Origin of the sequence: Sphingobacterium sp. UBA7038 (assembly GCF_002494055.1) — a bacterium.
In the GTDB taxonomy this organism is placed as follows: Bacteria; Bacteroidota; Bacteroidia; order Sphingobacteriales; family Sphingobacteriaceae; genus Sphingobacterium; species Sphingobacterium multivorum.
Map to the genome: position 1 here is coordinate 173014 of NZ_DLAV01000015.1, position 115343 is coordinate 288356.

Genomic DNA, 115343 nt, shown 5'->3' on the forward strand with positions numbered 1-115343 from the left:
GCTTTTACAGATTTTTATAAACGGCTGGATCTGCGGCGAAATATTGCTGCGGAAAAATTTCTGAATAGTAAATCCGCCTCCCAGGCCGATCAGTGGAGCCTTGATTTTATAGAAAATCTCAATAATCAGCATGAATTTTTAGTTGAATTTGATAGCAATGGTACTATTTTAAGAAGCCAGGGATTTCATCAAGAACTATGGGATAAAATCAATAAAAAGGGAAGCTCAAATTTCAAGTCGGGTAATCAATTCTATTCAACGAAATATTTTTCGCAAAATGGTCGAAAGTATATTGTAGGCGCTTCCGCTGAAAATTACTTTTATACACACCATTTGGCCTACCTTCGTAATCTGCTTATTATAAGTCTGATTTTGGGGATTCTCTTTATATTCGTTGTTTCGGTTTTTATGAAACGTTCGTTCTTAAAGCCAATATTAACCATGATGAAAGAGGTGCAAGAGATTGGTTCGGAAAATCTCTATAAGCGATTGGATGAGGATAAATATAAAGGTGAGCTTCATGGTCTGTCACTCACATTTAATCGGATGTTGACGCGCTTAGAAACTTCTTTCGAAACACAAAAGAACTTTATCAGCAATGCATCACATGAGTTAAATACGCCATTGACATCCATCATAGGACAGGCCGATCTTGCTTTATCCAAAGAACGAACAACAGCGGAGTACCAACGAACATTATTTAAGATCATTGAGTCGGCAGAGCATTTGGAAAAGAAAACAAAAGCACTTTTACTGTTGGCGCGTACAGGTTTTGTGAATAATGCGACCGCATTTAGCCCCGTTCGTATTGATCAGATCGTGATGGACGCCGAGTTGACTGTAAAGGCCATCAATGATAAATTTAAGATTATCACAGATTTCAGCCTTTTACCAGATGATAGTATGCGACTTAAGGTGAATGGAAATGCAATTTTGTTACAGCTTGCGCTATCTAATATTATCAGTAATGCCTGTAAGTATTCATCCGATAGAACCGCTTATATTGCTTTAGGAGCATTGGACAATAAAGTGTTTATTTTAATAAAAGACAAAGGTATCGGAATACCCTCCCGCGAATTGGATCATATCTACGATCCTTATTTTAGAGCGTCCAACACGAGCGGCATTGATGGTTATGGTATTGGACTTCCTTTGGCCAGAAATATTATTAAGTTGCATGGTGGCACATTGAAGGTCAATTCTGTTGTGAGTGAAGGCACTACGGTAGAAATTGAACTACCCACTTACCTTCGGTTTTAATGTGGTTTTAATTTCAACTACATTTCTAATCTCATTTTAATCCTGTTGCTCGCTTTCTAATGGAAAGCTAATTTTAGATTCATTCCGTTGCCATATGTGCGTTTTAACTTTGCTAAAAAAAAAGCATGGCTAAAACAACGCGTATATTAATACCTAGTGATTTTACAGTTGACTCACTCCGTTTTGTGCGTCAAAGTATTGAAGAGTCAGTGGCTGATTCTATCGATATTATCCTTGTGTATGGCAATAAAAGCAGCACTTCTGCGAGTGAATTACTCGGAATTGGATTGGAAGATCAATTGGAAACACTTCAATCTGAATCTTTTTTAAAAGCCTGTAGCGGAATCTATCAGCGCTATAAAAACCGTAAGCTCAGTATTTTTGCAGATATTTTGGGTACCGATAACAGTCATTATTTGCAGCATTACCTCAAAGGACAGTCTGTAAATGAGGTCATCATACCACGTGATTATACCTATAAAAAGAAAACACGCAATTTTTTTAATGTCGCTAGTGCACTCCGTAAAGTCGAGAGTCAAATTCCTTCTACAATTTCATTTAAGGAACAACCAGGTATCAGAAACAGAGAGATCGGACTAATTGAATGATCGATCGGAGTTTTTACCATTGTTTTTAGCTGAAATTCATCATTTATAACTTATCTTCTATCTATTTCTTATGGGGCATATACAAGGCGGACCATCACCTTTGCAACGGTTGGCTAGCTTATTACATACTGAACGGAAAACGATCAATTATATATTTATTTATGCCATCGTCATCGGTATTTTTAGTTTGACTATTCCAATAGGGATAACAGCTATCTTTAATTTTTTAAGCAATGGAGCGATGTATAGCTCTACCTATATCTTAATTGCTTTTGTGTTATTTGGCGTGATTGTGGGCGGGGTATTATTGATCGGACAATTGACCTTAGTCGAGTATTTAGAGCAGAAAATCTTTCTAAAATCGGCGGTTGAATTTTCTTATCGCCTGCCGAGAATTAAACCTAAAGAGTTACTTGGAAAAAATCTTGTGGAGTTGGTCAACCGATTTTTTGATGTTATCATTATCCAAAAGGGAATTATCAAACTTTTGATCGATATCATCGCTGCAGTGGTGACAATTTTCTTTAGTGTGGTCTTATTATCATTTTATCATCCTGCATTTCTGGCCTTTGGCCTTATTGTCATTTTTTCTGTTATTACGATACTTGTTTTATACTATAAAAGAGGGTTGAAAACAAGTATTGAAGAGTCTGAATACAAATATGAGACGGTAGCCTATTTGGAAGCTGTTGCCGGACAAATTGACCATTATCGTGCTGATGAGACGAAAATGAACGAAGTGACAAAAACAACAGATTATATTGTCAGTAAGTATTTAGGGGCGAGGAACGATCATTTTAAGGTTTTAAAGCGCTTTTTTATTGGTTCTGTCCTACTTCGCACCCTGTTGTTTGGAGCGATGCTCTTGCTTGGATCTTATTTTGTTGTTGAGCGGCAAATGACTTTTGGTCAATTTGTTGCTGCTGAAGTTGTCATCGTTCAAATTGGTTATGCCATTGAAAAACTGATGACAAATTTGAATACGATTTTTGATATGCTTACTGGAGTTGTCAAATTGGCGGCTGTAACGGATCTTGCGTTGGAGGAGGACGCTGCGGTTTATGTTGATTAATAAGGATCGTTCGAGTCAGAAAACGCTCTCATGGAGAGATCTTTCCGATGATGCAGTTGGCAAGTTATTGAAAGAGCGGGGATCCCTAGTCTTGGGGCGAATTCTTGTGTTTTCTGGGATTGTTTTTGTACTAGCACTTTTTCTCCCATGGAGGCAGACAATTCCTGGAGTAGGAACGGTTACTGCTTTACGTCCACAAGATAGACCACAGACTATCCAAAATCAGATTGGTGGCCGCATTGAATATTGGGCCGTTACCGAAGGGCAGGAAGTGAAGAAAGGTGATACGATTTTAGTGCTTTCGGAGACTTCTCAATCTTATTTTGATCCCATGTTACCATTGCGATTAGAAGAGCAATTGAATGCCAAACAAAGCGGAGAAGATGCTGCTAATCAAAAAATGAAAGCCACTGAAGCACAGATTGAAGCATTGAAAAATGGGCTTGATTTCCAGCTTGCGTCAGCTAAAAATAAGGTGATTCAAGCTCAAAATCTGGTAAAAATAGATAGCGCAGAATTGGTCGCTGTCATGAGCTTTTTTGAGACCAGCGAAAAGCGGCTCAAACGGTACGAAGAGGGCTATCGTGACGGTTTATTTTCCTTAACAGATATTGAAACAAGGCGCTTAAATCTGCAAAATGATCGAGCTAAAGTTGTAAGTGCAGATAACAAGTTGTCGAATTCAAGACAATCATTAACGAATGCCAGTATCGAATTAAACAATATCCGTGCAAAGTACAATGAATCATTGGCGAAAGCGCAGTCCGATTTAAGTTCCGCCTTTTCCTCCAAAGCCTCAGTACAAGGGGATATCGCCAAACTGAGAAATGAGATATCCAATATTGATGTACGACGTGGGTTATATGTCGTGAGGGCGCCACAAGATGGTTTTATTGTAAAAACCTTTAAGGCAGGAATTGGTGAAAATATGAAGGAGGGTGAGTCCGTTGCGACATTACAGCCTAAAAAACCACAGCTTGCCGTAGAACTTTATGTAAACGCAATGGATGTCCCACTGATTGAGCCGGAAAGTGATGTAAGGCTACAATTTGATGGCTGGCCATCGATCCAATTTTCCGGATGGCCGTCTGTCGCGGTCGGTACCTTTGCTGGAAAAGTTTCAGTCATCGATAAAGTGAGTAGTACGAATGGCCGATTTAGGATTTTGATACGTGCAACAGTTCCTGTTCCGGAAGGAGATGAACCCTGGCCTGTTCAGTTAAATCAGGGCTCAGGTGCTTATGGAAGGGTTATTTTAAATAAAGTCCCATTATGGTATGAGATATGGCGACAGTTGAATGGCTTTCCGCCGAGTTTGGAAAGAGAACCAAAAGAAAGTGAGAAAAAGTAATTGTTATATGAATAAATTGAATTTTATTTTTATCGTGTTGTGCTTTTTTTTCTCTCCTCATCTTTCGGCTCAGGAAAAGGAGTATGGAGCAAGGAATACTTTTACCGTGGATGACATGGAAGAGCTTTTAATGGCCAATCATCCAATCGTTAAACAAGTGAATCTGCTGAGTGAAACTGCAAAAGCCCAGGTAACACAGGCTTTAGGGAAGTTTGATCCGACGTTAAATTCCAGTTTTAAAAATAAGCATTTTGGCAATACGGATTATTATAATCAGTGGAATAGTGAGCTAAAAATTCCTCTTTGGTTAGCTGGCGCAGATCTGAAAATTGCTTATGATCGAAATGTTGGTGATTATACAAACCCGCAATCCCGAACAAATAATGCAGGGCTTTCCGCAATCGGTTTAAGTATTCCATTGGGGCAAGGTTTAATCGTCGATAGCAGAAGAAATACGCTGCAGCAGGCAAAGGCTATGATCAGCTACCTCGAAGGCGAAAAGATAAAACAAATAAATGCCATTTGGTTTCAGGCACTTTCAGATTATTGGAATTGGTATTTTGCCTATCAGCAGTATCAGCTTTTATTGGAGGGTGTAAAATTGGCTGATCAACGGTTTAAAGCAATCAGTGAGCAGACGACGCTGGGAGATAAACCTGTAATTGATTCCATCGAAGCTTCGGTCGTTGTAAAAGAACGGCGGATAGAACTTTCAAAGTATGAAGTTGAACTTAAAAACGCGAAAATTGTATTGTCCAATCATCTGTGGAATGATCAACAATTTCCAGTAGAACTTCCCGATCATGCCATACCGCATAAGCTCGAAGATCTTGTTATTTTGCCAGATAATAGTGTGATCGAGGCGCTACTTGATTCGGCAAAAATTGCTCATCCCGAAATGATAAAGTTGGCGAGTAAAAATCAACAACTTCTATTTGAGGAACGTTATCGAAAAGAAATGCTTAAACCTAAATTCAATGTGTCAGGCACGCTCATTTCTAGCCGTCACGGTTTTAATGACTTTGTACCGCCGCAGTATGATTTTAATTGGCAGAATTATAAAGTAGGTTTTGAATTTGCATTTCCACTTTTTATTCGCGCCGAACGTGGGAAGCTCAAAGAGGTCCGGATTAAGCAAGATCAGCTACGATTTGAACAAGCTGTGACCGAGAGAAATATTTACAATGAAGTCGTTAAAAAATATAATGATTTAAATGCTTACAGTAAACAGATTGAACTTCAATCGATCAATATAAGTAATCAGGAACTGCTTCTTAGGGGGGAATTAAATAAGTTTGAACTGGGTGAATCAACCTTGTTTGTTGTTAATAGTAGGGAAAACAAGCTGATCGAAATGCGGATCAAGCAAGAGAAGCTGGTTACGGACTACAGAAAGGCACTAGCGGAATTATATTACAAAGCCGGAACTAAATTTTAATCCCATTTTAATCTGCATCTTTTTTTTAATCTCATTTTAATATCGGTCTTAAAATTCTAATAGAAAGTTAATTCCAGATTCATTCGGTTGCCATGATGACCTATTAATTTTGTATAAAAATAATTGGATATGGCAAAGGCAATGCGTGTATTGATTCCAAGTGATTTTACGATTGATTCACTTTTTTTTGTGATTCATAGTATAGAGCAATCGAAAGCCGAAGAACTTGATATCATTCTTGTCTATGGTAATAAGAGCAGTACATCGATCAGCGAACTATTGGGAATCACATTGGATGACCAACTCAGTAATCTTCAATCGGAGGACTTTTTGAAGGCCTGCCAGATGATCTGTCATCGTTATGAAAATCGTAAGCTAAATATCTATACAGATATCATCGGCTCTGACAATCTCAATTATTTACAACATTATTTGCGCGGAGCTCGGATTGATGAAGTCAAAGTTCCCACAGATTATGAATTTGAAAGAAGAACACGGCATTTTTTCGACGTCGGACAGGCTTTGCTTCACTTGAGTAAAAGTAAACAGAAGAATGTCTCGATTGTCGCAAGACCTGGGACAAACAGAACAGGAGGAAATGTCTTGGCGGATTTATTTTTTAACAAGAAATGGGATGTTAACTATTAAGAGAAAAATATTAGCAAGGTTCAACTTCGTCTTGTTGTCTTTTTTGCTTTTAGGAGCTAGTTCAATGGTTATGTTTTATGAAAACCCCGAGCGGCTTTTAGAAGGAGAGTGGGAAGAGCAAGGTTGGTACTTTGAGAAAGTGGAGAAGTCTCCAACGTTCAAAAAACAGGCGGTTATCCATGAGGGAATAAAAGATGCTGCAATCGCTCACCTTCCACCCTTGCAGGATGGATTATGGCATTTTGAAAAAATGGGTGACAAAAATTTTATTGCCCATCATGAGGACAAACAATACAATTGGTTTTTGAAGGGACGAGGCCATATCCTTGAGCTTCGGAAAAATGATGAGCTTATAGAGAGCTTTGTCATACAAAAATTGAATAAAAACCAATTGATACTGCATCTTAACTTGGATATGCAGACGAAAGGAATCGCACGAATTGTGCTGAAAAAAGGAGGAAAGGAAAAATATGCTAAGAAAATATAGCAATCATAGAACGATTCAAGATAATATCAAATTAGGGGGAATAACTGCATTCTCTGCGGGAATGGTCAATGTCGCATCTGTCATTGTCTTTTTCTCGTTTACATCCAATGTAACAGGTTATTATGCGGTTTTTGCGCAAGAGATTGCGAAAGGAAATTGGTATCAAGGTGCAGTAGTGCTATTTTGGATTTTACTTTTTCTAGTCGGGAGTATGCTTTCGAATCTTATCATCATTCATGGTAAAGGACGTTTTAGCTCCTATCTGACACATTCCATTCCTTTGGCATTGGAAATACTGAGTATATTATTTGTCGGGATATATCTTGATGTATTTTATGAAGATTCTTTGAAAGAAACAGAGATACTTGTCGGTGCATTGCTGTTTGCAATGGGATTGCAAAATGGTTTAACAGCGAGCATATCGAATTCTGTTGTGAAAACGACACACTTGACAGGGCTAACGACAGATTTAGCAATATTGATTTCGATGTTCACTAAGGAGTCGAACCGAAGCAATAAGACATTGGTCGACAAATTCCATTTACTGCTGAGTATCGTGGGAGCCTATGTCATGGGAGGGCTTGTGAGCGGTATTTCATTCACCTATTTATCGAATAAGACATTTTACGTGGTTTGTTTTGTTCTTTTAATCATTGGTTTGTACGACCATTACAAATTGTATCTATTGAAAAAGCAATTTGTGAATCGTCATCGTCAGCCAGTGGCAGCTTAGTTGACCGAGAAAGTTCTTGGTTAACTAAGCTAAAGGGCAAATATTTTTTAATCGCATTTCAAAAAATGCGATTTTTTTTGTCTGAAAAATGCTTATCTTCAACCTCGGTTATCACGCTCTACCAATGCGCATGAAAGACTACTTAATCAATTTAAAACCACGTCATGATCAAATTCTTTTCCATCCGGCCTTTTTGGGCACTCTCTCTAATTTCTCTGTCAGTATCACCGCTCTGTGTAAAACAGGTTTGTGCGCAAGAATTGCACAGCCAAAGATCAGTACATGATCAACATAAAAACCAACAGAATCTTTTACGGGCGATCCAATTGATTGATCGGTCAATGGAAGTCTATTTTTCTGGTGAAGATTTCAAAATGCATCGTTTTTATAATCCATTTACGCAGGTTCGATCCGAAGAAAAAGCGAGTGTATGGATGTACTCTGCTTCCATAGAAGCTGTAAATGCTGTGTTGAGCGGCTTGAAAAAGCAACAAAAGGCAGGTAATACCGAGCTTTACGGAAAGTATTATTCCCGCTATGTGGATTTATTGGCTAAGCTTCATGCAAATGCAGCTTATTATTTAGGGACATTTACGCTAACATCTTTTACACAACATAAAGAATGGACGGTGTATGCTGTCGATCGCGTCCGAGAAAAAGGAAAAGCAAATGTAACGGGAGTACTGAATGTCTATGATGATCAGATGTGGCTAGTACGGGAATTATTGGAAGCTTATCATTTGACTGGGCAAGAACGCTATTTGCAAGAAGCTGAATACCTTACTGCTTATGTTCTTGATGGTTGGGACTGTACTTTGGATGAGAAAGGGAAAGAGCATGGTGGAATCCCATGGGGCCCAGGATATGTAACTAAGCATGCCTGTAGTAATGCACCGATTATTAGTCCGCTTGTTGCATTGTATGAAATCTATAAAAAGAAAGGAGATCAAATCGTTGCGCATTCCATTGATCCGAAAGATAAACTAACTCGTATTTCTAAAAAAGAGAAGAAGAGCGATTTTTATCTCCGTTATGCTAAAAGGATTTATGACTGGCAAAAGGCATATCTTCTTAATGAAAAAGGTGTTTATGCGGATATGATGGGTGATTGTTTTCCAGATTGTTCGATAGCTTATGAAACGGTCAACGGTGTACAATATCGAAAAAATACCGAGCTCAGAAAAGCGGTCGGCACGGCATTTTCCTATAACAGTGGAACGATGATTTCTGGAGCCGCCGACTTATATCGTGTTACGAAAGCAAAAAGATATTTAGAAGATGGCAAGAAACTGGCCGATGCGACTTTTACTTATTTTGGAAAGTTAGGGCAGCAGATTCCTGAGCACTATACCTATGCGACAGATGGTTTTAATAATTGGTTTAACGGCGTGTTGTTAAGAGGATATACCGCTATATTTCCCAATTATAGCAAGGCTGGACTGTATGCAAAATCTTTTCAGGATAACTTGGATTACGGCTATACCCACTTCTTGAAAGATGGATTTCTGCCGAATGACTTGCTCGGAGGCTGGGCAAATGATAAAAGTAAGAATGATTTGGAAGGAATGTTTATGTTCACTTATGCAGCACAGTATGCAACACTTGCCCAAGTTGAATCAACAAAATAGGTGCACGCTTGGACGGACACCTATTTTTATTCAGATATGATTATTTGCTGGGTTAAGATTTAGATAAAGCAGTTTGAGCGTCCTGAAATTCGGTAGGACTTTGGCCAAACTGCTTTTGGAAATTACGTGAGAAATGAGTAGCGGAACTGTAGCCCAATAAATTAGAAATTTCGTAAACTTTATATTGTTTTTGAATAAGCAGTTCTGCTGCTTTTCTGAGCCGAGTTAAATTAATCAGTTCATTGGGTGATAGGCTGGATGCCACATTGATTTTGCGATAGAGTGTAGGTCTGCTCATGCAGAGAATATCGGCCATTCTATCGACATTAAACTGGGGATCATCGAGATGTTGCATAATGATTTCTTCAATCTTCAGCAAGAACTCTTGTTCACTTTGATTTTGCCCGATCTGTTGGATTTGTGACATCGGATTTTTAATAAAAAACTCCTTGATTTTAACTCTATTCTTTAATAAACTGGCTATTTGTGCTCTTAAAAAAGCGGGCGAAAAAGGTTTTTCAATGTAAGCGTCGGCACCAAATTCTAAACCCTGAATTTTTGATTCAATACTATTTTTTGCTGTCAAAAGTATAACTGGAATATGTGCATAAGCGATATCTTCCTTAATTTTTTGACAGAGCTCAAAACCATCCATTTCTGGCATCATTACATCACTTACGATCAGATCGAAATATTCAGAGGCTAATAAATCTAGGGCTTCTCTTCCATTAGAACTCGTTGTTATCTGATAATCTTCATTGAGATCATCCGCAATAAATTCAAGCAGTTCGGTATGATCATCTACTAATAATAAATTGGATTTGGCATTCATAATTATGGGTTTGTATTGTGATTCAAAGGTAACGTCAAGCTAAATACGTTCAATTGGAGGTCGTTTGTACTATATAACAAGGTACCTTGGTGTTTTAAGGTTAGGGATCTTGTCAATGCCAAGCCTAGACCACTTCCGGGAACATTCTTATTTTGCTTTAAACGATTGAATGGTTCAAAAATTCTTTCCCTTTCTTCTGAAGGAATTAAAGCTCCGTCGTTTTTCACGGTCAATATAAAGATATTTTTCTGTTTATCCATATTCAAATTCACTTCAATATAGGATGAAGAATATTTAAGGGCATTATTCAATAAGTTGTAACAAATCTTGTCGAATGCGTCGATATCGACCTGACCTATAATATCCGGCATAATGTGTGACACAATCTGCTTTCCCTGTGCCTGGAGTGTGACCGTAAAATTGTTGATGATTTCCTGAACCGTTTGGCTTATGTTTTCTGACTCAAAGTGTAATTTGAATCCTTCCGTTTCAACCTGTCTAAAATCCAGTAATTGGTTACTAAGCGCAATCAACTTCTCCGTATTGTTCTGCATGGTCAATAATAGCTTGTCTGTTACAGGATTGTGATCTACCTTATCCATAAGCTTCTCTAAGGGGGCTTTGATCAATGTCAACGGTGTGCGTATTTCATGGGCAACATCGGTGTAAAAATTGATTTTTGAACGGTAGAGTTCTTGCTCACGTAGATTTTGTACGGTTAGAAGGTGTTGTCGATTGCGTTGCTTGATCTTTTCATTGAAATGATGAATCACAAATACAATGAGCCCCATAAGGATTAGTGCGTAGCAAACAAAAGCTGGTATACTTGCCCAAATAGGAGGAAGAATCGTGATTTTAAGACTAGCAAAGGTGGGTATTGTGTTACCATTTGGATCCTCCGCTTTTACGGTAAAAACGTAATTACCGGGAGCTAACTTGGTGAAATAAGCGCGTTGATTGCTTGTAATGTCTATCCAATTGTCGTCAAGACCATCCATTTTATAACTATAGTGAATAGAATGGGGGGCTTGGTAGTGTAATGCCGCAAAATCAAGACTGAAGGATGATTCGTCGTGTTTTAGTTTGATATTTTTTGTGAATAAGATTGATTTGGATAAAATACTTGCATCGGTATATTGATTGATCGCTCTATTGTTGATGTAAAAATTAGTGATATAAATCGGTATTTGATTCTTATAGTTAATTTGGTTTAGTTTTTCCGGATTGAAACGTATAAGGCCATTGATGGTACCGAAATAGAAGTTCCCATTGTCGTCATCAAAAGATGAATTGTAATTGAACTGAATCGTCGGTAGGCCTGACTCCAAGTTGAAGATCCGTTTTCTGCCATTGGGCAGATGATAGCGTACCAGGCCCTTGGAAGTACTCACCCAAAGGTTATTTTGTTTATCTTCTAAAAAGGCGAGTGTCACATTACTGGGCATTCCTTCTTCCAGGCCAATGTTTTCAAAGCCATCCTGATTTGATTTCTTTTTAGCCATCCCACCTTCGGTAGCTATCCAAATTTGATTTTTTGAGTCCTCAAATATACTGTTGACCCTATTGTTGGGCAAGGAATTGAGATCGTTCTGATGATGCGTATAGTGTTTAAAATAACGTGTGGTCGGATGATAACAGAATAGTCCATCACGCCACGTTCCGACCCAGATATTCCCCTTTTTATCTTCCAAAATGCTTGTATAAAACATGTATTCTGGGACATTATCAATAAGGTGGAAAGATTTTTTTTCTAGATCAAAGCGGTATAGGCCGCGTGTGGATGCAGCCATGATTTCTCCTTTTCGAGTTTTATAGAGATAAAAAAGAAAATTACTTTGGAGATCGGATGTTGATACATTGCTGTTACGATCGATGTGATAGATAACTTTTTGAAGCTTTGGCGAAAAAATGTCCAGACCATTGACGAAAGTACCAATCAGTAGTTTGTCGCCAATAGGGAGAATACCGTGAATATTGTTATTTGCCAGATTCCCCTGTTTATCGGAGAAGTTCTGGATATAACCCGATTTAGGATCCAATTTAGATAGACCTCCGTTTTCGGTGCCTATCCATATATTGTGGTTGATGTCTTTTTTGATAATCCGAACGACAGAGCCTTTTAAGCTCCCGGGGCGATCTTGTGGGAGGAATTTTTCGATTATACTATTATTCTTGTGATAATAGTTAATCCCACCAAAGTAGGTTCCCAGCCAAATACCCTCATCCTTATCTTGTAGGATATTATAAATGGCATTGTCAGATATCCCCCAAGGGTTTTCTTGTTCTTTCTGAATGTTGATGTAATTTCCGCTCGCTATTTGGTAAATGAAGAGGCCAGATTCGGTTGCAAACCAATATTCATGATCGTTTGGCTGTATAATATCTCTTACATAGAGAAATTGATGCAGCCTGTCCGGACCAAGAATTGACTTGAGGGACTTGTTTTTAAAATTGTAGCTATAAACCCCAGTTTTCGACGTGCCAATCAATAAGTCTCCATCGCGGTTTTCCATTATTTTCTCAATACTAAACCAGTCTTTAGGACCATATTTTGCTTGAAAGTCAAGCATGAGTGCGGGTTTTCCAGAAGAACCTATCTGGAAGATCTTACCTTCAGGAGTTCCAAAAAATACAGTTCCATTTTTTGTGCAGCTGATAGACGTAATATAGAGGTCCGATTTTGTAAATTGTTGAATTGCGTGACTAACCAAATCATGGCAATAGAGCATTCCATTGGATATAAACCAGATCCTTTTGCGTTGATCGGTAACAATGACGGGTACGTCCGCATTTTCAAATTGTTTGCTCAATAGTCTAAATTGCTCGTCGACGGGGTCGTAGCAATAGATTCCCTGATCTGTTCCAATCCAAATTCTTTTTCGAAAGTCCTCTTTCAAGGAGATGATATTATTACCACCCAAGCTGTTTTTCCCAGATTGGGTGGCATCAAAATGTTTGAAATTGTTACCGTCAAAGCGATTTAATCCATCCTTTGTGCCGAACCAAAGAAAACCCTGACTATCTTGCATGCTACAAATGACAGCATTGTTTGACAAACCTTCATTGATTTGATAATGATTGAAATAGTAGGGCTGCGCATATAGCAAGGAAGGGAGTAACAGGATAAATAGCAATCGTAAAGGCTTCAGGTTGATCATGATCATTTTTTGGTTATTGATACAAAATAGAGCTAAAATGAAACAATTTAATCTTAAAATTTCTAAAAAATTTAAGACTTTAGCTTATAGATTGTAATCGTTAAAATTATAAAAAATCTAGAAAAGGACGTAAGTTCTATCTAAACAAAGATTATAAACCCTTTAAAATATTACGAATGAGAGGAAAATTGACCTTGCTTGGTCTTTCTGCAATACTTGCTTTTAGTGTGTCTTGCCAGCAACCGACTGGTTCTAAAACTCCCAAAGCAGATTCTTTATCGGCCTTCATGGATACCGCGCAGTTCAGCGGAACTATTGATCAAAAACAGGCGTATCTATATGAACTGAGCAATAAAAATGGCGTACAAGCTTATTTTACCAATTTTGGTGCACGTTTAGTGGGATTATGGGTGCCTGACAATAAGGGTGAGTTATGCGATGTGGTTTTGGGTTTTTCTAAAGCGGCTGATTATAATAATCCCAAAGAACCATTTTTTGGTACTATTGTAGGGCCTTTTGGTAATCGGATCGCCAAAGGCAAATTTAAGTTGGATGATAAAACCTATACATTGGCAGTAAATAACGGTCCTAATACGCTGCATGGCGGTTTTAAAGGTGTGCATTTTGCCAATTGGACATTAAAATCGTCAGATAAATCATCCCTTACATTTGCTTACACCTTACCTGACGGACACGAGGGCTTTCCAGGAAACATCCAAATGGAGGTGACTTATACGCTGAACGATAATAATGAATTGATGATAGCTTATCGTGCTACTTCCGATAAAAAGACGGTGATCAATTTGACCAACCATGCTTACTTTAATTTAAACGGTGAAGGAAGTGGTACCATTCTGGATCATCAACTTCAATTGTTTGCCAATGAATACACACCAGTAGATAGTACACTAATACCCACAGGGCAATTAGGACCGGTAAAGGGAACAGCTTTTGATTTTACAACCTTGAAACCGATAGGAAAAGATATTAATGCCAATGACCAGCAGCTTAGTTTTGGAAAGGGCTATGACCACAATTTTGTCTTAAGTAAAGAGAAAGATGGCGACTGGTTTAAAGCGGCACATGTGATCGGTGATAAATCAGGGGTGGTCATGGATATTCTGACAACCGAACCTGGTATTCAATTTTATAGCGGCAACTTTATGAACGAACAAGTACAGTTGAAGAATGGTAAAAAAGATTCCTTTCGTACGGCTTTTTGCCTTGAACCGCAGCATTTTCCGGACGCTCCGAATCAGCCAGCTTTTCCAACAACAGTCCTAAACCCGGGGCAAGTATATCAAACGAAATCCCTGTATCGTTTTTCAGTAAAATAATACATATTTAATAATGATTGGTTTGAAAGTATACCACTGAAAAGAGGTGTACTTTCTCTGTTTAATAGACTTTAAAACGTTTTAGGTTGTATTAATTATTTGATACAAATAGGCAGTTTTTTGAGAAAAAACGAAAGCCTGTCCGATTGAATATACCTTAATTTTGGACAAATCAATTATACAAACTAATCAATCTAGGTATGTTTAAGGGTCTCAAATGTCTGCCAATTTCTGCTACTTTACTCTGCTGTGCGAGCAGTTTTATTCCTTTAGCAAAGGGAGCAGATTTATTTCCAGTTCCTGCAGAAAGCATTGCTTTGCAAAAATTAATTAAGGGTGTGGTTAAAGATAAAAGTGGCAATCCGATCGTAGGAGCGACAGTCGCTTTAAAATCCAAACCAAGCACTGCCGTTTCAACGGATGCAAAAGGTAATTTTAGTCTAATAGGTGTGAATGCTGGGGATCTACTGACTGTAAGTTCAGTTGGGTATCTCTCAAAAGAAGTGGCCGCGAGCGCGGATTTAGCTATTACATTGGACGATGAAAATTCACGTATCGGCGAAGTGGTTGTGGTCGGGTACGGTACACAAAAGAAGGAATCTGTTACTGGTGCAATCACGGCAATTTCTTCGCAGGATATTTCCAGATCTGTTGCGACTACAACCTCGGGAGCTTTGGTCGGGAAGATTGCAGGGGTCAATAGCCGGATGTCGGATGGACGCCCTGGAGCATGGACGGGGATCAGCATCCGGAATATGGGAACTCCCTTGTATGTGATCGACGGTGTTCAAAAAGATGAAGGCCAATTCAATAATTTGGACTTCAATGACATCGAATCTGTTTCGGTTTTGAAGGATGCGTCCGCAGCGATTTATGGTGTACGCGCAGCCAACGGAGTGGTGGTTGTAACGACAAAGAAAGGAAAGCGTGGCGATAACAATACCTTTAATATCAATTCCTATTACGGCTGGCAAAGTATGTTTCGTTTTCCTAAGCCTGCAGATGCAAGTACCTATGTAAAGAGCTACATTCAATCGGATGCCATTCTTGGTGTGAAGGATCCCAAGTATTCATTAAGCGATCTTGAAAAATGGCAGCAGGGGACGGAAAAAGGTTACCGCCCATTTGATTGGTACGATTATATCTTAAAAACTAGTCCGCAAACCTATGTTTCTGGAAATGTGAGCGGTGGGTCCGAAAAAATAAATTATTACTTAAGTGCTGGGCATCTCGACCAACAATCCATTATCCGTAATTATGGTGGTTTCAAACGTACTAATGTACAGATGAACATTGATGCGAGCGTATCTAAACGATTAAAAATCGGAGCCAATTTGAACGGACGGATCGAACAGCGCAAACAACCTGGGGTACCCGGTGCTGACGATACTTGGCAAGCCTTATTTGCCATTTACCGCAACTTACCTACTGCGCGGCCATTTGCCAACGACAATCCGCTCTATCCAACACAAACTGCCGCCAATACCGAGACGAATTTTGCGATGCTGAATTATGATCTATCGGGTACATATCAGGAAAAATGGCGGGTGATGCAATTAAATTTTAATGCCGAGTATAAGATTACAGATGATTTGGTTGCCAAAGGAACGGTAGGGTACTATTTGGCTAATAAGTGGATGGATAATCAGGAGTTCACTTACAAATTGTATGGCTATGATGAAAAAACGGATACCTATCCAGTTATATTTAGCATGGATAACCCTTGGCGGGAGCGGTCTATCGCTCAAATCGAAGAAATTTCAACACAATTCACTTTAAATTATAACAAACGTTTTGGAAAGCATGGTGTAAATGCTGTATTAGCCGCGGAGTCAATAAAACGAGATAACCCCGATATTTATGTCCACGACAGACCAGCATCGAATGCATTGAGTTTGATTTATTTTCAAACGATGGATACCTATAATGATACTGGAGTAAATACGCAAGCAAGAGCCGGCTTTGCAGGTCGGGTCAATTATGACTACGATCAAAAATATCTTTTAGAACTTTCATCGCGTTATGATGGATCCTGGAAGTTTGCTCCTGGAAGTCGATGGGGATTTTTTCCTTCAGCATCCGCGGGATGGCGGATCTCTTCTGAAAAGTTTTGGACAGATGGCATGCGGAAGGTACTTGATGATGTTAAGCTTCGGGGATCTTACGGGATATTGGGGGATGACAATTTGGATGATTGGAAATATTATGCTTTTGGTTACCTGAGCGGATATACCTATAATTCCAAAGGTTCGACGATTGACGGAAAATATGTTATTGGCACCCAACCCCGTGGACTTCCTGTTAAAACACTTTCCTGGATTGAGGCGCACATGTTGAATGTGGGGCTTGATTTTAGCACATTAAAGGGAAGATTGACGGGTAGCTTGGATTTCTTTCGAAGGAAAAGAAGTGGTCTACCGGCTTCCAGAAATGATGTATTGATACCAAATGAGGTTGGTTTTAGTCTGCCTTATGAAAACCTAAACTCCGATATGCATAAGGGTATCGATGGCTCAATTATGTGGCGGAGTAAGGCTGGCGATTTCAATTACTTTGTCGGTGGTAATTTTACATTTGCCCGTCAGATTGATGGTGAACAATATAAACCCCGGTTTGGGAATTCCTGGGATCAGTATCGGAACTCCATTTTTGACCGCTACGCCTATCTAAATTGGGGCTTACATGCTACTGGACAGTTTCAGTCCTGGGAAGAAATTGCCAATTACGATGTAGACAATGACCGTCAAGGTAATTCTACCTTGAGACCAGGAGATATAAAATATGAAGACATCAATGGGGATAAAGTGATCAATGAGCTGGATCAGCGGCCAATAGGATATCGGCAAGGCGGACTTCCTTATTTCAATTTTGGAATTAATCTGGGCGGACAGTTCAAGGGATTTGATCTGGCCATGGATTTGACAGGAGCAGCATTTGCATCCTATCGTCCCAATTACGAAGCGATGAACCCTTTCCACGATGGTGGAAATAATCCGCAATATTACATGGAGAATCAATGGATGCTCAGTGATATTACCAACCCGAATAGTACATTGATTCCCGGCAAGTATCCAACATTGATTCGCGGAAATCAAAACCATAGTAATTATTGGCATAGCGATTTTTGGCTCACCAATGTAAATTATATAAAACTAAGAAATCTTCAGATTGGATATACCTTGCCAGACAAGTGGATGAAAGCTCGTGGAATCCAAAAATTACGAATATATACGATGATGCAGAATCTCTTCAGTATAGATAATTTGGGTGATATGAAGATCGATCCGGAAATCACAAGTGATTCGGGTGTTCAATACCCAACAAACCGGGTTATAAATGTGGGTGTTAATTTAACTTTTTAATGAAAATGATAAAGAGGAAGGTTATTTTATGGGGTGTATGTTTAGTATGTGCATTCTCAAGCTGTAATAAGTTTTTGGACAGGGAATCACAGGCAATTTTTACCGATGATCAGATATTTTCAGATCAAAATATGGTGAAGTCAGTGTTGGCCAATTACTATGGAAGAGTCAGCTGGGGCCAGCAATTTGGCGACAACGGCTCCTTTGCGATGCTAGATGAAGCAGGATTTTCCAGTGGTTCTCCCAACAATATGCAGGAGTTTCCAAATGATTTTTGGCGGATGTATGATTATGAATTGATCCGAAATCTAAACCAATTTATTGTAGGTGTCCGACAATCAACATTAGATGACAACAATAAAAAGAGCATTGAAGGTGAGGCCCGCTTTATCCGTGCCTGGACTTATTTTAATATGATCAAGCGTTTGGGGGGAGTGCCAATGGTGGGTGATAAAGTATATGATTATACAAGTGGAATGGATCCAGCAGAATTACAGTTGTCGCGTGCAACCGAGGCTGAAAGTTATAATTATGTCATCAGTGAATGTACTGAAGCGGCTAAAATGCTCGGTACAGAGAAAACCATCAATTCGGCGAGAGCCAATAAATGGACAGCTTTGGCGTTAAAAGCCCGCGCAAGTTTATATGCTGCTTCCATAGCCAAGTATAACTATAAAACTCCAGACGTGAAGACTGCAGGAAATGAGGTGGGCATCCCTGCATCTGAAGCAATTAAATATTATCAGACAGCTTATGAAACTGCTTTGGATATTATAAATAATAGTCCTTATGCGCTGTATAATGCAAATCCGGATAAGGGCAAGAACTTTTATCTTGCCGTAACCTCAAAATCAAGCAATGAAGTAATTTGGGCAAAAGACTATGCTTATCCTGGTGAGACCCATTCTTTTACCAATAATAATATAGCCTCATCTGTCCGCGGTGATATTGATGCCAATTTCGTAACTCCAGTACTCAATTTGGTGGAAGCATTTGAATATACAAATGATCGAAAAGGGGATCTGAAAACGAAGACTGCTGCTGGTGACTATGTTTATTATACAAATCCCGAAGATCTTTTTGCCAATAAGGATGCACGCTTGTATGGTACGGTAATTTACTCCGGAGCAGATTTTGCTGGAACGAAAATAACTTATCAGGCGGGGGTTCGGTATAAAGAAAATGGTACATGGAAGACAGTAACAGGTTCGCCTGGTTCCTCAAATGATAAATTTGGCGGACTTGTTACGAGTGAGGATGGCCCTACGACTTCCAACGATATGTATGTCAATAAAACTGGATTTAATATCCGGAAGTTTATTGACGAAAATAAAGATGCCTCTACACGCGGGCGCGGTTCGGATATTTGGTTTGTCCGTTTTCGTTATGCTGAATTTCTGTTGATCGCTGCAGAGTCGGGGCTTGAACTTGGTAAACCGCAAGCTGAGTTGACTGGATATATCAATAAGATCAGGGAGCGCGCGGGAATACAAGCATTGACGACTATTTCTTTAAATGATATCATTCAGGAACGTCGCGTTGAATTTGCTTTCGAAGATCATCGTTATTGGGATTTGAAACGTTTGCGCATCGCCCATGAAATCTGGAACGGAAGTGCTGATAATTACAATGCGGTGCACTATGCCCTATTTCCGTATAAAATATATGCTCCTGGGGATCCTAACAATGGCAAGTGGGTTTTCGAGAAACAGAAATCTAGCCATACGCTCTATCCGCGAAATTTTAAATATCAGAACTATTATAATTTCATTGACCAAAATTGGATTAACAACAATCCGAAGCTAGTCCGAAATCCTTATCAATAGCATTATTCTTATGAAAACTTTTTTTTGTAAATTAATAGTCGGTTTGTGTTTACTCTTGGGTGTTTTTGCTTGTGGCAAAGATAATTATGATGCACCACAAAGCACATTAAGCGGACATGTAACCTATAATTCCAAACCTTTGGGGCTGAGAGGATCCAATCAATCGGTCTATCTTCAACTCTGGCAGGATGGTTATCAATTTCGGTCTCCTATTAATGTTTATTTAACTCAAGATGGTTCGTTTTCTACGAAACTTTTCGATGGAAAGTACAAATTGGTGACAACCAGTGGAAATGGACCATGGGTGAGCAGCGCCGATACGTTGCTAGTTGATGTGAAGGGCAATACCACAGTGGATTATCAGGTGAAACCCTACTACATGATGAGTAACATAACCTATAACACACAAGGAAATATCCTTAAAGCATCTTTTGATATCGAAACGATAGATGCTTCAAGAACGATTGATTTAGTCACCTTATTGGTCAATGATACAAAATTTGTGGATTTGGGCCAATATACATATAAGATGGAAAAAACTGGATTAAATGCCGGCCATGTCGAATTGGAACTGGATATCAAAGATATTTTGACCAAGAGCGCAGCGGTGTATGCGCGCGTAGGGTTACGGGTAAATGGGATTACCGAGGCGCTGTACGATAGTGAACCAAAGAAACTAAAATAAAAATGATTAAAAGAATTGGCTTTTTAAGCTTATTGTTGGGGTTTGGCTTAGCTACGTCGGCTCAATCAAGAATAGCAACTTCCGTAAACCAATTGCCGTTGACAGGTAAGAATACACAATACGTGAACAATAGGGCTCCACTGAGACAAAATGCCTTGCTGAAATTGCCGGTAGGCAGTATAGTGCCTGAAGGCTGGTTAGGGAAGTACCTAGCGTTGCAAAAAGATGGTCTCACAGGTCATTTGGGCGAAATTAGCGCTTGGCTATCCCCAAAAAATAATGCTTGGTTAAGTACGGATGGGAAAGGAGATTATGGCTGGGAAGAAGTCCCTTATTGGCTAAAAGGTTATGCTAATCTGGGCTACATCTTAAAAGATCCTACAATCCTAGCGGAGTCAAAGATATGGTTGGAAGCCGCACTAAAAAGCCAGCGTCCTGATGGATACTTTGGGCCATTGATGCTGCGTAACAACAAACCAGATCTTTGGGGGAATATGTTGATGTTGTGGTGCCTGCAATCTTATTATGAATATAGCGGTGACCAACGTGTCTTAACCTTGATGACCAATTATTTTAAATGGCAGGCCAATTTGCCGGATAGTTTTTTTCTTAAAGACTATTGGGAAAATAGTCGGGGTGGTGACAATCTGCTCTCGGTTTATTGGCTCTATAATAGAACACAGGGGAATGAATGGCTGATGGATTTAGCAGATAAAATCCATCGGAATACCGCCAATTGGCGCCAGAAAGATGATTTGCCGAATTGGCATAATGTTAATGTAGCGCAGTGTTTCAGAGAGCCGGCAACCTATTATCTGAAAAGCCAATCGAGTGAAGACCTGAATGCGACCTACGCTAATTTTCATTTTGTCAGGCAGGTATTTGGTCAGGTTCCAGGCGGTATGTTCGGTGCCGATGAAAATGCACGTCCAGGATATACCGATCCCCGTCAAGGGGTGGAAACCTGTGGTATGGTCGAACAGATGGCGTCCAATGAAATCCTTCTTGGGATAACAGGCGACCCATTTTGGGCAGATCATGCGGAGGAAGTCGCTTTCAATACCTATCCAGCAGCCGTAACAGCAGATTTCAAGGCCTTAAGGTATATTACAAGTCCAAATATGACCATCAGCGACAGCCATAATCATGCTCCTGGAATTGATAATAACGGGCCATTTTTAATGATGAATCCCTTCAGTTCACGCTGTTGTCAGCATAATCACAGTCAGGGCTGGCCATATTATGCTGAGCATTTGTATATGGCAACGAATGATAATGGTGTTGCGGCAGTACTATATGCCGCATCAAAGGCTGAAATCAACGTCGGAAACAAGCAGGCTATTCAGATCCGGCAAGAGTCCAATTATCCTTTTGAAGAATCGCTACGATTTGAAATAGGAACACAGGGTAAAACGGTTGATTTTCCCTTTTATCTCCGTATTCCAGCCTGGGCGAAACAAGCGAAAGTAACGGTTAATGGTAAAAGCCAAGCTGTGGAAGCTGGTGCAAAATATATTCGGATTCAACGGCAGTGGAAAGACGGCGACAAGGTCGAACTTTCCTTACCAATGACCATAGATCTGAAAACATGGACAGCCAATAAAAATTCAGTGAGTATCCAGCGTGGACCATTGACCTATGCCCTTAAAATCAAAGAGAATTATGTAAAAAAAGATAGTAAGGCTTCGGCAATAGGAGATTCCAAATGGCAGGAGACTGCAGATCCATCCAAGTGGCCATCCTATGAAATCCTTCCTGCAAGTGATTGGAATTATGGACTTGTACAAAATCAATTGCAAGCTGTTGACCACCTAAAAGTGGTCAAACGACCATGGCCTAAAGATGCATTTCCTTTCGACGCAGAAGCAGTACCTATTTCGATTCTTGTGAAAGCGAAACGTATCGATGGGTGGAAAATTGATGAAAACGGGTTAACGGGGGTATTGCCTCTGAGCCCCGTGGAAAGCAAAAGCGAGGTACAGGAAGTTGAACTAATTCCAATGGGAGCAGCACGTTTGCGAATTGCTGCTTTTCCCACGGTGAAATAATATAAATACGATATAAATAAATGACTTAACGATTTTTTATGATGAAGAAAACCTTATTTTTTGCCAGTTTGATGATGGCAGCACAATTGAACTTTGCTCAGGATTGGAAACCCGCCGGATCACATATATTAACCCCCTGGGGCGAGAAAGTAACGGCCCAAAAGCCACATCCTGAATACCCTAGGCCACAATTAATCAGAACCAATAACTGGCAGAATTTAAATGGACTATGGAAATATGCTGTCACTCCGGTAGGTACTAAAGAGATTCCTCGGAAATGGGACGGCAACATCCTTGTTCCTTTTGCTATTGAATCGGCATTGTCCGGTGTTGGTAAAGAGGTTGGAAAAGATAAAGCCTTATGGTATAACAATACCATAACATTGGACAAGTCTGTCCATAAAAATAAGGTCCTGTTGCATTTCGGTGCCGTAGATTGGCAGTGTGATGTGTATGTAAATAATCAATTGGTCGGAAGACATGAAGGTGGTTTTGATCCATTTTCGATGGATGTGACAAGCTTCCTAAAGAAAGGAGCGAAACAGGAAATAGCCATTCGGGTATGGGATCCGACTGATGATGGTCCACAACCACGGGGTAAACAGGTGAACAAGCCGAATGGAATATGGTATACACCAGTGACGGGAATTTGGCAGACCGTTTGGTTAGAAAGTGTTCCACAAGCTTATATTGTAAGTACCAAACAGACGCCGCGATTGGACGATGCTGTCTTGGCCTTTCAAGCTTCCGTAGAGGGAAGCCAAGCCGGTGACGAAATAAAGGTGCGTGCATTGGATGGCGGAAAGCTTATTAAAGAACAAATAGGACAACCCAATACATCTTTTGATCTTTCGGTACCCAATCTGGAGCCCTGGTCGCCGAGTAACCCTAAACTCTATGATCTGGAAATTCAGCTGATTCGAAAAGGAAAAATCGTAGACCAGGCGAAAAGCTACTTCGCCATGCGGAAGATAGCCATGCAGAAAGATGAAAACGGCGTTCAACGTTTAATGTTAAACAATAAGTTTACTTTCCAATATGGTCCATTGGATCAAGGCTGGTGGCCGGATGGTCTACATACCGCGCCAACGGATGAAGCGCTGAAGTTTGATGTCGTCAAAACAAAGGAAATGGGATTCAATATGATCCGTAAGCATATCAAGGTAGAACCGGCACGTTGGTATCGGTACTGTGATAGTATAGGTATGCTTGTCTGGCAAGATATGCCTAGCGGCGATCTTGGTGGAAATCATTGGGATATGCAACCGGGAAAGATTTCAGGTGGCAATCGGGATAAAGTACGTTCACAGGAATCTGAGAATTACTACCGGAAAGAGTGGAAAGCCATTATGGAGGTGTTGCACAACTATCCAAGTATTGTCATCTGGGTGCCTTTCAATGAGGCTTGGGGGCAATTCAAAACGAAGGAAATTACGGAATGGACCGTGGCTAATGACCCGTCAAGACTCGTAAATAGCGCCAGTGGTGGTAACTTTATGGAAACTGGACATATCTTGGATATCCATAATTATCCGGATGCAGCCATGCCTGATCCAAATTTGTTTGGTGCTAAACAAGTGCTTGCATTGGGTGAATTCGGTGGTCTGGGATTACCGATAGACGGACATTCTTGGCAACAGAAAGACAACTGGGGATACCAAAGTTTCAAGAATAAAACGGAATTATTGGAGCGTTACAAACGTCTTATCCATGATTTGACACGTCTAATTCCGATGGGATTGTCGGCCGCTGTTTATACACAGACAACAGATGTGGAAGTAGAAACAAATGGTTTGATGACTTATGATCGTAAAGTTGTAAAAATGCCTGAAGCAGAATTGAAGGCTGCACATCAGGCGCTTTATAATGCACCTACCAAATAATTGATAGCGATATGGCCGCAACACGGGTTGCGGCCTAAATTTATCGCTGAAAATATACCGGTCAACCTAAACCTATTTTATACGAAATCAATGAAATTAAAATTACTAATTGCAACGGCTATTGTATGTCAATCGGTATCGTCGTTTGCACAAAAACAAGTCCTTAAGAATGATCTTCGCGCGCCTGCCTATCCTTTAGTAACAATTGACCCGAATACAAGTGCCTGGTCCTATAGCAACGAATTGAATGCAGATGTTGTACGCCATTGGACCGGAAAATCCTTTCCCTTATTGGGCGTCCTTAAAGTGGATGGAAAACCCTATCGCTTCCTGGGCAAAGAAGAGGCTGAACTCTTGCCTTTGGCCCGGATGGGCGAACATGCGGCTTGGACGGGAAGTTACGTTGTCAGCGAACCTGCCTCAGACTGGATGAAACCTTCATTTGATGCACGGCAATGGAAAATGGGGGCAGCGCCATTCGGTACCAAGGACAAAGAACCCAATGTGGAGACTGATTGGCAGGAACCTAAAATTTGGGTTAGAAGGGAAGTTGAACTGACTGAGGATCTTACGGGCAAATCCGTATATATCGAATTTACACATGACGATGACGCTATTTTGTACGTCAACGGTATTGAGGTTGCTAATACAGGCAATTCGACAGGTAAAAATAGTCGGGTCAAGCTGCCCGAACATGTCGTAAAAACATTGAAGAAAGGAAAAAATATACTCGCGGGTTATTGCTATAATAGGGTAGCGAATGGATATTTTGATTTTGGACTCTTTACAGAAAAAGAAGGTAGTATTCAATTCGACAATGAAGCGAATCAGATCACTTCCAATGTGCAGGCAACACAAACACATTATTCGTTTAACTGCGGGCCCGTGGACTTAAATATTACATTTACTGCGCCGATGTTTTTGGATAAATTGGACTTAATGGCTAGACCCGTAAATTATCTTTCCTATACAGTCCATGCGAAGGATGGCAAGAAACACCAGGTACAACTTTATTTGGAGGCGGCACCAAATTGGGCACTGAATTCTCCTCTTCAAGATGCGACAAGCAGTTCCTTTATTTCCGGAAATCTCCAATTTGTAAAGACAGGAAGCAAAAGCCAGCAGGTTCTAGGAAAGAAAGGTGACGACCTACGGATAGATTGGGGGTATTTCTATATGGCAGGTGCAAAATCAAAGACAAAGTCAGCGGTCGGAAGTAGCCATCAATTACGCTCTAATTTTCTGAAGAGTGAAAATAGCTCTTCTCCAAATGGAGGGCAACAATTGGCACTGATGCAAACTTTTGATGTCTCATCAAGCTACCAGGATAAGATCTTGTTGGGCTATGATGACCTGTACTCGATCCAATATTTTGGACAAAATTTACGACCTTATTGGAATACCAATGGAAATAGTTCCATTGAGAAACAATTTGAACTGGCCGACAAAGAGTATACTGTTCTCAAAAAGGCTGCTGATAAATTTGATGCCGAATTATGGGGTACAGCTTTGCGCAACGGCGGTGAGGACTATGCTGCATTATGTGCCTTGGCCTATAGACAGGCAATCGCCGCTCATAAACTTGTAAAAGCACCCAATGGCGATCTGCTTTTACTGTCCAAGGAAAATGATAGCAATGGGTCAATAGGAACTGTTGATGTAACCTATCCTTCGGCTCCGATTTTCCTTTACTATAATCCAGAACTGGCAAAAGCACTAATGAACGCCATTTTTTATTATAGTGAAAGCAATAAGTGGACAAAACCTTTTGCTGCGCATGATGTTGGGACCTATCCTTTAGCGAATGGCCAAACTTACGGTGGAGATATGCCTGTCGAAGAATCGGGAAATATGCTGCTATTAACTTATGCTTTAGCGAAGGTGGAAGGCAATGCCGCTTATGCCAAAAAACATTGGAAAGTGTTGTCTACCTGGGTAGATTATCTAGTCGATAAAGGTCTTGACCCCGAAAATCAGTTGTGTACAGATGATTTTGCAGGCCATTTTGCGCATAATGCCAATTTATCCATTAAAGCTATTTTGGGTATTGCATCTTACGGTTATCTGGCCCAAATGCTTGGTGAAGAGGCTACGGCGAAAAAGTATTTGACCGAAGCAAAAGCAATGGCGGTAAAATGGAAAAAGATGGCCGAAGATGGGGATCACTACAAGTTAACTTTTGATAAAACCGGAACCTGGAGCCAAAAGTATAATATGGTCTGGGATAAATTGCTTAAGATGGATATTTTTGACCCTTCTATCCGTGAAACTGAAATTAAATACTATCTCAGCAAACAAAATAAATACGGACTTCCCCTGGACAATCGTCAGCCTTACACCAAAACGGATTGGATTATTTGGACGGCGACCATGGCAGATGATAAGCCTACCTTTGAGGCATTTTTGAAGCCAGTCTACCGTTTTATGAACGAAACAACCGATCGCGTTCCCATGTCGGATTGGACCTATACAGACCGTCCTGAAAGAGCTGGATTTAAAGCAAGATCCGTTGTCGGGGGCTATTTTATCAAAATGTTGGAAGAGAAATTGGGAAAAGCAAAATAGCTTTCCCATGATATAGAAAATAATATAAATAGAATAATAAGATGTTGAATGCAATGTTGTTCAGATATTGGATTGGCGGAGTTGCCGTACTGAACCTGTTGAGCTCCTGTGGAAGCGCTACAGGTTCAGTGAAGCCGTCGGGACAAATAACAAATGCTACGGCTCAGCATAAAACCTATAGCAATCCGGTTTTTGAGCCCATACTTGCTGATCCTACAGTCGTTAGAGACCCACAGCGCAAAATGTTCTATGCGTACGGGACAGCCGACAATTGGGGCGACGGAAAGGGGCAACGTTTGGTGTCTATTCTACAATCGGCTGATCTTGCTCATTGGACTTGGATTGGTACGGCCTTCAGCTCAAAACCAGGTTGGAAAGTTGAAGGCGGAATCTGGGCACCCGATGTGGTGCAGTTAAATGGTAAGTATCTCTTATATTATGCCTATTCCACATGGGGTGATCCCAATCCCGGCATCGGTGTAGCCCTAGCAGCTAGACCGGAAGGCCCCTTTATCGATCAAGGTAAACTTTTTGATAGCAAGGAGATCGATGTGCCTAATTCAATAGATCCTTATTTTTTTACTGAAAATGGGCAGAACTATCTATTCTGGGGCAGTTTTAGCGATGCGAGCACGCAGGGTACATATGGTGTTGAACTGGATAAAAATGGGACAGTGGTACTCGATTTAAATAAAAAATTTAAAGTTGCCGCAGGAGATTTTGAAGCCGTTGTGATTCATAAACGGAAAGGGTACTATTACTTTGTCGGGTCCAAAGGCTCCTGTTGTGAAGGAGAAAAAAGCAGTTATCATGTTCTTGTGGGGCGCTCTCGCCATCTGAAAGGACCCTATGTGGATCAAGAAGGCCGCAACCTTACACAGCGGGGGAGTGGAACACTGTTGTTAAAAGGAAATGATCAATTTGTGGGGACGGGCCATACTTCGCGCATTATTACAGACGACAAGGGAAAAGATTGGATACTCTATCATGGTATCGATCCAAAACAGCCTCGTGTTGCTACGGGGGGAAATCGCCGGATGCTATTGTTGGATCAGATCGTCTGGGATAAGGACTGGCCAAAAATTGAAGGGACAACCAGCAGTGTTGCGCCACAACCAGCACCAACGTTTAATTTTAAATAGCATTTGCAATAGCTAGCAGCGGATCTTCGATCTTCGTCGGTCTTAATTTTCGCTGCCGATAAAAAATATGGTACATCAAACGAAGAAACATTTTGAACTTCTTGACGCCATGCGTGGGGTAGCCGCAATCGCAGTCGTCCTGTTTCACTTTATGGAAATTGCACAACCGGATTATCGCAATAGTTTTATTCCACATAGCTATTTAGCCGTTGATTTTTTCTTTTGTTTATCGGGTTTTGTCATTGCCTATGCCTACGATCAGAAGCTGGCCACAATCGGTCTAAAACGATTCTTTCTCTTGCGTTTGCTGCGATTGCACCCATTGGTTATCATCGGTACGTTGATTGGTTTATTCGCATTTATTTACGATCCATTCAGCAGTTTGGCTGGCTCATTTTCTGTTTTGCAAAAGATGGGGATGTTTATTAGTGGGATAACGTTGATTCCATACCCGGTTGTACCAGAACGCTATTTTAATCTTTTTCATTTAAACCCACCTACATGGTCGCTATTTTGGGAGTATATCGCCAATATAGCCTATGCTTTGGTACTGGTACGGATTCCAAAAAAGTTTCTTTGGGGGATAGTGCTCCTTGGTGCAGCAGCGCTATGTGCCGAATCATTTCGTTCGGGCTATTTAGCTGTCGGTTTTGGAGCAGACAACTTTTGGGCTGGTGGAATTCGTTTATGGTTTTCATTTTCAATGGGACTACTTATTTTTAGATCGAACTGGACCATTTCCAACAAGCTTCCTTTTTTCGGTGTTCTAGGTCTACTTGCCGCCGTATTTTTTATTCCATTTTCTGAAGCTTATGGTAAATACATTGATCCTATTGTCGTTATCTTCTATTTTCCTTTATTACTCTTACTGGGGATAGGAGGGCAGCCTGTGTTTGGAGGGGTCAAGAAGTTATGCAAGTTTTTAGGTGATATCTCCTATCCGCTCTATATCATTCATTATCCATTTATCTGGATTTTTATGAGCTATGTAGAACTTAATCACCCATCGAATAAGCAAATGGCTGTGATTATTGTTATTGGAATGCTGTTGTTGATTTTTTTATCTTTATTAGTCTTTAACTATTTAGATGAGCCTATTCGGAAATATTACAGTCGGAAATTAAAGTAAATGGCGATGAAGCCAGCTACTGATGAACTGGAATACCTCCATTTTGCAGTCTTCATTAAGAATTTCATGCCGCATGCCTGCATATAATTTAAGGGTTATATCGGTCTGTCCCTGTGCCCTTAACTGTGCCGCACTTTTTTCAACGCCTATTCCAAAATCTCCAATTGGATCATCCTGTCCGCTGATAAATACAATTGGTAGGTTTTTTGGGATATTCTTGGTAGCCTCGATAGCTGTCGCTTGCAAAGAAAGGTCTAATACGGTATGAAACCCATTGTTGGTAAACAATCCCCCACAAAGTGGATCTTCCAAAAATGAAATACGGTTTGTCTTGCTTACGCTTAACCAATTGCTGTTATTTTGGTTAGGCTCGTTCTTAAATCGAGCATTATTACGTCTGTCAAAAATGCGATTGATCAATTTACTTCTTCCTTTAGGGGCAATACTATTGAGAAGAGTGAGTAAAAGGCGAAAGGCCATGGATCCTTTTTGACGTTGGCCTGTCCCCACGATAATGGCCCCCTTAAATTGCCAGCCAATTTTTTGCAAAACACAGCGTGTGACAAAGGATCCCATGGAATGCCCTAAAATAAATTGAGGCAGTTGCGGATAGGTTTCACGTAAGAAGTTACTCATTGTAATGGCGTCATCAATAAGTTGTTCTTTAGCCCCATGCTTTTTAAAATAACCCAATTGATCGACCTGTAGCGCCGTTTTTCCATGGCCTAATTGATCGTAGCTTAAAACCGCAAAATTCTTTGTAGTCAGATAACTGGCCAATTCTTCGTACCGACCACTATGTTCCTGCATGCCATGAACCAAGAGTAATGTTGCCACTATTTGATTATCGTCGGGTACATACAGACGATAGAAAATTTTATGCTCAGGTTCAGTCGTTGCGCTGATTGTATAAAAATTGGAAACTACCTTGCTCATTATACCACTTTATTTTAAGTAAAGTAAGATAATTTTAGTGCATTTGCAAGTTTAACAATCTTCTTTCAGATGTTGTTCGGATGAAGCCGAAAGCCTTTCAGGGCAATTGATCAATAAAAATTAGCACGATTAATTTTTGTGGTTTGGGAATATTTTTTAGATTTGCATTAATTTAGAATTAATTTAAATAAAGTAGTTGATCTATTTTAAACATGGGCTTGGCTGTATGCAGAAATTGTTGCAAACATCGAATTCGGAAAGCATCCATGTTCTAAAAATATACGCGTTTACACATATTCTGATGAAACCAACACGATATATTCCGACCCGTGTTATCGAATAATTAAAGCTCAATTTGCAGAATAATTGAGTAGGGAATGAATAGGTTATGTTGCTCCATCACCTTCAAAAGACAAATAAAAGAATGAAAAAGACACTTTTGGCAGCTTTATTATTCGCTGCATCTTATGCACAGGCGCAGACAAACTCGTTGATGAACGGCGAGTTCTGGAAGGGCAAACCTACATTGACCGTTGTTAAAGCAGAAATCAGCAAAGGAAATAGCCCTTCTCAGCCGAATGCGGCATCCTTTGATCCGGTCACTATGGCTATATTAAATGGTGCTCCGACTGATGTCGTCAAATTCATGATCGAACAAGAAGGGAATAGTGTAACCAAGAAGACACATCACAGCCGTAGTTATTTACACTGGGCAGCGTCAAGTGGAAATGCTGAATTGGTCGATTTTTTAATAGCGAAGGGATCTGATGTCAATTACCAAGATAGCCATGGTTACCCAATTGTCGCTTATGCAGCTTCAACAGGAAATACAAATACTGCTGTGTATGATGCCTTGTTTAAAGCAGGTGTGAATCCCAAACAGAAATATGAAGGTGGTGCAACTTTGATGATGCTTGCAGCGTCTGCAGACAAGGACCTGGCATTGACGGATTATTTCATAAAAAAAGGATTATCTATTCAAGATAAAGATGAGTCGGGCCGTACGGTAACGGATTATGCTGCTAAACTTGGAAATACCGCGCTTATGGAGAAATTCATCGCCCGTGGTGTAAAGCCAACCAACAATGCGTTGTTTTTTGCGACTCAAGGTTCTAGACAAGCTTCTAACGGTTTGGCGGTTTATACCTATTTGGTTGAAAAGTTCAAATTGGATCCTAAGGCGGTAAATAAGGAAGGTGCTACGGTACTGCATGCTTTGGTTCGTAGGCCAGATATGGATGTGATCAATTATTTTTTGGATAAAGGTGTAGATGTCGCAAAAGCTGACAACGAAGGAAATACGGCACTTATGGTGGCTGCTAGTGGTAAAGATGCTAAATTGGTCGAGTTGCTGCTTACTAAAGCGAAAAATGTGAATGCTGTAAATGAAAAAGGAGAATCTGCATTGACTAAAGCAATAGCAAATGGAACTCCTGAAGTAGCTGCGGCATTGGTTAAAAATGGAGCCGATACCAAGGTATTGGATAAGGAGGGCAATAACTTAGCGTTCTATTGGTTTAATTCTTACAAGGAATTGCCACAGGGGGGAAGACCAGGTGGTCAGGGAAATGTGTCACAAGGGGATGAGTTTAAAGAAAAATTAGCGATCCTTAAGACGAACGGATTGGACGTTAATGCTCCGCAAAAAAATGGTAGTACATTGTATCATTTGGCAGTAGCCAAAGAGAATGTGAAGCTTATCCAGAAAGCTAGCGAACTTGGAGTAGACATTAACGCACAAGATAAAGAAGGAACGACGGCACTACATAAGGCAGCTCTCCTAGCTAAAGACGATTCCATATTAAAAACATTGGTTTCGCTTGGTGCAAAAAAGGAATTGAAAACAGAATTCGATGAAACAGCTTATGACCTGGCGAAAGAGAACGATTTCTTAGCTAAGTCCAATGTGCAGCTTGACTTTTTGAAATAAGACAACATCGTATTTCAGTGGTATTTCTAATCATATCGATGAAAGATCCCGATAAATAATAGAAATATTGGTAACGTTGAACGGACTACGGATACCTTAAAATTAGATACAATTGAAGATGAATAACATATTTAAAACAACGATAGCCACTCTTTTATTTTCAATGGCAGCCCTAAGCTCTTTCGCACAGGCAGCTAAATATAAGTGCATGATCCAAATGAATGCCTACGAAGGTGAGAAAGCCTACGTCGTGATTTCACTGATTAATCCTAGTGGAGCTTACGAAAAAACACTCGCCGTATTGGGATCTGATAAGCAATGGTATAATACGATCAAGGAATGGTACAAGTTTCAAAATAAGACCAAAGAGAAGCTAAATGCGGTGACGGGTGCGTCAGTTGGTGGCGGTGACCGTGCCATGCGTACATTGGATATTGACGAATCGAAGTTCAACAAAGGGTATAAACTCCGTTTTGAATCTGCTGTAGAGGAACAAAAATATCATACTGCCGATGTTGAAATCCCTTTAACAAAAGAAGCCATTACCGAAAAAGCGAACGGCAAGGGATACATCAAACTTGTCAAGTTAAATAAAATACAATAAAAGAGGGGTAAAAATGCTGGTATCTATTTCGAGGTATGCACATTTAGCCTTAGCTATTGTTTCTTCTGTCTTTTTACTTTTATTATCGATAACTGGCGTAATATTGGCCGTTGACGCTGTCAACGAAAAAATTCCACCTTATCGGGTTGAACATATTGAAACTTTAAACCTTGCGCAGTCCGTAACAGCCTTGCGCAAGGTTTATCCCGAAATCATAGCGATTTCGGTAGATCACAATCAATTTGTGAGTATTGATGCCATAGACGCTGATGGCAATACCGTGAAGGGTTATATTGATCCGAATACCGGGCGTCTGCTTGGTCCCCAATTGAATAAGTCCCAATTTATTCAATGGGTTACAGCTTTACACCGCTCGCTCTTTCTGAAAGTGACCGGCCGGGTGATTATTGGTGTGGTTTCATTTCTGTTGTTTCTTATTACTATTTCAGGAATTGTTCTGATTGTTAAGCGTCAACAGGGCGTTCGACACTTCTTTGCCAAAATCAATCGGGACTTTTTTGCCCAGTATTTCCACGTTGTTTCAGGACGTTTATTTTTGATACCAATTTTGATATTGGCCCTAACTGGTACCTATTTATTCCTGGTACGTATTGAAATCTTAAAGAAGCCGAATCAAACCATCGAATATTCCAATAAGATGAAGGAAGATATCGAATTGGAGGTGGCAAAATTTTCAATATTCCAAAATACAAAACTTGTTGATTTGAAGACCTTGGAGTTTCCGTTTATGGAAGGCGATCCTGACGAATATTTTGTATTGAAGCTTCGCGATCGGGAATTGACCATCAACCAGTTGAATGGAAGCTTGCATAAAGAAGTCAAGTACCCCTTTACTGCATTGGCCGAAGAGTTGTCTTTGGACCTTCATACGGGTAAGACCAATATTATATGGGCTATTGTACTGGGGCTCGCATCGTTGAATATTGTGTTCTTTATTTATACAGGGTTCGTCATTACATTCAAGCGCACGCGTACAAAAATCAAGAATAAATATAAACCTGAAGAAGCGGAGATTGTTATTCTTTTCGGAACGGAAAATGGAAGCACGCTGTTTTTCGCCAATCAGATCCATAAACAGCTCTTGGCGGATGGGCAAAAATCGTTGCTGCTCGGAATGAACCAATATCAGTGCTTTCCAAAGGCAAAACACTTGCTTGTGTTTACTTCGACATACGGGCTAGGAACAGCACCCTCCAATGCACTTCAATTTGAACAAAAGCTCAATAGCCATCCACAAAAACAAGATGTACAATTTTCGGTTCTCGGCTTTGGTTCAAAAGCCTATCCCGATTTTTGTGCTTATGCGCGCGAAATTGATTGTTTACTAGAAAAACAAGGTTGGGCTTCGCGTTTAACAGACTTACATACCGTTAATGATAAGGATGTTGATGAACTTATTTCATGGATACATGACTGGTCTTCGCAGGCCACTATTGCACTCGCTTCTGCACCAGCTATTTATAGTGCTAAAGTTGTCGGACTGACGAAATTTAAGGTGGTAGCGAAGTCTGCTGTTTCAGCGACTAACACGACCTTTACTTTAGTGCTGAAGCCTGCAAGTAAAATTAACATGCAATCGGGCGATTTATTGGCAATCTATCCCGCGCAAGATCAACGTGAACGTTTTTATTCGATCGGCTACAAAGATGGAATGGTGCAGCTCGTGGTGAAATTGTTTCCTGATGGATTTGGTTCTAGCTTCCTCTATCGATTGGAAACTAATCAAACCCTCCAGGCACGTGTCATGGTTAATCCAAGTTTTCATTTCCCGAAAGCAGCAAATGCAGTCGCTTTAATTGCCAATGGTACAGGGGTAGCACCCTTTCTTGGCATGATTTCAGAAAATGAAAGTAGGACGCCTTTGCGTCTGTATGCTGGTTTTCGCCATCGAAATGAAATGACTGCGCACTATGTGGATTTTGCTGATGAGCAGATAAAGCTGGGACATCTGCAGCAGCTTGAACTGGCTTTTTCGCGCGAGGAAAATCCACAATATGTCATGGACCTGATCCGTCGGGATGCGCTATATTTTGTCGAATTGCTTGAAAAAGGAGGTTGTGTATTGCTTTGTGGTGCATTGCGTATGCAGCATGATGTTGAACATACTTTAAATGAACTTCTCCTGGCGCATGTCGGCAAAACTATTGCCGACTACAAAGAAAGTGGACAAATCTTAACGGATTGTTATTAGTAAATTGATGGTACAATGGTAAATCCCGTCACGAAGACTACTTTTGGTATAGATCGACTTTATAATTCCTTTTTGGATCAATCTCATGAAGAACAATAAACAATGTGTCCTGCTTTTAATGCTCTGCTTTCTGTCCATTACTTCGGGGATTGCGCAGGTCTTGGTCAAGCGGCAGGTTACCCTTATGGGCTCTGTTTTTGAAATCAGCTTGGTAGATCGGGATAGCGCGATTACAAATCAGCATATCGATGAAGTCATCTCCGAAATAGATCGAATAGAAAACCTGATTTCAGAATGGCGTCCGCAAACCCAAATAGCAGCGGTGAACCGCAATGCAGGGATTAAGCCCGTTAAGGTGGATAGGGAAGTTTTTGAATTAACAAAGCGAGCGATCCAGTATGCTCAAAATTCAGGCGGAGCCTTTGATATTAGTATTGTTGCCTTGGATAAAGTTTGGGTATTTGATGGTAGTATGACCACGATGCCTACGGAAGATCTGGTTAAAAGGTCTGTCGCCAAGGTGGGCTATCAACACATCCGTCTCGACAGTGCATCTTCGACAATTTTTCTGGAATTGCCCGGTATGAAGATCGGTTTCGGCTCGATCGGGAAGGGCTATGCTGCTGATCGTGGCAGGGACATGATGAAGGCAAAAGGAATTGAAGCAGGTATAGTTAATGCTTCCGGAGATCTTTCGGCTTGGGGAAACCCACCCCGGGGGGACGCCTGGAAAGTGGGTGTAAACAATCCGTTCAAACCCCATCGAATGGTCAAAGTTCTTCATTTGAATGAAATGGCCGTAGCCACTTCAGGCAGCTATGAGAAATACGCGGAGATCAATGGGAAACGGTATTCACATATTATAAATCCAGTGACAGGTTATCCAGCTACGGGATTAACTTCAGTGACGATTTATGGACCTTCCGCCGAGATTGCAAATGCCCTCAGTACCTCAATCATGGTACTTGGTGAGAAAGAAGGAAAAAAATTAATTCAGCGTTTCCCAGCATACCGTTATATTTTTATTACCGATAAAGGTAAAGTCATTCAGCAGCGGTGGAAGTAATAGACCACACAGCATCATTTTTTTTCTGAAAGTGTCTGATCTTATTGGCCAGAAAGAACCTTCAGTTTGCTTTCATTGCTGTTGGTGTCTGCTAAGTCATGAAGGTTTTGTTTTATTCCCGATAAAGTAGGTTGAATGCATCAGCTATTAGCTGATTATCTCGTATCTTTATCCTAACAAAGCGTATACGAAAGAAGACGGTAGAGAACGTGTGCTTATTGGTCAGAAAGTTGAAGTCAGCAAGAAGAAAGATTCATGAAAATAATTTAAAGTAAAAGTTTGACTAGTTCGTCTATGCTGCTATGGACATTGCATACCAAAATCATATGGCAGAAAAAAATTCCAGATCATTTACGGATATCGTTAAGACTTATGGAAGTCAGCTGCTACGTTTTGTTAAGGGAAGGGTAAAGAAAACGGAGGATGCAGAAGATATCTTACAGGAAGTCTGGTATCAATTTAGCCGTTTGACCAATATGGACGAATTGGAGAATGCGGGAGTATGGCTCTATGCTGTCACACGAAATAAGATTACAGACAGCTACCGGAAAAAGAAAAGTGAATCGCTTGATGAGCTTATAGCGGGTGACGAGGATAGCGAAAGTACGTTTCCTATTCGTCAGCTCCTTTTAGCTGACGACTCCAATAATCCTGAGCTAAAATTATTTAAGGATATTTTTTGGGATGAGCTGATGAAAGCATTGGAGGAATTGCCGGAAAAACAACGTCGGGTTTTTGTGCTCAATGAACTGGAAGAGAAAACTCTTCAGGAAATTGCAGTCATGGAAAATGAGAACCTAAAGACGATTATCAGCCGAAAAGGGTATGCAGTGAAGCACCTGAGAATACGGTTGCGAAGTTTGTATGAAGAATTAAAATTTTAAAAGGATTAAGCTATGAATGGAAGAATGAAAAGACAGCGGAAGGGTAAATTCGCTTTTATGGTTGTCGCTATCATCGTTGGTGTTTTTTTGTTGGTAGCATTACTACAATATTTGTGGAATACATTAATGGTTGATATTTTCAATCTGAAAGCAATTACCTATTGGCAGGCGCTGGGACTCTTTGTCTTGTCGAAAATCTTGTTCGGCAGGGGCTTCGGTAAACCGGGAGGTGGCCGATTCCGACGGGATGTTCCGCCTCAGATGGAAAAAGGAGAAGATCTTTCCGATGAGGAAAGGGAACGTTTGCGGGAGGAATGGAAGCGTCGTTTTGGAGGGCGTTGCGGGTTCTGAAAAAAAGAATAAAAATTTTAAAGTAAAAACTGTTGTTGGGCGTCTTCTTCTATAAAGGCGCCTTTTTTTATGCCGATATCCTGATGGTAAACAAGTAACAGAACGCGAGGATCTGTCAGCAGGGATGTTGGATAAAACAAATAGTTAATTAAAACATACAAGTGATCTAGGAAAATTCTATGTGCAATGTGCTGAAAATAGATATAATCCGCAATCATTTTTAAAAAAATGTATTCAAATGAAAAATAAACTTCGATTTATATTGCCACGCCTTATTGTGCTTACGGCAATAGCAGGATTAGCAACATTGATTATTGGGACGATCTTTAAGCTCTTGTTGTTTGGGACAATTCTCTTTGGTATAGGAAGCTTTGCCGCGGCAAGAATGCGTAGAAGAGATAGACAAGCATTCAAAATGGATAGGGCTCCGGTATATCCGAACGTTCACCGTCATTATAACACTGTGGTTGCAATTGTTCCATTACAAGGGCAAAAACGTGCTAAGAAAGCAACAATAGTTCCAGTTTACTAAGGTTAAAAATTGCAAGACGAGGAAATTCATCCCACATCAGTTTACACGTATTATTCAATATTAAAAATTAAAGACATGTTTAAAAGAAATCATTATACCAACGGATATTCAAATCATAATAAATTTTGCGGACAACATTTCAAAGACCGCTTTGAAAAATTCCAACAACAGTTTTTTGATGGTGAAGCCGGGCACAATGCTGGCGTACAGCAAGCTGTTCCTGTAAATATTGCCGAAAATCAAGAATTCTATGAAGTGCAGCTTTTTGCCGCTGGACGTAAGAAAGAACAATTCCAAGTCAGCATAAATGACGGGATACTGAAGATTTCATGTACAGAAAACACCCAGGACAATGCCATAGATTATATCTATAAAGAGCAGGATGGATTGGCATTTGAACGTGAATTCCAATTAAATGAACAAGTACTTACAGATAATGTGCATGCAAGTTTCGAGGATGGGGTATTGACGGTTATCCTTCCAAAAGATCTTGAAAAAGTAAAACGGCCACAAGAGGTTGTTATTGATTAGTAAAAACCAGTTTTGATCTGGGCGCACATCAAGGCTGCTGATGTGCGTAGCCTTAAATCAGCGTAAGAGCTGATGTTGAAAAAGGACAGCATCGAATTTTGCTGTCCTTTTTCTGTCTCTTAATTTACCGCCAACCGGTGCCCAAAAGCAGTGAACAGTAAACGAATTTCGAATAGCTGTTTGGCGCTATGGTCCTTATATCCGTACTACTTTTCTAAGTATTCCCAGAATTTGTCTCGATTGTTGATCATTGCCATAATAACCTATTTGGTCTTAGATCAAGATAATCTCAAAACGGAAACAAACTAATACCAGATTGTAGGTAACAACAATTTTTAATCATTTTTTAAACAGTACTCAGTCATTGTTTATTCAGTCTACACTGAACGATCACTGAGCAATCACTGAGCAATCACTGAACGATCACTGAACAAACACTGTCGAAAGACATAACATGATACCTGCCAGCTATTCGCTTGATTGAAAGGTATAAAGGTTAGGGATTTGGAGTTTACGCAGCTATAGATCAGCTAGGGCTATAAGATGGTTACAATATCCCTAGTTGGTTTGTGCATGCTAAACTGGCTTCTATCTGTGCTGGTGAGGCTTGGCTTTATTGTAGCTTGTATGGCACTGTGTGAAGTTTATTTAGATGTTATGTTGTGAAAGCTACTCCGTTCTTTTAAGTTTTTTATTGAGTTGCTCTTTGCCAAATCGCCAAAAGAAATAGAATAAGCCTATAACAACTATAATTGCCATAAAGGGCACAAATATGGCGAGTATGGTCAAAATGGTTGAACCGATGGTTTCCATGGTCGAGATCATAAAATTGCCAAAACCTGCCGTCCCAACAGACGAGACTGCACGGGTACCAGCTAGCGCTGTGCTGATGGTCGCCGCGGTACCGCCACCAGCGATGATTGCCATAGCCCAGCGGAAAAAGGGTGAAATATCTGTAAACTGTATGGCAAAAAGTAAGGTGCCGGCTATCGTCGCGAGAGGAATTGAAAGGCTGTCCAATATATTGTCAATAAAAGGAATGTAATATCCTGCTATTTCCAGGATCATGGCTAGGCTTGTCGCTGCCAAAACAATAGGTGAGCCCGCCCAGGCCAATTCATTGCCAACCTGGAACAATTCAAGCCGACAGCCAAGGCTCAATAAGAATAGCGGCATGAAAACCCGGAAGCCGGTAGCTGCAGCCAGATTCAAGCCTATAAAAGCACTTACCAAAAATGTGGATAGCTCACTCATGGTCAATATTTTTGATACAACCTAATTATAGAATAGTAAAAGAATCGCTTTTGTTTTTCAGACTTCCAAAAATCGCCATATTCTAGCTGCTCATTAAAAGATGATTTTTAGCATTTTATATAATTATATATTGTGTATATAGATTTTGATTATAGTGTATCGAATCATTCGATGTACAAGTGGGATCTCATTTGTGTAATTTTATGAAAGTGGGAGTCAAACAATTTGATCACTTAAGATATTATATAAATAAACTTTCTTTTCATATGGACAACAACGAAAAAGACATTAGCAAATGCCCATTTCATAATGGTACGATGCGCAACGCCGTTGCGGGAGGGGGAACTCAAAATCAGGACTGGTGGCCAAATAGACTTCGTGTAGATCTGTTGAGACAACACGCGAGCAAGTCAAATCCGATGGACGAGGGCTTTGATTATGCGGAAGCATTTAAACAATTGGATTTAGAAGCCGTAAAAAGAGATTTGCATGCCTTGATGACCGATTCGCAGGACTGGTGGCCTGCTGACTTTGGACATTATGGACCATTATTCATCCGGATGGCTTGGCATAGTGCAGGAACCTATCGGGTAAGCGATGGTCGAGGCGGAGCTGGGTCTGGGCAACAACGTTTTGCACCACTGAATAGCTGGCCTGATAATGTGAGTTTGGATAAAGCACGTCGCCTGTTGTGGCCTATCAAACAAAAATATGGTAAAAATATCTCCTGGGCAGATTTATTGATTTTAACAGGTAATGTTGCTTTAGAGTCTATGGGCTTCAAGACTTTTGGTTATTCTGGTGGACGTGTGGATGCTTTTGAACCTGAATTGGATGTCTATTGGGGTTCTGAAAAAACATGGTTGGGCGGTGATGTACGCTATGCTCATGGTTCAGAAGGCGTAGTGGAATCACACGGTGTATTATCTGCCGATGATGATGCAGATGGTAAACAACATTCGCGCAATCTTGAAAAACCGTTGGCAGCGGTACAGATGGGATTAATTTATGTTAATCCGGAAGGACCAGATGGAAATCCAGATCCTATCGCGGCTGCAAAAGATATACGGGATACTTTTGGTCGGATGGCGATGGACGATGAGGAAACTGTCGCTTTGATTGCTGGAGGGCATACGTTTGGAAAAACACACGGAGCAGGTCCTGCCGACAATGTCGGAAAAGAACCTGAAGCAGCCGGCATAGAACAACAAGGGCTTGGTTGGAAAAGTACCTATGGCAGTGGAGTAGGAGCAGATGCGATCACGAGTGGCTTGGAGGTTATTTGGACACAGAAACCGACAGAATGGACCAATCTCTTTTTTAAAAATCTCTTCGAAAATGAATGGGAATTAACAAAGAGTCCTGCAGGAGCGCATCAATGGGTAGCCAAAGGAGCTGATTCGACTGTTCCAGATCCTTTTGATCCAACTAAAAAACGTAGGCCAACGATGCTGACGACAGATTTGTCCTTGCGTTTTGATCCAATTTATGAAAAGATCTCGCGTAAATTTTACGAAAATCAAGACGCATTTGCCGATGCATTCGCTCGCGCCTGGTTTAAATTGACGCACCGTGATTTGGGACCACGAGAGCGTTATTTAGGTGCCGAAGTTCCTGCTGAGGAATTATTGTGGCAAGATCCTATTCCTGCTGTCGATCATGCTTTGGTCGATGCTAATGATATTAACACATTGAAATCTACCCTATTGAGCGCGGGGCTCAGCACTGCAGAGCTCGTAACGACCGCTTGGGCTTCAGCTTCTACTTTTCGTGGGTCTGACAAGAGAGGTGGTGCAAACGGTGCGCGGATACGGTTGGCTCCGCAGCGTTATTGGCAAGTCAATAATCCAACACAATTGCAAAAAGTTCTTACTGCGCTTGAGCAAATTCAACAGGACTTTAATGGAAAGCAACAGGGCGGAAAGAAGATTTCCTTGGCAGACTTAATTGTCTTAGGTGGTGTTGCTGCGATAGAGCAGGCCGCTCGTGCAGTTGGACATGCTGTCAACGTACCGTTCCATCCGGGGCGTATGGATGCATCACAGGAACAGACGGATGTAGAATCCATGGGCTATCTTGAGCCAATTGCGGATGGATTTAGAAATTACCGTAAAGGTGCTTACACCGTGTCTACGGAATCATTATTGATCGACAAAGCACAATCACTTACGCTATCTGTTCCGGAATTAACGGTATTGATCGGCGGACTTCGTGTTCTTCAGGCAAATTTTGATGGTTCTGCATTAGGAGTGATGACAGATAGGCAAGGCCAATTGACGAATGATTTTTTTGTCAATCTATTGGATATGGGAACAGCTTGGAAAGCAATCTCTCCGGACCGGGAAGTTTTTGAAGGATCAGATCGTAAATCTGGTGTTAAAAAATGGGAAGCCGGACGTGCAGATCTTATTTTTGGTTCCAACGCTGAACTGAGAGCTGTTGCTGAAATATATGGCAGTGCCGATGCAAAAGATAAATTCGTACAAGATTTTGTGAAGGCATGGACTAAAGTGATGGAGTTAGACCGTTTTGATCTGCATCGCTAATTGTTAAGAATATCAGTTTTTCAAGAAGCCAGGTCCGACGCGAACCTGGCTTCTTGTTATTTTAGATTTATCCAGATAACCCTGAAATTAACCTTTTGCTCCGGCGCTAAGATTGGCTCAGATTTTTTATGATGTACCTGACCAATATTTATCGCTATGGTCTACGACATGGACCAATTTATTTAATGAGAATAGCAGCCAAAAAAGAACCAATTTTTGCCTCTAATATCATTTTAATCTCACTTTAACCAAATTTTAATTTAATATATGAAGAATTATGGAATTTTCTTTGGGTGTTTCCTATTTTGTGAAATAAAATTCAAGATTTGTGCTACTTTTTCTTCTTTGATCGGTAGTAACTTTGTAATGGTTTCAAAGGAATCTTTGATACATTGTTAGGTTAAAGCTATGTGGAAGCACTTTATTTTTCTGTTTGCAGCACTGTTGTTATCATTTAAGAATTTAAATGCAAACAGTCTTGTACTGAAAAGTGAAAGTGTCGAATCCCAGTTTTTATCTGCAAAAAATCCTTCCAACAATGCGGACCATACACACATCGTCCATTTTCATAAAGATCATAGTCAATTTTGTTCGCTTTACCCATCGCTTCAATCCATTGTTGCGGAATTGGACGCCGAAGTGGCACAAGATTGGTTGATGGAGCGTTGGTTGGTTACGGTTGATTTGCTATGGCATGAACTACTGCCATCCCCAAAACAGAAAGATTATCGGTATGAACATACCCTTGATCTAGAGCATATACCCATCGCTCGATTTTTGCTGTTTGAGCAAATCAAAATTCCATGCTAAAGCATACGCTTTTCTTTACATCATACAGGCAAAGAGAACTGTCATTTCTTTTCTAAATTTATTTATTTCTTAAAATATACCAATGCACGAGCTAAGTATAGTAAAGGATATTTTTGATACGTTGACCTCGTATTATGAGGCTAGGGTAGATGATATTCAAAAAATTCAGGTCACAGCAGGATTGTTATCCAACGTCCAGCCTGTATTGATCCAAAATGCATTTGATGCTTTTATTGCTGAAAATACGCAATACCAAGATATGGAAATGGAAGTCGTTGTAAACGATATCATTGCATATTGTGAACATTGTCAGAAAAATTTTCCGGTTCATTTTCATCGATTTGTATGTGATTGCGGACAGGCTTCTAGTACAATTGTTCAAGGGAATGAACTCTATATATCAAAAGTAATTTTTAAACAAGACTAATATCGTTTATCATGTCAGACAATACTTCAAATCCTAAAAGTTTAGGTAACCGTGTAGGTTCGGTTCAATGTGAAAATACAACGCTACATTTATTAAAAGCAAATGATTTTGTCGCAAAAGCCATCCGCGATAGACTGAAAGACGTTTGTGTGATCAATGTATGTTCTTCTCCGGGTTCGGGTAAAACTACCTTGATGCAAGAAACGGGAAAACGTTTGGCCAAAGATCTGAATATTGCTGTTTTGGTGGGTGATCCGGAAACCGAACGTGATGCGGTTCGTATGCGTGAGGTAGGCATTAATGCATTGCAGATTGTCACTGGTGGAATGTGTCATATTGAGGCACAAATGATCTTACAAGCCCTGGATCATATCGACATCGAAGGAATAGACCTGTTGTTTATTGAGAACGTCGGGAATTTATTGTGTCCATCAGCGTTTGATTTGGGTGAAGATTACCGCGTGACCTTATTGGCGACCACAGAAGGGGACGATAAACCGAAAAAATACCCACGTATGTTTTTAACAAGCGAATTGATGTTGGTTTCCAAAGGTGATTTATTGCCATATGTACCTTTCTCGGTAGATGCGGTAACGAAAGATGCGCGCGAGGTGAACCCCAATTTGGAAGTTATTACAATCAGTACATTAAATGGTGACGGTCTTGATACCTGGTGTGATTGGTTGAAAGAAAGAGTTCAGGCGAAAAAAGATCAATATAAGGCGCTTGAAGTAAAATAACGGCCAATTGATAAAAAGAGTGGTATAGCAATGATCCGCGCTTCATTGTTATACTGTATATGTTGACATGTTATTTGTGTTTAGAGGAAATAGATTTGACGGAGAACGAAACTGTGTCAGTGCCGTTAACGAAATGAAGAAGATAGGTTTACAATATGAATGAGCTACCTGTACCAATAGATAAAATTGTAGCAAAGCATGAGTTTGCTCTTAGTGAAGTCGATCAAGTGTATCTTGAATGGTATGAAGTCCACAAAAGGCGCCTAACACGCAATACAACGGGCGGAAAGACAATCTTTATGCAATTGGAGCAAGGTGCGGAATGGCGTCATGGCGATGCTTTATTTCATCAGGAAACGCTACAGGCGATCCTGGTTGTCAAGCCTACGTTGACCATAAGATTCAATCCAATAGATTTGGTGCAGCTTGCAGATTTTGGTTATTTTATTGGAAATAGACATCTGCCCATATTCAACGTAACAGATGCCCAATCACTTCGTCTTCCTTACCATGGACGGCTCTATGAGCAGGTCCTGGCAAAGTATGGAACCTCGATTCAATTGGAGGAAGCCTTACTGTTATCCGAGAATTTGATTCGACTGCAGGCGAGAAATAAAAAGAAAGCAGATTTAAGCGGAACAGATGAACATGTTGATCCGCGTAAGCAAATCCTAAAAAATAAGTAGATGAAAGTGAATCGTATTATACCTGTATTGCTTTTGGCATGTTTGTGTTTGGTGAGCGCCTGCCAAAATCGGCAAGCAGGTGCGGTCAGCAATCAAGTGAAAGCTGTCGACAGCCGTGGAAAAGAAGTGGTATTAGCGCATACGGCACAACGTGTGGTTGTATTATTTCCGTCCCTTGTTGATGAAGTCTACATGTTGAGTGCTGAAAATAGCCTTGTTGGTATTCCTGAACAGGTTTATCAGGTCGAAGATACCTATAAGTTTTTATCCAAATTGGATGATAGGATCGCAAAAAAAACACTGGCGACACCTACTTTCGCAGGCCAGGCAAATAATGTGGAAAGCATAGTGAGCTTAAACCCTGACCTTGTTTTGACATTCAATACCGATCAGGATAATATTTCCCAACTAGAAGATCTTGGAATTCCAGTGTTCACTTTTTCTTCGCAGGATGAAAAAAGTATTTTTAATGAACTGACAGGGATGGGAGCATTACTCGGAAAGAAAGCGCGAGCGGAAGAAATTGTTCAGTTTGTTTCGGCGGAGATCAAAAAAATGACTGCTCCCAAGGATCAAATACAGAAGAAGGTTTATTACGCTTGGTCTAAAGGTCGGGTACTTTCGACATCCGGTCGTGGTAGTTTGATTGATATGGCGATCCGCCTTTCGGGCGCAGCTAACGCCTGTCCGTTGGAAATGGAAGCCCCAAATGTCGGCGCAGAGACAATTTATAAATGGAATCCGGACCTCATTATTCTTTGGAATTCTACATTGGCAGACGTCTATAACTTAAAGGAACTCGCGGCCTTACCTGCAGTGCGAAATAAACAGGTATTTGTGATGTCACCGTCGTTTCCATTCGACCCACATACCGTCAAATTTATGCTTTTTGCCAAACAGATAAGGCATTGGTGTTTTTCGGATTATACGAAACAGCAACTTGACCAGGATATGGCTATCGCTTTTGAAAAACTTTACGGTAAAGCAGGATTACTTCAATGATGCATCAATTAAAAAAGCTGTTATTGCTCGTTGTTCTGCCATTGTTGGTTTTATTGTTTTCCCTATTGGTGGGCTCAAGCCAGAACATTGGTTTTGTTGAGCTCTGCCAACGCATTGGATCGGAAGTGGGGGGATATTTAGGTCACCCTACTGCGGTATTGAAGGATAATATGGATACGATATTGTGGCAGGTACGTTTACCACGGATTCTGCTGACCTTTATGGTCGGAGCTGCTCTTGCGTCTTCTGGCGGAATCTTGCAGGCCATTTTTAGGAATCCAATCGTTGATCCCTTTACATTGGGTATTTCTTCGGGATCTGCTTTTGGGGCTGCATTGGCTATGTTGTTTCCACTATTGCCGGTCAATATATCCGCATTTTTGTATGGTGTATGTGCTGTGGGGTTGACTTATTTTGTTTCAAATGCTGGTTTGAAAACCTCGATTATTGGGATGGTATTGGCAGGAATGGTTATTTCCGGAGTATTTACAGCCATGTTAACCTTGTTGCAATACATCAGTGATCCCTATAAATTACAAGCTATTGTACAATGGACAATGGGGAATCTGCATACGGCCTCCTGGTCGAAAGTACAGCATGCTTTTCTGCCGATAACAATAGGATTGGCTATCCTGATCCTGTTTCGTTGGAAGCTGAATCTTTTAGCCTTGGGCGATCAAGAAGCAATTGCTGTTGGCGTCAATCCGAAAATATTGAAGCTGGGATTTATTGCTGTAGCTACACTAATTACAGCATCAGCCGTTGCAGCTGTAGGGGTAATAAGTCTATTTGGATTAATTGTTCCACACATCAGCCGGATGATCTTTGGCCCCAATAACAATATTGTTGTGTGGGCAAATATCAGTATTGGTGGTACTTTTCTTCTACTGATCGATGATTTTTCTAGGGCGGTCATGCCATTTGAAATTCCGATCGGTGTATTTACAATGATTATTGGCGCTCCCTTGTTTATTTACCTGATGCGTCGTAATGAAATCAACTGGAATTCATGAGTAATTCGATTCATATCAACAACCTTTCTTTTGCCTACGGTAAGGATATCATTTTAAATGATGTAACCATGTCATTCCCAAAAGGAAAGCTTTCTGTTATTCTCGGTCGGAATGGAAGTGGTAAATCTACGCTGTTCAATATTATTGCAGGGCTGGAAAAAAAATATGATGGATCGGTTCTTATTAATGAAACGGAGCGTCGCAATTGGAAGGTTGGTCGGGCTAATTCATTGAAATTGGGTTTTCTGAACCAGTTCCATCAGACCACATTTCCTTTTAGCGTTGTTGATGTTATTCTGACGGGACGGGCTTCATTTTCTCGTTTTTCACCAAGTAAAGAAGACTTCGAGGCAGTAGAACAGATCTTGGATAAATTTAACCTCACACACTTAAAGGACAAACCCTATACGTCGTTGTCTGGAGGGGAGCGACAATTGGTGTTACTATGTCGGGTATTGGTACAGCAACCTGATTTATTATTGCTTGATGAGCCTACGAATCATTTGGATCTGAAATATCAGATTGCGGTTCTGCAGACCGCCAAAGAGCTGGTCAAGGAGGGGACAACCGTGTTATGTGTAATGCACGACCCTAACATGGCGTTTCTTTTTGGTGATCAGTTTTATCTGATGAAAGACAATAGGCTCGTGGACCTCCATGGTCTGGATCGGGAACAAGTAAGAAATTTATTGGAACAGACCTATCAACTTCCTTTGATTAGTTTGGAAAATCAAAAGAAATGGATGTTTGTTCCGATGCTGAGTGGTGCTGCGGCATTTGAACCCATTGAGGGGGCAGAACATAGTCCAGCAACCGTCACTGAGCTGAATACACCCTGATGAAGTGTGGAGTAAGCGCCTTTGTAAAAACATCATGGTTTGTAGGTGAAATGCCCAGTTTACGGGGCGATTATTTTAAAATAGCGATAACACTATGAATATATTTAAAGACAGTGGTCATATATTGATTGAAAATAAACGGATGAGTAAGGGATCTCTTCCCACTCAACCTCAGTTGAAAAATATAACCATATCTCGTGTTGAAGAGGAGGATATTGATGTCGTATTACCTTATGTCATTGAATTTCGGAAACAGTTGTTTCCGATGTTGGATTCCAATAAGCTTCCTAAGGATCTACTCGCATTTTCAGCAGTGTATCTTGAGGCTGAAGCTGCTGCATTCTTGCAGGCAAAAGATCATCGGGGTAATTTGATCGGCGTGGTTGGTATGTCGGCTTATGACTACCGTTTTCCGCATTTGGATATAGACAGAAGGAAAACGGTGGAAGTTGCCCGGCTTTTTGTGGATCCGAGTTACCGTAGGTCAGGTTTAGGAACAGCCTTGTTCAAAAGTTTGGTCGCTGTAGCTAAGGAGAAAAGTATAGAAAGGCTTTATTTACATACGCACCCATTCTTGACAGGAGCCTATGAGTTTTGGGGAAAACAAGGCTTTCAATTAAAGGACTATTGTAATGAATCGAATTTTCCAACGATACACATGGAATTATTCGTTGATCGTATTGCTTAAACCCAATTTGGGTAATCCAAAAAAAAGAAAAATTATTCTAATGAACAACATGATGAAAGCGCTAGCTTTCGCTTTATTGACAAGCGCTTCCGTACCGGGAGCCGTATATGCACAACAAGGTGTAGCATTATTTGGAAAAATTCAGGATGAAAACGGTGATCCCATCGCTGGGGTTACACTGACCTTAGTCGATGGACAACAACAGACAAGTTCTAATGCTCAGGGCGAATTTAGTTTTACCGGAATAATTTCCTTTCCTGTACAGTTACGTGCAGATGCAATTGGGTATAAGCCTGTATTGCTGGATTTGAACGCCGCTAGCTGGAATGCAAAAAAAGGAGTTCGATTACTGATGGTGGCCGGTGATAATACCTTGGATGAGGTATTGGTAACAGGTAGACGCAACAATTCTTATCTGACAAACGACATGGAGTTGGGCGGAAAATTTGCTGGAAAATTAAAAGATCTTCCACAATCTGTTGCTGTTTTAAGTAAGGAATTTATAGAGGATAAGCAGGCATTCACCACAGGGGCATTGGTTCAGGATTTGGCTGGTGTGACCGAAGCATCTTCCTATGATGATGTTGTCATTCGTGGCTTTAAAAGCGGTTATGAAACGGGTGTACGGCTTGTCAATGGCTTACGCTCGGGGTATGGTTATGGTAACAGTTATTATAATTCTCCCTTAACAATCAATCTTGAAAATATCGAGGTTTTGAAAGGGCCAGGAGCATCTTTGTTTGGAGATATCGTACCGGGTGGTACAATTAATATGACGACCAAGAAGCCTTTGGAAGATTTTAGAGGGAATGTGAATTTTTCAGGTGGTAGTTTTGAAACGATGCGAACAACTGTGGATCTCGGTGGACCTCTGGACAGTGCCAAACGTATTTTATATCGTTTTAATGCGGGTTACGAAGATACAAAGACTTTCCGCGATGTAAATCGCCAGAAACGAATCATGGTGGCTCCTTCGTTCACCTTTAAACCAGCTGAGGGCACGGTGGTGGATATTGATATGGTGTATAATCAGTTCAACGGTTATCTTGATCGGGGAATGGGTATTAAGGAAAATAACTTTTATGCTTTGCCAAGATCATTTACGTTGAGCCAGCCTTCCGATTTTTATAATTCCAAGACTTTTTCGTTAAGCGGCCGCTTGTCTCAGCGTCTGGCAGAACATGTTAGTTTGAATCTGAGCTACATGAAATCCATCTATCAGGAGGATGTCAACGAACATCGGACAATGAACACCTTTGCTGATGCGCCACATAATACCATTATGAATATGCGTTTTTTTGATCGTCATGGACGTGACTATACAGATAATGTTGTGGGTTATGTTAAGTGGGATCTTTTGGGCGATAGAGTCGATCAGCATTTTGTTGCAGGAGTTGATTTTGCACAATATCGGGGCGACAAAGAAAATCAATTGCGGGAGGCGCGGCAGCAAACTGTAGATGGCAAAGTCGTCCCGTTGACTTTTGATTTGAACAATCCCACTTATACCACGCATGATCTAACGAATTATGTGTGGCGCACGGGAGTCGCTTATCCTTTTTTGAGCCCTTATAAAACAACGGGTAAATATATTCAGGATCAAATCAGCATTGACGAGCGATTGAAACTTATTGTAGGTCTTCGTCATGAGCACTATTCTTCTGAGACACTTGACGGACAAAATCGCTTTCATGCAACGCAAAATGCCTTATTACCTCGTTTTGGTGTAACCTATGGAATCAATAAGCAGATTAACTATTTTGCAAGTTATTCACAAGGATTTGTACCTGTGGGCGCCAATTTTATTCAGAACTATAAAGATTATGGTGCCGATAAACCCTTTGATGCTGAGCGGAGTTTCCAGGTGGAAACGGGGATGAAGGCCGGTTTTTTTAAAGAGCAATTGCAAGTTGATCTATCCTTATTCCGAATTGAACGACGGAATATGCTCATTGCCACAGGGGCTATCAACGATTCAGGGTTGCCGGAGTATAGACAATCTGGCAAAGCGCTATCGCAGGGTGTCGAACTCGATGTGCGTGGGCAGTTGACACGTGAGTTCCAGATTATGGCCAATTATACCTATAGTGATACGGAGGTAAAATCATCTTCTGTTCCTTCTGAAATCGGGCAGTCCCTACCGGGAGCACCTAAAAATATGGCGAGTGCCTGGTTGAAATATGTGTTTTCAGCTAGTACATTAAAAGGTTTGGGTTTTGGTGCCGGTGTTTATTATGTAGATCGTAAAAGGATGGATAACAGTATCGGAAAGGATAGCGAAGGAAATGCACTCTGGGGGCAATGGCCTTCGTATACCACTGTAAATGCTGCTGCCTATTACCACATTGGTGCGATGAAAATGGCCTTAAATCTGAACAATGTATTCGATAAATATTACTTTTTAGGTGGTTTTGACTACACGAGAGCCTTTGCTGGTGCACCGCGAAATGTCATGGTATCAGTGGGTTACTCTTTTTAATGCTGAAATAGTAATCTAAAACCGACAAAGCGGGCTTTTTCAACAAATTTGGACTATTTAATTCAAGATTTGTGCTAGTCAAGTAGCCCGCTTTGGTTGTAAATTTGAACAACAAATAATAGTATTGTGAACGCAAGAATGAGGTATAGTTTAATCTTTTTAGTTTTTCTTTTTAGCACCCTGCTCATGAAAGGAATAGCTATGCCATCACATTCTACTGTTCAGCATTTACCCCTCGTCCGCCTAAGTCTGTCTGTATTTCCTTCTCATGTAGATAAAGCTTTAGGACAGTCAGAACGGGAAAATCTGTTAGCCGCGGTTAAAGATCATGATGTCTATGATATCACCGAACAGATGGACCTCAAAGATGAATGGAGCAAGCTGCTCTATTGGGGCGTGCTTTCAATTTGTCTTTTTGTATTCTGTTATCCTGTACGTCTCAAAATTCAGAATAACAGAAGGCCTTATATGGATCGATTGATCCTTCCGCCAAAATATATTCTTTTCCAAAGTTTAAAGATCCCATTTCTGGGGTAAAAATTTCCATTTCTTACAAGGGTTGAGAAAAGACAGACCTTGCGCTGTGTATGGGTGTAATCTGTCCTATTCATCACGATTTTGAACGATTTTTTTAAGTCGTATGACCTTGTCGTGACCTGTACCCACCGTGACTTGTTTTTAATTCGAATAACAACAATTTAAATAATATTTATATGCATTTATTACCTAGAGAGACAGAGAAGCTATTGCTTCATCTTGCCGGCGAACTAGCGAAAAAACGTAAAGCTAGAGGACTTAAATTAAACTATCCGGAGTCTATTGCATTGATCAGTAGTGAACTTTTAGAAGCTGCTCGTGACGGGCGTACTGTTGCCGATTTAATGCAGTTTGGTGCAACATTGTTGACACGTGAAGATGTTATGGAAGGTGTGCCCGAAATGATTCATGATGTACAGATAGAAGCAACATTTCCAGATGGTACAAAACTGGTCACTGTTCATAACCCGATTCGCTAATTGTTAAAAATATAATCTATGATCCCAGGAGAATTTTTTATTGCAGATGGCTATGTGATCTGCAATGAAGGTAGAGAAGTTACAACCATCACTGTGACAAATACAGGTGATAGGCCCATTCAGGTAGGTTCACATTTCCACTTCTTTGAAGTGAACAAAATGATGGAGTTTGATCGCGAGAAAGCTTTTGGTAAGCGCTTAAATATTATCGCAAGTACTGCAGTACGTTTTGAACCAGGCGAATCAAAAGATGTCGAATTGGTTCCGTATGCAGGTGCAAGAAGGATCTATGGCCACAATGATTTGGCAAATGGAGATACCGAAACCGAAGTTGCGAAAGCAAATGCAATGAAAAAAGTAAAAGAACAAGGCTTTAAAAACAAAGTGTTATGAGTTTAAAAGTTAGCAAATTAAATTATAGCGCCATCTTTGGCCCTACAAGTGGAGATAAAATCCGTTTAGGAGATACAGATATCATTATTGAAGTCGAAAAAGACTACGCTTACTATGGCGATGAAGCCAAATTTGGTGGTGGTAAGACCGTGCGTGACGGGATGTGCCAATCTTCCGTTCATACACGTGATGAAGGTACACTGGATATGGTGATCACTGATGCTATTGTTATTGATCACTGGGGTATCGTGAAAGGTGATATTGGTATTAAGGATGGTAAAATTGTTGGTGTTGGTCGTGCTGGAAATCCGGATACCATGGATAATATTACACCAAATATGATTATCGGTGCTTCTACGGAGGTGCATGGTGGATCAGGATACATCTTAACTCCAGGTGGTATTGATACCCATATCCACTATATCAGTCCAACACAAGTTGAAACGGCCTTATATAGTGGTGTTACAACAATGATCGGGGGCGGTACAGGTCCAGCGGATGGAACAAATGCAACTACAGTAACACCGGGTAAATGGAATTTACGCCGCATGTTACAAGCTGTTGAAGATCTTCCAATGAACTTTGGTTTTTTTGGTAAAGGAAACGTTGGTACTGAACAACCTATTGTTGAACAAATTGAAGCTGGTGCCTTAGGTGTTAAAATCCACGAAGATTGGGGTGCTACACCAGCAACAATCGACAGAGCGTTGACGGTTGCTGATCAATATGATGTGCAGGTGGCTATCCATACCGATACGCTGAATGAAGCGGGTTTCTTGGAAGACACGATCCAGGCAATCAACGGACGCGTGATCCATACATTCCATACGGAAGGTGCTGGCGGTGGGCACGCTCCGGATATCATCAAATCTGCGATGTATCCAAATGTATTGCCAGCATCGACAAATCCAACACGTCCATTTACAAAAAATACAATTGACGAGCACTTGGATATGCTGATGGTTTGTCACCACTTGAGCAAAGAAATTCCGGAAGACGTGGCTTTTGCCGATTCTCGTATCCGTCCAGAAACGATTGCAGCTGAGGATGTACTACAAGATCGCGGTGTATTCAGTATCATGAGTTCCGATTCGCAGGCAATGGGACGTGTAGGTGAAGTCATCACACGTACTTGGCAGACTGCAGACAAGATGAAGAAACAAGTAGGTCCATTGCCTGAAGATGAAGGTAAGGACAACGACAATTTCCGTGCACGTCGCTATGTCGCGAAATACACGATCAATCCAGCAATTGCCCACGGTATTTCGAAGTACGTTGGTTCTATCGAGCCTGGTAAAATTGCCGATATGGTGATCTGGCGTCCAGCTTTATTTGGCGCAAAACCAGAAATGATTATTAAAGGCGGGATGATTATCGCTTCAAAAATGGGGGATGCGAATGCTTCTATTCCTACACCACAACCAATCATCTTAAGAACCATGTTTGGCGGTTTAGGTAAAGCCGTTCACCAAACTTGTTTTGACTTTGTCTCTAAAATTTCATTGGAAAAGGGAATTAAAGAAGAGTATAAACTGGAAAGAACCTTACTTGCCGTAGAAAATTGTCGGAATATCTCCAAAAAAGATATGATCCACAATGATGCCACACCTGAAATTATCGTCAATCCAGAGAATTATGAGGTAAGTCTTGACGGCGAGATCTTGCGGTCAAAACCTGTTGATACAGTTTCGTTGGGACAACGATACTTCTTGTTTTAACCCTATAACTACTTTTTATGGCGTGATCCGATGTCACGCCATAAGCTATGAAAAACAATAGGTTGATGAAATCATCATGGGCTTATCAAAAGCGCATAAAAGAGAGGGAATACTGATTGCTCATGATGCTTCATTAAGCTAAAATACGATTTACGCTAATGAAAAATTTGAAGACATTTTTAGGCTGTTGTATAGCAATGGCGTGCTTAACCATACAATCGGCCTATGCGCAAAAGGGAGGTATCATGATTTATGGGGCACTGAATTACCACGAAACAACAGCTGGGCATCAATTTAGTGCCGCTCCGGTGGGTGCTGCTTATTTTTTCACTGACAACATGAATGCGGGGCTAAACTATGGATTCAATTCTGTTAAGGATAAAGCACTGGATTTTACGGATCATTCGCATGAAATAGGACCTTTCTATAGCAATACTTGGCCCCTGAGTGAGCATTTTATGTTAATTGGCCAGGTTGATGTGCATTATTTGTGGGGCGATCAACATGTCGCTACCGGTGGTACTATGGTAGATGGTAAATACAATGGCTATCTATTCAGAGTGTACCCGCTTGTGGGTATCGCCTTGGGAAAAGGTTGGGCATTAAAAGCTAAAGTAGCAGAATTGTCTTATAAAAAGAGAAATAGTAAAGATGCTGCAATTCCCAATGATCACGAACTCATTACGGGAATCAATGGATCTACAGTAGGTTTAGGCTTGTCTAAAAATCTATTTATTAAAAATTAAAAAATGATAATCACGGAAATCACAAGGAATATTCAGGGGGAGCAGATCACTAAGCGTCTCGATTTGCTTGCTATTGAATGGTATGAGTCGACCAAACGTATTCAACGTTTACGTACAGCGGAGGGAATGGATATTGCCGTCAAATTGTTGGGTAATACATCCAGCTTGCAGGATGGTGATGTCTTGTACGAAGACGAAGAGAAAATTGTTGTGGTAACGATCAAACCTTGTGAAGTCATCCGTGTCATGGCAATTGATTTCCTGCGAACTGCTTTTGTAAGCAGCGAAATTGGAAACAAACATTTGCCTCTATTTGTGGAGGCAAATGAATTGCTTATGCCTTATGAACGGTCAATGTACGAATGGTTAACGAAACAAGGATTTGACCCGCAGCGTGGCGAGCGTCAACTTTTACGTCAGCTCAATGCAAATGTCGATCCCAAGCATCATCAGAAGATGAAGTCTTCAACGAAGAATATACCGCTCTTGATCAACGACAAGACCTTCGTGAATTTGCAAGCGGCAACAGCCGGTATCGCTTTAATGCCCAATGATAGAGAAGATTACGCAAGGAGCTGATAAATCCTTGAAGATATATACTTATATAAAAAAATAATGTCAATGAAAAATACATTTCTAGGCAAGTTACTCCATCTCGCAGATCCTACATTACCAATTGGAGGGTTTACCCATTCAAATGGACTGGAGACTTATGTGCAACAGGGCTTGGTCTGTGATAAAGTTACGGCGGACAATTATGTGCGTCATAACCTCTGGTATAATCTGAAGTACAATGATGCTGCTTTGATGAAATTGGCCTATGAAGCAACTTCTTCGCAGGACATGGATGCATTGATCGCGTTAGATCAAGAATGTACAGCATTAAAAAGCCCAAGAGAAATTCGCGATGCCAGTAAAAAACTGGGTGTACGTATTTATAAAATATTCAGTCGTTATCAACAGCAGGATTTTATGCTATCCTGGGGTGAATTAATCCAAAAGAAGGAAGTAGATAGCCATTACTGTTTGATGTATGGCATGTTGGCGTCACTTTTAGAAATTCCTTTGGAAGAAGCATTACATGGCTTTTATTATAATGCCGCCATTACGATGGTGACCAACGCTGTAAAACTTGTGCCATTAGGACAGTTGGATGGCCAAGATATACTTTTTGGTTTACATGATGATATACTTGATCTCTGCAAAGAGACCTTAACCGTTGAACGGAATTTAGTGGGCTTATGCAACATTGGATTTGACATCCGTTGCATGCAACACGAACGATTATATTCTAGAGTTTATATTTCTTAAAAAACAATTAAAATGGAAAATAGAAAATATGTTAAAATAGGGGTTGGTGGTCCAGTAGGGTCTGGTAAGACAGCATTATTGGAACGATTGAGCAGACGGTTGATGAATGAAATTGATCTTGCCGTAATTACGAATGATATTTATACCAAGGAAGATGCGGAATATATGGCCAAAAATAGTTTGCTTCCCCGTGAACGAATTATCGGTGTGGAAACTGGCGGTTGCCCCCATACAGCGATACGGGAAGACGCGAGTATGAATCTCGAAGCTGTAGATGAACTGGCTAGCCGTTTCCCGGATTTGGAGTTGATTTTAATTGAAAGTGGTGGTGATAACCTGACTTCTACTTATAGTCCGGATCTTGCCGATATCACCATTTTTGTCATTGATGTTGCCGAAGGTGAAAAAATGCCGCGTAAAGGTGGGCCGGCAATTACAAGATCAGACCTGTTGTTGATTAATAAAAAAGATTTGGCACCCTATGTGGGCGCAAGCCTAGAAGTGATGGAACATGATGCACGTAAAATGCGTAAAGGTTCTCCATTCCTGTTTTCAAATCTAAAAACCGGCGATGGTTTGGAAGAGATCGTAGGCTGGATTAAAAAATACGCACTCCTTCAAGATATTGAGGAACCTAATTTACTACGTTAATTATGATTTGTTCTTTAGCTATTAAGATAGCACATCGCGAAGGAAAATCCTTTTTAAAAGATGCATATGCGACACAACCGTTTCGTATCGTTCCTGTTGGGCAATATCAAAAAGACAATGCAGCGTACTTGATGATTATGAGTTCATCGCCTGGTTTGTTGGATGGAGATGACCATCGTATTCAAGTTGATATTGCTCCGGGGTCTAAGTTACAGTTACAGACGCAGGCTTACCAGCGTTTGTTTCATATGAAAGGTCATTCGTCCCAAACGATGGAAGTGAATGTAGGCGAAAATGCTGTTTTTTCTTATGTATCCCATCCCGTCGTACCTCAGCATTCGTCTCATTTTTTGAGCCATAACATTGTACATCTTGCTTCAAATTGTCACTTATTGCTGAGTGAAATCGTGACCTGTGGCCGGAAAATGTCCGGTGAAGAGTTTATGTACAATCACTTTCAAAATCTGACAGAATGTTATGTCAATGGTAGGCTCGTGGTGAAGGATAATGTATTGCTTCAGCCAGATCGTATGCCTATACAAGGTCTGGGTATTTTGGAAGGCTATACGCACCAGGGAACGTTGATCTATCTGAATAGTGCCGGCTTGAATCCAAGCGACTGGATCGAGGCTTTCCATGAACAGTACGGGGAAACCAAAGACGTCGCGTTTGGGATTAGCGAATTGCAGCATGACGGTTTTATGGTTCGCGTTTTAGGTAACGGTGCCGAACAGCTTTATCTTCTTTTTAAAGAAATGCAAAGCGCACTATGGGGCAACATATTTTTGAATAACAACTAATTATATTCCAATGAAAAATAACATCCTAGCTTTTATACAAGCTTTTTTTAAAGGATTTGGGCAGATTATGTTTCAGGGTAACATTTGGACGGGTATCTTATTTATCGGAGCCATTATTTATGATTCGGCACTTATGGGCTTTGCAGGGGTTCTCGCTAACATCGTAGGCGTACTGACGGCCAAGTTGATGAAATTTGATGAGGATCATATCAATGATGGACTTTTCGGATTTAATGCTACGCTTTACGGTATTGCTTTGGTTTTCTATTTCCAGACAAACGTTTGGGTATGGGGAGCCTTAATCGTAGGATCTGCGTTGACCACCATTTTGATGGGGTTTGCATTGAAGAAGAATCTGCCGGTATTTACATTTCCTTTTATCTTAATTACCTGGATCGCATTGTATGTGTTGAGTATTCCAGAACTGGCCTTGCGGACTGTACCCGAGCATTTTGTTGATATTCAGGAAATGGATGACTTCCTAATTGAAGGCCATGCCTTTGGTCAGGTTATTTTTCAGGGTAGTTTAATTGCTGGATTGATCTTTTTCATCGGGGTTTTCCTGAGCAATCCCATGGGCGCACTTTACGGTTTCGCTGCTGTTATCATCAGTGTTTATATATCGCACCATGGCCATGAATCTGTAGATATGACCAATAATGGCATTTTTAGCTTCAATGCGGTTTTGGTTGGAATTGCCCTAAGCGGCCCCCGCGTTAGAGATGGTGTATATGTTCTAATCGGAACGATTATCGCAACATATTTCGATCATTTTTTGATTCACAACGGATGGACAACATTGACTTTTCCATTTGTTTTTGCGATGTGGGCTATGCACCCTGTCAAACTTATCGATAAATGGTTGGTGAATAGGTTTTCATCAGCTGAAGGGACTTCCTAGTCCTTTTTTGTGAACTAAAATTTTATGTATGTTTAAATTTCGTTTAATAAAACTATTCCCAATAATGCTCTTATTGGGAATTCATGTAAATACGGTGTACGGACAAGTCAGTCCGCCGGGATTAGGAAAAGCAAGGACCGCATCTTGGTCGGTTTTGGGCTTGCGTAGGAAATTAGACAGTGCTGGAACGAAGGAAGCATTGACCTATATTGGTTTGGGAACTAAAAGTACACCCGACGATTCAAATCCATTTCACAAGCAGGCTATTTGGGTGTTAAACCATGAGGTCTATCATAAATTTGCTAAAAATCAACAATATAGTTATGCGTTGAGTTATCGTCGCCAAAACGTTTACGATGAGGCTGCCCCATATCATAACGAAGGTGTTGAGCAAGAGTTTAGGTTGTATGGACGATATGCGTATACATTGACCCTTAATGATCGTTTGAAATGGAAAAATACATTAAGGCAAGAGTTCCGAAAGTTCTTTACAGCCGATTTTCAAAAGACAGAAGAGAATTTTCAATTTAGGACCCGCTTGAAGTCGCAGCTAAATTTCAAAATTTCGGCTAAAAATAAGCAGGAATTGGCGTTGAGCGCTGAAGGACTTTTTGCAATCAGCAAGCTCTACGAACCTGTTAGTACCTGGTCTAGCTTTGGCTATAAAGAGACCCGTTTGGGTTTTTATTACATGACAGATATTCCAAAGACACCTTTGCGATTGGATCTGGGTTATATGAATGACTTAATTAAAGGCTATGACAAAGTAGATTTTGGGGTTCATTATTTAGCCGTAGATTTAATCTGGAATTTACCTTACCGTAAAAAGCATTAGCCCGCCATAAACTTATGTTTCCGATAGTCACTGGGTGAATACCCAGTGATTTTTTTGAATAGCCTGGTGAAATAGGAGGGCGATTGAAATTTCAATTCAAAGGCTATACCGGCAATATCTCTCGTAGCATCCTGCAGCAGAATCTGACTATGTAAGATACTTATTTCACTAATCCATTGCTTCGGAGGTTTATTTGTCGCTTCCTTTACACATTTATTGAGGTAGTTTTCTGAAATATGCAATAAATTGGCGTAGAATAACACGTTTTTATGATCGATATGAAATTTTTGTACATATTCGCGGAAACGGAAAGCAATATCGAGCTGTCGGCTCATCGGCGCCTTAGTCTCTATATCCGATTTTATCACCTTCAATAGGATACACTGCATCATGGATATGCAGACTTCCATTACGCGGCCATCGGTAAAAAGTTCCTCTTCCAATAACATCAACATTTGCTGGATCCAATGTGCTACATGTGGTTTAAGTGTGGTAAAAGGATGGGAATTGAAAAATTTAATATCGTTTATGCCAAGCTCAATATCAGTTACAATTTCATTTTCATAAACCACGAAAAAACCTTCTACATCATCAGAGATTGCCAGCGTAGCCGTAATATTACCTTGTTTGATGTTAATGACTTGATTTTCGGTTAAGGTATAAGATGCGCTTTCGAGATGTTGGGTCAGGGACCCCTTCGTTACAAAAATGAGAAAATTAAACGTCGTACGATAGGGGATGACAGGCATCAGGATACTGCGGAGGTAATTCTCGATTCGATAGACTTGAATTTTATTCTCATTGAATAAATTGTGCTCAGAAACATCCGGTAAAAATAACTTTTTGTACTCGTAATTGTTGATGATCTTAATCGAATTTTTCATAGTTTTAAAGACAACCTACTTACCAATGAAATCAAAAAAAAAGGAATAGTTGTATGTATGACAAATATACTTAAAAGTTTGCGGAAATTAGGTTAGCATCCGATGCTTTCCAATCAAGTAATTATTGTGTTAACTAAGTGAAAAAGCTTATTTAAGACAAATTGTCCTGATTCCCTTTTATAAACTCCGACGTGAAATGTTGTTGCTGTTTTTCATGGCTGAATTTCTCCCTATTATAGGACGCTGAACTACCTTTGGGTATTGATAAGGAGGTCCATTTATCATCCAAACATATTTTCCCAATATAGAGCATCTGACCGATGTGGTAGGGATAATGTGCTAGCTGCCGCAAGATCGCTTCCATGACGGTATGTCCTTGATTACGGATATAAATGATTTTAGCGAGATCTTCTTCTTCGAGGGATTCAATTGCTTGAAACAGACAGGACCATCCAGCATTCCAATAGGTAATAAGCTCATCGCGATCTACCCAACTGTTCTCAAACTCCTGGTCGCGGTTTCTATTTTGTTTTTCGCCATCTGTGGTGAGGAAATCGGTCCATCGGGAAAGCATATTTCCACCTAAATGTTTAACAATTAATGCAATGCTATTGCTCGAATCATTGGGTTGCCAAAAGAGTTGTTCAGTGCTTAACTGTGCAATGTTTTATCACCCAAAGATTTATAATATTGAAATTGCTTGATACAAGTCGCTAAAAAATTGTCCATTGCGTCGAAAGTTTGGCATTTATATGAATATTAATATACAAAAATGTCCTGAAACCGAGACCTAAAATAATTTTTTTAGCTGAAATCTGGTTTTGCTATCGATGTCATTAATTTCCTGATACAGTTTTTTGAGGTGATAAATGTGTGAATTTATAAGGAGAAGGAGAAGGAGAAGGAGAAGGAGAAGGAGAAGTGTGAGCAAAAATGCTAATAAAAGCAAAGGTGATACTGGGGTATGTATCACCTTTAAGCTAACTAAACATTAAACATAAATAAACAGTCTTTTTTAAAGACCACACTAAAAATTACAATACTACTTTGCCACTTGTTGATTTGTCAACTTGGACATTTTTTGGTTGATTTTTTAACGCAATTCTTGCCGATGTAGAAACATTTCCCTGTAAGTTTTCTTTCACGCTGAGCGTAACATTTGCAGACGAATTGGCTTGTACTTGGGCATTTGTTGTCGAGAAACGGCTCATGTCAACCGATGCGGATGAATTGGTGTTCAAATTTAAATTTGAAGCGCTACCCGCAATTTCCTGCTTAGACGAACTGCTTGCCGATACTTGCAAATTTTTACTGCTGACATCTGTCGTTAACTTGCTAGAAGAGCTCGTTGAAAGGTTGATATCATCAGCAATTATTTTTTTAAGCGATATTTTTGCGGAGGAGGATACGTCTACAGAAATTTTGTTTGCCTTAATCGTTTCATCGGTATAGATCGAACTGCTGGATGATGCCGAAAAGCGTGTCGGTATCTTGCTTGAGTAAACAGTTACGCGATTGTTTCTCGCATTTCTGATTGAACTGTTTCTTTTATACTGTACATACAGTGTACCGTTTTTTACAGTCGTTTCGATAAGGGATAAATGTTCGGGATTATCTGCTTCAACAATAACCTCGTTGCGATTAGAGTGAATATAATCTACACGTAATGAAGTTGCCGATGAAATGCCATCTGGAGCAGTGATCTTACGTGTTTCGCGTTCTTGTGCCTGAGCTACATATAAAAATGAAATAAAGGCAATGGTTAAGATTCTTTTCATTATTTTTCTGTTATTAGTTTAAATTTATTTTTACTGAAAGTTTCATTTTAATTTCCCTTTTTATCGTTTCTTATGTGCTTATGCATACGCTCTATCGTTAACTGCCACCTATAGTATAATAGTAATGCCAAAACTTTAAATCCGTTTAAAATACTGATTAACACTAGTTTTGTTCCTGAGTGCTATTTTCGTTCATGCTCATTTTTGAACATCAACTGTTCGGTATCGGACAATAGTTTGTTTACCAGACTCTTCGTTTGTAGGCTGCTAACCAGAATTGATACTCTAATTGGGAAGCTGTTATAAATACTTGTCGCATCTTCTCCCGTTTTGTTGCAGTAGTTTCTGCTGCAATTTTGTCAACGTAGTTTTTCGCCTTGATAACGCCCTGTGCAAAATCCTCACCGCTATAAGTTGCTATCCATTTGGAATAGGGATTTCCCTGTGTATTTGCTGTCGATACAATGTGATCTCCGACCTCCTTATAAATCCAAAAACAGGGGAGTGTTGCCGCCATAGCAACCTCAATGCTCTCGAAAGCGGCTACGCTTTTAAGAAAATGAACATAATGATGGCAGGTTGGTTCGATTTTGTTGCTCTTGTCGGCAGGACTTAAACCAAATTCCCGAAAGTAATTTTCGTGTAATGCCCGTTCAACAAGTAGCGCATTGCGACCAAATTCGAAATAGTCCAATGCTTGTTGGTTATCCGTACTTTTTGCACCTATAAAGGCGAGCACACGGCCAAATTCTTCTAAATAGAAAGCATCCTGCTGCATGTAAAATTGAAATTTATCCAGGGGAAGACTACCATCACTAAGCTGAACAATAAACGGCATAGTGAGTATATCTGAATAAATTGATGTTATTGAATCCCAGGCATGATCAGTCCAGTTCATATTGAATAAGTTTAATCGGATTGTGGAAGTGATTTAATGGCCCATTTCCTTTGCCAATGATGAGGTCTTTGCTACCAGCTATTGCTGCGTGTATATAGGCCAATGCGAATTCAACCGCGCTATCGAGACCAACGCCTTGTGCCAAATGGCTCGCAATTGCTGAAGAAAGCGAACAACCGGAACCATGTGTATTTTTGCTGTTAATTTTTTGAGATTTGAATTCAATTGGTGGATTCTTGTGCTGGAACAATAGGGATGTTAATTCTTGACTTTGGAGATGCCCGCCTTTAATCAAAACGGATTGACAACCTTTCGCCAGTAGGCTATTTCCCGCTTTTTTCATCCTCTCGACATCGTCAATAACTTCGTCTACTAAAACACTTACCTCGTCTAAATTTGGTGTAATCAGCGTTGCCAAAGGAAAAAGAAGTTCAATGCAGGCCTGAATTGTATCATCGTGAATGAGCTTGTGCCCGCTGGTCGAGACCATGACTGGATCAAATACGATAGGCCCTTTATATTCTTTTAAATAGCTGCTAATAAGCTCCACAAGTTCAATATGGTGTACCATGCCTATTTTAATTGCATCGGGATAGATGTCGTCAAAAATAGCATCTAATTGGTCCTGGACGGCTGCTGTAGGAATGTCATAAATACGTCTTACACCTTGTGTGTTCTGAACGGGTAAGGCAGTTAACACATTCATGGCATAACAACCTAATGCAGATATGGTTTTGGTATCTGCTTGTATACCTGCACCACCGCTACCATCGAACCCCGCAATGCTGAGTACGGTAGGGACGCGGTATTTTTTATCTTTTGTCATTTTAATAGTTCTTTTAGTTGTGCACTGGCAGCTCTGGGATCTTGACTTTGGCATATGGCCGAAACGACTGCAATGGAGTCTGCACCGGCATTCCAGGTCTCTTCTGCAGTTTGTAAGTTCATCCTTCCGATAGCGATCAATGGTTTTTCCGTCTTATTCCGAAGTTGTTTTAAACCTGCAATTCCCCATTCAGTAATCGTATCCATTTTTGTTCTCGTAGAAAAAATGGGACTTACACCAAGGTGGTCGACAGCGTACATTTGTGGACTTTCCAGCTGCTGCATATCTTCTATGGACCAGCCTATGTTTAATTTATCGCCATATTTTTCGCGAATAGGGAGCGGCTGCAAATCATTTTGACCCACATGTACTCCCCATGCCTCGATTTTTGCAGCGATTGCTACGGCATCATTGATCACGAGCGGAATACCATAACGATCGGTCAGTTTTTTCAAACGCATGGCTTTATCCAAAAATGTAGCGGGATCGTCAGCTTTTTCGCGTAATTGAATAAGATCGACTCCACCAATGATGGCTTCTTCGGCGACATTGAGCCAATGTTGAGGATAACAGTCCCGCTCAGAAATTACCAAATATAAAGGGTAGGGAAAAAGCGGATTAATGCGCATAACATTTGATCTTGAGCTTTGATTTTAGACGTTCTGCATTGAGCTTATAGAGTTCATCATAGAGATTCAATTGCAGGGTACCCGGGCCAGCTGCTGTTTGGGCTGCGAGTTCTCCCGCCAAGCTCAAAATGGAAACGCCGGCAACAGCTGCTTCAACATATTGGTCTGTAACACCTAGAAATGCACCAATAAGTGCAGTAGCACTACAGCCAAGTCCAGTTACCTGTGTCATTAAAGGGTTGCCATTAAAAACTTCAACCCGGTATTGCTGTGAAAGGATATAGTCTACTTCTCCAGAAATACAGATAATGGAACCGGTTTGCTCTTGCAATAATTGGCCAAATCGGAGCGCATCTTTACTCGCTGTCGTGCTGTCGACTCCTTTTGTGTTCGGTTGGTTGAAATTGTACAGCGTCATGATTTCTGATGCATTTCCACGAATAACCGTTGGTTTGAGATCCAGTAGATTGGCTAATAAATCATTGCGGAATGCTGATATCCCAGCACCAACAGGATCAAGTACCCATGGCCGTCCAATGGTATTGGCATGTTCGGTAGCAACCAGCATAGCTTCGGCTGTATCTTCACTCAAGGTGCCGATATTAATAACAAGAGCTTGCGCAATATCGACAACTTCGCGTACTTCTAAAGGACTGTGTACCATTACGGGGGACGCTCCTAGGGCTAACAGTGCGTTGGCCGTATTGTTCATCACGACTAGGTTTGTGATGTTGTGTACAAGGGGTTTTTCGACCCTCAGCTGCGCTAATAAATTGATAATTGAATCTTCCATTCTTTTTACATATGCTAAGATGTACGGTGTAGCCTTGGAGGGAAGAAGAGCGATAGACTGCGCAGTAAAGGAGTATGCTGTACAGTGGATTTTTGCTTTTCCCTACGCCGGTATAAACCGAATCAGGTTCAAAGGGACTATCTCAATTCTATACAGAATACCCCCAAAGCCAGACCAAATTTAAACAAAAAAGAGGACTTTTCATATCCGTCATTTTTCGATCACTTAGCTTGTTAAATTAATAGGCCGGATTTTGATCGGCACTAATTTCAATATATTCAACAGGGGTATAAGTAACCCGGGCAAAATTTTTGGTCAAAAGTTCTGTTTCTAAAATCTTTCCACCCTGAAATTTTAAAAACTTCTCGCGCCAAATCTCATTTTTACGAAAGAACTGATTGTCTATTTTAAGAAATTGATGTTCTTTTTCAACGACATGGTATGCAAAATCCAGCTCCTGATCGATCCTCAATTCGCCCTCTAAACATTTCTCTGTAAACCAGAGGTTGATCTGGAAGGTGTAAGGCGTGTTGTTGGTGAATTGATAATCACGGTAGTTATAAAATACGGTAGCCCCACTGCCGAATGGCAAAACACGACCATCGTCAGGAAAAGGATCAAAGGAGTGATGATAACGTTCGCTGACGGTGAGTGGACTATGGATAACAAGCCAATGGATGAGATTGGATATTTGACAGATTCCACCGCCAATACCCGCCCTTGCTTCACCGAAGGATAACTCCATGCCGGGCAGATACCCTTTCTTTACGGTGGGGAGCCCCACGAGTTTACAAAATGAAAAGGTTTCCTTCGGTCTGATCAGAATGCTATTGATCTGTGCTGCTGCAATTTTCAGGTTGGTCACTTTGTTGATCTGCAATTGCATATTATTTTCGCCCAGCTTTTTTAATAATACAGACTGATGCTTTTTAATACGAAAGGGAAGTTTTTCAGCTGATTTAACTTTGCTGTATTTTTTGTCGTCAAATAGCCAGACGGCTTTTCGCTGCATTCTTCTTACCCATACTGCAAAAAAATAGAGCAAGGGGTGCTGTTGACTGATCAATTTTCTTTTTTTCAATACGATGTTTATTTATCGCTATCAAAATTAATGCAGAAATGTATCTTTTGCCGCTTTTTTTGATTTTGTCCTGTGTTTTTACTGTATAGGGGGTAGAACTTTTGTTCCATCGGGTGTATACTGGCTTTTCGCTCTATGTCTATAGCTGTTTTCTTGTTTGTACGTATTTGCCCGTGAGCTTCCCATGCCCGTTATAGTTCAGGTTTTCATACGTACAGTTTCCCAAATCTTTTACAATTGATTTTTGTTGCAATACCCCCTTGAAGTAGAATTCATCAACTGTTTCGTTGGCCCGGTAGGATCGCTTGATTTCCGCTGTGAGTTGGTCATTTTGATCGAAGGTTTGGCGTAGTATATAATCACTTGTTTTCGGATCGCTATACGCATAACGGACCCGACTTTCCCTTTGATCATTTCTGCCCGACAGCTCTTCACTCATGCGATTCTGTTTGTCATAACTGTAAATGGTCCAATCTATCCGTTGGTATAAAAAATGAATGGATTCACTTTTTACAACCTGGAGTTTGCTGTTCAAGTGGTCTATTGTCGCTGTTTGTAATGTTGGATCGTAGGAAACAATGGCGTTTGGGAGATAACGGTAAATGGTGCTGTTGCTCCATTTGCTGTTTTGAAGGTACTGTATGGAGTCGATAAGTCCGAACTGATTATAGCATCTTTTGCTGAAATAATTATTTCCGCCGGAAAGATTGTTGGATGTGAGCTCTTTGCCTTCTTCATATACAGTCGTCACAATTGCTCCAGTTTCCACCTCATTTTCATCGGAAAACTGCTGCATGACATACGTGCCGTCACATTGATTTTTACGCTGACTGTAGTAAAGAGGGAGAGCTGTATTGGCGATAATAGCCGCTGCATATTGCCTGGATGGAATAAATTGCACTTGTGCAATGGAGTCAAAGAAATGTTGGGCATTATATTGTGACGAAGGATTCTTTGACGCAACTTGTGTGCTGTTGCTTAATATGGATTTGGCTGCTGCCAGATAGGTATTACTATCGTATATGATCTTGGGTTTGCCTAAGCCATCAAACAAGATCATGGCATGACGTTGTTTCAATGACAATACATCGATGGTCCATTGTTGATTTTTAACGCTAAATGTAAGTTTTTTTGCATCGGTTTTTGTGACCAGTAACTTTGTTGTGCTAAAAGGTACTTGCTTGAAAATCGCAGCAGCATTTTTTTCGTGTAAACGCATGATAAAATCAGTTGATTTATCGGACTCATTGGTTACAAACAGAACTGCCTGTGTAGGGCTAGCTATTGTTAACGATTTTACTGTTTGCGATGCTGCAATGGGACTATAAAACAGCAATATCAACAACTGAATGATAATCGGATAAATGTGCAGTTTCGCGTTATAATTCATTTGGGTCGATATTGCTGTTGCTGACTTTGCTATTTAATTTAATACTTCTTTCAAAAATAATAAGGTGTGCTCCCAGGCACGTTTGGCCATCACGGGATTGTATTCCGCTGACTCGGGATTCGTAAACGTATGTCCAGAATTTGCGTAGGTAATTATTTGCCAGTCTGCTTTTCCTTCATTTAATTCCTTGACCAACCCATCGTAATCTTCTTTTGATACACTCTTATCGGCTGCAGGGTGCTCAATGAGTACTTTTGTTTTAATGGAACCATTGGGTCTATCGGCAGCTTTGGATAGGCCTCCGTGGATACTGATCACGGCATTGATGGGGAAGCCGGCTCTAGCCGCTTCTAATGCTCCTGAACCTCCAAAGCAATAGCCAATGATCGCAATTTTTGTCGGATCTGCGCCTTCTTTTTTCAGTTGTTCTAATGCGAGCTTGATGCGATGCTGATAAGCTTTATAGTCCGTCTTGTAGTGGCCTGCAATTTTCGAAGCTGCGGTGTTGTCCGCAGGAATATTTCCCTCACCGTAGATGTCGGCAATGAACGCGATGTAACCTTCTTTTTCAAGAAGCAATGCCGCTTGTTTCGCTTCGTTGTCAATTCCCTTCCACGCAGGAAGAATTAAGACAGCAGGGCCTTTTTTTGCCCTATTGGCGGTTACCATGCCGTTGAGTTTTTGTTCACCATCCTGGTAAGAAACCTGTTTTAATTGTTGGGCCTGCGTAGTCATCGTGACCATAGTAAGCATCAATAGTGTCATAACTGTTTTCATCTGTAAATAATTTGTTCCGCTCATTATTTTGTGTGATCAGAAATGAACCTAATTTGGAGTCCATCTCAACTAAATATAATTTTCAATGTACATTTTTTCCGCTGTCGTCAACCTGAAGTTACGACTTTATAGATTCAATAATACCAATAACATCGAGTTGTCCGAGACCTTGGTCGTGTGCTTTCCCGTAGGTATCGAGTAATGTCTTGAGGAGGGGATATTCGGCACCGGCTTGTTGCGCCAGTCGAATATCTTTCAGCATAAGATCTAGCGCGAAAGCAGGACTGTAGTTTTCTTCCACCAGTAAAGGCGTTTTGACTTTTATTGCGCCACTGCCACTGGCACTATCATTGATGATTTCGAGCATATCACTCCGTTGAATTCCCAGTTTATCTGAAAATAAGATCGTCTCTGCGAGACCTTGATAAATCGTTGAAAGAAAATAGTTGATCGCAAGTTTGGCGGCAATTCCCTGGCCATTTTCGCCAACATGTTTGATCGACTTGCCCATCTGCTCGAGGTATGGCCGGGCGCGATGAAGATCCTCCTGTTCACCACCGACCATAATAATCAGGGTGCCCTCTGCCGCGGGCTTGGTACTGCCGGCCACAGGTGCATCTATAAATGCGGCTCCTTTTTCTTTGAGTTTGGATGCGATAGACAGGGTGAGTTCACGGGATATGGTACTCATATCGACAAATAATTTGCCCTTGATATCTCCTTGAAGGATTTTTTCATACACTTCACTGACAGCTTCATCATTGCTGAGCATGGAGAATACAATATCAGCATGTTCGACCAATTCGGCTATACCTTCTCTGATCATTGATTGTTTTTCAAAGCCCGCTGCTTTTGCACGGTTTCTATTATAAACAGAAAGGGGGAATCCTGCTTTTTCCAGGTTTTTAGCCATGGGGTGCCCCATGTTTCCTAATCCTATAAATCCTAATTTTTCTATCTTCATCTAAAATTACATTAATAGCTCTTGAAATTTACGTCTATTAAAGATACAAATGTTTTGGTCATTCCACTAATACCCTGATTTCGTTACGAAGGAGCACTATTTTATCTTCCTGTTCCAGTTTTTTTAAAATTCGGGAGACAACTACCCGGGATGTGTTTAGGTCAGAAGCAATATCCTGATGCGTAAGGGTAAGTATTCGGTCGTTGTTCAGCTTTACTTTGGCTTTCAGATATTGAATGATTCGTTCTTCCATATTGGAAAAAGCTAGACTATCAATAGCTTGTAACATTTCGTCCATACGGCTTGAATAGCTTGATATGATGAAATTTCGCCAAGAGGGGTATTTTCCCATCCAAAGGTTGACAAGCTCATTTGGAATCATGGCAACCGTTGTTGTTTTTTCTGCGAGGGCACGAATTTCACTTTTTTTATTTCCGAGACAACAGGCTATTGACATCGTACAGGTTTGACCTTTTTCCAAATAGTAGAGCAGCAGTTCGCCTTTGTCTTCATCTTCCCGGACAATTTTTATTGCTCCATCTAGGAGAAGGGGCATCGACTTGATGTATTGATTGGTATCAATGATGAGATCCCCCTCATGAAACGTTTTGATGTGTGCGTTTTTGGCTATTGCAGTAATTAACTCTGGCTCAAGAATGCCTGTATAAGCTTGTTGGATTGACAACATACGGTATTATTTTAGTTAAAGTTAATTATTTACGGGCTTATTTTATCCCCTGGGGGTGGAAAAGAATGTTGGTGGAAAAGAATGTTGGTGGAAAAGAATGTTGGTGGAAATAATGTGTAGAAAGACCGGTTTTTTTGTGCTGTGTGTGGCGTATCCAGCAGCTAACATATAAAATCGTGAAATTCATAAATTTTGATTTATTCAAAACAGACAAAATGTTATTCTGATTATTTTTAGTGTTTTTTTAAGAATGTGATGAATGTGTTGTATTTATTTTATTTAATCTGTTTTTTTATTGCCTCTTTGTTTTAGAAGTAGCTGTTTTTCTGTGGAAGCTTAAAACTGATTTGTTTTGTATAGCGCTAGGGTCTGATAATCCTATTGTTAAAATTAGTTAAAAAGACAATCAATTCCTAATTTTGCGCCACAAAAACAAAACAATCACATCTAACATGAAAAAGTCTTTACTTTTTTTTGCCCTCGTTTTTGCTAGTTATAGTGCCGTTCATGGTCAAACAGCAAATACTAGTTCGGTTTCAGGAGTTGTCAAAGAAGCTACTGGACAAACGGTTAAAGGAGCAACCATTAAAATTACCCACATCCCAAGTGGACAAGTTGTAAGTGGCTCAGCCGATGCCCAAGGAAAATTTCAAATTTCAAATCTTCAAGAAGGAGGCCCCTACAAAGTAGAGGTAACTTACATTGGCGAAACGCCTGTTGTTTTCGAAAACATCATGCTGAAATCGGGGGAATCGTTGAATATCAATCCAATTTTTACGGCTGGATCTTCAACAAATTTGGATGAGGTTGTTGTTGTTGGTCATGGTGTTATTGATATTGCTGCGGGAAGAAAGACGCCGATTGCCGTTTCGACGATCCGTAAACAGGATTTAGAGGAAAGGATAGGCGCACAGGATATTACTTCAGCACTAGCTAATACCCCGTCGGTTTATATCACTGGTCAGGCAAAAGGTTTTGGTGAGTCTTCTATGACAACACGTGGTTTTGATCAGTCCAATACCGCATTTTTGTTGAACGGTCAGCCGATCAATGGTATGGACAATGGAAGTGTATATTGGTCAAATTGGTCGGGACTTACAGATATTGCTTCTTTAGTGCAGATTCAACGTGGTTTGGGATCATCTAAATTAGCGATTTCATCTGTCGGCGGTACCGTAAATTACGTGACACAATCTACCGCAATGAAAGAAGGTGGTTTTGTCCGCACTACTGTTGGTAACGATATGTTTATGAAGGCAACAGTAGGTTACAATACCGGTCTGATGAAAAACGGTTTTGCTGTTTCGGCTATGTTTACGCAATGGTCAGGTAACGGTTATATGGATCATACGGAAGGTGCTGGACAAAGTTATTTCTTGTCCGTTGGATACAAAGCAAATGAAAAGCACAACCTGAACTTCATGGTAACCGGTGCACCACAGTGGCACAACCAAGGATATACCTCAAAATTGTCGAACTATCTTGCTAATGGCAGACGTTACAACGACAATTATAAGGATGCAAATGGCGTGATGATGAATGCGCAAAAGAACTTTTATCATAAGCCGGTAGCCAACTTGAACTGGGATTGGACCATCGATGATAAATCATCTTTGTCAACTGTCGTTTATGCGTCGTTAGCTGCTGGGGGCGGTCAATCGTTAAGAAGTGATAAATACAACAAAGGCAAATATTTGGCTGCTGATGTAAACAATCATCAGTGGTTTGGTATAGTTTCCAATTATAACCGTAAGCTTTCAGAGTCCCTGAATTTTAATGTCGGTTTTGATGTGAGAGATTATAAGGGTACACATTATCGTAAATTGACAGATCCGCTAGGAAATACAAATGGTGTTGTATTGGGCGGTAATGTTAATTTCCCTAATAAGCCATTGGTTACCAATACATACTCAACAAATCCTTGGAAAGCTTTCTCAAGCAAACCTGATTCGCGTGAAGATCGTTTAGCTTGGGATTACAATCAATACATCCGTTACGGCGGTCTGTTCGGTCAGTTGGAATATGCGAAAAATGGTTTCACGGCGTTTTTCCAAGGATCGGTTTCTGAACAACAAAACAAACGTTCTGATTATTTTCAATACACGCCAGGTAATGAGGATTCTAAAGACGTGAACAATTTTGGCTACAATACCAAGGGTGGTGTAAGTTATACAATGGGACATCATAGTGTTTTTGGTAACGCAGGGTACTATTCCCGTCAGCCTTATCAAAACAATATTTTCATGAACTTTGCAAATGATATTAATGAAAATGCTGAAAATGAAAAAATCCTTGGTTTAGAGGCTGGTTACAAATTTGCTTCTCGATTCTTGGATGTGAATGTGAATGTTTACCGCACAACTTGGGAAAATCGTGTTACGGGTAGTTCGAGTTTAGCGACGGCAGATGATGTAAAAAAATACAATCCAACAAATGATCCTGGTATTTTGGTCGAAGGTGCCTACCTATATACAACCAATTACGGTGTAAAACAGGTGCATAGAGGGGTAGAAGTTGATTTTGAGGCCCGCCCAATCGAAAAATTGAGCCTAACAGGATTTTTATCGATAGGTGACTGGAAGTACGATGGCGCAGTAAATTCGGTCGTACGTAACGACAACCGCATCGAATTGGGTCGTTCTCAGGTGAATTTAACGGGTGAACACGTTGGTAACGCAGCACAAACTTCTTACGGATTTGGCGCTAAATATAAAATGTTTAAAGGTTTGTCTGTTGACGCAAATTACAGATACTATGAGCGTTTATATGCGTCGAATTATCGTAGGGAAGTTATCGATGGCCAAACCTATGGACGCTATATGAAATTGCCGTCTTTTAATCTTTTGGATGGCGGTCTTTCTTACAATGTTAAGGTAAGTGACAAGAACAGCATGAGTTTCCGTGTCAACATGAACAACGTGTTGAATAAGTTCTATATCTCGGAAGCTACTTCTAGCAACTTGGTGACAGATGTGAACAATAGTTGGAATGGTATTGATACGTCCAATTTTGTTTTGATCGGACAGGGTAGAACTTGGAATGCATCTGTGAAATTTACATTCTAATAAGATTTACGTCGAATACAAAAGGTCCACAATTATTTTGTGGGCCTTTTTTTGTTTTTTAATAAAAACTTAATAATTTTAGGTGATCTAATTGTCAACCTGATGTTGCATAAATTAATTTGTCTGGAAAATTTACAGATCGGTACTGTCCATTTTTCTGCTTTTGTTGTTAATTTGGATGGTGGAAATACAGGCTTTGCTTTATTTATTAACCAAGAAAATGACCCAATCTTTATTTTTCGAAAAGAAAAGAAAAATGAGGTATCTTTCCATGTAAATGAAGAGCAATTCTTTTGGATTGTAAAAAACAGCCAGTTTACACCAGGAGAACGTCAAGACTTTTTTGCTGAATTTGTTGAATTCCTGCGTTTGATGGAAGAGAAGGTTTCCAATTATGTTTTCAAAAACGAAAAATTAATCAAATTTACAAATTCGAGGGATATTGTCCGCTATAAATACTTATACCTGACAGGTGAAATTAGTTGATAAGAATACCCGATTATAATACCTGATCTCCCGTTAGATTTCTTTTGTAATGAAATTTAGCTTAGTTTTGGGTATGAAGCATATGTTTTCAAATCTAGCTGTCATTCTACAAAACAATACTTTTGTGGAATCAGATTTTACACTGCCAGTACCCGTACTTCTTGCTAAGTTTTCTTTTTTACCTATTTCATCATTTTTTCCGGAAGCGAGTTCATCTTTTTCCGCTGATTGGTTAGACACCGTCCAACAGAGCGCGATTAGATCTACATTGGAAGGATTTAATGTCGGAATCAGTGGCGATGGTAATCCTGTCGCTTTACTTGAGGAGGCGATTGCTTTGGACAACAATGCGCTTGCTTATAGTTATTTAGGGCTTTATTATTTTAAAATAGCCGCCTATGACAAAGCTATTGCTGCGTTTACAAGCGCTATTGAAAAGTATAAAGAAGAGCCATTTTTTTATGCGAGCCGTTGTTTAGTCTACAGACAGATCGAGGAAGATGAAGGCGCTTTCTATGATTATCAAATTGCTAAAAGACTGGATTTTAATTACCATAGTGTATTGGAATGGGCGGAGAATCAAGCTGAACTCACTTACTTTGAGGCCGATAATTTGGTTATTCAAGAGCTGGAATCGAAGCCAAAGCACCTGAGTACTGACGAAATAAATTCATTGGGACTTGAATATGTTCATTGCTATAGCTATCTAAAAGCAATCGGTCTTTATTCTTCTGCTATTGCGGAATCCGACAACAAGGATAGCAACCTGTTTGTTTTTAGAGGAAGTTTGTACCTGAAATTGACCTGTTTTGAATTGGCATTGTCTGATTTCAATCAGGCTATTGCTCTTGATGAGAATCGTTCTGCCGCCCATATATTTCGCGCTAAAGTGTTTGAATCCTATCGTAATTACCAAAGTGCGCTGGAAGACTATGCCAAGGCGGAGGAAATAGATCGTGATTCATCGATCGTATACGAAGAAAGGGCATCTTTGTTTGAGCGGTTGGGAAATTTTGAGGAAGCATTATTGGATTTTGATCGCCTTGTTACGCTCAATCCGGAAGATTTTTATGTGTATTCATTACGAGCCGATTTGAATGAAAAGTTGGAGGATTTACCAGGCGCACTGGCAGATTACTCGAAAGCGATCGATTTGAATCCATATTATTCTGATTTGTATTCATATCGCGCAGCAATTCGTGAAAAATTGGGTGATCCTATCGGGGCAAAAGCCGACCTGGATAAATTCAATGAATTGGAAGATGAATAAAAAAAGTCCACCTTTTGGTGGACTTTTTATACCTACTGCTCTAACTAGAGCAGCCTTTATTTAATGATCCTTTTTATCTTATTGGAACGGGTAATCAGTTTGTGCAATTTGTCATAATCCTCCGTGGCAATAGAATCGTGCAGGGATTGAAGCTGCTTGATATGTTCTTCGAGTACTTCGAGTACATTTTCGCGATTTTGCTTGAAAATAGGTGTCCACATATCGGGCGAACTTTTGGCTAGACGTACTGTAGATTCAAATCCCGAGCCTGCCAGCTCAAAGATACGCCCTTGAGATTTCTCTTTTTCCAATACTGTTAAGGCGAGGGCGAAAGAGGTCAGGTGAGAAATGTGGGATACATAAGCCGTATGCACATCATGTTCATCTGCATTCATAAAACAGCTGCGCATCTCCAATTGGTCGGTGATGGCATCGGCAATCTCGAAAGCATCCTCATCCGTTTTAAATGCTTCAACATACACCATCATTTTTCCTTTGAATAAGCCTGCTATTGCAGCTTCGGGTCCCGAATACTCTGTTCCGGCCATGGGATGGGCTGCAACATAACGGCCCCTATTGGGATGATCCTTTATTTTATTCAGAATATTCGTTTTTGTTGATCCCATGTCGATGACAACCTGGTCTGTGACCAGATCCAAGATTTGAGGAACAACATGTAAAATGGCATCAACAGGAATTGTGAGCACCAATACTTTACAGGTCTTAATCGCATCTTCTAAGCTTGCTGTTTCGTCAATGAAGCCGATATGCATCGCTTTATCTAAGTTCTTTTGACTCTTATCTACACCGATTATTTTGTCGCAGAATTTTGTTTCTTTTAGGCGAATGGCAACTGAGCCGCCGATCAAGCCTACGCCTACAATGGCAATGTTCATATATAAACAATTATATTAAGCGTATTTTTGTTCAAATGTTATACATCGAACGCTTCATACCCTGGTTGTTTGTTGATTAATTATTCTATCGATAATTTCAAAGCAGTTAAGCTGCGCCGAAATCGAATGTGTTAGAAATTATCTTTAATACGTTGGATTGATTCTTTGAGTACCTCTACCGTAGCACAGAGACTGATGCGTATATATTGATCGCCTTTATCTCCAAAAATTCCACCCGGTGTAATAAATACCCGTGATCTCTCCAAAACAGCATCACTCAGGGCATAGCCATCCTCGTATTTCTCCGGAATACGCGCCCATACAAATAGACCTACTTGGTCTTTTTGATAAGCACAGTCCAGCAAATCCATGATCTCATAAACCTGTTGGCGCCGTTCCGCATAAATTTTGTTTAGATCAGCATACCAGGAGGCATCAAGTTGTAAGGCTTTCGCCGCGGCCAGCTGAACAGGTAAAAACATGCCTGAGTCCATGTTGCTTTTGAAACGAAGCACTTGGTTTATACGTTCTTCGGCACCCACGAGCACACCAATTCGCCATCCCGCCATATTGGAAGATTTGCTCAGCGAATTCAATTCAATAGCCACATCTTTGGCGCCTGGTATACTCATAATGCTTTTTGGCGTATCTGTCAAAATAAAGCTATATGGGTTATCGTGGCAAATCAGGATATTATGCTCTTTGGCAAATTGAATCAGCTCTTGGTAAAATGCATCGGGTGCGGAGGCACCTGTTGGCATATGGGGATAGTTTATCCACATTAGTTTAACCTTTGACAAGTCTTGTTTTTTGAGCTCATTTAAATCAATAAGCCAATTTTGCTCTTGTGTAAGATTATAGGTAATCGCTTCAGCACCACTCAGCCGCACTGCGGCCGCATAAGCAGGGTAGCCAGGATTAGGTATAAGTGCCTGATCCCCTTCCTGCAGGTAGGTCATACAGATATGCACAATGCCTTCTTTTGACCCAATTAAGGGTAATATTTCGGTATTGGGATTAAAAGTCGCGTTATAATAACGTTGATACCAATCTGCAACGGCTTGTCGTAGGGCAGGTGCGCCTTTATAGTTTTGATAGCCATGCACATTTGGAAGTTGGGCATTCGTATTTAATGTCTCGATCACCTCCGGATGCGGGGGTAAGTCTGGACTTCCAATTCCTAGGTTGATTACACGCGCTCCCTGTTTGTTCAACTCATCTATTTCTCTTAATTTTTTGGAGAAATAATATTCTTCAGTGTGCTGCAATCTTTTGGCAACGTCTATTTGCATTTTATTTTAATAAATTTGGTATTTGAATAAGGCTAAATTAGGGAATTATCTATTAAAAGGAGATTTTTTTATCGATTTTTCAAGCTGAACAAGCTGAATGCTTTATTCTTGCGATGCAACAATTTTATAGTCCCCTGCCAGGATATGTGCTTTTCTTGATTAATTTGTTATTTTTGTTCAATTTCCTCGTCAAAAATCTGGAAGTTAGAGGAGAGACCGACGAATTACTTTTGATGTAAAAGTAATTTGTCTTAGTTCAACATAAATGAAAACATATTTTAGGCTCTTATCGTTTGCTAAACCCATTGAGAAATTTGCAATCCCCTATGTAATTTGCACGCTGATCACGGTTGTTTTTAGCACGTTGAATTTGGCATTACTTGCTCCTTTACTCCATACACTTTTTAAAACCGGAAAAGAGGCTTGTGAAGCAGCTATTGAAGTCGTGAAACCTGAAGCGTACACAGATATTTTAGCTTGGTTCAATTACTATGCATCGATGGCAAATGAGCAGTTTGGTGCCTATGGCGCATTGCAAAGGGTCTGTATTGCAATTGTGATCTCCGTATTTATCAGTAATCTGTTTCGCTACTTCTGTCAACGCATTATGGAGAATTTCCGTATTCATACTTTGCTCAAATTGCGTAGAGCGGTATTTGACAGTGTAATGGATTTACATGTCGGTTATTTTACAGGACAACGAAAAGGAGATATTGTTTCTAAAGTTGCGTCTGATGTACAGGTCGTGCAGTATTCTGTGACGGGTACTTTACAGGTGGTTTTTAAAGAGCCCTTGCAATTGATCGCTTATATCGTGATGCTTTTTAATATCTCTGCGCAATTGACATTCTTTTCACTCTTGGTCATTCCCGTCTCTGCATTTTTTATTTCTAGAATCGTTAAGAATCTTAAAAGCCAAGCGCATGCGGCACAGGAATCGTATGGAAATATGATTTCCTATTTGGACGAAGCATTGTCTGGAATAAAAATTATCAAAGCTTTCAATGCCGTTTCATTTATTAAGAACAGGTTTCATAATGAGAACGAACGTTACGCCAATATCGGTCGTGCTATGGCTAAAAGACAACAGTTAAGTTCACCTGTGTCCGAATTGCTGGGGGTAATTATGGTGGCTATTATTCTTTTGTATGGCGGCCATTTGGTGCTTTCAGGTGACAAGAGTTTAACGGCGCCCGCATTTATTGCCTATATCGCTATTTTTTCACAGGTGATGCGTCCGGCAAAGGCGTTAACAGATTCTTTCAGCGGTATTCATAATGGTCTTGCTGCGGGTGAGCGTGTATTGGAACTTATCGATGAACGGACGGAAGTGAAAGATCGCGCCGACGCGAAGCTTGTGAAAAGCTTTGAGAAGAATATTGTCTTTAATCAGGTGAATTTTTCGTATACCAAAGATAAAGAGATTCTACAGAACATCGATTTGACTATAGAAAAAGGGAAGATTATTGCGTTGGTGGGACCTTCAGGTGGGGGAAAATCAACTTTAGTTGATTTAATTCCGCGTTTTATGGACGTCACTGGGGGGCAAATTTTGTTTGACGGTATTGATTTACGGGATTTAGACCAGGATTCTTTACGGGACATGATCGGTGTCGTTAATCAAGAGTCCATTTTGTTTAATGATACGATCTTCAATAATATTGCATTTGCTAATCTTTCGGCCAGTCAAGAGGAAGTAGAAGCCGCTGCACGGATTGCGAATGCGCATGAATTTATTGTGAAAACGGAACAGGGGTATCAGACCAACATAGGTGATAGGGGCGGTAAATTATCTGGTGGCCAACGTCAGCGGATCTGTATTGCACGAGCTGTCTTGAAGAATCCACCGATCATGCTTCTTGATGAGGCGACTTCTGCTTTAGATACCGAATCTGAAAAATTGGTGCAGGACTCCTTATATAAATTAATGGACAATAGAACAACGGTTGTTATTGCCCATCGTTTAAGTACCATTCAGAATGCGGATAAAATTGTGGTTATTGAAGCAGGAAAGATCGTAGAAGCAGGTAGCCATAGTGAGCTGATACAGCAAGAAGGATTATACCGTAAATTAATCGAAATGCAACAATTTACAGATTAGGCTCCTTTTCTAAGAGCTATGTCAAATTAGTTGTTGTCACATTTTTTATTATAACTTTTGTTGCCTTTTCGGTACATTTGATTTAAGATAGGAGATACATTTAATGAACGCAATAGATAAATTGAATTTCTTGATTAACGATAAGAATTTAGCTGTCGAATTGAGAGATATAGCGGAGAAAGTTTTGCGAGAGGAGCGTATCACTTTTGAGGACGGCGTACTTTTGTATGAGAAAGGTGAGTTAGGCTACCTTGGTGTGCTTGCTAACTATATTCGCGAGAAACGCCATGGTGATCATACTTTTTTCAATCGTAATTTTCACATCGAGCCGACTAACGTCTGTGTCTATGACTGTAAGTTCTGTTCGTATTCCCGCTTAATAAAAGAACGGGCTGAAGGTTGGGAGATGGAAGTCGACGGCATGATGGATATTGTGAAAAAGTACGACAAGGAGGCTGTTACTGAAGTTCATATCACCGGAGGGGTTGTTCCTAAGCAGAACCTCGAATTTTATGCCGATTTTTTTCGCAAATGTAAAGCACATCGTCCCGAGTTGCATATCAAAGGACTTACACCTGTAGAGTATTACTATATTTTCAAGAAAGCAAAATTGAGCCATTACGACGGATTGAAGTATCTGCAATCCTGCGGATTAGATTCTATGCCGGGCGGTGGTGCGGAAATCTTTCATCCAGAAGTCAGAGAGCAGATTGCACATGATAAATGCACAGCCGAACAATGGCTGGATATTCATGAGCAGGCGCATAAGCTGGGCATGCATACCAATGCAACCATGCTGTACGGCCATATAGAGCAGTTTTGGCATCGTGTCGATCACATGGAGCGCTTAAGACAGCTACAGGATAAGACTGGCGGTTTTCAGACCTTTATTCCACTAAAATTTAGAAACAAGGAGAATCAAATGTCTCATATTCCGGAGGTATCCGTTATTGAAGACCTCAGGAATTACGCGATCGCTCGAATTTACATGGATAATTTTGATCATATTAAAGCTTATTGGGCAATGATATCGAGAGATACGGCCCAGTTGTCCTTGGCTTTTGGGGTCGATGATATAGACGGAACACTGGATGATACGACAAAAATATACAGCATGGCAGGAGCAGAAGAGCAAAAACCAGGGATGACCACACAAGAGGTTGTTGAGCTAATAAAAAATGTTGGACGCCATCCGATTGAAAGAGATACCCTCTACAATGTGGTAACCGATTATAATGATGTTGTTTTTGATCAAGTTGATCAAAAGAAAAGCTATTACGCATTACCTGTTGTCAATTCATAACTCATATCGCACGTTGAAAAAGACATTTTATTTTATACGACACGGACAGACTGATCTAAATTTAAGAGGTATTGTGCAGGGGCGGGGTGTTAATTCCCCACTCAATAAAATGGGCATAGCTCAAGCTCAGGCTTTCTTTGATCGCTACAATACGGTGCCTTTTGATAAGATATATACCTCCACTTTATTGCGTACTCATCAAACTGTACAGGGGTTCATTGATTTGGATTTACCTTGGGAACAGCTTGTTGGTTTGGATGAAATAAGCTGGGGAGTTTATGAAGGAAAAGAACAAACACCGGAGTTGCTAGCTGGTTTTGAAAAATTGGTCGCAGCATGGCGCAATGGAGAATTGGATGTCAGTATCGAAAACGGAGAGTCTCCTCATGAATTAATGGCGCGTCAACAAGTCGCCTTGGATCATATGCTCGCTCAGACAGATGAAAAAAACATATTAGTCTGTATGCACGGTCGTGCTTTACGGATTATGCTTTGTCTAATGACTGGTGTCGATGCCCGTTATATGGATGATTTCCCGCATACAAATACTGCTTTATATAAATTGCTTTATGATAATGGTCAATTTGAGATTGTAGACCATTACAATACCGCACACTTAGAAGCATTGATAAATGAATAAAATTAGAGTTTCTGCCGTATCGTATACCAATACTTATCCATTTTTGAATGGAATACGTAAATCGAAAGTGATGGAGCAAATCGACTTGAGCGTCGATTATCCAAGTGCCTGTGCACAGAAAGTAATCGACGATCAAGCTGATATCGGGATTATACCGACAGCTGCCTTATTAAGTCTACCCGAGTACTATATTAATACCGATTTTTGTATCGGCACGGAAGGTGCTGTCGATTCTGTCTTTATTTTTGCCAATAAACCCATTGAAGAGGTAAAAACTTTACGTTTAGATAAGCAATCGCGCACTTCAAATGGTTTAGCACGTGTATTGATAAAAAATTATTGGAAAAAGGATGTAGAATTGGTCACTGATGAATCTATAGAGCCAGATGCCTATGTTTTAATTGGGGATCGTACTTTCGGTAAGAAGAATGCAGTACCCTATGTTTATGATTTGGGGGAAGAATGGTTTAACTTCACCGGATTACCTTTCGCTTTTGCCTTATGGGTAAGTAACAAAAAACTTCCCGACTCTTTTGTAGAGGAATTCAATGAAGCTTTAGCGTATGGCGTTGAACATGCAACCGATGTGATAGCCGGTCTCCCAGAATTTGAGGACTTTGATTATACCAAATATCTGACAGAGCATCTTAATTTCCATTTGACAGCCAAGAAGCGCGAAGCTGTGCAATTGTATCTCCGGTATTTAAAAGAATTGGATTAACCTGGGGGCGCTTGGCCTGAACAGGAACGATGACATACCCTGAAAAATTTTAAATCAGAATCGCCAGGTAAGCCTTACACGGTATTGTGAAGGCTTACCTGGCGATTGATTTCCAAAGAAGAAAATACAAGAATTGAAGCCACCGTTTTACACTTGAATTCCAATTAACCAATGTTTTGGACCTTTAAGTACGTCCAATTTTTACTTTACGTCCTTTGATTTTTTGCCCATTTGCCTTGTTGATAATAAAAGGAGCAAGCTTTCTTTTAACGGCGACATAAGCGACCTTATCTTTCACTTCTATTATACCAATGTCGTCTTTTTCAACACCTTCCAAATGCAGGAGAAAACCTACAATGTCAATTTTATTGACTTTGTCTTTTCTTCCAGCACTAACATAAAGTGTGGCGAAAGGTGAATTTTCAGGAAGATCATAGTATTCGGGAAATTCCTCTTCAGGTATTTCCTCCGCTATATAGGGATACGCTTCTTCCGGCTTTAAGATGACATAGACATCACCCTTTGCCTGCATACGCGCAGTACGTCCATTGCGATGAATAAAGCCATCTTCTTTATGCGGTAGCTGATAATGAATAATGGCATCAACTTCGGGGATATCCAGCCCTCTTGCAGCCAAATCGGTCGTGATCAAAACATTGTTGGAATGATTACGGAATTTGAGAAGCGCCAGTTCACGATCTTGCTGTTCAAGTCCGCCATGAAAGGTGTCGTGAATAATATTGCGATTATCCAGTAGTTCGCTGATGTGATCGACGGCATCGCGATGGTTACAGAAGATAATCATTTTTTTCGTCCCAATCTTGCAGATAAGTTTTAGTAGTGCCTCCAATTTCTTTTGAACAGGGGCAACTACTTTTTTAATTGTAATGCGGGGTATATTTTGTGAATTATTCAAAAAATCGACAAGAATAGGCTCCTCTATCTGTGTAAAAGGCGGAATTGCATCCATCATCGTTGCAGAAGTCAATATCCGCGATCTGATGGCCGGTATATGTCGAATAATAAAATCCATTTGTTGCTGAAATCCCAGTTCCAACGATTTATCAAATTCGTCTAGCACGAGGGTATGAATACCGGAAGGATCAAAATTTCCTTCTTCGATATGTTGTTTTATGCGTCCTGGAGTTCCTATAATAATTCCGGGAGCATCCTTGAATTCATTTTTTTCAATACGGGTACTATGACCGCCATAGGCACAGGTGACTTTGTGGCCAGTGGCTACCTTGCGAAGCACTTGCTCTATCTGTAAGGCCAGTTCGCGGGTCGGCACTAAGATCAGTACTTGAACCTCCCGAACGATTTCCTTCAGTTGCTCTAAAATGAGCAATGAAAAGGCCAAGGTTTTGCCAGATCCTGTGGGTGAAAGTAAGATGAAATCATGATCTTTTTGGTACGATTCCACTACTTTTTCTTGCATCTCATTTAAGGATGAGATACCTAATTTATTTAAAATAGCTTCTAGCTGCATTCAGCAAAAATACAAAATACCGCTATTTTGAAAGGAACAAACTCGAATGAAAATTTTTTAGGCATTTTGTAATTAAAAAAACAAGGTAATCAGTCTATAAAAGATGATTACCTTGCCTTGATTTTTATCGGTATACTGAAACACGCGGTATAGTTGCCGAGTTATTAATTTTCCATAAGTATTGTTTTATAGGATATCAATACCTTCTTGTCTTAATGTTTCTTTTTTGTCCTCTTCCCAGATACTGACTTGAACTTCTCCAATATGTTGTTTTTTGAGCATAAACATACAGACACGGGATTGTCCGATTCCACCGCCCATAGATTCCGGTAATTGATCATTGAGAAGCATGCTATGGAAAGTCAGTTTGGATTTTTCAGTGCAATTTCTGATTTCCATTTGATGTGCCAAAGCGGTTTTATCGACGCGAATCCCCATGGAAGAAAGCTCAAAGGCTGAATTTAAGATGGGGTTCCATACGAGAATATCTCCATTCAATCCTTTGTGTCCAGCCTCATTTGCAGTACTCCAATCGTCGTAGTCTGCTGCGCGACCATCGTGTGCAACACCATTGCTGAGTGCCCCGCCGATACCATATAAAAATACTGCACCATATTCTTTTGTGATGGTATTTTCACGTTCTTTTGCAGTTAGATTAGGATATTTTTGCAGAAGTTCTTCTGCTGCAATAAATGTAATGGTTTCTGGAAGAATAGCTTTTATCTGTGGATACTTGCTTTCAACCTGTTGTTCTGTATAGCGTAATGCATCGTAAATTTTTAATACGGTATCTTTCAGTAAGGCCAAAGTACGTTGATCTTTATCGATTACTTTTTCCCAATCCCATTGGTCTACATATATCGAATGAATAGGGGTGTAATCTTCATCAGGACGCAGTGCTTTCATGTCTGTCACGATGCCTTCCCCGGGTAACATTTCAAGTTCTTTTAAACGGACTCTTTTCCATTTTGCCAATGAATGTACGACGACAGCCCTTTTTTCATTCAATGATTTAATCGGAAATGATACCGGGCGCTCAATTCCATTTAAGTCATCATTTAATCCTGTGCCGTCTAAAACCACCAAAGGCGATGAGATCGGAATTAAATTTAATGCTTTCTTTAGTTGTTGGACAAATGTATCTTTAACGAAGCTGATAGCAACTTCGGTATTTAAAAGTTTTCTTCCCTCCATATGAGTTAAATGAAATACCATGTGCGGATTGATACGCATGGTTTTATTTTTTATTCAGTTATTTCCTACAAAAGTATGAAAATATCACTGGTTAATCTGTTTGGTTGTGATTTTTAATATTTATCCATTAAAAAGTTGAAAAAATAAAAAAATTCTAACAAAATGAAGGTAGGTCAATATTTAATTATAAAACTAATAATTTGTTGGTGCAACTAAAAGTGTTTGGTTACTTACTAAAAGAGCCCTGAATATTTCAGGGCTCTTTTATTTATGGTGGATCGACGTGATTGATTAAACGGAGAAACTTTCGCCGCATGCACAGGTCCGGCTCGCATTAGGGTTATGGAATTCAAAACCTTTTCCGTTCAAACCATCGGAATAATCCAGTTCTGTACCTGCTAGGTATAAAAACGATTTTATATCCAAACAGACTTTCACGCCTTTATCTTCGAAAAATTGATCACCTTTTTTTTCTTCGTTATCGAAGTTCAGCTTATAACTCAAGCCCGAACAACCGCCACTTTCCACAGCAACACGCACAAAGTAATTGCTGTCATATTGCTCATCCTTCATGATTTCCTCGATACGAGTTTTTGCTTTGTCAGTAACTGTAATCATAGTAATATCCTTTGTATAGCACAAAGATACATACAATCTTGTTATATTTCGCCTGTTATAAAGTTTTTAGAATGTCATAAATTAATCGATCAGGCCAGCTTTGAAAAGTTGCCAGATGGGGGATTGATCGCGGATTTTGCGAACCGCATCTGTGACCAATTGAGCGCATTGTATAATATCCTCTTGAGTCGTAAATATGCTTAAGCTAAAGCGAATGGCCGATAATGCATCTTCTTTGGAAACATTCATAGCCATTAAAACATGGGACGGTTCTCTGGATCCGGTTACACAGGCTGAGCCCGAGGAAAGGGCCAAAGCAGGACAGGCAGTCATTATTTCGCTGGCTAGGATGTGTTTAAAACTGATGTAACTGGTGTTGGGTAGGCGGGGTACATTTTTTCCATGAATGATGATTTCAGGAATACCACCTAAAAGTTCTTCCAATAGATCGCGGTTTCGTTCGACCGTATGATAAGATGTTGGTTTAAGCAGAGACAGGGCTTTTCCAAAGCCGACGATAGCTGGAACGTTGTACGTACCGCCTCTAAATCCGCTTTCCTGACCACCGCCTACAATCAGCGGAGTAATCTGTATCGGCTTCGATTTGCGACGGATGTATAAGGCACCGACTCCCTTCGGGCCATGAAGTTTATGCGCGCTCAGGCATAAAAGGTCAATCGGGACTTTTTGTAGATCAATGTTGATTTTTCCAATAGCCTGCGTAGCGTCACAGAAAAATAAGATGTCTTTCTCCTTACAAATAGTGGCGATTTGAGTTAGCGATGTGCATACTCCTGTCTCGTTATTTGCCGCCATGATGCAAACGAGTATGGTCTGGGAGCTCATCGCATTTTTTAAATCGTCTATACGAATCATGCCTTGTGCATCGACGGGGAGATAGCTGATCTGCGCTCCTTTTTTCGTCAGTTGTTCACAGCAGCTTAATACAGCTTTGTGTTCTGTTGAAACGGTGATAATATGATTTCCCTTGGATTGATATTTGTCAAATATGCCACAGATTACGGTATTAATACTTTCTGTTGCACCTGAATTGAAAAATAGTTCTTTTGGTGAACAATTCAGTGCTTCAGCTATTTGCGCTCTAGCCAGTTGGACGGCGGCATTGGCTTCACGCCCCATTTGGTGATAGACACTCGATGCATTCGCATAGTTTTGGATGAAGTAGGGCGTCATGGTATTCCATACCTCATCCAAAATTCGCGTTGTTGCGTTGTTGTCCAAATAAATCATATCCTTCATCAGGATAAAGATAAGGATAATGAAGGTTATGCTGAAGCCTTCACATCAACTTCCTTTTTTTTGACATTTGGATCATATCTCAAGCCCGGGGTCAACCAATACATCAGTATGATACGGGAATAACGGTAGTTGAATGGCGACATTAAAACAACGCTCATGATAGCAACGGTTGCATAGAGTATAAAAGAAGAATCATTGCCTGTCAGGATATAGGTTGCCATACAAGCCGTAACCATTTCTGCAATGGAGAACGCATAGGTAACATACATGGCACCATAAAAATAACCTGGCTCACGCTCGTAACGAAGTCCACAGTATTCGCAATGGCTATTCATTTTTTGTACTTTAAGACCATAGGCAGGACCTTGGTACACATGGCCGATCCGGCATCTTGGACATTTCGCTTGCCATGCAGCTTTAAATTCAGATAATTCGTATTTAACCTCTTCCATAGTTATAGTTGTTTTCTGAACTCTTCTGGTGTGAGCCCAGCGGATTTTTTGAAAAATTTAGTAAAGTATGAGTTGTCATTGAATTGCAGCTCATCTGCAATCTCATTGATATTTAAGTTTCGATTGACCAATAGTCGCTTCGCTTCGAGTACAATCCGGTTTCGTATAATTTCACCTGCTGATTGTCCGATGTAGGATTTGCAGATCGCATTCAGATGATTGGGTGTAATAAATAACTGATCTGCGTACACACTGGGCAATTTGGTAGATCTGAATTGCTGTTCAACCAATTGCTGAAAACTATTGAATATTTTGTGATTATATGGCGTACTGTGCTCTTGATGATCTTTTTCTGTAGAAATTGAGATATACAATATAAATTGGAGCAGAAGTGTACGGATATAGTCTTCCGATTGACCTGCCGCTTTTGCGGAAGCAATTTGTTCAAGAATGTGAATAGCCTGCTTGCGAAATTGTTCCGCAATAACAAAAATAAGCTGCTCAATTTTACCCTGTAAGAAGCTGAAGCGTTCCAGGTAATCGGTTCTTAAGAGAAAAGACTGAAAATAGTCAATGGAAAAATTGACAACATAGCCTTCTTCGTCACCTGTAAAGTTCCAGGTATGAACTTGACCTGGTACCATAAAATAGATTTGATAAGGTTCAATGTTGTAATGATTGAAATCAATAATGTGTTCTCCTGAGCCCTTGGTGAATAGCACAAAATGGAAAAAATTATGTTTGTGAGGAAATACCATATCCTGATGCTTGATGATATATTCTTTTAGATCATCAATATGAATCGTTGTTTTGTTATTGAGATCAATGCTACAACTATCAATAATCGGAATGGTATTTTTTCTATTCATATAGCAAAATTACGCTAAATATTCTTTTAACAGTGGTGTTTATTTGGTCTTTTATGGTGTTTTTCAATGATTTTTATATTTTGATACGGTATACGATATGTTGGAACAATCCTTGTGCCTAGAGGTTTAAAATATATTTTACAACATGGAAAGTAATTTAAATAGTTTGGGGAGTAGATTTGGTCGTTTGACCGATATTGTCATTGAGTCTATTCCGGGGATTATAGGTGGAATTATCCTATTGATTCTTGGGAAATATGTGATCAATTTTGTAGATCGCTTATTACATAAACGTTTCGAAAAGAAGAATGTAGATCCCTCTATTCGGGCATTTATCTCCAGTATTGTAAAGATCGTCATGTGGGTGATGTTGCTCCTCACCGTCGCAAGTCAGATTGGAATACAGACAACTTCTTTTATTGCTGCTTTATCCGCCTTTGGGTTGGCCGTTGGTATGGCGCTGCAGGGAAGTCTGAGTAATTTTGCCGGCGGAGTGCTGATTTTGATGTTTAGACCATTTGAGGTAGGGGATTCCATCTCGAGTGCAAATGGTACCGCAGGTACTGTAGAGAGGATTGATATTTTGTATTCCACTTTAATAGGCGATGATGGTGTACGTGTTTTTAGCCCAAATGGCCCTTTGGCCAATTCGGTTATTAAAAACTATACGAAAATTGTGCAACGCATGTTTGAATATACCATCAGTATCTCTTATGATAAAAATGTGAAAGAAGCGAAAGATATTATATTAAGAGTTCTCCGTTCGAATGAAAATGTGTTGACAACTCCAGAGCCAACTGTTTTTATCAAAGAATTGGGAGACAGTGCCATGGTTTTAACCGTTCGTGCGTGGACGAAAAGAGAGCATTATGTCGCTGCTCGAAACTCAATGCAGGAAAAGATTATGTTGGAGCTGGAAAGGAACGATATTAGTTTATCTTCCAATCCGACACAGATTAGCATTGTTTCGAATTCAAGCGACCTAGGGACTGCAAAAGCTTAGTCCTGATCTGTTCCCAAGGCGTGTAAAAGGACAAAGTACCGGTAGGCAATGATAGCCTGCTGGTACTTTTTTAATTTCAAGGGATCCATCTTACCATATTTTGGTAAGATGGCTTTATTTAAGCTGTTTAAAATCTGAAAAAATCTTCGTTTCATTGATATACCTCTTTATTGATAATCTGCGGCATTTTTTCGCCTTTAATTGCTGCCAGTAAGTTACTGGCGGCCATCATTGCCATATTATCCCGCGTTTCTTCTGTAGCAGACCCGATGTGTGGCAATACACAGACATTTTCCATATTTAACAGTGGATTTTTCGGATCCATCGGTTCAGGATTTGTCACATCAAGTCCGGCACCCCATAGTTGGCCAGTCTCTAGAGCTTCTGTTAGATCTATTTCATTGACCAATCCGCCTCTGGCGGTATTAATCAATATAGCGGAGTTTTTCATGCGCGCAAATGTCATTTTGTCAAACCGGTTTTTAGTCTCCGCTGTCAACCCGGCATGGATTGAAAGGACATCGCTCCGCGTGAGCAGATCGTCGAAATTCACATATCGTGCGCCAAGAATTTGCTCTGCTTCCTCATTACGGCTCCGATTGTAATAGATAATATCCATGTTATACGCTGCTTTGGCTTTTCTCGCGAATTCAAAGCCAATTCGTCCCAGTCCATAAATACCCAGTGTTTTGTTGTTGAGCTCGATGCCTAGGTTTGCCGTTGGATCAAAACCTTTCCATTCGCCCTGCAAAATTCTCTTGTGGTTGAAAAATGCCTTCCGCGATACCGATAGCATTAAAAGGAATGCGACATCAGCTGTTGCTCCCGAAAGTATGCCTGGCGTATTGCTTACAGGTATTCCATGCTGTGTTGCGGCAGCGATATCCACATTGTCATAGCCGACACTCATGAGGGATAGGGCTTTAAGGTTTGGGCAGTTTTGGAAAAAATTAGCATCAAACTTTTGCATCCCACCATTCAGCACGTAATCGGCCTGTTGGCTCGCTTCGATAAGCTGCCTTTCGGATAGGGGATCAGCTGAATCGTGTATCGTTAGATCGTGACCGGCAGATTTTAATAAATCTATACCTTTTTGTGGTATTTTTTTAGTGATAAATATCTTCATGCAAATAGCTGTTCTTTAGCTTTCTTGTGATTGATTTTGGTAAACCAATTTGTGTTTTCTTCTAGTCAAAATTAATGATCACTCATCGCTATAACAACAAAAAAAACCATATTGTTGTTTCAATATGGCTCATTATTCTCTATTTTTTGAACTTTATTTTTTACGGAGTATGTAATCTAAAATAGCTTTACCCTTATCATCGGCAGAGATGGCAGAATTGGACAAGATGATAACGCCACTTTTTTTATCGGGCGATAAGGCTAGATAGGAGCTGCTTCCGGCAGTTCCGCCATTGTGCCAATAGACCGTTAGGTCGTCAATCAGGTTCATATGCCATGCGAGTCCCAAGTCGGTGTCTGGAGGCAGAAAAAAAGTAAACAATCTGGTGTTTGCCATGGCGTTTTCAAATGGGGTCTGCGGCATCTTGAATTGCGCATTCGCAAATTTAAGCAGATCCTCAAGAGTCGATTTTAATCCGCCAGCGGGACCAAAAGCGTCAAACGACCAGGGAATTACTTCTTGACCATCTTTGTTGTATACTTTAAAGGTATCTTTTCTTTTAGGATCCAATACCTGAAAGGTATTACTCATTTCGAGTGGCTTGCAGATGATGTCTTTTACGAGCTGATCATAGCTTTTTTTATAGATACTGCATATAATGTCTCCTAATACGGCGTAGCCAAGGTTGCTGTACTCATACTCTTCACCTGGTTTCTTGTTATTTTTAAAGCTTGCGAGGAAACTATAAAGTGCTTTTTTATCGTATGTTTTGTAAGGATCGTTTTCGTTAAATCCTTTGACTTTGTCGAGATTGTCAGGAAGTCTTGGTAAGCCAGAGGTATGATTGGCCAACATTTGAAACGTTATTTTTGAAAGTTCTTCATTTTTCTTGAGTGTATCAGGAAGAAATAGCGCAATAGGCTGATCTAAGGTTATCGTTCCTTCTTCGACAAGATTTGACAAAAGTATAGCGGTAAAAACTTTACTTAACGAACCAATTTCATAGGTAGACGTTTTTGTAGGCGCTGTTTGGTTGCCTTTGGCAGTCTCACCATAGAAATAGCTTTTTGTTTGTCCATTCTTTAGAATGCCAATTGCAAGTGATTGCGTATTTTGTTGTTTCAAATAAGCATTTGCAACAGAATCGACAAAAAGGTCGTCATTATCGACTGATTTCTGTGTGGCAGGTACCACAATAGTTTTTTCCACTTGAGGCTTGATTGCCAGAGGAGTGAATTTTAATGTATTGAATTTTAAGGTTGTGTCCGTTGCAAAAAGAACCTCATACGATTGGCTGTCGAAGTCCATCTGATAGGTTGCAAGTCCTTTTTCAAATTCTTTTATCGTTGAGCTTTTTACTCGTCCTAAGGGATAGAGCTCCTGTAGTACTTGGGTAAATTTGGCTAGGCTAAATTGTTGTTTGAAGGAATCACTGGCCAAATTATAGGCGGAGTCTGTCATCTGGGAATTGATAAAAAATTCCAACTTATTGTAAACTCCTTTATTGATCTGTTCTGCAGGATTCGTTTGGGCAAAGGAGTAAGATGTGATGCCCAGCAATACTATTGTAATAAAATGTTTCATAACGATTGATGGGCACAAATCTACGGAATGTTTAAATTCCAATCAATTGTTTTAATCGGGCATAGCCTGATTTACTGATATTGAGCTTTTCGCCTGATGTCAGTGCAGCAATATACGAATCCTTTTCATAAGGTTCCAATTTGGCCAACTGATCCACTTTAATGATAAAAGATCGGTGTATACGGACAAATTGATTCGGATCCAAAGATTTTTCAAAAAATGCCATTGTTTTATTTTTCAGGTACATGCCATCTTTGGTATGAATTTTAACATAGTCGTCATAAGACTCCAGGTATTTGACGGTATCAATCGGAATAATCTTGATCTGGGTGCCTGTTTTGACAACAATACGGTCGATTTTTGTTTCGTCCTGCGCTGTAAGCACTTCGTAGTTGGGTTGAACTTTTTTCTCAGGTGCGGAGTAGCTTGCTCTGAATTTTTCTAAAGCTTTTTTGAAACGTGTTGGTGATACTGGTTTTAATAGGTAATCCAAGGCGTTCTTTTCGAAAGCTTTCAAGGCGTATTCGTCAAAAGCGGTCGTAAAGATGACCGCCGGAGGGTCGTCAACGAGTTCAAGCATTTCAAATCCGGTCAATTTGGGCATTTGTACGTCCAGAAAAATTAAATCCGGTTCGTGCGTATGGATAGCCTTAACAGCTTCAAAGCCATCACCACATTCCGCCACAATGGATATATCGGCTTCATTTTTTAGGTAACCCGCAATAATGGAGCGTGCAAGGGGTTCATCATCGATAATTACGACTTTAATCATATTGAGGTATTTTTAGGGTGCTAATAAATATGTTGTCCTGAATTTGAGTTTCCAGTAGATCATTTCTTCCATAAAGGAGATATAATCTGCGTTGAATACTCGATAGTCCAAATCCAGTGCCTTTTTTTGGTTTTGACTGTTCTTCGGTATCGAATGGGTTGGTAATCTGGATCAGCAGTTGGCCATCATTCGAATGGCATTTTATTTTAATTTCTACTTGATCCGTTACATTATATAACCCGTGTTTAATCGCATTCTCCACCAGTGGCTGAATAATCATGGCAGGCAATCTATTGTTAAAAATTTCTTCTGAAGAAGAGATGGATGTATTGAGTCGATGACCGAAGCGTACTTTTTCAATATCGAGATAAAGTTGAAGGTGATCGAGTTCTTCTTCAAGTGTGATAATTTGATTATTTTCTTTTCTTAGTGTTCCTCTTAAAAAGTCCGATAGCTGGAACGTCATGTTTCGGGCTTCATCCGGATTGGCGCCAATAAGTGCTATAATGGAATTGAGGCTATTGAAGAGGAAATGAGGCTGTAACTGTTGTCTTAGATTATACAGTTCGGCTTCCCGAAGTAAATTTTCGGATTCCTGCTTCCGTTTGATATTGTTAATATTGTCTTCCTGAATATTCCAGACAATGTTGATAATGGCAACAGAAGTCAAAATGAGGAAGTTAACGATGCCCCGATAAGGTAATGTTAAGTCCAGCAATGGGGTAAAGGTCGATTGGATAAAGTAACTCATCAAGAATCGGCTTAATGCGATGCTTATTGCGCCCATGATTAAACCGATGATGAGTACTTTCCAAATCTCCCGGGGTTGTGGGGTGTAGAAATTGAGTGCTGATGACATGCCATAGCAGCAAAACATCATCACCATACTGTTTATAAATGAATCCTTGAATGCAAGTTGCTGATCAAATCCAGAACGAAGCATCAATAGGTATTGTAATGCAAGATATCCGATAAATACGGATACACAGATAATGCCAATTAGTCGACTTTTAACACTGAGGAACAGCTTGCTTTTCATCTATTAAGCATTTTTTATGGTTAAATTACCTAAAATACAGGTGCCTGTTATATAGATTTTTTTATCTGTATCGGGGTTATAAATCGTTTGGAACCGACGGTCATCGACAGAGCCTAAGACCGAGGCGACGTTACTAAATACTGTCCAATGTGGGGGGATAATTATACGTGCGCTGCCAAACAATTGGAACGTATCGATCACAATTGGCTGCTGAATATCTGCTTTCGTTAAATCTAGCTCTACGCTTCCAAATACATTGGTCAAATTGCCCCCTCTAAAGTTTTTGGAATAAATGACTTTCTTTTGGCCCGCAAAGATGCTGTTCAGATTGAGGTTGTCCTCAAATGACTGGTGAAAGGAACCTTTCTCTTTGTCGCCAAAAGCCTGCTGATTAGGCGAGGCTTGTTGGCTTGAACCGTATTGTTCATTAAATGGTCTTGATTCCTGATCCGTAATGTTGCTCTCAGTTGCGCCCTCTACAGGTACACTGACTCGCTTATCCCAGTCGTAAGAGCCTTGTGGCGGATTAGGGTAAGTTGGGGGAACCATCGGCGGTTTCCTTTTGCTCATGATAAAGTAGATCCCGAGCGAAATGATGATGATAGGGACCGTTACAGAACCAAAGTCTGTACGCATCATTCTTGAAATAAGGCTCGCTCCGCCTATGATCAATAGGATAATTGCCGATTTTTTCTGAAATTGGGAATTTATGCCAATGACCAATCCAATAATGATTAATATCGTTTGCCAGCCAAATAACCAATCCGGAAACCAGCTTCCTAAATTGAGGTTATTCAATAATAAGAATATACCTACGATGATCACAATCGCTCCTACAATATTGCGGCTATTATTGCTGTTTGGTATGATGGGTTCTTTTTCCATAATGTTTTTACTATTTATGACTCAAAGATAGAGGCACAAATATATTCTACATATTTGCTTTAGGTAATACAACTTATATTTTCGGTAAATGTAATGATTTCGTCGGTAAAAAATCTTGTTGTTTAATTTTTATCTAGCCTATGTTAGGAAGGGGAACTGCCATTTTTATGCGTAATTGTCTTTTTTTTTAATATTATTTGGTGTATTAAAATGAATTATTATATATTTATCAAAGATTAAGATTACTTTAAACTTAAATAACAACCAATGGGAGATTTTGAAAACAAAGAACGTGAAGAAGTTTTTTCAAAAAAGGTGAGAGCAGGTAAGCGTACTTATTTTTTTGATGTAAAAGCAACTCGATCGAACGATTACTACATTACTATCACAGAAAGCAAGAAACGCTTTGAGGATGGCCAGTTTATTAAGCATAAGATTTTCTTATATAAAGAAGATTTTGAAAAGTTCGCTGAGGGTTTGACAGATGTAGTTAATTACATCAAGTCTAATCAGGAAGTAATCGAGAAACGTTATGAGCCTAACTTTGATGATGCATACGCTGAAGAAGCGGGTGTTCGGTCAAAAGATGATTTTTCGTTCTAGTATTGTAGAGCGAAATCTGAATGAAAGAAAGAAATAAAAGCCACTGACGTGGCTTTTTTTGTTGTTTTTTATATCCGATGTTGCACTTGGCGACCAAAGTGATGGTTACAATGGTATATTTCGCAGGAAATCATTTAGCACGGCATTGAATTTTTCGGGTTCCTCGAGATTCGGCAAGTGCCCGGATTCTTCAAACTCCATATAGCGGACGTCGGGTATATTTTCGATAAGGATATTTGTTTGTTCTTCGCTCATCATCTTGTCGTGTTTCCCTTTTATAATCAGTGTTGGGATAATAATGGTCTTCAACGAATGGGTTGTATCTGTTCGTGAAGCAAGAGCAAGTTGTGTCGCACAAATGCTGGCGACTTCATTTCTGCGAATACAGCTTTTGATGAGTTCAACAGCTTCGGGGTTTTCACGGATTGTTTTATCGTGAAATACATTCGCGATAAAGCCAATGGCAAACGGTCTTCTGCCATATTTTAATAGCGCCTGAATGGAATCAAAACGCTTTTGTTTGCTTTTGTTGTCGTCGGAAAGGGAATTCGTGTCACAGAGGATAAGTCCTTTGAGTTGTTGGCCGATCAGTTCATAGGTCCTGAGTGCAATGTAGCCGCCCATAGAAATTCCACAAAGGACGACATGATTGAGGTCGAGTTTACGAATAAATTCCACTAGATCTTTGGCAAAAACATCGACGGAGAAAAAACCATGTCCATTGGTGCTTAGTCCATGTCCGCGAACATCAATGGCGATGCCTGTATAATCTTCGTCGAGTTGCAGGAGCTGCTGTTTCCACGTGTTTTTGTTGAAGGGAAAACCATGGATGAAAATGACTGTTTTTGGAGCGGGGTATAATTTGCTAGGGCGAATATAATAGGAGATACTGATATCTCCGATGCGAATTTTACTGAGTTTTAATTCTCTTTTGCTCATGAATGCTAACATTTGTCCGTGTCTGAAAAAAAAAGTTGATATTTTAAATATAATATTATCAACGAGATAAAAGAAATGTTGTTGTATAAAGTTTAAAAAAGAGAAAAAATGTTTGTTAAATCGATAAATATAACGATATTTGCATCACCAAAACGGAAAAGGATAACAGATTTGTTTTGGTTGCCTAGCGCTCCTAGCTCAATTGGATAGAGCATCTGACTACGAATCAGAAGGTTAGGGGTTCGACTCCCTTGGTGCGCACGAATACAGGTTCTGTATCTTAAAAAGGCATTCCTAGCTCAATTGGATAGAGCATCTGACTACGAATCAGAAGGTTAGGGGTTCGACTCCCTTGGAGTGCACAAAGAAAAGCCAGTCAATTTGATTGGCTTTTTTGTTTTTAGTAACGTTGTTGCAAAGCTGTCGATGGTAAAGGGAACTTCTTTTTGAAAAAAAATTTGTAAAAAAACGAATTCTGACTATATTTGCGTCACCAAAACACATGGGACAGAGTTCTAAACGTAATGGTTTATTGCGCTCCTAGCTCAATTGGATAGAGCATCTGACTACGGATCAGAAGGTTAGGGGTTCGACTCCCTTGGAGCGCACAACTGAAAAGCCTAGTCATCATCTGTGATTAGGCTTTTATTTTTTAACTCGTTTTAATTTCTTAAATAAAACTATGCTAAACCTTGTAATATTTGGCCCTCCGGGTGCAGGTAAGGGAACCCAATCTGCAAAGCTTATTGAAAAATATCAATTGGTTCATGTTTCAACTGGTGATATTTTTAGAGCACACATTAAAGGTCAAACGCCACTTGGTCAACAAGTGAGCCAGATTATTGCTGAGGGAAATTTAGTGCCAGATTCGATTACGATAGCAATGCTGGAAGAGGAAGTAAAGAAAAATCCGGATGCAAAAGGATTTATTTTTGATGGATTTCCTCGTACTGTTGCTCAAGCTGAAGCATTGGATGCTTTTTTAGAAGGTATCAATACATCAATCTCGGTCGTAATCGCACTGGATGTGAATGAGGATGAATTAAAAGCACGCATCGCTAAACGTAAGGAAATTTCTGGTCGTGCGGATGATGATGCGGATAAATTGGTGAAGCGTATCGATGAATATTTCACAAAGACGATTCATGTGTTGCCGTATTACGAGGCACAAGGCAAGCTTTCTAAAGTGAATGGTATCGGCGATATCGATTCTATCTTTAAAAGTTTGACTGATATCATCGATAATTATTAATTAAGATAAGTATTTTCTAGACTGTAATAAATTGTAATGGCGCAAGGTTCGAATTTTGTTGATTATGTGAAAGTGTGTTGTCGTTCTGGACATGGTGGGGCAGGTTCGGCTCATTTGCACCGTGACAAGCACACCGCTACTGGTGGACCCGATGGTGGTGACGGCGGTCGTGGCGGACATATTATACTGAAAGGAACGACTAATCTCTGGACGTTACTCCATTTAAAATATCGTAAACATATTATCGCGTCAAACGGTGAGTCTGGCGGTAGTTCTTTGCGTACCGGGGCAACCGGACGTGATGAGATCTTGGAAGTGCCACTGGGTACGATTGCAAAGGATGCGGAGACGGGAGAGGTATTGTTCGATATCACAGAAGACGGTGAAACCAGAATATTGGTTCCGGGTGGAAAAGGCGGGCTGGGCAATTGGCATTTTAAGTCGCCGACACAACAGACACCACGGTTTTCGCAACCTGGTCTTCCGGGGAAAGAGCAGTGGATGATTCTCGAATTGAAGGTTCTTGCTGATGTTGGATTGGTGGGATTCCCGAATGCAGGTAAATCAACGTTGTTGTCCGTGGTCTCTGCTGCGAAACCAGAAATCGCGAATTACCCCTTTACAACACTGGTGCCTAATTTGGGTATGGTAAGCTACCGGGATAACCGTTCTTTTGTTATGGCCGATATTCCGGGTATTATCGAAGGGGCTTCGGAAGGAAAGGGATTAGGGTATCGTTTCTTGCGGCATATCGAACGAAATTCTGTTTTGTTGTTTATGGTGCCGGCCGATACAGATCGGACAATCCGGGAGGAGTACGCCATTCTATTGAATGAACTGACTGCATATAATCCCGAGTTGGCAGATAAACCTAAATTGCTGGCTATTACCAAGTCTGATATGCTCGATGATGAGCTGGAGAAGGAAATGGAGCTGGAGCTGCCGGAAAATGTACCCTATATTTTCATTTCGTCGGTGACCGGTAAAAATATATTGCCATTGAAAGATATGATCTGGAAAGCAATTAACTCTTAAGTTTAAATACATAAACAGAAAAGGCGCCCNNGGGCGCCTTTTCTGTTTATGTTAATTACGAATTTCTATCCTTAAACTTTCATTGCCCCCAGTTTTAGTGGTAACGGCAACTGGCTGATTTAAGAAACGCATTACAACTGACTCATTCAGCCACCAACTTATCCCTAATCCCAATTTTCAATCAGTTTTTAGTCAGTATTTATTCACTGTTTATTCAGTCTTCACTGAGCAAACACTGAACAAGCACTGAACGAACACTGAACAAGCACTGTTAAAAAGACGAATTTGATTCCTCCGTATTTCTAATTTTCTGCAACTAAAAATTAAAAGAAAAAAGCTGCGATTACGAAGCAAAAAGATCGCTGTTCTGTAGTAATAGGTCATTTTAACGGGAAGATGAACTAGCGCACAGCATAGTGCTCCAAAAAATGTATGTTTTTTAAGTTTTTTTATTAATTTCAACCTATTATTTAATCCCTGATGGACGACTGTTTTTCAGTTCCATCGCCAAACTAAATCTAAATGAAAACAGAAGACGAAAAGTATTGTGTAGAGTGCGGTAAGTTAATCAATATCAAGGCGGAGGTGTGCCCATTTTGTGGTGTGAGACAGCCTATTTTTTATGCTAACCAACCTTTTCAACAGCAAAACAACACCTTTCAGGATGACAGGTGGTTACCAGCACTGTTATTTTGTTTTTTTCTCGGCCCTTTTGGAGCGCATCGATTCTACTTGGGGCAAATTGGTACTGCTGTTATTCAGCTGCTTACCTTGGGGGGATGTGGTATCTGGTATCTAATCGATTTGATTATGATTATTGTCGGAAAATATAAAGATGCCAACGGTAATTATATCAAGAGTCCAATTAACAATAATTAATGATTTCGCTCGTCCTGAAATACCTTAAATGTCATTGGATATATTCGTTGGTGCTAGGGTATTTCGGGATTGCCATTGGCTTGTATCTTTTTACAGATATCCATATCCTTATTCCCTGTCTTTGGAAGAGTATCAGTGGTTCTGATTGTCCCGGTTGTGGGTTAACAAGAGCCTTTATCGCCTTGCTGCGGATGGAATGGCAAGAAGCTTGGTTAGAAAACCCGCTGATTTATATGCTTGTCCCATTATTGACTGTGCTGATTTTGAGGGACTTTATTCGGTTTCGGGAAGTCCAATCAATGGAAGGATAAAAAAATAAAAAATGTTTTCACTTTATAAGTGATATGTCGTAACTTTGTCTCCCGTGAAAATTAAAGTAGAGTCTTTACTGGTAGGTGCCTTAGGAAACGGTTTGTCAATCGTAATGATGCATTGTTAATTGATATTTAGCCCATTTGAGGGCTTTTTTTATATCCAGTCAAGAAGGCTTTAAAATTCATAAAAGTAAGGATACACATTTTTATAATATTACATCGATAATGACCAACTACAGCAAATTGCCTGCAATTTTAGTTTTAGAAGATGGTACAGTTTATCACGGTAAAGCCGCTGGTAAAATTGGTACGACTACTGGGGAGATCTGTTTTAATACAGGAACAACTGGTTATCAAGAGATTTTTACAGATCCATCTTATTTTGGACAAATCATGGTAACGACCAATGCGCATATTGGTAACTATGGTATTGATGCGGATGATACCGAATCAAATCAAATTCAGATTGCTGGATTAGTTTGTAAAAACTATAACATCAACTACAGCCGCAAAATGGCTGATGAATCGATCCAAAGCTACTTTGAGGAAGGAAATTTAGTTGGTATTTCTGATGTGGATACCCGTTCATTAGTGCGACATATTCGTGATAAGGGGGCGATGAATGCGATTATTTCTTCAGAAACATTGGATGTTGAAGAATTAAAACGTCAATTGGCGGAGGTTCCTTCAATGGATGGTCTGGAATTGTCTTCGAAAGTAACGACAGCTGAGCCTTATTTCTTCGGTAAAGAAAATGCTTCGTTGCGTGTTGCAGTTTTGGATTTGGGAATCAAGAAAAATATCTTGCGCAATTTTGAGGCTCGTGATGTATATACAAAGGTTTTTCCTGCGAAGACAACATTTGAAGAAATGGAGCAGTGGAATCCGGATGGTTATTTCATTTCCAATGGTCCTGGCGATCCAGCACCGATGGATTATGCTATCGAGACTGTAAAAGCTATTTTAAACGCAAATAAACCGATGTTTGGTATTTGCTTAGGTCACCAGATTTTAGCATTGGCAAATGGCATCCGCACAAGCAAGTTGCATAATGGACACCGTGGTATCAACCACCCCGTGAAGAACATTATCGCCAACCGCTGTGAAATTACGTCGCAGAACCACGGTTTTGGAGTTGTGGCTGAAGATATCCAAAATTCTGAGAACGTCGAAATTACACATGTTAATTTGAATGATCAGTCTATTGAAGGTATCCGTATCAAAGGACAGAAAGCATTTTCGGTGCAATATCACCCAGAATCATCACCGGGTCCGCATGACTCGCGCTATTTGTTTGATGATTTTGTAGCAATGATCAAAAACTAAATCGCACAATATTCTATAAAAAACCCTTCAGATTTTGAAGGGTTTTTTATTGTTTTTAGTTGAACAGTTATGCCGATGGAGCATATTTTATTTCATAATAAATAGGGGAATAAATACATTTTTTATTATATTTGATTGTGAAAAATGTCTGTAGATAAGAGTGTGTCTTATCTACACTAAGTAATGAAAATAAATTATAGTCTAATAAAGAGATGAGTTTAATTATCGATGTTCATGCGCGTCAAATTTTGGATTCGCGCGGTAACCCTACAATTGAGGTAGATGTTACTACACAAAATGGTTTTGTTGGTCGTGCAGCTGTTCCTTCAGGTGCTTCAACTGGTATTCACGAAGCAATAGAATTACGTGATGGTGACAAGTCAAAATATCTAGGAAAAGGTGTTTTGAAAGCTGTTGAGAATGTAAACACTAAAATTGCAAAAGCGCTAGAAGGTGTAGATGTTTTCGAGCAAAATGCCATCGATAAAATCATGATTGATTTAGACGGTAGCGAAAATAAAGGAAACTTAGGCGCAAATGCTATTTTAGGAGTTTCTTTAGCTGTAGCGAAAGCTGCTGCACAAGAGTCACGTCAACCATTATACCGTTATATCGGTGGTGTAAATGCGAACACGTTACCTATTCCTATGATGAATATCATCAATGGTGGTTCGCACTCTGATGCACCTATCGCATTTCAGGAATTTATGATCATGCCTGTGGGTGCGCCTTCATTCTCTGAGGCTTTGCGTTGGGGTACTGAGGTTTTCCATACGTTGAAAAAAATCTTACATGACAGAGGTCTTTCAACTGCAGTAGGTGATGAAGGTGGTTTCGCGCCAACTTTTGAAGGTACTGAGGATGCTATCGAAACAGTTTTGAAAGCGATTGAAATTGCCGGTTACAAACCTGGTCAAGATGTTTGTTTAGCGTTGGATTGTGCTTCTTCTGAGTTCTACAAAGATGGTAAATACGATTATACTAAATTTGAAGGTGATAAAGGAGCTGTGCGTTCTAGCGAAGAGCAAGCAAGCTATTTGGCTGAATTAACAGCTAAATACCCTATTATTTCTATAGAAGATGGTATGGCTGAAGATGATTGGGCTGGTTGGAAAACATTGACTGACAAAATCGGTGACCATGTTCAATTAGTAGGTGATGATCTTTTTGTTACCAATACAAAACGTCTTCAACAAGGAATCGATACTCATACAGCAAACTCAATTTTAGTGAAAGTAAACCAAATTGGTTCATTGACTGAAACAATCAATGCGGTTACTTTAGCTCAAAATTCTGGTTACACTTCTGTGATGTCACACCGTTCGGGCGAGACTGAAGATGCGACTATCGCTGACTTAGCTGTAGCACTGAACTGCGGTCAGATTAAAACTGGTTCTGCTTCACGTTCTGATCGTATGGCTAAATACAACCAATTGTTACGCATTGAGGAGGAATTGGGTGGTAATGCACGTTTCATCGGTAAAAACTTTAAATACGCTAAAAAATAAGCGAAAGCTTATTTTTTATATAAAAAGCCGAAGTATTTTCTACTTCGGCTTTTTTTGTGGGCAAAATATGCTGAATGATTTTTTCTATAGTTGGCTTTAGCACCGGAACTGATATCATGTCTTAGAATAATGTATTTCCTGTGTTTTTGTTGGGATAGGTTAGATCCAAGTCGAATGTTGTATTCAGTTTTTTGATAAAATGTGTTGCCAGTAATGGCGATTCTATCTCAATATTCTGGTGGATAAAGAAATACAGTTTTTGCAACCCGTTTTCGCGCCATAGTTTCAGCACATCGATCCATTGATCTAGGCGATCGTAATCTGACGCGTGGTTGGCACCTACATACCGTATAAAAGCAGTCGGTGTGGTTAAGCGCATATGGAGCATGTCTCTACGGCCTGCGGTATCGACCAGTACGTTGGTCACGTTGGTTTCCTCCAGCAGCGCATAGAGTTCTTTTGTTACTTCGGGTTTGGAAAACCAATCTTTATTTCGTACCTCTAAGGCTAGAGGGACTTCTTTTGGCCAGTCATGAAGAAATAGTTTTAGACGGGCCATATCCTTTGGACTATAATTGTCGTGCATCTGTAAAAAGGCCATTCCCAGTTTCTCATCGAAATGAACAATGGAATCCGTAAACAACTTCACTTTATCACCCGTATTTAATAATCTGCTAAAATGGCTGATGGATTGTGGGATTTTTGGGAAGAACTTGAAGTTGGAAGGTGTTTTCTTTTTCCAGGTTTCTACCTGGTCTATGCCGGGCGAATTGTAGAATGTGGCATTGAGTTCAATGCTGTTAAATTGCGTGGAGTAATAAGCAAGTTCGTCTTTTGTACCTCTGGGGTAAAAGCCTTTTAAATCTTGTTTATTCCATTTTGCACAGCCTACAAATACCTCAAAAGATTGATCGTTTTTGAAATGCTGTAATAGGGTTAAGGTTTCCGGTGGAGTAGGAGGAAGGGTAAAATCGATTTCCTCCGGATGTTCAACTTGGCCGAATTTCATATTAGTTTTTTCTTAATTTATAATCAAATAATAGATGAGCCAACAGTGCCAATACCGTATAACATGTGCCTACGACAATAACACCGGGCCATTGGAAGTGTTGCCATGCTTGTGCAGCAAAAAAAGTGCCTGTTGATCCGCCAATAAAATAACTGACCATATATACGGTGTTTAGTCGGTTGTTGGCCCCGAGGTTCAGCGCATAGAAATCGCTTTGATTTAGGATGTGCATCGACTGTAGACCAAGATCAATGAGAATAACACCAAGAATGAGACCCCAATAGGTATAGCCAAAGAGGGTAAATAATAACCAGCTGAATAACATCAATAAGATCGCATATAAGATGATTTTTGCTTTGCCTATATAAATGGTTAGTTTATTGACAAAAGCAGCGGCAAGCGCACCACAGGCACCTACGAGACCAAAGGCTCCTGCAGTTGCGGGGCCATCAAAAAAAGGTGGGGCCGAAAGATGGAAAACAAGCGTTGTAAAAAAAGCGGAAAAAGCCCCAAATCCCATGGCTCCGCGAAATGCAGCCAACTGTAATACAGGTTGTTTTCTGGCAAAGTTCCAGACTGATCGCATCAATTCCTGGTAAGAACCTTTAAAATTAGGCAGCACCTCTGGTAGCTTGATTGCTATGGCGATGGCTGTAATGACCATAATTGCTGAGGCTATCCAGTACATTTCGCGCCATCCGAAATAGGAGCCGACAAACCCGCTTACAACTCTAGATAGTAATATACCGAACAGCAGGCCCGACATGACCATTCCGATCGCTGAAGCCTGCTTTTCTTTGCTCGCAAGCTCAGCGGCCATGGGCACAAAAACCTGCGGAATAACGGAGGTGAAACCTATCAGAAAGCTGAATAGCAGGATCGATAGGATAGAAGTGGACATGGCCATACCGACTAAAGAAAAAATAATGAAAAAGAAATCGATCAAGATCATTTTTTTTCGCTTAAACATATCCCCTAAGGGGACGATCAGTAACAGGCCAAAGGCATATCCGATCTGCGTTAACATGGCCGAATTACTGACCATGGCCTCGTCAATATGTAGGTCTTTGGCAATCAGGTCCAATAGTGGTTGATTGTAATAATTATTGGCGACAACCAAGCCTGTGGCGATGGTCATCAGCCACAAGGTTGCTTTGGATATTTCGTTTTCGGAATCTATTGTTTGCGACATGAGCGACTAATGTAATTCATCCCAGAGATCCTGAAATTTCTGTTTCAATGCTGCAACTTCCTGTTCCAATTGTCCAATTCGTTCGAGTAAGGTCTGGTCGTTCGAGGAGCTGCCTGCAGGAACGCTATTTTCATACGCTTCCAGGTTGATATCTCCTAATAAATGAATATAGCGAACTTCTTTATGCCCTATTTGTTTAGGCAGGGACTTCAAGTAGCCTTCTTGTGCCAATTTTTCCAATTGTTCATTGATTTCGCCCAATGATTCAAATTCATAAAGTCTTCCAGAGTTTGAATTAATTTCCCCGGCGGTCATTGGTCCTCTGAGTAGTAATAAGCAAACAATGGTTAATTCGGAAGGAACCAGTGGAAATTGTATGGCAAAATTGTGTTTATACTTTGTTACGCGAGATCCTCCGCCAACAACTGTCGAGATTAAGCCCTTTTTCTTTAATATATCCAATGTAGCGATAATATCTTCTTCTGTATATTGTACAACCGGTTTGCGGGAAGTCTTTTGATTACAAGCAGCTTGTAAGCTGTTGATTGTCATTGGATAATATTCTGGGGTTACTTTTGATTTTTCGATTAGTGAGCCTAGTACACGTTGTTCCATGGCAGACAATTGGGGCAAATGAGTTGTTTCCATTTATCTTGAAGAATATAAATTTATGATTGAATACAAGTATGCTGTTATGCAACGTAACATTGGCTTGCAGTTTGTTCCTTCTCAAAGATGCCCTTTTTCTCCTACAACTCCAAAAGATCTTTTTCTTATCTTCGCATGAGTAATAGAAGATTTTAAGGTGCTTAAGATAGCTTTTCGTCAAGAATTTGTCCATCCCGTCAAAGAGGGGCATCGATTTCCGATGCTGAAATACGAGTTGATTCCTTTACAGTTAAAACATGAAGGGCTGGCAGATGAGTCAAGTTTTTTCAGTCCTGAACTAGCAAGCTTTGAGACATGCTGTTTGGTCCATGATCCAGTGTATGTAAAGCAGTTGTTTGAGCTTACTTTGGATTCGAAAATGATCCGTAGAATAGGTTTTCCATTAAGTCAAAGCCTTGTTGATCGGGAGCGATATATCTTAGATGGGACGATCCGAAGCGCCGCATATGCACTTGAGTATGGTGTTGCTTTTACCATTGCAGGGGGGACACATCATGCCGGTTATGATTTTGGTGAAGGCTTTTGCCTGATGAACGATCAAGCGACTGCCGCCGGGTACCTGTTGAAGCATAACTATGCAGGTCGTATCCTTATTATTGATCTGGATGTACACCAAGGAAATGGTACTGCGCATATTTTTGAAGGACATAATCAGGTGTTTACCTTTTCAATGCATGGCGAGAAAAACTATCCCTTTGTCAAACAGCGTTCCCATTTGGATATCGGCTTGGAAGATCAGGTTACTGATGCGGAATATCTCACTTTATTGGAAGAAAATTTGGTTGATGTGTTCCGGAAATTTGAGCCTGATTTCGTTTTCTATCAGGCTGGAGTAGATATTTTACAAACAGATAAGCTGGGGAAATTGAATTTAAGCAGCAGTACCTGCCGTCGAAGAGATGAATTGGTCTTTCATATGTGCCATAAACACCATATCCCTATTCAGGTAAGTATGGGGGGAGGTTATTCTCCTGAAATTAAAGATATTGTCAATGCACATTGCCAGACTTTTAGAATAGCAATAGATTTATATAATTTATAAGATAAGAAATATGTTTTTTCACCAAGATGCAACTTTTGAAGCGTTATCCATTCATCGTGTAGGCAATAAAGCGCAAGATGAATTTTATATTTTGTCGGATGCCCCGGTATCTCTTGAAGGAGATGAAGTGTTGCCTGGACTATTGATGCAGTATTTTATGAGTCCTTTTGCAAAGGTGAATGAGGTATATCGCTTATATCATCCGAATGGAGAGCTGGAACTGAATGAGATTTTCTATTTTGCAAGACAGTATTTTAAGGAGCAGCTTCCATTTCACGATTTTTCCCAACAAATTTCAAAACACCTTTATGAGGTATCCAGCCATCCAAAAATTAAAGCTGGGGAGGTGTACGTAGTTGCCTTAAAGAATGTACAGATCGAAGGGGAAGAACATGATGCCATTGGTATATTCAAATCGGAGAATAAAGAGACTTATTTGAAAGTATATCCGGAGCAAGGTGCTTTTATGTTGGAATATGAGCAGGAGGCGATCAATATCAATAAACTGGACAAAGGCTGTATTATTATCAATGTAGAAGAAGAAGAAGGTTATAAGGTGCTGGTTCTCGATCAGACAAACCGTCAACAGGAGGCAGTATACTGGAAAGATGAGTTTCTACAGCTGCGCGTGCGTAACGATAACTTCAATCAAACAGGGAATTATCTAAAAGTCTATAAGAACTTTGTTCAGGAAAAACTAGATGAGACATTTGAACTGGAGAAAGCGGACAAAATTGATTTGATGAACAAATCCATGAATTACTTTAAGGAAAAAGAAACTTTTGTCCAAGAAGAATTTGAGGAGGAAGTACTGGGCAATCCGCAGGCTATTGCTTTATTTCAGGACTTTAAAGCTGGTTTTGAAGACGAATTTGACTCCCCATTTCAGGCAAGTTTTGAAATAGCAGATAAAGCGGTGAAAAAAATGGAATCTTCTTATAAGTCTGTTTTAAAGCTGGATAAGAATTTTCATATCTATGTTCATGGCAAACGTGAATATCTTGAGAAGGGGTACGATGAGGATAAAGGCATGAATTATTACAAGGTCTATTTTGAGAACGAAAGTTAATCGTTTTATAGCTTATTTGAATGGAGAAACGCGATAAAATAGCTGTTTTCACGGTAGTATTACTTCTGATTGGAATTTTTATTTTCTCCTTGGTTGAGCAACATAGCCAATGGATTGAGGCGTTTTATGCACGCGGGTTTTACCGTTCCTATAGTCATGTGCCAAGATTTATTTTTGGGTATGTTCCCTTTAGTTTAGGTGATCTATTTTATGTCCTAGTCGTTGCATTTCTACTCTATTCAATTGCTAAATTAATCGGAAATTTATGGAAAGGAAGATGGAAAAGTTCTTTTCGTTCGGTTTTGACTATGATCAATTTGGTATTAGGTCTCTATTTTTTCTTTTACCTATCATGGGGTATGAATTACTATCGTGAACCAATCAGTATAAATGCCAATTTGAAAGTTGATAGCTTAAAGTTAGCGGATTATCTCGTGGTTTTGAATGGGTTTTTGGACAGTACAAATAATCTGCGGGAACATGTGAATCCATCCGAATGGGAAGAGCATAAAGAAACTATTCAAAGGGATTTGAATACATGGGTACAACAGGATACGGCTTTTGCAGATTTCCTGTCAAGAGGTCAAATTAGGGCAAAATCACCCATAAATAGCAGGATAGTTTCTTTTTTTGGTGTCTCAGGTTATTTTAATCCGTTCACTCATGAAGCACATGTTAATAAAGCCATGCCGGTAACCTTTTTACCTTTTACTACAGTGCATGAACTTGCGCATCAACAGGGAATTGGTTTTGAAGACGAGGCGAATTTTATCGCTTTTGCTCGCTTACAGCGACATCCACAGATCTTTTACCGATATTCGGCTTATCTACAGACCACACTGTATATGTTACGTGAACTGCAGGTTATGTATCCTGATTTAGGAAAAGATTACAAGGGAAGATTAAGCGTGAAAGTATGGAAAGACGTGGAAAAAGAAAAGCAGTTTTGGAGTCAATACACAGGTTGGGTCGACGATGTGATGGGATTGTTTTATAATCAATACCTCAAGCACAACAATCAACAGGAAGGCATAGCACGATACGATCGGATGACACGGTTGGTGTTGGCCTATGAGCTTAAAAGAAGAGGCTGTAGATAATAATGAGCCCATTAAAAAAGGCGTATTAGAGAATAATACGCCTTTTTTATGGATTAAGGAATTTTGTTATTGTGTTGAAATTAGTTCAAATGTACCTTCAGTTCCGGCACTGCCCGAATAAATTTGCCCTTGAGGCAAGCCTCTCAATCCGGTGGGAGCGGTTTTAATCCGATCATAGATGTTTCTCAAGTCCGTGTTTGCATTGACAGCCCGCCCACCTGCTGCAACATCTCCATAAATATAATTAGGCGCTTTTTTATTTGTTGTCTGAGGTTTAAGGCTACCAGTTGTTAAATTGACTTTAATTTTTCCTCCGTTACCATTCGGAAAAGTTTTGGTGCCATTAAAAGCGTCATCTCCCTTTGCAATGATATAAAGAGAACCTAATTTTTGAAAATTAGCATTGATGTCAAAATTTGCACCATTATTCTTTCCATCTGTTCCATAGATGGTTGCTTTATTTCCAATTTCAGCATAACCAATTGTTAGCTTGACATTTTTCTTACCATAGAACGAAAGGGTAGAATTGTCTTTCATGATTAAGGTATCGATGTGCATGACAACAGTAGAGTCTCTATTATCGATATTTTTTTTCGCTTTTTTGCCAATTTCCAGTTTAGAAATATGTTGTGTTTCTTGTGCTTTCCCAGTGAAGGTCATTGCAAAGCAAAGAAAAAAGCCTAGAATAAATTTAAATTTCATAAAACTTTTAATTAATTGTAACTAACTAGTAGTTTGACAAATAAAAGGTAAAAGAGTTTAAAATTTAGCGAGATATTTTACAATTAATTTGGCAGTTTTCTCTGATGCGCCAGGAGAACCTAGCTTTTCGGCTAAAATATCATAGTTTTCCATCACACTTGCACGGTGAGCTTTGTTATTGATAAGTTCACCTACTTCATAGGAGATATCGTATGCCGTGCATTCGTCTTGAATCAATTCCCGTACTGATAAGAAATTGTTAATTAGATTGACTAGTGAGATAAATTTAACCTTGATGACTAATTTGGCAATCCATACCGATATTGGGTTAGCTTTATAAACGACAACCTGAGGTACTTTCAAGATACCTGTTTCGAGTGTAGCCGTTCCACTCGTTACGACTGCGGCTTCTGCGTTATGGAGAATGTCGTAGGTTTGATTGAAGATTACGGGAATATCAATACCTTTAAAAAATTGCTTGTAGTAGGCTTCATCAAAATTAGGCGCACCGGCAATGACAAATTGATGTCCAGGAAAGAAAAATGGAAGTTCGGCCATGATGGGAAGGAGGTTGGCAATTTCCATTTCGCGGCTTCCGGGTAAAAGGGCGATCAAGGGTTTTTCTGAAAATCCATGCTGCTCCCTGAACTTTGGGTTGAATTGATAGGCTGAAATCGCATCCAACAGCGGGTTTCCAACGTAATCAACGGGCATGCGCCACTTTTTATAAAAATCTACCTCAAAAGGCAGAATACAAAACATATGGCCGACAATCCGTTTGATTTTCTTTACGCGGCCTTGATTCCAGGCCCACACTTTAGGGGAAATATAATAACATGTTTTGATGCCATTTTTTTTTGCAAAATCAGCAATTTTCAAATTGAAGCCAGGGAAATCTATAAGAATGACGGTATCCGGTTTTTCTTTCAATAGATCATTTTTAACAAGTTTGAGATTCCTAGATATCTTGGGCAGATTTTTTAAAACCTCTATAAAGCCCATAAAGGCCATTTCTGAAGTATGTATCAGCGCTTTTTTTCCCGCCTCTGCTTGCATGAGATTGCCCCCTACGATTTGGAAAGTCGCATCGGGGTCTTCAATTTTTAATGCTTTAATAAGATTGGCACCATGTAAGTCTCCTGAAGTTTCACCTGCAATAAGATAGTATTTCATATGTCAATGATTTTATTCTTTATGATCTTATGAGATATCTTTTTTTCGTTAAAACTGCGTTTAGTCTTAACCATGGATATTTCATTCAAATGATCGTTTTTGAACTGTTAAAGATAAGATTATTCTAGGTATATGATGAATTCGAGCATATTATTCCATATCTTTAATTAAAGATGTTCAAGTTTTGAAGAAAATATCCGAAGTATAAAAGGTAAATAGTAATTTTGTCTTATGCAACGATTGTGGTCCTTAATAAGAAATAAGTATTTGTTAGCCGCTTTGGCTTTTCTCGTGTGGATGTTGTTTTTTGATCGAAATGACTTTGCCACGCAGTATAGTTATCAAAAGCAGAAAGCGAATTTGGAAAGTGAACGCTCCTTCTACCTTAAGGAAAATGCGGCTATCATTAAAACAATAAACGATATTCGATCAAATCCGCAGGAAGTACAACGTATTGCACGTGAGAAGTATAAGATGAAAAAAGATAATGAAGATATTTATGTGATTACTAAAGTAGCACCTAAAGAGAATCATTAAGATCTACGATATGATATAAAATGAGAAACAACGGCCATCATGTTTACATGACGGCCGTTGTTATATAGTATATAGATATGGGTATTTTAATTTGCGGCTTGGGCTACTAGACCAATATATAAAGGTTTCTTTTCATCATTAGCCTTGCCTATGAGTATTAATGAATAATAATAACCTTCAACCAATTTAATGTCGCTACGTGTTGCGATAGTTTTTCCGGCTTTATCACGAGCGGTGACAGTGAATGTGCCACTCTTTTGAGCAATAAATCCCTGATGGGCACTTGCTGAATTTTGTGTTTCTTGTGCTCTATTGGTCCATTCTGAGGGGGAAGCCTGATCGCCTATTTTCAGGGTAACTAAATCTGTACCTTCAGCAAGATTAAAGAAGCGTAAACCAGACTCTGTATTTTTGATGTCTTTATTGATTCGATCTGTTGTGATCACCTGTACGGGTTTGGCTTTAGTTCCAAATAAAAAGGATGTATAGATGGTGCTATCTTTGATTGTTACAGTTGTATCCGTTAATTTCGTGTTATATTCAGCGGAGACTGCAATTCTACGTGCTCCTGTAAATAGCCCAATTTGAGCATAACTCTTGAATCCCAATGGATAATTAGGGTTTTGAAGCGGGCCGCCGTCTGCAAAATATATAACTGCATTGGCATCCGTGTATCCATTAACCATGGTAAGCAATGCGGCAGGAATTGGCTGGTCATCGTTATCTTTTAGACAGCTTGTTAAAAAGAATGCCGCTAAAGCAATAGCAATAAAATTAAATAATCTATAGTTTTTCATAACCGTGTAATATTAAAATTTGTTTTTGTGACTCACATTGCGCTTGTGTTGTCTATTATACGGAGATGACTGACACTTTGCTACAGCGATTTGTAAAAATAATAAAAATCCATATTCAGACCTCGTTTTTTATTCCGATGACCGTTGTAAATGAATATATAGAGTAGTTGGTTGGACCGACAGCGGATCAATAAGGGTTTCTAGGCAAAATTTAGTCGGTGTGAGGGGAGGGATTTGGTTATGTCCGCTGCGCATTCTGATTCTGGTTCGTGTTTGGTTTAGCGCGAGGATTTGGATTGTTAAACTAGTAATCCTAATTTTGAAGTATGAACAATAGAATCAAAAGAATTGCGAAGGGAATGTTTGAGCAGTTTAGGCATCGTAAAATTACGGAATCTGAATTTGTACAGGCGGAGGCAAAAGCGAGGAATCTAGGAGGCTATATGGACGACTTCAACGTATTAATTGCGATGTGTAAGGACACCATTACGGGGAAGTATAAAATGGACAAATGGAATTTATCGATTATTATTGGAACGATACTTTATGTGGTTTCGCCAATTGATGCAATTCCCGATTTTATTCTCGTGGGCGGGTGGATCGATGATGTGGCCATTGTGGGTTATGCGATTCGCAAACTCAGCGCTGAGATGGAACAGTACAAGCGTTCAAAGTTTCCTGTCGAAACGAGATAAATAAAAAAAGCTACTTTTCTAAAGTAGCTTTTTTTATTTATTATTGAAGTTCAATTAGTGCTTAAAGTGTCTAACACCTGTTGTCACCATGGAAATTCCTTTTTCATTGGCCATATCAATTGATAATTGATCTTTAATTGAACCACCAGGTTGTAACACGGTTGCTATTCCAGCTTCCGAAGCAATCTCCACACAATCAGGGAAAGGGAAGAAGGCATCAGATGCCATTGCACAGCCTTTAAGGTCAAAACCGAAAGAAATTGCCTTCTCAATAGCTTGTTTCAATGCATCTACTCGAGACGTTTGCCCTACGCCTGAAGCAAACAAAGTACCATTTTTAGCAAATACGATTGTATTTGACTTGGTGTGTTTTACAATTTTGTTCGCAAAATAAAGATCCTCCAGTTGTTCTGCAGTTGGCTCTACTTGTGTTACCGTAACCATTTGTTCAGGTCCTTCAATCGTATTGTCTTTATCTTGAAGAATGACGCCATTCAATAAAGTTTTGAACTGTTGGCCAGGTAATGTAACCTCTTTACGAACCAAAATAATTCTGTTTTTCTTTGCGGTAAGTATATTGATCGCTTCTTCAGAATAAGAAGGTGCAATCAACACTTCGAAGAATAATTTATTAATCTCTTCAGCTGTTGCAGCATCAACTTGACCATTCGTTATTAAGACTCCACCGAAAGCTGAAACAGGATCACATGCTAAAGCATCTAACCAAGCTTGTTTGATTGTTGACCGTGAGGCAACTCCACAAGCATTTGTGTGTTTTAAGATCGCGAATGTAGGCTCTGTGAACTCATCAATCAAAGCAACGGCAGCATCAACGTCAACCAAATTGTTGTAAGATAGCTCTTTACCGTTCAATTTGTCAAACATCTTATCTAAGTCGCCGAAGAAAATACCTTTTTGGTGCGGGTTTTCACCATAGCGCAACACCTGCGCTTTTTGCTCAGATTGTTTAAAAACCTGAAGCGGATTTTCTTGATTGAAATAGTTGAAGATTGCCGTATCGTAATGCGAGGATGTATTGAATGCACGTTTAGCAAATTCTTTACGTTGTTCCAACGACGTATTACCTTCTTGGTTTGCTAGTATTTCTTCCAATTCTTTGTAATCATTTTTGGAAGAGATAATAACCACATCGTTAAAGTTTTTAGCGGCAGCGCGTATCAATGAAATTCCACCGATATCTATTTTCTCGATAATATCTTGTTCCGATGCACCGGAAGCAACAGTTTCTTCAAAAGGATACAAATCCACAATAACCAAATCGATCTCAGGTATTTCATACTGAGCAAGCTGTTGTTGATCCGACTCAAGCGGGCGGCGCGCCAAGATACCGCCAAATACTTTTGGATGCAATGTTTTTACACGGCCTCCTAAAATAGAAGGGTAGCTGGTGAGGTCTTCAACTGGAACAACATCTATACCTAAATCTTTGATAAATGTTTCTGTTCCACCAGTGGAATAGAAGGTAACACCGTATTTGTTTAATAATTCAACTAAAGGAGCGAGGCCGTCTTTATAATAGACTGAAACCAATGCATTTTTAATCTTTACAGGATGGTTCATTATGATGGATTTGTTTCGTGGCGCAAAGATAGGTATTTAAAATCTTGATATCAATAAATCAAGTACTTTAAATAGAAAGGAGAATCTGTTTACGAGATTCTCCTTTCTAGATTGTTTTAATTTTATACCAAATTGAGCTTTAATTTTAGCTCTTCAGAAATTTGGTTGGTGATTTCCCAGATTGGCTCTGGTTCATCGGTATTGTTAAATATGACCTGATCGCAAGTGTCCTGATACGGCAGTAGGTACTCGTTGTAGGAGGGTAGAACATGGTTTACCCATTTGTACATGACATCATCTTCAAAGTATCCCCGTTCAACCAGATCACGGTGTAAGCGTCGTCTTAACGCGATATCCTGATCAGCGCTTAAAAATATCTTATGATTGATTAAATTATTTATCTCTGTATAATAGAAAATGAATAGACCTTCAATAATTAAAATAGGTGCCGGTTTAATCTCTAATATTTTGGGTGTTAATGAAGGGTTGTTAAATGTATACTCTTCCTTATATATTGTCTCACCGTTAAAGAGAGCCTTGATATCTTTATAAAAAGCATCTCTGTCGATTGATGTCGGAATATCGAAGTTATAGAGCCTGTTTTCCTCCTGAGTTTTAGTATTGGCAGGGATGTAATAATCATCTTGGGAAATTAAGGTCACCTCATGTGGGTTAAAATGTTTTAAAAAGCTATTTAAAAAAAAAGTCTTCCCAGAACCACTACTTCCGGCAATTCCTATGACATACGGTTTGTTATTCATTCTTACTATGCTATAAAAGCTATCTTATTCTGTTAATTTTCTAGAGGTAATCCATACGCAATTTCAACCTGGAAGCGTTTATCAAGTGCGCCTATGCTCGCGGCGGCAGATTTTGACAACACGACAATTGCATTTTGGTTTTCGGCATTATCATTAAATTTACCAACCACTTTTGCATAAGTCACACTTTTGGTCATTGGGTTAGTAATTTTTAAAATAGTACCTACTGGAGCTGACTTATGAAGAGCGAGGTTGCTTGTACCTTGAGATGATAGCCCATCAATCCAGACGCCAATACCACGTTCGGACTTTTCACGTATTCCGTAGCGGTTTGTTGAAATTTGATTTTCTTCTTTATCATCACCGTCAGTAGAATCGGGGCTTACAATTTCGATTCCTTTAGGTTCAACTAATTTTGGTCGTTCAGGAGGCAGGGGCTGATTGGGGATCATGAGTTTCATTCCACCGCCAATAACATTATTTTTTAAGTTATTTGCTTTTTTGATGTCTTCAACAGAAATACTGAACCTTTTAGATATGGCATAAAGTGTCTCTTTCTCACCAACGATATATTCCGTGAAACCTTCTTGCTGCTGCGGATTACGCGGATTTTGCACTGTCATATTTCCACGGTCATTGTTTACTGTTGATTTCGCTTTACGACCTGTTGGAATCTTAACAATTTGACCCAGGCTTAATGTTCCATTACCGTTTATTTGGGTCAATTGGCCTACCGTCGTTTTATACTTTTTACTTAACTGGTAATAATTATCTCCTTTTTCAATTTTGAACAGCACGTATTCTTCACCATTGATTGCTTCTGTTCCTACTGAATCAGGGATAAAATCAGCGCGTAAAGAAGTTGAGTTTTTTGCTTCAACTTGTTGAATAGCTAATATCGCGATGGATAGAATAGCTATCTTTTTATATGTCTTTAATTCGAATAAAACTTTCATATATTTTGCAATTATACTAAATACGAAACAAACTCCCGTTTATTATCTGTCAAAAGGAATATTTGTTCGTGAATAAGAAAATAGATGTTGAAGAACTTTAGTCCTAGTTTGGAAACTGCAAGAGTAGTTGCTGTTATTTTTTCTTTTGTGGATTGCACTAACCTGATTTGATAACAATTATCTTTGTCTTTTTCATAGAAAACCCAAATAAAGTGGTCATTTACCCTATTAATCCAGATCTCGCCATCAATTGGGAAGTCCTTCAAAAAAAGGGGTATTTCACCATTGTAGATGATAGGATAGACGAGCGCACTGGCATAAGGTTTAATGGAATTCTC

General features: G+C 39.9%; 107 protein-coding genes, 3 tRNA genes, 1 pseudogene and 1 riboswitch (2 of these 112 only partly in view). Of the genes and pseudogenes, 70 read left to right on the plus strand and 41 right to left on the minus strand.

Features of this window, described 5'->3' with window-relative positions:
* The 9 genes from B3H30_RS09755 to B3H30_RS09795 all read left to right on the plus strand — a co-directional run.
* On the plus strand, positions 1–1260 hold the 3' portion of the coding sequence (locus B3H30_RS09755; RefSeq protein ID WP_115050496.1) for a HAMP domain-containing sensor histidine kinase. 99 nt of this gene lie to the left of the window's left edge; only the last 1260 of its 1359 coding nucleotides appear in the window; the start codon falls outside the window, past its left edge; the stop codon is at positions 1258–1260.
* A 125-nt stretch (positions 1261–1385) separates the two neighbouring features.
* Entirely contained in the window at positions 1386–1868 is a 483-nt protein-coding gene (locus B3H30_RS09760; protein ID WP_115050498.1) for a hypothetical protein, read from the plus strand.
* Positions 1869–1938: 70 nt separating this feature from the next.
* Complete coding sequence (locus tag B3H30_RS09765; RefSeq protein ID WP_075993472.1) at positions 1939–2940, plus strand: ABC transporter transmembrane domain-containing protein; 1002 nt, start codon at positions 1939–1941, stop codon at positions 2938–2940.
* Positions 2930–4291 carry an HlyD family secretion protein gene (locus tag B3H30_RS09770; protein WP_115050500.1) on the plus strand — a complete coding sequence of 454 codons (1362 nt, stop codon included), beginning with the start codon at positions 2930–2932 and terminating at the stop codon, positions 4289–4291. The genes B3H30_RS09765 and B3H30_RS09770 overlap by 11 nt, the downstream gene beginning before the upstream one ends.
* Before the next feature lie 7 nt (positions 4292–4298).
* A complete protein-coding gene (locus B3H30_RS09775; RefSeq protein WP_115050502.1) occupies positions 4299–5729 on the plus strand; it encodes a TolC family protein in 1431 nt (476 codons plus the stop codon).
* A gap of 129 nt (positions 5730–5858) precedes the next feature.
* On the plus strand, positions 5859–6377 hold the full coding sequence (locus tag B3H30_RS09780) for a hypothetical protein (protein ID WP_088162274.1): 519 nt from the start codon (positions 5859–5861) through the stop codon (positions 6375–6377).
* 64 nt (positions 6378–6441) lie between these two features.
* Complete coding sequence (locus B3H30_RS09785; RefSeq protein WP_167450496.1) at positions 6442–6864, plus strand: hypothetical protein; 423 nt, start codon at positions 6442–6444, stop codon at positions 6862–6864.
* Positions 6848–7597: a YoaK family protein gene (locus B3H30_RS09790; protein ID WP_088162273.1), complete on the plus strand. Its 750-nt coding sequence runs from the start codon at positions 6848–6850 to the stop codon at positions 7595–7597. The genes B3H30_RS09785 and B3H30_RS09790 overlap by 17 nt, the downstream gene beginning before the upstream one ends.
* A gap of 164 nt (positions 7598–7761) precedes the next feature.
* On the plus strand, positions 7762–9225 hold the full coding sequence (locus B3H30_RS09795; protein ID WP_088162272.1) for a glycoside hydrolase family 76 protein: 1464 nt from the start codon (positions 7762–7764) through the stop codon (positions 9223–9225).
* 52 nt (positions 9226–9277) lie between these two features.
* Here the strand turns inward: B3H30_RS09795 and B3H30_RS09800 are convergent, their stop codons facing one another.
* Both B3H30_RS09800 and B3H30_RS09805 read right to left on the minus strand, forming a co-directional pair.
* Entirely contained in the window at positions 9278–10057 is a 780-nt protein-coding gene (locus B3H30_RS09800; protein WP_115050507.1) for a response regulator transcription factor, read from the minus strand.
* A gap of 2 nt (positions 10058–10059) precedes the next feature.
* Positions 10060–13215: a sensor histidine kinase gene (locus B3H30_RS09805; protein ID WP_286834043.1), complete on the minus strand. Its 3156-nt coding sequence runs from the start codon at positions 13213–13215 to the stop codon at positions 10060–10062.
* Between the two features lie 176 nt (positions 13216–13391).
* On the opposite strand from B3H30_RS09805, the gene B3H30_RS09810 reads away from it, so the two are divergent.
* From B3H30_RS09810 to B3H30_RS09850, 9 genes are all read left to right on the plus strand, one after another.
* Positions 13392–14552: an aldose epimerase family protein gene (locus tag B3H30_RS09810; protein ID WP_070567927.1), complete on the plus strand. Its 1161-nt coding sequence runs from the start codon at positions 13392–13394 to the stop codon at positions 14550–14552.
* A gap of 200 nt (positions 14553–14752) precedes the next feature.
* The gene (locus B3H30_RS09815; RefSeq protein WP_083296042.1) at positions 14753–17914 is read left to right on the plus strand and encodes a SusC/RagA family TonB-linked outer membrane protein; all 3162 of its coding nucleotides are present in this window, start codon (positions 14753–14755) and stop codon (positions 17912–17914) included.
* A gap of 5 nt (positions 17915–17919) precedes the next feature.
* A complete protein-coding gene (locus tag B3H30_RS09820; protein WP_070568304.1) occupies positions 17920–19740 on the plus strand; it encodes a RagB/SusD family nutrient uptake outer membrane protein in 1821 nt (606 codons plus the stop codon).
* Between the two features lie 10 nt (positions 19741–19750).
* The gene (locus B3H30_RS09825) at positions 19751–20425 is read left to right on the plus strand and encodes a DUF3823 domain-containing protein (RefSeq protein ID WP_046675395.1); all 675 of its coding nucleotides are present in this window, start codon (positions 19751–19753) and stop codon (positions 20423–20425) included.
* 2 nt (positions 20426–20427) lie between these two features.
* Positions 20428–22473, plus strand: a complete 2046-nt coding sequence (locus B3H30_RS09830; RefSeq protein WP_070567925.1) for a beta-L-arabinofuranosidase domain-containing protein — start codon at positions 20428–20430, stop codon at positions 22471–22473.
* A gap of 38 nt (positions 22474–22511) precedes the next feature.
* Positions 22512–24356, plus strand: a complete 1845-nt coding sequence (locus B3H30_RS09835) for a glycoside hydrolase family 2 protein (RefSeq protein ID WP_286834045.1) — start codon at positions 22512–22514, stop codon at positions 24354–24356.
* A gap of 90 nt (positions 24357–24446) precedes the next feature.
* A complete protein-coding gene (locus tag B3H30_RS09840) occupies positions 24447–26921 on the plus strand; it encodes a glutaminase family protein (protein ID WP_070567922.1) in 2475 nt (824 codons plus the stop codon).
* Between the two features lie 41 nt (positions 26922–26962).
* Complete coding sequence (locus B3H30_RS09845) at positions 26963–28063, plus strand: family 43 glycosylhydrolase (protein ID WP_083296040.1); 1101 nt, start codon at positions 26963–26965, stop codon at positions 28061–28063.
* A gap of 67 nt (positions 28064–28130) precedes the next feature.
* Entirely contained in the window at positions 28131–29192 is a 1062-nt protein-coding gene (locus tag B3H30_RS09850; RefSeq protein ID WP_070567918.1) for an acyltransferase family protein, read from the plus strand.
* Here B3H30_RS09850 and B3H30_RS09855 read toward each other — a convergent pair.
* Positions 29184–30128, minus strand: coding sequence for an alpha/beta fold hydrolase (locus B3H30_RS09855; protein WP_070567917.1), 945 nt, complete (start codon positions 30126–30128; stop codon positions 29184–29186). The two genes, B3H30_RS09850 and B3H30_RS09855, sit on opposite strands and share 9 nt — an antisense overlap.
* Before the next feature lie 424 nt (positions 30129–30552).
* Between B3H30_RS09855 and B3H30_RS09860 the strand changes: the two genes are divergently transcribed.
* The 8 genes from B3H30_RS09860 (at position 30553) to B3H30_RS09895 (ending at position 38238) form a co-directional block, all read left to right on the plus strand.
* The gene (locus tag B3H30_RS09860; RefSeq protein ID WP_070568301.1) at positions 30553–32058 is read left to right on the plus strand and encodes an ankyrin repeat domain-containing protein; all 1506 of its coding nucleotides are present in this window, start codon (positions 30553–30555) and stop codon (positions 32056–32058) included.
* Between the two features lie 118 nt (positions 32059–32176).
* Positions 32177–32662 carry a DUF2271 domain-containing protein gene (locus B3H30_RS09865; protein WP_070567915.1) on the plus strand — a complete coding sequence of 162 codons (486 nt, stop codon included), beginning with the start codon at positions 32177–32179 and terminating at the stop codon, positions 32660–32662.
* A 13-nt stretch (positions 32663–32675) separates the two neighbouring features.
* On the plus strand, positions 32676–34874 hold the full coding sequence (locus B3H30_RS09870; protein WP_286834048.1) for a PepSY domain-containing protein: 2199 nt from the start codon (positions 32676–32678) through the stop codon (positions 34872–34874).
* Between the two features lie 85 nt (positions 34875–34959).
* On the plus strand, positions 34960–35940 hold the full coding sequence (locus B3H30_RS09875) for an FAD:protein FMN transferase (protein WP_070567910.1): 981 nt from the start codon (positions 34960–34962) through the stop codon (positions 35938–35940).
* 326 nt (positions 35941–36266) lie between these two features.
* The gene (locus B3H30_RS09880) at positions 36267–36824 is read left to right on the plus strand and encodes an RNA polymerase sigma factor (RefSeq protein WP_217493552.1); all 558 of its coding nucleotides are present in this window, start codon (positions 36267–36269) and stop codon (positions 36822–36824) included.
* Positions 36825–36836: 12 nt separating this feature from the next.
* Positions 36837–37175: a hypothetical protein gene (locus tag B3H30_RS09885; RefSeq protein WP_070567905.1), complete on the plus strand. Its 339-nt coding sequence runs from the start codon at positions 36837–36839 to the stop codon at positions 37173–37175.
* 238 nt (positions 37176–37413) lie between these two features.
* Positions 37414–37707, plus strand: coding sequence for a hypothetical protein (locus B3H30_RS09890; RefSeq protein ID WP_070567901.1), 294 nt, complete (start codon positions 37414–37416; stop codon positions 37705–37707).
* A 75-nt stretch (positions 37708–37782) separates the two neighbouring features.
* Positions 37783–38238 carry an Hsp20/alpha crystallin family protein gene (locus tag B3H30_RS09895; protein ID WP_070567899.1) on the plus strand — a complete coding sequence of 152 codons (456 nt, stop codon included), beginning with the start codon at positions 37783–37785 and terminating at the stop codon, positions 38236–38238.
* Positions 38239–38907: 669 nt separating this feature from the next.
* Here B3H30_RS09895 and B3H30_RS09900 read toward each other — a convergent pair.
* Positions 38908–39492, minus strand: a complete 585-nt coding sequence (locus B3H30_RS09900) for a DUF4126 domain-containing protein (RefSeq protein WP_070567897.1) — start codon at positions 39490–39492, stop codon at positions 38908–38910.
* A gap of 266 nt (positions 39493–39758) precedes the next feature.
* Here B3H30_RS09900 and katG point away from each other — a divergent pair, with 266 nt between their 5' ends.
* The 21 genes and pseudogenes from katG (at position 39759) to B3H30_RS10005 (ending at position 59093) form a co-directional block, all read left to right on the plus strand.
* Positions 39759–42038: a catalase/peroxidase HPI gene (gene katG / locus B3H30_RS09905; RefSeq protein WP_070568298.1), complete on the plus strand. Its 2280-nt coding sequence runs from the start codon at positions 39759–39761 to the stop codon at positions 42036–42038.
* 408 nt (positions 42039–42446) lie between these two features.
* On the plus strand, positions 42447–42848 hold the full coding sequence (locus B3H30_RS09910) for a hypothetical protein (RefSeq protein WP_070567895.1): 402 nt from the start codon (positions 42447–42449) through the stop codon (positions 42846–42848).
* Positions 42849–42930: 82 nt separating this feature from the next.
* The gene (locus tag B3H30_RS09915; protein ID WP_070567893.1) at positions 42931–43275 is read left to right on the plus strand and encodes a hydrogenase maturation nickel metallochaperone HypA; all 345 of its coding nucleotides are present in this window, start codon (positions 42931–42933) and stop codon (positions 43273–43275) included.
* A gap of 11 nt (positions 43276–43286) precedes the next feature.
* Positions 43287–44015, plus strand: a complete 729-nt coding sequence (gene hypB, locus B3H30_RS09920; protein WP_083296039.1) for a hydrogenase nickel incorporation protein HypB — start codon at positions 43287–43289, stop codon at positions 44013–44015.
* Between the two features lie 155 nt (positions 44016–44170).
* Positions 44171–44701, plus strand: coding sequence for a hypothetical protein (locus B3H30_RS09925; protein WP_070567891.1), 531 nt, complete (start codon positions 44171–44173; stop codon positions 44699–44701).
* Entirely contained in the window at positions 44702–45703 is a 1002-nt protein-coding gene (locus B3H30_RS09930; protein WP_070567889.1) for an ABC transporter substrate-binding protein, read from the plus strand.
* A complete protein-coding gene (locus B3H30_RS09935; RefSeq protein WP_254667739.1) occupies positions 45700–46716 on the plus strand; it encodes a FecCD family ABC transporter permease in 1017 nt (338 codons plus the stop codon). The genes B3H30_RS09930 and B3H30_RS09935 overlap by 4 nt, the downstream gene beginning before the upstream one ends.
* A complete protein-coding gene (locus tag B3H30_RS09940; protein ID WP_070567887.1) occupies positions 46713–47555 on the plus strand; it encodes an ABC transporter ATP-binding protein in 843 nt (280 codons plus the stop codon). Before B3H30_RS09935 ends, B3H30_RS09940 begins: the two co-directional genes overlap by 4 nt.
* Before the next feature lie 94 nt (positions 47556–47649).
* Positions 47650–48243 carry a GNAT family N-acetyltransferase gene (locus tag B3H30_RS09945; protein ID WP_236586028.1) on the plus strand — a complete coding sequence of 198 codons (594 nt, stop codon included), beginning with the start codon at positions 47650–47652 and terminating at the stop codon, positions 48241–48243.
* On the plus strand, positions 48188–50722 hold the full coding sequence (locus tag B3H30_RS09950; RefSeq protein WP_254667738.1) for a TonB-dependent receptor: 2535 nt from the start codon (positions 48188–48190) through the stop codon (positions 50720–50722). Before B3H30_RS09945 ends, B3H30_RS09950 begins: the two co-directional genes overlap by 56 nt.
* A gap of 186 nt (positions 50723–50908) precedes the next feature.
* A complete protein-coding gene (locus B3H30_RS09955) occupies positions 50909–51259 on the plus strand; it encodes a hypothetical protein (protein WP_070567885.1) in 351 nt (116 codons plus the stop codon).
* A gap of 176 nt (positions 51260–51435) precedes the next feature.
* Positions 51436–51738, plus strand: coding sequence for an urease subunit gamma (ureA, locus tag B3H30_RS09960; RefSeq protein ID WP_070567883.1), 303 nt, complete (start codon positions 51436–51438; stop codon positions 51736–51738).
* An 18-nt stretch (positions 51739–51756) separates the two neighbouring features.
* Positions 51757–52062: pseudogene (ureB, locus tag B3H30_RS09965) on the plus strand (urease subunit beta); the annotation flags it as partial.
* Between the two features lie 65 nt (positions 52063–52127).
* Positions 52128–53849, plus strand: a complete 1722-nt coding sequence (ureC, locus tag B3H30_RS09970) for an urease subunit alpha (protein ID WP_070567879.1) — start codon at positions 52128–52130, stop codon at positions 53847–53849.
* 158 nt (positions 53850–54007) lie between these two features.
* Positions 54008–54595, plus strand: a complete 588-nt coding sequence (locus tag B3H30_RS09975; RefSeq protein WP_139145037.1) for a hypothetical protein — start codon at positions 54008–54010, stop codon at positions 54593–54595.
* A gap of 3 nt (positions 54596–54598) precedes the next feature.
* Entirely contained in the window at positions 54599–55174 is a 576-nt protein-coding gene (locus B3H30_RS09980) for an urease accessory protein UreE (RefSeq protein ID WP_070567875.1), read from the plus strand.
* Between the two features lie 42 nt (positions 55175–55216).
* Positions 55217–55906: an urease accessory protein UreF gene (locus tag B3H30_RS09985; RefSeq protein ID WP_070567872.1), complete on the plus strand. Its 690-nt coding sequence runs from the start codon at positions 55217–55219 to the stop codon at positions 55904–55906.
* A 12-nt stretch (positions 55907–55918) separates the two neighbouring features.
* A complete protein-coding gene (gene ureG / locus B3H30_RS09990) occupies positions 55919–56557 on the plus strand; it encodes an urease accessory protein UreG (RefSeq protein ID WP_046675418.1) in 639 nt (212 codons plus the stop codon).
* Positions 56558–56559: 2 nt separating this feature from the next.
* Positions 56560–57357, plus strand: a complete 798-nt coding sequence (locus B3H30_RS09995) for an urease accessory protein UreD (protein ID WP_070567870.1) — start codon at positions 56560–56562, stop codon at positions 57355–57357.
* 10 nt (positions 57358–57367) lie between these two features.
* Entirely contained in the window at positions 57368–58258 is an 891-nt protein-coding gene (locus tag B3H30_RS10000) for an urea transporter (RefSeq protein WP_286776881.1), read from the plus strand.
* Between the two features lie 28 nt (positions 58259–58286).
* Complete coding sequence (locus B3H30_RS10005; protein WP_083296038.1) at positions 58287–59093, plus strand: DUF2490 domain-containing protein; 807 nt, start codon at positions 58287–58289, stop codon at positions 59091–59093.
* On the opposite strand, the gene B3H30_RS10010 is transcribed toward B3H30_RS10005, so the two are convergent.
* From B3H30_RS10010 to B3H30_RS10065, 12 genes are all read right to left on the minus strand, one after another.
* Positions 59090–59977 (minus strand): helix-turn-helix domain-containing protein, encoded by an 888-nt coding sequence (locus tag B3H30_RS10010; protein WP_070567866.1) that lies wholly within the window; start codon positions 59975–59977, stop codon positions 59090–59092. The genes B3H30_RS10005 and B3H30_RS10010 overlap by 4 nt on opposite strands.
* 151 nt (positions 59978–60128) lie before the next feature.
* Positions 60129–60641 carry a DUF1572 family protein gene (locus B3H30_RS10015; RefSeq protein ID WP_312128594.1) on the minus strand — a complete coding sequence of 171 codons (513 nt, stop codon included), beginning with the start codon at positions 60639–60641 and terminating at the stop codon, positions 60129–60131.
* A gap of 370 nt (positions 60642–61011) precedes the next feature.
* Positions 61012–61755 carry a GIN domain-containing protein gene (locus tag B3H30_RS10020; RefSeq protein WP_070567864.1) on the minus strand — a complete coding sequence of 248 codons (744 nt, stop codon included), beginning with the start codon at positions 61753–61755 and terminating at the stop codon, positions 61012–61014.
* Positions 61756–61996: 241 nt separating this feature from the next.
* Positions 61997–62653, minus strand: a complete 657-nt coding sequence (gene tenA, locus B3H30_RS10025; RefSeq protein WP_070567862.1) for a thiaminase II — start codon at positions 62651–62653, stop codon at positions 61997–61999.
* On the minus strand, positions 62640–63479 hold the full coding sequence (thiD, locus tag B3H30_RS10030) for a bifunctional hydroxymethylpyrimidine kinase/phosphomethylpyrimidine kinase (protein ID WP_070567859.1): 840 nt from the start codon (positions 63477–63479) through the stop codon (positions 62640–62642). Before thiD ends, tenA begins: the two co-directional genes overlap by 14 nt.
* Positions 63476–64108, minus strand: a complete 633-nt coding sequence (thiE, locus tag B3H30_RS10035; RefSeq protein WP_070567857.1) for a thiamine phosphate synthase — start codon at positions 64106–64108, stop codon at positions 63476–63478. Before thiE ends, thiD begins: the two co-directional genes overlap by 4 nt.
* Positions 64098–64901, minus strand: a complete 804-nt coding sequence (thiM, locus tag B3H30_RS10040; RefSeq protein ID WP_070567855.1) for a hydroxyethylthiazole kinase — start codon at positions 64899–64901, stop codon at positions 64098–64100. Before thiM ends, thiE begins: the two co-directional genes overlap by 11 nt.
* Before the next feature lie 82 nt (positions 64902–64983).
* Positions 64984–65076: riboswitch (TPP riboswitch) on the minus strand.
* Positions 65077–65139: 63 nt separating this feature from the next.
* Positions 65140–65982, minus strand: coding sequence for a VanW family protein (locus B3H30_RS10045; protein WP_254667737.1), 843 nt, complete (start codon positions 65980–65982; stop codon positions 65140–65142).
* A 139-nt stretch (positions 65983–66121) separates the two neighbouring features.
* Complete coding sequence (locus B3H30_RS10050; protein WP_070567851.1) at positions 66122–67372, minus strand: hypothetical protein; 1251 nt, start codon at positions 67370–67372, stop codon at positions 66122–66124.
* Positions 67373–67405: 33 nt separating this feature from the next.
* The gene (locus B3H30_RS10055) at positions 67406–68149 is read right to left on the minus strand and encodes a dienelactone hydrolase family protein (RefSeq protein WP_070568283.1); all 744 of its coding nucleotides are present in this window, start codon (positions 68147–68149) and stop codon (positions 67406–67408) included.
* Positions 68150–68267: 118 nt separating this feature from the next.
* The gene (locus B3H30_RS10060) at positions 68268–69113 is read right to left on the minus strand and encodes an NAD(P)-dependent oxidoreductase (protein ID WP_286834052.1); all 846 of its coding nucleotides are present in this window, start codon (positions 69111–69113) and stop codon (positions 68268–68270) included.
* 58 nt (positions 69114–69171) lie between these two features.
* Entirely contained in the window at positions 69172–69801 is a 630-nt protein-coding gene (locus B3H30_RS10065; RefSeq protein WP_070567849.1) for a Crp/Fnr family transcriptional regulator, read from the minus strand.
* A 452-nt stretch (positions 69802–70253) separates the two neighbouring features.
* Between B3H30_RS10065 and B3H30_RS10070 the strand changes: the two genes are divergently transcribed.
* From B3H30_RS10070 to B3H30_RS10080, 3 genes are all read left to right on the plus strand, one after another.
* Positions 70254–72866, plus strand: a complete 2613-nt coding sequence (locus tag B3H30_RS10070; protein ID WP_070567847.1) for a TonB-dependent receptor — start codon at positions 70254–70256, stop codon at positions 72864–72866.
* 102 nt (positions 72867–72968) lie between these two features.
* Positions 72969–73352: a hypothetical protein gene (locus tag B3H30_RS10075; protein ID WP_070567845.1), complete on the plus strand. Its 384-nt coding sequence runs from the start codon at positions 72969–72971 to the stop codon at positions 73350–73352.
* Between the two features lie 49 nt (positions 73353–73401).
* On the plus strand, positions 73402–74622 hold the full coding sequence (locus B3H30_RS10080; RefSeq protein ID WP_070567843.1) for a tetratricopeptide repeat protein: 1221 nt from the start codon (positions 73402–73404) through the stop codon (positions 74620–74622).
* A gap of 56 nt (positions 74623–74678) precedes the next feature.
* Here B3H30_RS10080 and B3H30_RS10085 read toward each other — a convergent pair whose 3' ends face one another.
* Positions 74679–75518 carry a prephenate dehydrogenase gene (locus tag B3H30_RS10085; RefSeq protein ID WP_070567840.1) on the minus strand — a complete coding sequence of 280 codons (840 nt, stop codon included), beginning with the start codon at positions 75516–75518 and terminating at the stop codon, positions 74679–74681.
* A 131-nt stretch (positions 75519–75649) separates the two neighbouring features.
* Positions 75650–76810, minus strand: a complete 1161-nt coding sequence (locus B3H30_RS10090; protein ID WP_070567838.1) for a pyridoxal phosphate-dependent aminotransferase — start codon at positions 76808–76810, stop codon at positions 75650–75652.
* Between the two features lie 265 nt (positions 76811–77075).
* Between B3H30_RS10090 and B3H30_RS10095 the strand changes: the two genes are divergently transcribed.
* From B3H30_RS10095 to B3H30_RS10110, 4 genes are all read left to right on the plus strand, one after another.
* Positions 77076–78911 carry an ABC transporter ATP-binding protein gene (locus tag B3H30_RS10095; protein ID WP_070567835.1) on the plus strand — a complete coding sequence of 612 codons (1836 nt, stop codon included), beginning with the start codon at positions 77076–77078 and terminating at the stop codon, positions 78909–78911.
* A gap of 103 nt (positions 78912–79014) precedes the next feature.
* Positions 79015–80214, plus strand: a complete 1200-nt coding sequence (gene mqnE / locus B3H30_RS10100; protein ID WP_070567833.1) for an aminofutalosine synthase MqnE — start codon at positions 79015–79017, stop codon at positions 80212–80214.
* Between the two features lie 13 nt (positions 80215–80227).
* The gene (locus tag B3H30_RS10105) at positions 80228–80854 is read left to right on the plus strand and encodes a histidine phosphatase family protein (protein ID WP_070568275.1); all 627 of its coding nucleotides are present in this window, start codon (positions 80228–80230) and stop codon (positions 80852–80854) included.
* Entirely contained in the window at positions 80847–81575 is a 729-nt protein-coding gene (locus B3H30_RS10110; RefSeq protein ID WP_070567831.1) for a menaquinone biosynthetic enzyme MqnA/MqnD family protein, read from the plus strand. The genes B3H30_RS10105 and B3H30_RS10110 overlap by 8 nt, the downstream gene beginning before the upstream one ends.
* A 184-nt stretch (positions 81576–81759) precedes the next feature.
* On the opposite strand, the gene B3H30_RS10115 is transcribed toward B3H30_RS10110, so the two are convergent.
* The 6 genes from B3H30_RS10115 to B3H30_RS10140 form a co-directional block, all read right to left on the minus strand.
* On the minus strand, positions 81760–83013 hold the full coding sequence (locus B3H30_RS10115) for a DEAD/DEAH box helicase (RefSeq protein ID WP_236560235.1): 1254 nt from the start codon (positions 83011–83013) through the stop codon (positions 81760–81762).
* A 237-nt stretch (positions 83014–83250) separates the two neighbouring features.
* Entirely contained in the window at positions 83251–84297 is a 1047-nt protein-coding gene (asnA, locus tag B3H30_RS10120; protein ID WP_236560234.1) for an aspartate--ammonia ligase, read from the minus strand.
* 252 nt (positions 84298–84549) lie between these two features.
* Positions 84550–84876 carry a HesB/IscA family protein gene (locus tag B3H30_RS10125; RefSeq protein WP_046675441.1) on the minus strand — a complete coding sequence of 109 codons (327 nt, stop codon included), beginning with the start codon at positions 84874–84876 and terminating at the stop codon, positions 84550–84552.
* A gap of 81 nt (positions 84877–84957) precedes the next feature.
* Positions 84958–86136, minus strand: coding sequence for a cysteine desulfurase family protein (locus B3H30_RS10130; protein WP_236586030.1), 1179 nt, complete (start codon positions 86134–86136; stop codon positions 84958–84960).
* Between the two features lie 26 nt (positions 86137–86162).
* Positions 86163–86588: a DUF983 domain-containing protein gene (locus B3H30_RS10135; RefSeq protein WP_046675442.1), complete on the minus strand. Its 426-nt coding sequence runs from the start codon at positions 86586–86588 to the stop codon at positions 86163–86165.
* A gap of 2 nt (positions 86589–86590) precedes the next feature.
* On the minus strand, positions 86591–87457 hold the full coding sequence (locus B3H30_RS10140) for an AraC family transcriptional regulator (protein ID WP_070567827.1): 867 nt from the start codon (positions 87455–87457) through the stop codon (positions 86591–86593).
* Positions 87458–87602: 145 nt separating this feature from the next.
* Between B3H30_RS10140 and B3H30_RS10145 the strand changes: the two genes are divergently transcribed.
* A complete protein-coding gene (locus B3H30_RS10145) occupies positions 87603–88460 on the plus strand; it encodes a mechanosensitive ion channel family protein (RefSeq protein ID WP_070567825.1) in 858 nt (285 codons plus the stop codon).
* Here the strand turns inward: B3H30_RS10145 and B3H30_RS10150 are convergent.
* The 6 genes from B3H30_RS10150 to B3H30_RS10175 all read right to left on the minus strand — a co-directional run bounded on the left by B3H30_RS10150 (position 88457) and on the right by B3H30_RS10175 (position 93866).
* On the minus strand, positions 88457–88615 hold the full coding sequence (locus tag B3H30_RS10150; RefSeq protein WP_172462497.1) for a hypothetical protein: 159 nt from the start codon (positions 88613–88615) through the stop codon (positions 88457–88459). The two genes, B3H30_RS10145 and B3H30_RS10150, sit on opposite strands and share 4 nt — an antisense overlap.
* Complete coding sequence (locus B3H30_RS10155) at positions 88612–89586, minus strand: 2-hydroxyacid dehydrogenase (RefSeq protein WP_070567823.1); 975 nt, start codon at positions 89584–89586, stop codon at positions 88612–88614. The genes B3H30_RS10150 and B3H30_RS10155 overlap by 4 nt, the downstream gene beginning before the upstream one ends.
* A gap of 153 nt (positions 89587–89739) precedes the next feature.
* Complete coding sequence (locus B3H30_RS10160; RefSeq protein WP_070567821.1) at positions 89740–91170, minus strand: serine hydrolase domain-containing protein; 1431 nt, start codon at positions 91168–91170, stop codon at positions 89740–89742.
* 31 nt (positions 91171–91201) lie between these two features.
* On the minus strand, positions 91202–91942 hold the full coding sequence (locus B3H30_RS10165; protein ID WP_070567819.1) for a LytR/AlgR family response regulator transcription factor: 741 nt from the start codon (positions 91940–91942) through the stop codon (positions 91202–91204).
* Complete coding sequence (locus B3H30_RS10170; RefSeq protein ID WP_070567817.1) at positions 91935–92981, minus strand: sensor histidine kinase; 1047 nt, start codon at positions 92979–92981, stop codon at positions 91935–91937. The genes B3H30_RS10165 and B3H30_RS10170 overlap by 8 nt, the downstream gene beginning before the upstream one ends.
* 3 nt (positions 92982–92984) lie before the next feature.
* Complete coding sequence (locus B3H30_RS10175) at positions 92985–93866, minus strand: LiaF transmembrane domain-containing protein (RefSeq protein WP_083296035.1); 882 nt, start codon at positions 93864–93866, stop codon at positions 92985–92987.
* Between the two features lie 267 nt (positions 93867–94133).
* On the opposite strand from B3H30_RS10175, the gene B3H30_RS10180 reads away from it, so the two are divergent.
* Complete coding sequence (locus B3H30_RS10180; RefSeq protein ID WP_070567815.1) at positions 94134–94469, plus strand: DUF3276 family protein; 336 nt, start codon at positions 94134–94136, stop codon at positions 94467–94469.
* Positions 94470–94574: 105 nt separating this feature from the next.
* Here B3H30_RS10180 and B3H30_RS10185 read toward each other — a convergent pair whose 3' ends face one another.
* Complete coding sequence (locus tag B3H30_RS10185; RefSeq protein ID WP_070567813.1) at positions 94575–95408, minus strand: alpha/beta fold hydrolase; 834 nt, start codon at positions 95406–95408, stop codon at positions 94575–94577.
* 187 nt (positions 95409–95595) lie between these two features.
* On the opposite strand from B3H30_RS10185, the gene B3H30_RS10190 reads away from it, so the two are divergent.
* The 9 genes from B3H30_RS10190 to eno all read left to right on the plus strand — a co-directional run bounded on the left by B3H30_RS10190 (position 95596) and on the right by eno (position 101722).
* A tRNA-Arg gene (locus tag B3H30_RS10190) sits at positions 95596–95669 on the plus strand.
* Between the two features lie 27 nt (positions 95670–95696).
* Positions 95697–95770 (plus strand) — tRNA-Arg (locus B3H30_RS10195).
* 172 nt (positions 95771–95942) lie between these two features.
* Positions 95943–96016: transfer RNA gene (locus tag B3H30_RS10200), tRNA-Arg, on the plus strand.
* 74 nt (positions 96017–96090) lie between these two features.
* Positions 96091–96660 carry an adenylate kinase gene (locus B3H30_RS10205; protein WP_046675448.1) on the plus strand — a complete coding sequence of 190 codons (570 nt, stop codon included), beginning with the start codon at positions 96091–96093 and terminating at the stop codon, positions 96658–96660.
* A 36-nt stretch (positions 96661–96696) separates the two neighbouring features.
* Positions 96697–97695 carry a GTPase ObgE gene (gene obgE / locus B3H30_RS10210; RefSeq protein WP_070567811.1) on the plus strand — a complete coding sequence of 333 codons (999 nt, stop codon included), beginning with the start codon at positions 96697–96699 and terminating at the stop codon, positions 97693–97695.
* A gap of 522 nt (positions 97696–98217) precedes the next feature.
* Positions 98218–98574: a TM2 domain-containing protein gene (locus B3H30_RS10215; protein ID WP_046675450.1), complete on the plus strand. Its 357-nt coding sequence runs from the start codon at positions 98218–98220 to the stop codon at positions 98572–98574.
* Positions 98574–98885, plus strand: coding sequence for a DUF2752 domain-containing protein (locus B3H30_RS10220; protein WP_115050671.1), 312 nt, complete (start codon positions 98574–98576; stop codon positions 98883–98885). Before B3H30_RS10215 ends, B3H30_RS10220 begins: the two co-directional genes overlap by 1 nt.
* Positions 98886–99113: 228 nt before the next feature.
* Complete coding sequence (carA, locus tag B3H30_RS10225; protein WP_070567807.1) at positions 99114–100214, plus strand: glutamine-hydrolyzing carbamoyl-phosphate synthase small subunit; 1101 nt, start codon at positions 99114–99116, stop codon at positions 100212–100214.
* Between the two features lie 212 nt (positions 100215–100426).
* A complete protein-coding gene (gene eno, locus B3H30_RS10230; protein WP_070567805.1) occupies positions 100427–101722 on the plus strand; it encodes a phosphopyruvate hydratase in 1296 nt (431 codons plus the stop codon).
* A 121-nt stretch (positions 101723–101843) separates the two neighbouring features.
* On the opposite strand, the gene B3H30_RS10235 is transcribed toward eno, so the two are convergent.
* The 3 genes from B3H30_RS10235 to B3H30_RS10245 are packed head-to-tail and all read right to left on the minus strand — an operon-like array spanning position 101844 to position 104571.
* A complete protein-coding gene (locus tag B3H30_RS10235; protein ID WP_070567803.1) occupies positions 101844–102731 on the minus strand; it encodes a DUF72 domain-containing protein in 888 nt (295 codons plus the stop codon).
* 1 nt (position 102732) lies between these two features.
* Positions 102733–103923 (minus strand): MFS transporter, encoded by a 1191-nt coding sequence (locus tag B3H30_RS10240; RefSeq protein ID WP_070567801.1) that lies wholly within the window; start codon positions 103921–103923, stop codon positions 102733–102735.
* Between the two features lie 6 nt (positions 103924–103929).
* Entirely contained in the window at positions 103930–104571 is a 642-nt protein-coding gene (locus B3H30_RS10245) for a YceH family protein (protein WP_070567799.1), read from the minus strand.
* A gap of 157 nt (positions 104572–104728) precedes the next feature.
* Between B3H30_RS10245 and B3H30_RS10250 the strand changes: the two genes are divergently transcribed.
* Genes B3H30_RS10250 through B3H30_RS10260 form a run of 3 tightly spaced genes read left to right on the plus strand, consistent with a single transcriptional unit; the run spans position 104729 to position 107803 of the window.
* Positions 104729–105634, plus strand: coding sequence for a histone deacetylase family protein (locus B3H30_RS10250; protein ID WP_070567797.1), 906 nt, complete (start codon positions 104729–104731; stop codon positions 105632–105634).
* Positions 105635–105644: 10 nt separating this feature from the next.
* Positions 105645–106703, plus strand: coding sequence for a nucleoid-associated protein (locus B3H30_RS10255; protein ID WP_070567795.1), 1059 nt, complete (start codon positions 105645–105647; stop codon positions 106701–106703).
* Positions 106704–106723: 20 nt separating this feature from the next.
* The gene (locus B3H30_RS10260) at positions 106724–107803 is read left to right on the plus strand and encodes a DUF3810 domain-containing protein (RefSeq protein ID WP_070567793.1); all 1080 of its coding nucleotides are present in this window, start codon (positions 106724–106726) and stop codon (positions 107801–107803) included.
* A gap of 66 nt (positions 107804–107869) precedes the next feature.
* Here the strand turns inward: B3H30_RS10260 and B3H30_RS10265 are convergent, their stop codons facing one another.
* Positions 107870–108505, minus strand: a complete 636-nt coding sequence (locus tag B3H30_RS10265; RefSeq protein ID WP_046675459.1) for a hypothetical protein — start codon at positions 108503–108505, stop codon at positions 107870–107872.
* Positions 108506–108562: 57 nt separating this feature from the next.
* Positions 108563–109678, minus strand: a complete 1116-nt coding sequence (gene lpxB, locus B3H30_RS10270) for a lipid-A-disaccharide synthase (protein WP_070567791.1) — start codon at positions 109676–109678, stop codon at positions 108563–108565.
* 231 nt (positions 109679–109909) lie between these two features.
* Between lpxB and B3H30_RS10275 the strand changes: the two genes are divergently transcribed.
* Positions 109910–110215 carry an FtsB family cell division protein gene (locus B3H30_RS10275; RefSeq protein ID WP_070567789.1) on the plus strand — a complete coding sequence of 102 codons (306 nt, stop codon included), beginning with the start codon at positions 109910–109912 and terminating at the stop codon, positions 110213–110215.
* Between the two features lie 86 nt (positions 110216–110301).
* Here the strand turns inward: B3H30_RS10275 and B3H30_RS10280 are convergent, their stop codons facing one another.
* The gene (locus B3H30_RS10280) at positions 110302–111012 is read right to left on the minus strand and encodes a DUF4397 domain-containing protein (protein ID WP_070567787.1); all 711 of its coding nucleotides are present in this window, start codon (positions 111010–111012) and stop codon (positions 110302–110304) included.
* A gap of 326 nt (positions 111013–111338) precedes the next feature.
* Between B3H30_RS10280 and B3H30_RS10285 the strand changes: the two genes are divergently transcribed.
* A complete protein-coding gene (locus B3H30_RS10285) occupies positions 111339–111707 on the plus strand; it encodes a YkvA family protein (protein WP_053003880.1) in 369 nt (122 codons plus the stop codon).
* Positions 111708–111761: 54 nt separating this feature from the next.
* Here the strand turns inward: B3H30_RS10285 and purH are convergent, their stop codons facing one another.
* The 4 genes from purH to B3H30_RS10305 form a co-directional block, all read right to left on the minus strand.
* The gene (gene purH / locus B3H30_RS10290) at positions 111762–113288 is read right to left on the minus strand and encodes a bifunctional phosphoribosylaminoimidazolecarboxamide formyltransferase/IMP cyclohydrolase (protein ID WP_070567785.1); all 1527 of its coding nucleotides are present in this window, start codon (positions 113286–113288) and stop codon (positions 111762–111764) included.
* Between the two features lie 122 nt (positions 113289–113410).
* Positions 113411–114049 (minus strand): uridine kinase family protein, encoded by a 639-nt coding sequence (locus tag B3H30_RS10295; protein ID WP_046675464.1) that lies wholly within the window; start codon positions 114047–114049, stop codon positions 113411–113413.
* A 32-nt stretch (positions 114050–114081) separates the two neighbouring features.
* A complete protein-coding gene (locus B3H30_RS10300) occupies positions 114082–115005 on the minus strand; it encodes a LysM peptidoglycan-binding domain-containing protein (protein ID WP_070567783.1) in 924 nt (307 codons plus the stop codon).
* 11 nt (positions 115006–115016) lie between these two features.
* Positions 115017–115343, minus strand: the final stretch of a protein-coding gene (locus B3H30_RS10305) for a hypothetical protein (protein WP_070567781.1). 429 nt of this gene lie beyond the right edge of the window; the window shows 327 of its 756 coding nt (coding positions 430–756); its start codon lies beyond the right edge, outside the window — the gene reads right to left on this strand; it ends in the stop codon at positions 115017–115019.

Excerpts from the sequence above, each read along its gene's own strand:
- B3H30_RS09980 (WP_070567875.1), top strand. The coding sequence starts at position 54,599 with ATGATAATCACGGAAATCACAAGGAATATTCAGGGGGAGCAGATCACT.
- B3H30_RS09825 (WP_046675395.1), top strand. The coding sequence starts at position 19,751 with ATGAAAACTTTTTTTTGTAAATTAATAGTCGGTTTGTGTTTACTCTTG.
- B3H30_RS09875 (WP_070567910.1), top strand. The coding sequence starts at position 34,960 with ATGAAGAACAATAAACAATGTGTCCTGCTTTTAATGCTCTGCTTTCTG.
- B3H30_RS10240 (WP_070567801.1), bottom strand. The coding sequence starts at position 103,923 with ATGTCGCAAACAATAGATTCCGAAAACGAAATATCCAAAGCAACCTTG.
- B3H30_RS10165 (WP_070567819.1), bottom strand. The coding sequence starts at position 91,942 with ATGATTAAAGTCGTAATTATCGATGATGAACCCCTTGCACGCTCCATT.
- B3H30_RS10090 (WP_070567838.1), bottom strand. The coding sequence starts at position 76,810 with ATGCAAATAGACGTTGCCAAAAGATTGCAGCACACTGAAGAATATTAT.
- B3H30_RS09910 (WP_070567895.1), top strand. The coding sequence starts at position 42,447 with ATGTGGAAGCACTTTATTTTTCTGTTTGCAGCACTGTTGTTATCATTT.
- B3H30_RS09880 (WP_217493552.1), top strand. The coding sequence starts at position 36,267 with ATGGCAGAAAAAAATTCCAGATCATTTACGGATATCGTTAAGACTTAT.
- B3H30_RS10160 (WP_070567821.1), bottom strand. The coding sequence starts at position 91,170 with ATGAAACATTTTATTACAATAGTATTGCTGGGCATCACATCTTACTCC.
- B3H30_RS10020 (WP_070567864.1), bottom strand. The coding sequence starts at position 61,755 with ATGAAAAGAATCTTAACCATTGCCTTTATTTCATTTTTATATGTAGCT.
- B3H30_RS09760 (WP_115050498.1), top strand. The coding sequence starts at position 1,386 with ATGGCTAAAACAACGCGTATATTAATACCTAGTGATTTTACAGTTGAC.
- B3H30_RS10130 (WP_236586030.1), bottom strand. The coding sequence starts at position 86,136 with ATGAAGGATATGATTTATTTGGACAACAACGCAACAACGCGAATTTTG.
- tenA (WP_070567862.1), bottom strand. The coding sequence starts at position 62,653 with ATGAACTGGACTGATCATGCCTGGGATTCAATAACATCAATTTATTCA.
- B3H30_RS10295 (WP_046675464.1), bottom strand. The coding sequence starts at position 114,049 with ATGAATAACAAACCGTATGTCATAGGAATTGCCGGAAGTAGTGGTTCT.
- B3H30_RS10285 (WP_053003880.1), top strand. The coding sequence starts at position 111,339 with ATGAACAATAGAATCAAAAGAATTGCGAAGGGAATGTTTGAGCAGTTT.
- B3H30_RS09955 (WP_070567885.1), top strand. The coding sequence starts at position 50,909 with ATGAAAGGAATAGCTATGCCATCACATTCTACTGTTCAGCATTTACCC.
- B3H30_RS10280 (WP_070567787.1), bottom strand. The coding sequence starts at position 111,012 with ATGAAAAACTATAGATTATTTAATTTTATTGCTATTGCTTTAGCGGCA.
- B3H30_RS09915 (WP_070567893.1), top strand. The coding sequence starts at position 42,931 with ATGCACGAGCTAAGTATAGTAAAGGATATTTTTGATACGTTGACCTCG.
- B3H30_RS10155 (WP_070567823.1), bottom strand. The coding sequence starts at position 89,586 with ATGAAGATATTTATCACTAAAAAAATACCACAAAAAGGTATAGATTTA.
- lpxB (WP_070567791.1), bottom strand. The coding sequence starts at position 109,678 with ATGAAATACTATCTTATTGCAGGTGAAACTTCAGGAGACTTACATGGT.
- B3H30_RS09820 (WP_070568304.1), top strand. The coding sequence starts at position 17,920 with ATGATAAAGAGGAAGGTTATTTTATGGGGTGTATGTTTAGTATGTGCA.
- B3H30_RS10125 (WP_046675441.1), bottom strand. The coding sequence starts at position 84,876 with ATGATTACAGTTACTGACAAAGCAAAAACTCGTATCGAGGAAATCATG.
- B3H30_RS10180 (WP_070567815.1), top strand. The coding sequence starts at position 94,134 with ATGGGAGATTTTGAAAACAAAGAACGTGAAGAAGTTTTTTCAAAAAAG.
- B3H30_RS09870 (WP_286834048.1), top strand. The coding sequence starts at position 32,676 with ATGCTGGTATCTATTTCGAGGTATGCACATTTAGCCTTAGCTATTGTT.
- B3H30_RS09995 (WP_070567870.1), top strand. The coding sequence starts at position 56,560 with ATGATTTGTTCTTTAGCTATTAAGATAGCACATCGCGAAGGAAAATCC.
- B3H30_RS10150 (WP_172462497.1), bottom strand. The coding sequence starts at position 88,615 with ATGAAACGAAGATTTTTTCAGATTTTAAACAGCTTAAATAAAGCCATC.
- B3H30_RS10075 (WP_070567845.1), top strand. The coding sequence starts at position 72,969 with ATGTTGCATAAATTAATTTGTCTGGAAAATTTACAGATCGGTACTGTC.
- B3H30_RS09795 (WP_088162272.1), top strand. The coding sequence starts at position 7,762 with ATGATCAAATTCTTTTCCATCCGGCCTTTTTGGGCACTCTCTCTAATT.
- B3H30_RS10235 (WP_070567803.1), bottom strand. The coding sequence starts at position 102,731 with ATGAAATTCGGCCAAGTTGAACATCCGGAGGAAATCGATTTTACCCTT.
- B3H30_RS10115 (WP_236560235.1), bottom strand. The coding sequence starts at position 83,013 with ATGCAAGAAAAAGTAGTGGAATCGTACCAAAAAGATCATGATTTCATC.
- katG (WP_070568298.1), top strand. The coding sequence starts at position 39,759 with ATGGACAACAACGAAAAAGACATTAGCAAATGCCCATTTCATAATGGT.
- B3H30_RS09765 (WP_075993472.1), top strand. The coding sequence starts at position 1,939 with ATGGGGCATATACAAGGCGGACCATCACCTTTGCAACGGTTGGCTAGC.
- B3H30_RS10070 (WP_070567847.1), top strand. The coding sequence starts at position 70,254 with ATGAAAAAGTCTTTACTTTTTTTTGCCCTCGTTTTTGCTAGTTATAGT.
- obgE (WP_070567811.1), top strand. The coding sequence starts at position 96,697 with ATGGCGCAAGGTTCGAATTTTGTTGATTATGTGAAAGTGTGTTGTCGT.
- B3H30_RS10275 (WP_070567789.1), top strand. The coding sequence starts at position 109,910 with ATGCAACGATTGTGGTCCTTAATAAGAAATAAGTATTTGTTAGCCGCT.
- B3H30_RS10110 (WP_070567831.1), top strand. The coding sequence starts at position 80,847 with ATGAATAAAATTAGAGTTTCTGCCGTATCGTATACCAATACTTATCCA.
- B3H30_RS09805 (WP_286834043.1), bottom strand. The coding sequence starts at position 13,215 with ATGATCAACCTGAAGCCTTTACGATTGCTATTTATCCTGTTACTCCCT.
- ureA (WP_070567883.1), top strand. The coding sequence starts at position 51,436 with ATGCATTTATTACCTAGAGAGACAGAGAAGCTATTGCTTCATCTTGCC.
- B3H30_RS10095 (WP_070567835.1), top strand. The coding sequence starts at position 77,076 with ATGAAAACATATTTTAGGCTCTTATCGTTTGCTAAACCCATTGAGAAA.
- B3H30_RS10245 (WP_070567799.1), bottom strand. The coding sequence starts at position 104,571 with ATGGAAACAACTCATTTGCCCCAATTGTCTGCCATGGAACAACGTGTA.
- B3H30_RS10060 (WP_286834052.1), bottom strand. The coding sequence starts at position 69,113 with ATGAAGATAGAAAAATTAGGATTTATAGGATTAGGAAACATGGGGCAC.
- B3H30_RS09940 (WP_070567887.1), top strand. The coding sequence starts at position 46,713 with ATGAGTAATTCGATTCATATCAACAACCTTTCTTTTGCCTACGGTAAG.
- B3H30_RS09770 (WP_115050500.1), top strand. The coding sequence starts at position 2,930 with ATGTTGATTAATAAGGATCGTTCGAGTCAGAAAACGCTCTCATGGAGA.
- B3H30_RS10185 (WP_070567813.1), bottom strand. The coding sequence starts at position 95,408 with ATGAGCAAAAGAGAATTAAAACTCAGTAAAATTCGCATCGGAGATATC.
- B3H30_RS10300 (WP_070567783.1), bottom strand. The coding sequence starts at position 115,005 with ATGAAAGTTTTATTCGAATTAAAGACATATAAAAAGATAGCTATTCTA.
- B3H30_RS10175 (WP_083296035.1), bottom strand. The coding sequence starts at position 93,866 with ATGGAAAAAGAACCCATCATACCAAACAGCAATAATAGCCGCAATATT.
- B3H30_RS09835 (WP_286834045.1), top strand. The coding sequence starts at position 22,512 with ATGATGAAGAAAACCTTATTTTTTGCCAGTTTGATGATGGCAGCACAA.
- B3H30_RS09885 (WP_070567905.1), top strand. The coding sequence starts at position 36,837 with ATGAATGGAAGAATGAAAAGACAGCGGAAGGGTAAATTCGCTTTTATG.
- ureC (WP_070567879.1), top strand. The coding sequence starts at position 52,128 with ATGAGTTTAAAAGTTAGCAAATTAAATTATAGCGCCATCTTTGGCCCT.
- B3H30_RS09775 (WP_115050502.1), top strand. The coding sequence starts at position 4,299 with ATGAATAAATTGAATTTTATTTTTATCGTGTTGTGCTTTTTTTTCTCT.
- eno (WP_070567805.1), top strand. The coding sequence starts at position 100,427 with ATGAGTTTAATTATCGATGTTCATGCGCGTCAAATTTTGGATTCGCGC.
- B3H30_RS10065 (WP_070567849.1), bottom strand. The coding sequence starts at position 69,801 with ATGTTGTCAATCCAACAAGCTTATACAGGCATTCTTGAGCCAGAGTTA.
- B3H30_RS10260 (WP_070567793.1), top strand. The coding sequence starts at position 106,724 with ATGGAGAAACGCGATAAAATAGCTGTTTTCACGGTAGTATTACTTCTG.
- B3H30_RS10050 (WP_070567851.1), bottom strand. The coding sequence starts at position 67,372 with ATGAATTATAACGCGAAACTGCACATTTATCCGATTATCATTCAGTTG.
- B3H30_RS09855 (WP_070567917.1), bottom strand. The coding sequence starts at position 30,128 with ATGAGCAAGGTAGTTTCCAATTTTTATACAATCAGCGCAACGACTGAA.
- B3H30_RS09985 (WP_070567872.1), top strand. The coding sequence starts at position 55,217 with ATGAAAAATACATTTCTAGGCAAGTTACTCCATCTCGCAGATCCTACA.
- B3H30_RS09950 (WP_254667738.1), top strand. The coding sequence starts at position 48,188 with ATGAATCGAATTTTCCAACGATACACATGGAATTATTCGTTGATCGTA.
- thiM (WP_070567855.1), bottom strand. The coding sequence starts at position 64,901 with ATGGAAGATTCAATTATCAATTTATTAGCGCAGCTGAGGGTCGAAAAA.
- B3H30_RS09790 (WP_088162273.1), top strand. The coding sequence starts at position 6,848 with ATGCTAAGAAAATATAGCAATCATAGAACGATTCAAGATAATATCAAA.
- B3H30_RS10145 (WP_070567825.1), top strand. The coding sequence starts at position 87,603 with ATGGAAAGTAATTTAAATAGTTTGGGGAGTAGATTTGGTCGTTTGACC.
- mqnE (WP_070567833.1), top strand. The coding sequence starts at position 79,015 with ATGAACGCAATAGATAAATTGAATTTCTTGATTAACGATAAGAATTTA.
- B3H30_RS09935 (WP_254667739.1), top strand. The coding sequence starts at position 45,700 with ATGATGCATCAATTAAAAAAGCTGTTATTGCTCGTTGTTCTGCCATTG.
- B3H30_RS10265 (WP_046675459.1), bottom strand. The coding sequence starts at position 108,505 with ATGAAATTTAAATTTATTCTAGGCTTTTTTCTTTGCTTTGCAATGACC.
- B3H30_RS09850 (WP_070567918.1), top strand. The coding sequence starts at position 28,131 with ATGGTACATCAAACGAAGAAACATTTTGAACTTCTTGACGCCATGCGT.
- B3H30_RS10085 (WP_070567840.1), bottom strand. The coding sequence starts at position 75,518 with ATGAACATTGCCATTGTAGGCGTAGGCTTGATCGGCGGCTCAGTTGCC.
- B3H30_RS10205 (WP_046675448.1), top strand. The coding sequence starts at position 96,091 with ATGCTAAACCTTGTAATATTTGGCCCTCCGGGTGCAGGTAAGGGAACC.
- B3H30_RS09945 (WP_236586028.1), top strand. The coding sequence starts at position 47,650 with ATGAATATATTTAAAGACAGTGGTCATATATTGATTGAAAATAAACGG.
- B3H30_RS09815 (WP_083296042.1), top strand. The coding sequence starts at position 14,753 with ATGTTTAAGGGTCTCAAATGTCTGCCAATTTCTGCTACTTTACTCTGC.
- B3H30_RS09890 (WP_070567901.1), top strand. The coding sequence starts at position 37,414 with ATGAAAAATAAACTTCGATTTATATTGCCACGCCTTATTGTGCTTACG.
- B3H30_RS09930 (WP_070567889.1), top strand. The coding sequence starts at position 44,702 with ATGAAAGTGAATCGTATTATACCTGTATTGCTTTTGGCATGTTTGTGT.
- B3H30_RS10170 (WP_070567817.1), bottom strand. The coding sequence starts at position 92,981 with ATGAAAAGCAAGCTGTTCCTCAGTGTTAAAAGTCGACTAATTGGCATT.
- B3H30_RS09895 (WP_070567899.1), top strand. The coding sequence starts at position 37,783 with ATGTTTAAAAGAAATCATTATACCAACGGATATTCAAATCATAATAAA.
- thiE (WP_070567857.1), bottom strand. The coding sequence starts at position 64,108 with ATGCGCATTAATCCGCTTTTTCCCTACCCTTTATATTTGGTAATTTCT.
- B3H30_RS09865 (WP_070567915.1), top strand. The coding sequence starts at position 32,177 with ATGAATAACATATTTAAAACAACGATAGCCACTCTTTTATTTTCAATG.
- ureG (WP_046675418.1), top strand. The coding sequence starts at position 55,919 with ATGGAAAATAGAAAATATGTTAAAATAGGGGTTGGTGGTCCAGTAGGG.
- B3H30_RS09975 (WP_139145037.1), top strand. The coding sequence starts at position 54,008 with ATGAAAAATTTGAAGACATTTTTAGGCTGTTGTATAGCAATGGCGTGC.
- B3H30_RS10215 (WP_046675450.1), top strand. The coding sequence starts at position 98,218 with ATGAAAACAGAAGACGAAAAGTATTGTGTAGAGTGCGGTAAGTTAATC.
- B3H30_RS10255 (WP_070567795.1), top strand. The coding sequence starts at position 105,645 with ATGTTTTTTCACCAAGATGCAACTTTTGAAGCGTTATCCATTCATCGT.
- B3H30_RS10220 (WP_115050671.1), top strand. The coding sequence starts at position 98,574 with ATGATTTCGCTCGTCCTGAAATACCTTAAATGTCATTGGATATATTCG.
- B3H30_RS09830 (WP_070567925.1), top strand. The coding sequence starts at position 20,428 with ATGATTAAAAGAATTGGCTTTTTAAGCTTATTGTTGGGGTTTGGCTTA.
- hypB (WP_083296039.1), top strand. The coding sequence starts at position 43,287 with ATGTCAGACAATACTTCAAATCCTAAAAGTTTAGGTAACCGTGTAGGT.
- B3H30_RS10055 (WP_070568283.1), bottom strand. The coding sequence starts at position 68,149 with ATGAAAACAGTTATGACACTATTGATGCTTACTATGGTCACGATGACT.
- B3H30_RS09845 (WP_083296040.1), top strand. The coding sequence starts at position 26,963 with ATGTTGAATGCAATGTTGTTCAGATATTGGATTGGCGGAGTTGCCGTA.
- B3H30_RS09840 (WP_070567922.1), top strand. The coding sequence starts at position 24,447 with ATGAAATTAAAATTACTAATTGCAACGGCTATTGTATGTCAATCGGTA.
- B3H30_RS09785 (WP_167450496.1), top strand. The coding sequence starts at position 6,442 with ATGGTTATGTTTTATGAAAACCCCGAGCGGCTTTTAGAAGGAGAGTGG.
- B3H30_RS09860 (WP_070568301.1), top strand. The coding sequence starts at position 30,553 with ATGAAAAAGACACTTTTGGCAGCTTTATTATTCGCTGCATCTTATGCA.
- B3H30_RS10000 (WP_286776881.1), top strand. The coding sequence starts at position 57,368 with ATGAAAAATAACATCCTAGCTTTTATACAAGCTTTTTTTAAAGGATTT.
- B3H30_RS10010 (WP_070567866.1), bottom strand. The coding sequence starts at position 59,977 with ATGAAAAATTCGATTAAGATCATCAACAATTACGAGTACAAAAAGTTA.
- B3H30_RS10135 (WP_046675442.1), bottom strand. The coding sequence starts at position 86,588 with ATGGAAGAGGTTAAATACGAATTATCTGAATTTAAAGCTGCATGGCAA.
- B3H30_RS09810 (WP_070567927.1), top strand. The coding sequence starts at position 13,392 with ATGAGAGGAAAATTGACCTTGCTTGGTCTTTCTGCAATACTTGCTTTT.
- B3H30_RS09780 (WP_088162274.1), top strand. The coding sequence starts at position 5,859 with ATGGCAAAGGCAATGCGTGTATTGATTCCAAGTGATTTTACGATTGAT.
- B3H30_RS10005 (WP_083296038.1), top strand. The coding sequence starts at position 58,287 with ATGTTTAAATTTCGTTTAATAAAACTATTCCCAATAATGCTCTTATTG.
- B3H30_RS09800 (WP_115050507.1), bottom strand. The coding sequence starts at position 10,057 with ATGAATGCCAAATCCAATTTATTATTAGTAGATGATCATACCGAACTG.
- B3H30_RS09900 (WP_070567897.1), bottom strand. The coding sequence starts at position 39,492 with ATGAGTGAGCTATCCACATTTTTGGTAAGTGCTTTTATAGGCTTGAAT.
- purH (WP_070567785.1), bottom strand. The coding sequence starts at position 113,288 with ATGAACCATCCTGTAAAGATTAAAAATGCATTGGTTTCAGTCTATTAT.
- B3H30_RS10080 (WP_070567843.1), top strand. The coding sequence starts at position 73,402 with ATGAAATTTAGCTTAGTTTTGGGTATGAAGCATATGTTTTCAAATCTA.
- asnA (WP_236560234.1), bottom strand. The coding sequence starts at position 84,297 with ATGCGTATCAATCCGCACATGGTATTTCATTTAACTCATATGGAGGGA.
- thiD (WP_070567859.1), bottom strand. The coding sequence starts at position 63,479 with ATGACAAAAGATAAAAAATACCGCGTCCCTACCGTACTCAGCATTGCG.
- B3H30_RS10140 (WP_070567827.1), bottom strand. The coding sequence starts at position 87,457 with ATGAATAGAAAAAATACCATTCCGATTATTGATAGTTGTAGCATTGAT.
- B3H30_RS09925 (WP_070567891.1), top strand. The coding sequence starts at position 44,171 with ATGAATGAGCTACCTGTACCAATAGATAAAATTGTAGCAAAGCATGAG.
- carA (WP_070567807.1), top strand. The coding sequence starts at position 99,114 with ATGACCAACTACAGCAAATTGCCTGCAATTTTAGTTTTAGAAGATGGT.